General features: G+C 45.9%; 93 protein-coding genes and 2 pseudogenes (1 of these 95 cut by a window edge). 38 read left to right on the top strand and 57 right to left on the bottom strand.

The annotated features are described in order from the left end of the window. Positions 1–787: the 3' portion of an NAD-dependent succinate-semialdehyde dehydrogenase gene (locus tag B4F99_RS13325; RefSeq protein ID WP_290758811.1), read on the top strand. 629 nt of this gene lie to the left of the window's left edge; only the last 787 of its 1,416 coding nucleotides appear in the window; the start codon falls outside the window, past its left edge; it ends in the stop codon at positions 785–787. 157 nt (positions 788–944) lie between these two features. Next, on the top strand, positions 945–1,400 hold the full coding sequence (locus B4F99_RS13330) for an NUDIX hydrolase (RefSeq protein ID WP_290758814.1): 456 nt from the start codon (positions 945–947) through the stop codon (positions 1,398–1,400). A gap of 12 nt (positions 1,401–1,412) precedes the next feature. On the opposite strand, the gene B4F99_RS13335 is transcribed toward B4F99_RS13330, so the two are convergent. Then, complete coding sequence (locus B4F99_RS13335; RefSeq protein ID WP_035407609.1) at positions 1,413–1,832, bottom strand: carboxymuconolactone decarboxylase family protein; 420 nt, start codon at positions 1,830–1,832, stop codon at positions 1,413–1,415. Between the two features lie 119 nt (positions 1,833–1,951). Between B4F99_RS13335 and B4F99_RS13340 the strand changes: the two genes are divergently transcribed. Then, the gene (locus B4F99_RS13340; RefSeq protein ID WP_290758818.1) at positions 1,952–2,383 is read left to right on the top strand and encodes an Lrp/AsnC family transcriptional regulator; all 432 of its coding nucleotides are present in this window, start codon (positions 1,952–1,954) and stop codon (positions 2,381–2,383) included. 52 nt (positions 2,384–2,435) lie between these two features. Here the strand turns inward: B4F99_RS13340 and B4F99_RS13345 are convergent, their stop codons facing one another. Next, positions 2,436–4,451 (bottom strand): Na+/H+ antiporter, encoded by a 2,016-nt coding sequence (locus B4F99_RS13345; RefSeq protein ID WP_290758821.1) that lies wholly within the window; start codon positions 4,449–4,451, stop codon positions 2,436–2,438. Positions 4,452–4,507: 56 nt separating this feature from the next. After that, the gene (locus B4F99_RS13350; protein ID WP_290758824.1) at positions 4,508–5,416 is read right to left on the bottom strand and encodes a helix-turn-helix transcriptional regulator; all 909 of its coding nucleotides are present in this window, start codon (positions 5,414–5,416) and stop codon (positions 4,508–4,510) included. Positions 5,417–5,499: 83 nt separating this feature from the next. Here B4F99_RS13350 and B4F99_RS13355 point away from each other — a divergent pair, with 83 nt between their 5' ends. Further along, positions 5,500–6,024, top strand: a complete 525-nt coding sequence (locus B4F99_RS13355; protein ID WP_290758827.1) for a dihydrofolate reductase family protein — start codon at positions 5,500–5,502, stop codon at positions 6,022–6,024. Between the two features lie 49 nt (positions 6,025–6,073). Here B4F99_RS13355 and B4F99_RS13360 read toward each other — a convergent pair whose 3' ends face one another. From B4F99_RS13360 to B4F99_RS13370, 3 genes are read right to left on the bottom strand one after another with little or no spacing between them, the layout of a single operon-like run. After that, complete coding sequence (locus B4F99_RS13360) at positions 6,074–7,294, bottom strand: cation:proton antiporter (RefSeq protein WP_023468483.1); 1,221 nt, start codon at positions 7,292–7,294, stop codon at positions 6,074–6,076. A gap of 3 nt (positions 7,295–7,297) precedes the next feature. Next, positions 7,298–7,798, bottom strand: a complete 501-nt coding sequence (locus B4F99_RS13365; RefSeq protein ID WP_023468484.1) for a cation:proton antiporter regulatory subunit — start codon at positions 7,796–7,798, stop codon at positions 7,298–7,300. A gap of 24 nt (positions 7,799–7,822) precedes the next feature. Further along, positions 7,823–8,224 (bottom strand): AbrB/MazE/SpoVT family DNA-binding domain-containing protein, encoded by a 402-nt coding sequence (locus B4F99_RS13370; RefSeq protein WP_290758830.1) that lies wholly within the window; start codon positions 8,222–8,224, stop codon positions 7,823–7,825. Between the two features lie 64 nt (positions 8,225–8,288). Here B4F99_RS13370 and B4F99_RS13375 point away from each other — a divergent pair, with 64 nt between their 5' ends. Next, entirely contained in the window at positions 8,289–8,594 is a 306-nt protein-coding gene (locus tag B4F99_RS13375) for a hypothetical protein (RefSeq protein WP_290758833.1), read from the top strand. On the opposite strand, the gene B4F99_RS13380 is transcribed toward B4F99_RS13375, so the two are convergent. After that, positions 8,577–9,155 (bottom strand): hypothetical protein, encoded by a 579-nt coding sequence (locus B4F99_RS13380; RefSeq protein WP_290758836.1) that lies wholly within the window; start codon positions 9,153–9,155, stop codon positions 8,577–8,579. The genes B4F99_RS13375 and B4F99_RS13380 overlap by 18 nt on opposite strands. A 48-nt stretch (positions 9,156–9,203) precedes the next feature. Further along, positions 9,204–9,773, bottom strand: a complete 570-nt coding sequence (locus B4F99_RS13385; RefSeq protein WP_290758839.1) for a GNAT family N-acetyltransferase — start codon at positions 9,771–9,773, stop codon at positions 9,204–9,206. A 130-nt stretch (positions 9,774–9,903) separates the two neighbouring features. On the opposite strand from B4F99_RS13385, the gene B4F99_RS13390 reads away from it, so the two are divergent. Beyond that, positions 9,904–11,115 carry an MFS transporter gene (locus tag B4F99_RS13390; protein ID WP_290758841.1) on the top strand — a complete coding sequence of 404 codons (1,212 nt, stop codon included), beginning with the start codon at positions 9,904–9,906 and terminating at the stop codon, positions 11,113–11,115. Positions 11,116–11,131: 16 nt separating this feature from the next. Here the strand turns inward: B4F99_RS13390 and B4F99_RS13395 are convergent, their stop codons facing one another. The 3 genes and pseudogenes from B4F99_RS13395 to B4F99_RS13405 form a co-directional block, all read right to left on the bottom strand. Then, on the bottom strand, positions 11,132–11,689 hold the full coding sequence (locus tag B4F99_RS13395) for a DUF402 domain-containing protein (protein WP_290758844.1): 558 nt from the start codon (positions 11,687–11,689) through the stop codon (positions 11,132–11,134). Positions 11,690–11,794: 105 nt separating this feature from the next. Continuing rightward, positions 11,795–13,252 (bottom strand): 6-phospho-beta-glucosidase BglA, encoded by a 1,458-nt coding sequence (gene bglA, locus B4F99_RS13400; protein WP_290758847.1) that lies wholly within the window; start codon positions 13,250–13,252, stop codon positions 11,795–11,797. A 24-nt stretch (positions 13,253–13,276) separates the two neighbouring features. Continuing rightward, a pseudogene (locus B4F99_RS13405) lies at positions 13,277–15,167 on the bottom strand (beta-glucoside-specific PTS transporter subunit IIABC). Between the two features lie 165 nt (positions 15,168–15,332). On the opposite strand from B4F99_RS13405, the gene B4F99_RS13410 reads away from it, so the two are divergent. Then, the gene (locus tag B4F99_RS13410; RefSeq protein ID WP_290758850.1) at positions 15,333–16,043 is read left to right on the top strand and encodes a GntR family transcriptional regulator; all 711 of its coding nucleotides are present in this window, start codon (positions 15,333–15,335) and stop codon (positions 16,041–16,043) included. Positions 16,044–16,521: 478 nt separating this feature from the next. Here B4F99_RS13410 and B4F99_RS13415 read toward each other — a convergent pair whose 3' ends face one another. Further along, positions 16,522–16,863 carry a hypothetical protein gene (locus B4F99_RS13415; protein ID WP_214854171.1) on the bottom strand — a complete coding sequence of 114 codons (342 nt, stop codon included), beginning with the start codon at positions 16,861–16,863 and terminating at the stop codon, positions 16,522–16,524. A 321-nt stretch (positions 16,864–17,184) separates the two neighbouring features. Between B4F99_RS13415 and B4F99_RS13420 the strand changes: the two genes are divergently transcribed. Beyond that, complete coding sequence (locus B4F99_RS13420) at positions 17,185–18,570, top strand: MFS transporter (protein WP_290758855.1); 1,386 nt, start codon at positions 17,185–17,187, stop codon at positions 18,568–18,570. A 128-nt stretch (positions 18,571–18,698) separates the two neighbouring features. On the opposite strand, the gene B4F99_RS13425 is transcribed toward B4F99_RS13420, so the two are convergent. The 5 genes from B4F99_RS13425 to B4F99_RS13445 all read right to left on the bottom strand — a co-directional run bounded on the left by B4F99_RS13425 (position 18,699) and on the right by B4F99_RS13445 (position 21,952). Next, positions 18,699–19,244, bottom strand: a complete 546-nt coding sequence (locus B4F99_RS13425) for an HAD hydrolase-like protein (protein WP_313532991.1) — start codon at positions 19,242–19,244, stop codon at positions 18,699–18,701. Next, a complete protein-coding gene (locus B4F99_RS13430; RefSeq protein WP_255998115.1) occupies positions 19,241–19,735 on the bottom strand; it encodes an AAA family ATPase in 495 nt (164 codons plus the stop codon). The genes B4F99_RS13425 and B4F99_RS13430 overlap by 4 nt, the downstream gene beginning before the upstream one ends. Beyond that, entirely contained in the window at positions 19,732–20,544 is an 813-nt protein-coding gene (locus B4F99_RS13435) for an MBL fold metallo-hydrolase (protein ID WP_290758858.1), read from the bottom strand. The genes B4F99_RS13430 and B4F99_RS13435 overlap by 4 nt, the downstream gene beginning before the upstream one ends. 250 nt (positions 20,545–20,794) lie before the next feature. Beyond that, a complete protein-coding gene (locus tag B4F99_RS13440) occupies positions 20,795–21,223 on the bottom strand; it encodes a hypothetical protein (RefSeq protein WP_290758860.1) in 429 nt (142 codons plus the stop codon). Between the two features lie 327 nt (positions 21,224–21,550). Continuing rightward, on the bottom strand, positions 21,551–21,952 hold the full coding sequence (locus B4F99_RS13445) for an RrF2 family transcriptional regulator (RefSeq protein ID WP_290758862.1): 402 nt from the start codon (positions 21,950–21,952) through the stop codon (positions 21,551–21,553). A 288-nt stretch (positions 21,953–22,240) separates the two neighbouring features. Here B4F99_RS13445 and B4F99_RS13450 point away from each other — a divergent pair, with 288 nt between their 5' ends. The 7 genes from B4F99_RS13450 (at position 22,241) to B4F99_RS13480 (ending at position 29,034) form a co-directional block, all read left to right on the top strand. Beyond that, a complete protein-coding gene (locus tag B4F99_RS13450) occupies positions 22,241–24,556 on the top strand; it encodes a sensor histidine kinase (RefSeq protein ID WP_290758864.1) in 2,316 nt (771 codons plus the stop codon). Beyond that, positions 24,546–24,851 (top strand): hypothetical protein, encoded by a 306-nt coding sequence (locus B4F99_RS13455; protein WP_035407545.1) that lies wholly within the window; start codon positions 24,546–24,548, stop codon positions 24,849–24,851. Before B4F99_RS13450 ends, B4F99_RS13455 begins: the two co-directional genes overlap by 11 nt. 12 nt (positions 24,852–24,863) lie before the next feature. Further along, positions 24,864–25,418, top strand: coding sequence for a cysteine hydrolase family protein (locus B4F99_RS13460; protein WP_290758866.1), 555 nt, complete (start codon positions 24,864–24,866; stop codon positions 25,416–25,418). A gap of 2 nt (positions 25,419–25,420) precedes the next feature. Beyond that, positions 25,421–26,560 (top strand): M14 family metallopeptidase, encoded by a 1,140-nt coding sequence (locus B4F99_RS13465; protein ID WP_290758868.1) that lies wholly within the window; start codon positions 25,421–25,423, stop codon positions 26,558–26,560. 84 nt (positions 26,561–26,644) lie between these two features. Further along, on the top strand, positions 26,645–27,526 hold the full coding sequence (locus B4F99_RS13470) for a manganese catalase family protein (RefSeq protein ID WP_290758870.1): 882 nt from the start codon (positions 26,645–26,647) through the stop codon (positions 27,524–27,526). A 30-nt stretch (positions 27,527–27,556) separates the two neighbouring features. Further along, positions 27,557–27,847 (top strand): spore coat protein, encoded by a 291-nt coding sequence (locus tag B4F99_RS13475; RefSeq protein WP_290758872.1) that lies wholly within the window; start codon positions 27,557–27,559, stop codon positions 27,845–27,847. 74 nt (positions 27,848–27,921) lie between these two features. Further along, positions 27,922–29,034 (top strand): hypothetical protein, encoded by a 1,113-nt coding sequence (locus B4F99_RS13480; protein ID WP_290758873.1) that lies wholly within the window; start codon positions 27,922–27,924, stop codon positions 29,032–29,034. A 44-nt stretch (positions 29,035–29,078) separates the two neighbouring features. Here B4F99_RS13480 and B4F99_RS13485 read toward each other — a convergent pair whose 3' ends face one another. Beyond that, positions 29,079–29,468 (bottom strand): thiol-disulfide oxidoreductase DCC family protein, encoded by a 390-nt coding sequence (locus B4F99_RS13485; protein ID WP_290758875.1) that lies wholly within the window; start codon positions 29,466–29,468, stop codon positions 29,079–29,081. 188 nt (positions 29,469–29,656) lie between these two features. Here B4F99_RS13485 and B4F99_RS13490 point away from each other — a divergent pair, with 188 nt between their 5' ends. Continuing rightward, positions 29,657–30,406, top strand: coding sequence for an SDR family oxidoreductase (locus B4F99_RS13490; protein ID WP_290759490.1), 750 nt, complete (start codon positions 29,657–29,659; stop codon positions 30,404–30,406). Positions 30,407–30,461: 55 nt separating this feature from the next. Here B4F99_RS13490 and B4F99_RS13495 read toward each other — a convergent pair whose 3' ends face one another. The 4 genes from B4F99_RS13495 to B4F99_RS13510 form a co-directional block, all read right to left on the bottom strand. Next, positions 30,462–30,920 (bottom strand): NUDIX hydrolase, encoded by a 459-nt coding sequence (locus B4F99_RS13495; protein ID WP_290758877.1) that lies wholly within the window; start codon positions 30,918–30,920, stop codon positions 30,462–30,464. Continuing rightward, positions 30,892–31,614, bottom strand: a complete 723-nt coding sequence (locus tag B4F99_RS13500; protein ID WP_290758879.1) for an alpha/beta fold hydrolase — start codon at positions 31,612–31,614, stop codon at positions 30,892–30,894. The genes B4F99_RS13495 and B4F99_RS13500 overlap by 29 nt, the downstream gene beginning before the upstream one ends. Next, positions 31,604–32,017, bottom strand: coding sequence for an RDD family protein (locus B4F99_RS13505; protein WP_290758881.1), 414 nt, complete (start codon positions 32,015–32,017; stop codon positions 31,604–31,606). Before B4F99_RS13505 ends, B4F99_RS13500 begins: the two co-directional genes overlap by 11 nt. 12 nt (positions 32,018–32,029) lie before the next feature. Beyond that, the gene (locus B4F99_RS13510) at positions 32,030–32,197 is read right to left on the bottom strand and encodes a hypothetical protein (protein ID WP_156358986.1); all 168 of its coding nucleotides are present in this window, start codon (positions 32,195–32,197) and stop codon (positions 32,030–32,032) included. Positions 32,198–32,319: 122 nt separating this feature from the next. Between B4F99_RS13510 and B4F99_RS13515 the strand changes: the two genes are divergently transcribed. Then, positions 32,320–33,246: a zinc-dependent alcohol dehydrogenase gene (locus tag B4F99_RS13515; protein WP_290758886.1), complete on the top strand. Its 927-nt coding sequence runs from the start codon at positions 32,320–32,322 to the stop codon at positions 33,244–33,246. Here the strand turns inward: B4F99_RS13515 and B4F99_RS13520 are convergent. Continuing rightward, complete coding sequence (locus B4F99_RS13520) at positions 33,228–33,824, bottom strand: hypothetical protein (protein ID WP_290750932.1); 597 nt, start codon at positions 33,822–33,824, stop codon at positions 33,228–33,230. The two genes, B4F99_RS13515 and B4F99_RS13520, sit on opposite strands and share 19 nt — an antisense overlap. Then, the gene (locus B4F99_RS13525; RefSeq protein ID WP_290758889.1) at positions 33,825–34,556 is read right to left on the bottom strand and encodes a DUF5694 domain-containing protein; all 732 of its coding nucleotides are present in this window, start codon (positions 34,554–34,556) and stop codon (positions 33,825–33,827) included. It lies immediately after the preceding gene. 131 nt (positions 34,557–34,687) lie between these two features. Here B4F99_RS13525 and B4F99_RS13530 point away from each other — a divergent pair, with 131 nt between their 5' ends. Beyond that, positions 34,688–35,104 (top strand): hypothetical protein, encoded by a 417-nt coding sequence (locus tag B4F99_RS13530; protein WP_290758892.1) that lies wholly within the window; start codon positions 34,688–34,690, stop codon positions 35,102–35,104. Positions 35,105–35,407: 303 nt separating this feature from the next. Continuing rightward, positions 35,408–36,262, top strand: a complete 855-nt coding sequence (locus B4F99_RS13535) for an AraC family transcriptional regulator (protein WP_290758895.1) — start codon at positions 35,408–35,410, stop codon at positions 36,260–36,262. Between the two features lie 83 nt (positions 36,263–36,345). Here the strand turns inward: B4F99_RS13535 and B4F99_RS13540 are convergent, their stop codons facing one another. Together B4F99_RS13540 and B4F99_RS13545 are read right to left on the bottom strand one after the other, a co-directional pair. Beyond that, a complete protein-coding gene (locus B4F99_RS13540) occupies positions 36,346–37,698 on the bottom strand; it encodes a phenylacetate--CoA ligase family protein (protein WP_290758898.1) in 1,353 nt (450 codons plus the stop codon). A 249-nt stretch (positions 37,699–37,947) separates the two neighbouring features. Next, entirely contained in the window at positions 37,948–38,337 is a 390-nt protein-coding gene (locus tag B4F99_RS13545; RefSeq protein ID WP_290758901.1) for a hypothetical protein, read from the bottom strand. A 160-nt stretch (positions 38,338–38,497) separates the two neighbouring features. Here B4F99_RS13545 and B4F99_RS13550 point away from each other — a divergent pair, with 160 nt between their 5' ends. Both B4F99_RS13550 and B4F99_RS13555 read left to right on the top strand, forming a co-directional pair. Then, positions 38,498–39,922: an NAD(P)H-binding protein gene (locus tag B4F99_RS13550; RefSeq protein WP_290750952.1), complete on the top strand. Its 1,425-nt coding sequence runs from the start codon at positions 38,498–38,500 to the stop codon at positions 39,920–39,922. A gap of 121 nt (positions 39,923–40,043) precedes the next feature. Next, a complete protein-coding gene (locus B4F99_RS13555) occupies positions 40,044–43,631 on the top strand; it encodes a dynamin family protein (protein ID WP_290758904.1) in 3,588 nt (1,195 codons plus the stop codon). Positions 43,632–43,691: 60 nt separating this feature from the next. Here B4F99_RS13555 and B4F99_RS13560 read toward each other — a convergent pair whose 3' ends face one another. From B4F99_RS13560 to B4F99_RS13570, 3 genes are all read right to left on the bottom strand, one after another. Next, positions 43,692–44,621 (bottom strand): LysR family transcriptional regulator, encoded by a 930-nt coding sequence (locus tag B4F99_RS13560; RefSeq protein ID WP_290758907.1) that lies wholly within the window; start codon positions 44,619–44,621, stop codon positions 43,692–43,694. Next, positions 44,614–45,564, bottom strand: a complete 951-nt coding sequence (gene corA / locus B4F99_RS13565; RefSeq protein ID WP_290758909.1) for a magnesium/cobalt transporter CorA — start codon at positions 45,562–45,564, stop codon at positions 44,614–44,616. Before corA ends, B4F99_RS13560 begins: the two co-directional genes overlap by 8 nt. A 95-nt stretch (positions 45,565–45,659) precedes the next feature. Further along, positions 45,660–46,208 (bottom strand): hypothetical protein, encoded by a 549-nt coding sequence (locus tag B4F99_RS13570; protein WP_035407488.1) that lies wholly within the window; start codon positions 46,206–46,208, stop codon positions 45,660–45,662. A gap of 284 nt (positions 46,209–46,492) precedes the next feature. On the opposite strand from B4F99_RS13570, the gene B4F99_RS13575 reads away from it, so the two are divergent. Both B4F99_RS13575 and B4F99_RS13580 read left to right on the top strand, forming a co-directional pair. Then, positions 46,493–47,611 (top strand): NAD(P)/FAD-dependent oxidoreductase, encoded by a 1,119-nt coding sequence (locus tag B4F99_RS13575; protein WP_290758911.1) that lies wholly within the window; start codon positions 46,493–46,495, stop codon positions 47,609–47,611. A gap of 39 nt (positions 47,612–47,650) precedes the next feature. Then, positions 47,651–47,974, top strand: a complete 324-nt coding sequence (locus tag B4F99_RS13580; protein ID WP_290758914.1) for a hypothetical protein — start codon at positions 47,651–47,653, stop codon at positions 47,972–47,974. A gap of 84 nt (positions 47,975–48,058) precedes the next feature. Here B4F99_RS13580 and egtD read toward each other — a convergent pair whose 3' ends face one another. From egtD to B4F99_RS13605, 5 genes are all read right to left on the bottom strand, one after another. Beyond that, on the bottom strand, positions 48,059–49,015 hold the full coding sequence (gene egtD / locus B4F99_RS13585; protein WP_290758917.1) for an L-histidine N(alpha)-methyltransferase: 957 nt from the start codon (positions 49,013–49,015) through the stop codon (positions 48,059–48,061). Then, on the bottom strand, positions 49,015–50,295 hold the full coding sequence (egtB, locus tag B4F99_RS13590; protein WP_056061882.1) for an ergothioneine biosynthesis protein EgtB: 1,281 nt from the start codon (positions 50,293–50,295) through the stop codon (positions 49,015–49,017). Before egtB ends, egtD begins: the two co-directional genes overlap by 1 nt. A gap of 124 nt (positions 50,296–50,419) precedes the next feature. Then, complete coding sequence (gene guaC / locus B4F99_RS13595; protein ID WP_035407471.1) at positions 50,420–51,403, bottom strand: GMP reductase; 984 nt, start codon at positions 51,401–51,403, stop codon at positions 50,420–50,422. 158 nt (positions 51,404–51,561) lie between these two features. Beyond that, positions 51,562–52,068 carry an NUDIX domain-containing protein gene (locus B4F99_RS13600; RefSeq protein ID WP_290758922.1) on the bottom strand — a complete coding sequence of 169 codons (507 nt, stop codon included), beginning with the start codon at positions 52,066–52,068 and terminating at the stop codon, positions 51,562–51,564. After that, the gene (locus B4F99_RS13605; RefSeq protein WP_290758925.1) at positions 52,055–52,612 is read right to left on the bottom strand and encodes a GNAT family N-acetyltransferase; all 558 of its coding nucleotides are present in this window, start codon (positions 52,610–52,612) and stop codon (positions 52,055–52,057) included. The genes B4F99_RS13600 and B4F99_RS13605 overlap by 14 nt, the downstream gene beginning before the upstream one ends. 141 nt (positions 52,613–52,753) lie before the next feature. Between B4F99_RS13605 and B4F99_RS13610 the strand changes: the two genes are divergently transcribed. The 6 genes from B4F99_RS13610 to B4F99_RS13635 all read left to right on the top strand — a co-directional run bounded on the left by B4F99_RS13610 (position 52,754) and on the right by B4F99_RS13635 (position 57,471). After that, on the top strand, positions 52,754–53,011 hold the full coding sequence (locus B4F99_RS13610) for a hypothetical protein (RefSeq protein WP_290758928.1): 258 nt from the start codon (positions 52,754–52,756) through the stop codon (positions 53,009–53,011). A 247-nt stretch (positions 53,012–53,258) separates the two neighbouring features. Further along, positions 53,259–53,459 (top strand): cold-shock protein, encoded by a 201-nt coding sequence (locus B4F99_RS13615; RefSeq protein ID WP_023468529.1) that lies wholly within the window; start codon positions 53,259–53,261, stop codon positions 53,457–53,459. Between the two features lie 82 nt (positions 53,460–53,541). Then, entirely contained in the window at positions 53,542–53,907 is a 366-nt protein-coding gene (locus B4F99_RS13620) for a nuclear transport factor 2 family protein (RefSeq protein ID WP_290758931.1), read from the top strand. Between the two features lie 124 nt (positions 53,908–54,031). Further along, a complete protein-coding gene (serC, locus tag B4F99_RS13625) occupies positions 54,032–55,096 on the top strand; it encodes a 3-phosphoserine/phosphohydroxythreonine transaminase (protein WP_290758934.1) in 1,065 nt (354 codons plus the stop codon). Further along, positions 55,097–56,254 carry a phosphoglycerate dehydrogenase gene (locus B4F99_RS13630; protein ID WP_290758937.1) on the top strand — a complete coding sequence of 386 codons (1,158 nt, stop codon included), beginning with the start codon at positions 55,097–55,099 and terminating at the stop codon, positions 56,252–56,254. A gap of 14 nt (positions 56,255–56,268) precedes the next feature. Beyond that, the gene (locus B4F99_RS13635; RefSeq protein ID WP_290758940.1) at positions 56,269–57,471 is read left to right on the top strand and encodes a DUF1015 domain-containing protein; all 1,203 of its coding nucleotides are present in this window, start codon (positions 56,269–56,271) and stop codon (positions 57,469–57,471) included. A 55-nt stretch (positions 57,472–57,526) separates the two neighbouring features. On the opposite strand, the gene B4F99_RS13640 is transcribed toward B4F99_RS13635, so the two are convergent. Continuing rightward, complete coding sequence (locus B4F99_RS13640; protein WP_290758943.1) at positions 57,527–59,299, bottom strand: glycoside hydrolase family 13 protein; 1,773 nt, start codon at positions 59,297–59,299, stop codon at positions 57,527–57,529. A 194-nt stretch (positions 59,300–59,493) separates the two neighbouring features. On the opposite strand from B4F99_RS13640, the gene B4F99_RS13645 reads away from it, so the two are divergent. Both B4F99_RS13645 and B4F99_RS13650 read left to right on the top strand, forming a co-directional pair. Further along, positions 59,494–60,207: a YebC/PmpR family DNA-binding transcriptional regulator gene (locus B4F99_RS13645; RefSeq protein WP_214854245.1), complete on the top strand. Its 714-nt coding sequence runs from the start codon at positions 59,494–59,496 to the stop codon at positions 60,205–60,207. Positions 60,208–60,453: 246 nt separating this feature from the next. Continuing rightward, entirely contained in the window at positions 60,454–60,747 is a 294-nt protein-coding gene (locus B4F99_RS13650; protein ID WP_023468536.1) for a hypothetical protein, read from the top strand. A 40-nt stretch (positions 60,748–60,787) separates the two neighbouring features. Here the strand turns inward: B4F99_RS13650 and B4F99_RS13655 are convergent, their stop codons facing one another. Then, on the bottom strand, positions 60,788–61,039 hold the full coding sequence (locus B4F99_RS13655; RefSeq protein ID WP_023468537.1) for a hypothetical protein: 252 nt from the start codon (positions 61,037–61,039) through the stop codon (positions 60,788–60,790). Between the two features lie 357 nt (positions 61,040–61,396). On the opposite strand from B4F99_RS13655, the gene B4F99_RS13660 reads away from it, so the two are divergent. The 7 genes from B4F99_RS13660 to mnhG are packed head-to-tail and all read left to right on the top strand — an operon-like array spanning position 61,397 to position 67,184. Further along, on the top strand, positions 61,397–63,802 hold the full coding sequence (locus B4F99_RS13660) for a Na+/H+ antiporter subunit A (RefSeq protein WP_290758951.1): 2,406 nt from the start codon (positions 61,397–61,399) through the stop codon (positions 63,800–63,802). Then, complete coding sequence (locus B4F99_RS13665) at positions 63,799–64,239, top strand: Na(+)/H(+) antiporter subunit B (protein WP_214854251.1); 441 nt, start codon at positions 63,799–63,801, stop codon at positions 64,237–64,239. Before B4F99_RS13660 ends, B4F99_RS13665 begins: the two co-directional genes overlap by 4 nt. Before the next feature lies 1 nt (position 64,240). Further along, complete coding sequence (locus tag B4F99_RS13670; protein WP_023468540.1) at positions 64,241–64,582, top strand: Na(+)/H(+) antiporter subunit C; 342 nt, start codon at positions 64,241–64,243, stop codon at positions 64,580–64,582. Beyond that, complete coding sequence (locus B4F99_RS13675; RefSeq protein WP_214854254.1) at positions 64,575–66,062, top strand: Na+/H+ antiporter subunit D; 1,488 nt, start codon at positions 64,575–64,577, stop codon at positions 66,060–66,062. The genes B4F99_RS13670 and B4F99_RS13675 overlap by 8 nt, the downstream gene beginning before the upstream one ends. Before the next feature lie 3 nt (positions 66,063–66,065). After that, positions 66,066–66,542 carry a Na+/H+ antiporter subunit E gene (locus tag B4F99_RS13680; RefSeq protein ID WP_023468542.1) on the top strand — a complete coding sequence of 159 codons (477 nt, stop codon included), beginning with the start codon at positions 66,066–66,068 and terminating at the stop codon, positions 66,540–66,542. Positions 66,543–66,589: 47 nt separating this feature from the next. Next, the gene (locus tag B4F99_RS13685; RefSeq protein WP_369792030.1) at positions 66,590–66,826 is read left to right on the top strand and encodes a Na(+)/H(+) antiporter subunit F1; all 237 of its coding nucleotides are present in this window, start codon (positions 66,590–66,592) and stop codon (positions 66,824–66,826) included. Beyond that, positions 66,810–67,184: a monovalent cation/H(+) antiporter subunit G gene (gene mnhG, locus B4F99_RS13690; protein ID WP_214854257.1), complete on the top strand. Its 375-nt coding sequence runs from the start codon at positions 66,810–66,812 to the stop codon at positions 67,182–67,184. Before B4F99_RS13685 ends, mnhG begins: the two co-directional genes overlap by 17 nt. Before the next feature lie 54 nt (positions 67,185–67,238). On the opposite strand, the gene B4F99_RS13695 is transcribed toward mnhG, so the two are convergent. The 21 genes and pseudogenes from B4F99_RS13695 to B4F99_RS13795 all read right to left on the bottom strand — a co-directional run. Continuing rightward, positions 67,239–67,682: an Rrf2 family transcriptional regulator gene (locus tag B4F99_RS13695; RefSeq protein ID WP_050678277.1), complete on the bottom strand. Its 444-nt coding sequence runs from the start codon at positions 67,680–67,682 to the stop codon at positions 67,239–67,241. Between the two features lie 216 nt (positions 67,683–67,898). Continuing rightward, entirely contained in the window at positions 67,899–68,771 is an 873-nt protein-coding gene (locus B4F99_RS13700) for a glycerophosphodiester phosphodiesterase (protein ID WP_251137882.1), read from the bottom strand. Between the two features lie 176 nt (positions 68,772–68,947). Further along, a complete protein-coding gene (odhB, locus tag B4F99_RS13705; protein WP_290758959.1) occupies positions 68,948–70,204 on the bottom strand; it encodes a 2-oxoglutarate dehydrogenase complex dihydrolipoyllysine-residue succinyltransferase in 1,257 nt (418 codons plus the stop codon). Between the two features lie 35 nt (positions 70,205–70,239). Then, positions 70,240–73,080: a 2-oxoglutarate dehydrogenase E1 component gene (locus B4F99_RS13710; protein WP_290758961.1), complete on the bottom strand. Its 2,841-nt coding sequence runs from the start codon at positions 73,078–73,080 to the stop codon at positions 70,240–70,242. A gap of 311 nt (positions 73,081–73,391) precedes the next feature. Next, the gene (locus B4F99_RS13715) at positions 73,392–74,120 is read right to left on the bottom strand and encodes an amino acid ABC transporter ATP-binding protein (protein ID WP_290758964.1); all 729 of its coding nucleotides are present in this window, start codon (positions 74,118–74,120) and stop codon (positions 73,392–73,394) included. Next, the gene (locus B4F99_RS13720; RefSeq protein WP_290758966.1) at positions 74,117–74,761 is read right to left on the bottom strand and encodes an amino acid ABC transporter permease; all 645 of its coding nucleotides are present in this window, start codon (positions 74,759–74,761) and stop codon (positions 74,117–74,119) included. The genes B4F99_RS13715 and B4F99_RS13720 overlap by 4 nt, the downstream gene beginning before the upstream one ends. Before the next feature lie 31 nt (positions 74,762–74,792). Next, entirely contained in the window at positions 74,793–75,560 is a 768-nt protein-coding gene (locus B4F99_RS13725) for a transporter substrate-binding domain-containing protein (RefSeq protein ID WP_035407400.1), read from the bottom strand. A 298-nt stretch (positions 75,561–75,858) separates the two neighbouring features. Further along, positions 75,859–76,791 carry an alpha/beta hydrolase gene (locus B4F99_RS13730; RefSeq protein ID WP_029341930.1) on the bottom strand — a complete coding sequence of 311 codons (933 nt, stop codon included), beginning with the start codon at positions 76,789–76,791 and terminating at the stop codon, positions 75,859–75,861. 21 nt (positions 76,792–76,812) lie between these two features. Continuing rightward, positions 76,813–77,154 (bottom strand): hypothetical protein, encoded by a 342-nt coding sequence (locus tag B4F99_RS13735; protein ID WP_214854271.1) that lies wholly within the window; start codon positions 77,152–77,154, stop codon positions 76,813–76,815. Positions 77,155–77,169: 15 nt separating this feature from the next. Continuing rightward, positions 77,170–78,180 carry a S66 family peptidase gene (locus B4F99_RS13740; RefSeq protein ID WP_290758970.1) on the bottom strand — a complete coding sequence of 337 codons (1,011 nt, stop codon included), beginning with the start codon at positions 78,178–78,180 and terminating at the stop codon, positions 77,170–77,172. Between the two features lie 187 nt (positions 78,181–78,367). After that, positions 78,368–78,730, bottom strand: a complete 363-nt coding sequence (locus B4F99_RS13745; RefSeq protein WP_290758973.1) for a DUF779 domain-containing protein — start codon at positions 78,728–78,730, stop codon at positions 78,368–78,370. A gap of 22 nt (positions 78,731–78,752) precedes the next feature. After that, the gene (adh, locus tag B4F99_RS13750) at positions 78,753–80,273 is read right to left on the bottom strand and encodes an aldehyde dehydrogenase (protein ID WP_290758975.1); all 1,521 of its coding nucleotides are present in this window, start codon (positions 80,271–80,273) and stop codon (positions 78,753–78,755) included. Between the two features lie 195 nt (positions 80,274–80,468). Next, positions 80,469–80,993 carry a TraR/DksA C4-type zinc finger protein gene (locus B4F99_RS13755; protein ID WP_214854282.1) on the bottom strand — a complete coding sequence of 175 codons (525 nt, stop codon included), beginning with the start codon at positions 80,991–80,993 and terminating at the stop codon, positions 80,469–80,471. A gap of 68 nt (positions 80,994–81,061) precedes the next feature. Continuing rightward, the gene (locus tag B4F99_RS13760) at positions 81,062–81,859 is read right to left on the bottom strand and encodes a hypothetical protein (RefSeq protein WP_214854284.1); all 798 of its coding nucleotides are present in this window, start codon (positions 81,857–81,859) and stop codon (positions 81,062–81,064) included. Positions 81,860–82,105: 246 nt separating this feature from the next. Beyond that, on the bottom strand, positions 82,106–83,248 hold the full coding sequence (locus B4F99_RS13765; RefSeq protein ID WP_290758979.1) for a mannitol-1-phosphate 5-dehydrogenase: 1,143 nt from the start codon (positions 83,246–83,248) through the stop codon (positions 82,106–82,108). Positions 83,249–83,250: 2 nt separating this feature from the next. Then, positions 83,251–83,688 carry a PTS sugar transporter subunit IIA gene (locus B4F99_RS13770; protein WP_290758982.1) on the bottom strand — a complete coding sequence of 146 codons (438 nt, stop codon included), beginning with the start codon at positions 83,686–83,688 and terminating at the stop codon, positions 83,251–83,253. A 34-nt stretch (positions 83,689–83,722) separates the two neighbouring features. After that, positions 83,723–85,168: pseudogene (locus B4F99_RS13775) on the bottom strand (PTS mannitol transporter subunit IICB). A gap of 179 nt (positions 85,169–85,347) precedes the next feature. Next, entirely contained in the window at positions 85,348–87,360 is a 2,013-nt protein-coding gene (locus B4F99_RS13780; RefSeq protein WP_290758985.1) for a BglG family transcription antiterminator, read from the bottom strand. After that, entirely contained in the window at positions 87,353–87,646 is a 294-nt protein-coding gene (locus tag B4F99_RS13785) for a hypothetical protein (RefSeq protein ID WP_290758989.1), read from the bottom strand. Before B4F99_RS13785 ends, B4F99_RS13780 begins: the two co-directional genes overlap by 8 nt. Before the next feature lie 158 nt (positions 87,647–87,804). After that, complete coding sequence (locus tag B4F99_RS13790) at positions 87,805–89,271, bottom strand: glutamate synthase subunit beta (protein ID WP_290758992.1); 1,467 nt, start codon at positions 89,269–89,271, stop codon at positions 87,805–87,807. After that, positions 89,268–91,800: glutamate synthase-related protein (locus B4F99_RS13795; RefSeq protein WP_290758996.1), on the bottom strand; the 2,533-nt coding region annotated here is incomplete at its 5' end. The genes B4F99_RS13795 and B4F99_RS13790, both read right to left, overlap by 4 nt.

Consider the following 91,800-nt stretch of genomic DNA (forward strand, 5'->3'; position numbering starts at 1 on the left):
GCAAGCCGATTCCCGTGTCCGGAAGATCACGTTCACAGGTTCTACAGCCGTCGGAAAACTGATCATGCGTCAAGCTGCCGATACGATGAAAAAATTGTCACTTGAACTCGGTGGTCACGCACCTTTCATCGTCACGGAAAATGCGGATCTCGATAAAGCCGTTGAAGGCGCGATGCGCTCGAAATTCCGAAACGGTGGACAAGCGTGTGTCGCGACGAACCGCTTCTACGTGCAAGCATCTGTTCTCGATGAGTTTACGGAAAAATTCACAGCTGCCGTCAAACAATTACAAGTCGGAAACGGAATGGACGCTGACTCGACAGTTGGTCCATTAATCAATGCGAAAGCCGTCGCAAAAGTCAAAGCACACATCGATGACGCTGTCGCAAAAGGAGCAACGATCCTGACTGGTGGTACGATTGACGAATCTGTCGGCTACTTCGTCACTCCAACCGTGCTTGCAAATGTCACTGAAGATATGCTCTGCATGCAGGAAGAGACGTTTGGTCCGCTCGCACCGATCTCTGTCTTTGAGACGCTTGATGAAGTCATCGAACGGGCGAACAATACACCTTACGGACTGGCAGCTTACGCGTTTTCTGAACGCATCGATGAAGCATTGATGCTCGGAAAACGACTCGAATACGGGATTGTCGGTCTGAACGATGGAGCACCATCTGCTGCACAAGCTCCATTTGGTGGCTATAAAGAGAGTGGTCTTGGCCGTGAAGGTGGCGTCTACGGCATCGAAGATTATCTCGAAGTCAAATACTTGTCGCTCGGTTAATCCATCAGACGTTTCGTTTGAAACGAACGATCTTTATTCATAGGTAACCCCTCATTTCTTGAGCGAAATGAGGGGTTTTTATATGACGCATGCTTACATACCAATTGGTAAGGTATGATTGAATTCAAATGATTATACGAAAAGGAGTGATTAAACAATGGATGTTATCACCTTCGGGCAGAGAGAACAGAACCAACACTACATCACGAGACCTGCTGTTTATGCGGTCATGCGTGACTCTCAAACAGGTAAAATCGCCGTCATTCAAAAAAGGGACGGTAAGTTGTTTCTTCCAGGTGGCGGTATCGAGGACTATGAGATGCATGAAGACTGTCTTAAAAGAGAGGTACTAGAAGAAACAGGGATGGACGTCGAAATCGGTGATTTCATCGGACGAGCCAATCAACATTTCTATTCACAAAATGAAACGGCATATTATTTGAACGAAGGGCAATTCTATCGTTGCGATGCTGGGCAGAAAGTACAAGATCCGATCGAGGATGATCATGTCTTACGATGGATCGACCCGGCTGATGCAATCAAACATTTATTTCATGAACATCAAAGATGGGCTGTTCAGAATGCACTAAAGAAAAACTATGCAAGTGTGTAGAAAAAAGTAAAATCAGGGACTATCAATTGGCTGTAAATTCATGATAGCTCCGTAGTATTGAGATGCTGTGCAAAAAGTAATGAATGCACATAACTCACTGATTTCTGGAATAGTAAATGTTTCATTCATGAGTAAAAATATTGAATCAGGGATATTTCCTTTCACCTTTAAAAAAAGATCTGCAAATCCAGTTGCTAAAATCATTTTTTCATCCATCATTTTTTTCTTCGGCTTTCCTTTTGCCTTGCAATATGCACATCCATTTGATTGCGCTAATGTTCTTCTAACTTGTTCTTTCACATCCGAACTTAAGGCTCCCTCTTCAATCAAATCTTTTTCTAGCCTTGTCCAACTGGATAAGATTTTAGGATTATGACCTAATAATTTTTGAAATGGTGTTTCTCCTATTTGGGATAAAGGTATTTTTGTCATTTTATTCACTCCTTCTACAATAATTTTATATAATGATTAAAAATTATCACATTTCATTTGAAACAAATATCGAACTAATACTTTATATCCAACAACTTATTTTGAAGGAGGATTTACATTTGAAAATCGATATGATTGATCGACAAATATTAAATGAACTGGCTCAAGATAGTCGACTGTCGATGCGTTCATTAGCTAAACGAATTAATTTATCAGCTCCTTCAGTAACAGAAAGAGTCCGCCAAATGGAATCTTATGGACTCATAAAACGATATGGTTTAACAATAAATTACGAAAAGTTAGGTTCCCCTATTGAATGCTTAGTAGAAGCAACCATTAAAGAAGGGCGCTATGATAGATTCAAAAAGTACATACAGCAACTTTCGAACGTTGACTTTTGCTATCGAATTTCTGGTGATTCTTGCTTCATGCTAAAGTTACATTTCCAAACGTTCCAAGAGACGGAATTTTTTATTGAACAAATCCATCCATATGCTCATACGGTTACTCGCTTTATTTTTTCAGAAGTAGATACTCGAGTCACTTTATAAAAAAAGACAAGAAGAGCATTCAAAGATTGCTCTTCTTGTCTTTTGATAAATATTATTCAACGTATTCGTAGAGAACGACGCTCTCGATGTAGTGAATGAAGCGGCGTAACTCCTTCTCCTCTTCCTTCGAGAGATCGCCTTCTTTTGACATATTGGCGATTTCAAGACGCTGAACTTCGATTGCTTTTAAGCAAAGTTCTTCTTTTTGTTGATCGACGTCCTTGCCACCGATTGGTGACGACCAGCGCGTATGTTTGAAGCGGAGTCGCTTATAGAACTCAAGCACACTTTGAACGACGTCTGGCGGATAAGACGTGCGGCAATTCTCGAGACGTTCGATGACTGTGCCCATCACCTTTTCATATAGTTCATGCTCGACTTGCGTCATTTGAATCAACGCGTCAGATGACATGTTCGATCGTTTCCGTTTCCACCAGAGTTTACGAATCGGTTGGACGATCTGGAAGCGCGAATCTTTGCCGATCGCCTTACGACGGTTTTCGATTGAGCGGAAGACATCCTTCTTCAATAAATCCGGTACCTTATGCTCAGCAACGAAGCGTTTCGATTCTTCCTTCTCCCACTGAACCGCTTCAAGACGTAGGGCTTTTAATTGATCATTGAACTGGTTTAGTTCTTCCTGACTCTTCTCCTGCGCTCGCAATAACCGAAGCATGACATGATATTCATTAAGGAGATCAAACGCAACGACTGCATTGTCTTCGTCCGTCACTTGTTTGATTTCTGAGATTGCCCGGCGAATCATCCGTTGTTTTTGAGCGTTCAAGTCGAGTGCGATTGGTGTTGACGCTTCGCCCCGGTTCAAGACCGGTAAAAGAATCGTCGCGAGAACGAGCGTATAGATGATGACACCCGCTGCAAGGAAGATGATCAACGAGCGTTCCGGGAAGGCTTCGCCGGACTCCGTCAAGAATGGTAATGATAACACCCCGACCATCGTGATCGTTCCGCGAACACCGACCAGTGTCGTAATCAAATCTTGCTTAAAGGACGGTCGACGGTGTTCCCGGTCCTCTTTTTTGAAAAACCGATGATCAAACCAGTTGAAGAACATCGTCCAGACGAGACGGATCGCGAGAATGAATGAACCGATTTCGATGACATATAACATGAGACGCCAGTTGTTGATCGCGTCATCTGCGAAAATCTCGCGTGTCGCTTCTGGCAACGTCAAACCAAGCAATAAGAAAATGATCCCGTTTAGCGTATACGCAATCATCGTCCAGATGTTATCTGTCAACGTCTGCTCTTGCGCAAAGAACGTTTCTGTTCGTTCTTTGATCAAGGCATGCAAGATACCACCCGTGACGACGGCGATGACGCCTGACGCGTGAAACCCTTCTTCGGCGATGAAGAAGATGATGAACGGCGTCAAAATTTGCAGCAAGGCATAAAAGACAACGTCTTCAATGCCGGCGCGACGCAAACGAACCTTGAGAAAGTTCATGGCGAGTGAGATCGTCAATCCGATCACCGCTCCGACGATGAACATGTAGAAGAACTCAGTCGTCGCACTTTGAAGCGAGAAGTACCCCGTGACAACAGCGGCAACCGCGTAACTGAATGCAACTAATCCCGATGCATCATTAATCAGCGATTCTCCGCGAACGAGCGTCAGAATCTGTTCTGGAATCTGGACACGTTTCGCGATCCCGTTGACGGCAATCGGATCCGTCGGCGATAAAATTGCAGCCAAAGCAAACGCAGCAGCGACTGGAATGACCGGAATCAACCAGTTGATGAAGTACCCTCCGACGATCGTCGTCAACAAGACGAGGATGATTGCGTTCCCGAAGATCGCTGTCCGCATCCGCCATAAATCTTCTCGTGGGAAGTGAGAACTATCGTTATAAAGTAATGGCGCAATGAATAAGAGGAGGAACCACTCGGATTCGACCTCGATCGTCAAACCACTCATTAGGAGAGCGGCGACGGTTCCGGCAATGATTTGAATCAATGCCGTTGGGATGAAACGGATGTAATGTCCGATGACTTGCGTCAATAAGATGAGGGCAAGCATCAATAAAATCAATGATAGTGTTTCCATGGAAGACCCCTTCCTCTATTGTTTCTTTCTACCTATATCCTAACATAGTTTTTTAATCAATCCTGTCCGAGCGCCTTATCGGACCGCTGCACAGCAATCATTTCTGCTGCTTGACGAATCAAATGCTCCCTAAGTTCGAGTGGTTCAAGGACTCGCACTTCCGGACCGAGCCGCATCAATTGGCGTCCGAGATACGGCAGTTCGGTTTCCGGAACCAACCATGTTCGTTCCGACTGAATTGGTAAAATCCCCTCTAGCAACCGTTCGCCTAATGGTGATACTTCCAGTTTCACCGTCGTCATCGGTACACGTGTCATATCTTGTTCCAAATCTGAAAAAGTTAACTCGGTTGCTGGCAACTCATGAAGCGTCACGTCTTTGATCCGATCAACACGGAACTGGCGATACCCTCGATTCGTCTGTCCATAGAAGTACCAGCGATTCTGTTCGAACGATAAACCAATCGGATCTACGACGATCATGCGTCGTCCTTTTGTCGTCTCATAGAGAATATTCCCCATCCGTCCGCTCTCTAACAAGTCGAGTAACGCAGGATTTTGCGGCGACGGTGGTGTATCAACCGCTTGAAAGCGAAAGCGGTCTTTCCATTTTACGATCTGTTGCTCCGTCATTTTCGGTAACTCGTTCGCATAGCGTTCAGCGACTTCCTGACGAATCGTTCCGAATGGAAAATCAGGAATCTGACTAATCCATTCCAGAAGGATGAAGAAGACAATCGTCTCTTCATCCGTCAAAACGAGTGGCGGCATGTTCCGATGTGGCAACATCCGGTACCCCCCTGCTACGCCAGGTTCGCTATAGATTGGATAACCATTTGCTTCAAGTACCGTCATGTCTCGTTGAATCGTCCGGATCGACACCTGACATTCTTCCGCGAGCATCCGTGCAGAGAAGTGTTCGCCCCGGTTTAACAAGCGTACTAAACGCCATTGTCTCGTATTCATACAGTTCCTCCTATAATGGCGACATCTTTTGTCGTCATTATACGCTAAGATGAAGTCACACGATGCAAAAGGAGGAATTATGGATGTCACAACCTACGACCGTTCTTTATATCGCTTGTAGTCTTGATGGGAAAATTGCCAGACTCGATGGTTCACTTGATTGGTTATTTGCCGTTGCCGGAGACGGGGATAATGGTTATCAAGCGTTCTATGATCAAGTCGGTGCCGTCATCATGGGACGAAAAACATATGATGAAGTCCTACAACTCAGCGAGACATACCCTTACGCAGATATTCCGAGTTATATCTATAGCCGGACGCAACGAACGTCTGAGACGGTCACCTATACGGATGAACCGCTCGATCAACTGCTTGACCGGATTTCGCCAACGATCGAAGGTAACGTTTGGCTGATCGGTGGTGGCGAGTTGATTCAAGAAGCGTTGCGCTTAAAGCGCATCCGCTCGCTTGAACTGGCGATCGCCCCTGTCATCCTTGGAACAGGTATCCCGCTGTTTCCGGAAGGGACGAATGAAACGAATCTTCGTTTGACAGCGAGTCGCCATTCGGGACAATTCCTGATGGCGACGTATGAAGTCTTGACTTAAACAACAACAACCGGTTCGGGAAAGCGAACCGGTTGTTCGTTTATATCAGTCAGGCATTTTTCTTCGTCTTTTTCGCTTTTGGTTCCGTCCACTTGAAGATTTTATTCATGACGTTGTAAATCCGTTTTGATTCCTTCGTCATCAATGGTCCGAGAATGGCGAGAATCAAGACATATAAAGCAGAGAATGGTGACAAGATATCCATCAATCCACCGGCGATTCCGAGATTCGCGACGATGATCGAGAACTCTCCGCGCGAGACGATCGTCAAGCCGATGTTCGAAGATGCTTTGTGTGACAAACCTGCTTTACGCCCCGCAATCATACCAGCCACGTAGTTCCCGATGATCGTGATGACGACGGCACCGAGTGCGAGCCAGACGGCGTCAAGTAACATCGTCGGATCGATACTTAATCCGAAACTGAAGAAGAAGATCGCACCGAAGAAATCACGGAATGGTACGACGAGATGTTCGATCCGCTCTCCTTGATCGGTTTCCGAGAAGACGAGACCGAGTAACAACGCCCCGATTGCTTCTGCAACATGAATCGTTTCCGAGAATCCGGCGATGAAGAACAAGGCAGCAAAGACGACGATGATGAAGACTTCATCCGAGGCAATCTTCAGCATCTTATTCAAAAGCGGTGTTGCCTTCCGAGCGACGATGAAGAACAACAACATATAGCCGAGGGCGATCAAGATCGATGTGAGGGATGCGAGTAATGTCGTCCCACCACCGAGAAGCAGTCCCGATAAGACCGACAAGTAGACAGCGAGGAAAATGTCCTCGAACATGATGATTCCAAGAATCAGCTCCGTCTCCGTGTTACCGGTCCGGCGGAGATCAACGAGGACTTTCGCCACGATCGCACTCGAGGAGATCGTAATGATTCCGGCGATGACGAGTACTTCATAGAGTGGGAATCCGGCGATGAATCCGTATAAGAGACCACCGGTAAAGTTAATCGATAAATAAATCGTTCCACTCGTGACAATCGATTTTCCGGACCGGATCAACTTACCGATCGAAAACTCGAGTCCTAGATAGAATAAGAGGAACAGGACACCGATTCGTCCGAGGAAACTGATGAACTCAGCACTTTCAATGAACTTGAAGTCTAGTATCCCGATTGTCGGAGCGTGCGGTCCAACAATCATCCCGAGAATGATTAGAAACGGGATGATCGAGAAATTGAGTCTGTTCGCGAGCACTGCCGCGATCGCCACTAAGATAAGCGCGGTACCGACTTCAAATATGAGATGATCCATATATTATCCGCCTCCTTCGATTGAGAATAATGCTTTCGTGATGTGACGGACGTTTTGACGTTCTCCTGACAGGACAATCGTGTCACCGGCTTCAAGGCGCGTTTCCGGTCCTGGATTGAGCGATTTTGAACGGTCATGCTTGAGCACCGCAATGATCGAGATGTCATATTGGTTACGGACATCGAGTTCACCGATCGTTCGATTGTTGACCTTTGAATCTTGACCGACTTTAAACCACTCGATGACGAGATCATCAAACGCCAGTTCGATTTTCTCAAGATCCTTCGGCTTATAGGATAATCCCCCGAGAATTCCTGCCATCTGACGGGCTTCTGCGTCATTGAACGTCACGCTCGAGATGCTCTCATCAAAATCATCGTCATCGTAGTGATGCATCTCGCGTCGTCCATCATCATGGACGATGACGACCACCTTATCTCCTCGTGTCGTGATGCCTTCGAACTTCCGTCCGATTCCTGGTAAATCTACTTCGCGCATATCCATCTGTTATTTCCTCCTTTTTATTTTTTACAAATGATGATTCGCTTTGTGGATGAGCGTCTTGAACGTCTCATCGCTCAATATATCTTGAAGGTCATGCAGCTGTTTCAAATCCGCTTTCGCCATGATGACAAACCCGTCCTCCTCAATGAATGCTACGCGATCTCCTTCCTCCACTTGCAAGGCCTGCCGAATTTTTTTGGGGATGGTGATCTGTCCTTTTGACGTTAACTTTGATAGCTCCATCACGAACTTCCTTCTTTCTGTGTTTTTTCTTGTATTCCTTACTTCCTTACTTTTCTTATTTCCAATATAGCATACATTTAAACTTATTCCGAGTATTTTGCTTTGAATTAAATTAAAAAATCGATTTTCTTTTTGTTCAACCATATTCATACGATTATTTTCAAGACATCTTACAATAAACATAGAAGAACGCATCCTAGTCTAAATGGATGCGTTCTTTGTCTTATTGTTATTTGGAGGTGATTTTATGTCGCAATTATTTTTAATTGCGTTTGTAATCTATATTTTATCGTTGAACGTGGCAGCGATCTACCTTGTCTATAAACGAATCGTACCAGCTGTAGTCGCCGGCTTAACAATTCTCTTCTTGATTCCAACCGTCAGTTGGACCGTCATGGTACTTTTTGTATTCGCTTTATTCGTTACACCAGTCATGGATTGGTTTGAAGGTTTAGAAAGTTTGATTAACTTGATGTGGATTGGTCTGCTGAACGGATGTTGCTACATCTTATTCGGAACCGTTAGATGGATCATTTCAATGATTCGGAGATGATTCTTTGGCTGGATTAATCTTTAGCCCTTTTTCACCTAGGTGATGGATGGACCGTTCAATCGCTGTTTCGATGTATCCGTCCAATTGATGCGGCAACAAGATATCATATTCTTGTGGCAGAACGGTTCGTCGATCTTCCTCTACTTCTCTAATGAAATGCGGAAGTGCTTTCCATCTCGACTGCACACTGACTTCATGAAGCGCTCCGTTGATCGCTTGTTCATTCCAGTTCACGAACGGAGCAATGCGTGTACTGTACCGCCTAAAGTCATCATGATATCTTGAACCGATTGAGGCGTCGGCTATGATCGCTTGCCGCAACCAGGTCATATAAAAGCCGCGTAACCAAATATCGTCCGCTATCAGATGGACGTAATAGCCACTTCGAAAAGATGGATCCCAAGACGTCGAGTCTCTCCAAAATGCTTCGTAGTCAATTGTTCGTGTCCCGTTCGCTAATTCACCCGTATAATAGTGGGCTTGCTCCTTCTCGTCATAGCGCGCATCAGGAGCGATCGTACCGAGAAGAAATCGAGCGGGGTCTAGTTCCGGTAGTAACATAATCAATCATTGTCCGATATAGGCATGCATTAGCCGTGAACCCATCTCTTACCTTCCTTCATAATCACTACGTGTGATCGCATAAATCTTTAAATCCCAGAAACGCTCTTTAACGTACAAAGCACTCCGAGAGACGCCTTCAAATGTCATGCCGATCTTTTCCATGACACGAGCTGATCCGTCATTCGCAACAAAACAGCGTGCTTGAATACGTTCAAGACCGAGCGTCTCGAAACCGTACTGCACAAGACGCGCTGCTGCTTCCGGTATCAAACCCTTTCCCCAGTAGTCGCGCGACAGCGCATAACCGAGTTCTGCTTGATGTTGCTCAAACGAGACTTTAATGAAATCAATCGTTCCGATGACCCGTCCGCTCGTTTTGTCTTCGATTGCCCATGGTGCCGGATTCCCTAGTTCGTATTGGCGAAGGATGTGTTCGACGAATTGTTCAGAATCCGTAAGGCTTTTATGCGCATGCCAGCTGACATATCTTGCTGTCTCTTCATCTTTCGTATAGGCATAGATATCTGCTGCATCTTCCGTGCGAACTGGTCGCAAACGGAGCCGTTCCGTTTCAAGTATAGGCAAAGCTTGATATAAATCGATGGTCGTTAACATGATCGAACCCTTCTTCCTTTCATTTTTTCCAAGTATACCCACTCTTTCTTAAAAAGTATAGAGATATATGAAAACGTTATCTGAATTTTCTGGTATACTATTGGAAAATGATGTAAGAAAGGATGCTGTGATGTCTTCTCGTGAACGGACGCTTCTAAGTGCTCTCGGTATCTCGCAGTTTGGCGACTTCATTTATCTCGTTGCGATCAACGTTCATATTTATCGCTTAACCGGCTCCGCATCCGCTGTTGCTGCGCTGTGGATCATCAGTCCAGTCGTCTCTCTCGTCATCAAGTCGTTCGCAGGAAGTTGGGTCGACCGATCCGACTTACGTCGACTGTTGATTCAGACTGATTTGTTGCGTGTTTTCTTAATCGGTATCATGCCATTTCTACCATTATCGTTGCTTTACATCGATTTGATTGCCTTAGCTATCATCAAAGCGGTCGTTGAACCGGCAACGTTGACCTACATCACGACGCTTGTTCCGCAAAACGATCGGACGTCGTTTAATGCCTATCGTAGTCTGATCACGTCTGGTGCCTTTTTAGTTGGTCCTGCTCTCGCTGGAGGACTGCTCTATGTTGCTTCTGCCGACGTTGCCATTTGCCTCAACGCTGTCTCGTTTCTTGGTTCAGCCGTCCTGCTGATGCGCTTGCCGCGTATTACCGCTTCAGTCGAACGAGGGATGCGGCTGCAAGACATCATATCCGATTGGCAGCTTGTCTATCAGTTCAGCAAAAGCGCACGCTACGTGACGGGATTATATATCCTCGCGATGCTAATGATGATTGCGACGCTTGCACTCGATACGCAAGAAGTCATCTTTTTACAGCGAAGCATCGGCTTATCGGAAACCGACTACGGCTTACTCATGAGCCTGACGGGGATTGGTTCTGTTGCCGGTAGCTGGATCGTTGCTCGTTTCGCTAAAACCCTTTCCGTTCGGACGATGCTGACGATTGGCTATACGTTTGTCGCTATCAGTTATATGCTGTACGCAAGTGCAAATTCGTTTTCAATCGTCTGTACTGGTTTCTTGTTGCTCGGAGGTTTCCACGCATTTGCAGGAACCGGTTTTCTGACGTTCCAACAGACGAATATTCCGCTTCATTTGATGGGACGCTTTACGAGTCTTTACGGTGTCGGCGTCAGTCTGCTACAGATTCTAGCGATCGTCAGCATTGGTCTACTCGGCGATATTTGGTCGATTCGCTTCAGTACGATTCTATTTGCCTGCCTCCTCGTGATCGTGACAATCTGTTTTCTCGGATTGGTTCTCCTCCCGCACAAGCAACAGTATTTTACAACGGACGAAGTTGAAGCAGAACGACACGCCTAAAAAACAGGGAACCCCGTCAACGCGGTGTTCCCTGCTTGAGTTGCTGCTCTAACTGCCTTTTCATCACTTCTGCATGCGCGACTAGCGGAAAAGGCCCGTCTTGTAGTTGGTTCTGGAGTTGCTTTGCTTCTGCCCAAGCGAGCGCATAGTCTGCTTGTGAGACTGTCTCTTGCTCCTGCGCTGCTTCCAGTTCGTCCGCATCGACTAATAAGACTTCTCCTGATGGCAAAACGATCAGATCGAGAAACAGATCCTCCCAGTAGACTCGTCCGTCCTCCACTCCGGTACGAAGACAAATATCGATATAGGTTTGTACCAACTGACCTGTGGCGTCAAACATCGAGGTCACGGCATGATGAGCATCGCTTGGGAATTGTTGTACCCAGACGTAACCAGCGTCAGCGATTCGAATCGTTTCGTCACCATAACGGACATCTAACGGTGAAGCGACTTCAATCAGTTGAAGAAGTGTCACATGTCCGTTAAACACTTCGTTTTCTACTTGTTCATGAACATAGTGTCGTTGTGTGATGCGACGCCAGTCATGTCGATCGGCATAGCGTTTTTTGATCATTTACCGGTCCCCCGTTTTTTCCTTAGTGTGCCATACCCCACTACTTTTTCATTCTAATTCTTAAAAAAAAGAGGCAACGGATTTTTTCCGTTACCCCTTACATCATCATTTGGCCGTCTCTGAACCGTATAACGCAGCACCGTTCGTCTCGATGACGTGACGATACCAGTCAAACGAATCCTTCTTCATCCGTTCCATTGATCCGTTGCCCTCGTTATCCCGGTCGACGTAAATCATACCGTAGCGCTTTTTCATCTCTCCTGTCGTAAAAGAGACAATGTCGATGACGCCCCACGGCGTGTAGCCGATCAATTCGACGCCATCTTCGAGCACGGCTGCTTTGAACGCTTCGATATGCGCACGCAAGTAATCGATTCGCGCCGTGTCATGAATCTGACCATCCTCGATCGTATCAATCGCACCAAAGCCGTTCTCGACGATGAACAACGGAATCTGATAGCGGTCGTACAGACGATTCATCGCATAGCGCAGACCAACCGGATCAATCGCCCAGCCCCAGTCGCTCGACTGGATATATGGGTTCTCGACACCATTCGCGAGACCACCGTTGACGATGTTGCCCGTGTTATTAACGACAGCATCATGTTTGACGGTTGTCGACATGTAGTAACTGAATCCGAGATAGTCGACCGTACCGTTTCGCAAGATTTCTGAGTCACCGTCTAGGATCGGAATATCATACCCTTCCCGTTTGAACTCATTCAACGCATAAGACGGATAGTAGCCGCGGACTTGGACGTCCGGGAAGAAATAGCGCTGACGCATCGATGTCTCAGCAAGTAGAATATCTTCCGGATGCGATGAGTACGGATAGATCGGTACGTGCGAAACCATTGCTCCGATTTCGAAGTCCGGGTTGATCGCTTTCCCTTTCGCGACGGCAAGTGCACTCGCTAGCAATTCATGGTGTCCCGTTTGATACATGACTTCCATCGCGTTCTCATTCGGGTCAAGGAGGACACCGGAATTCGTCCAGAGGAATAATGGATTGCTGACGTCCATCTTGTTGTTAATCTCATTGAACGTCATCCAGTACTTGACCTTGTCTTTGTAACGCGTGAAACAGACTTCCGCGAATTTTTCGAAGAACAGTGCTACTTTCCGGTTGCGGAATCCACCGTATTCACGTGCGAGGTGGAGCGGCATCTCAAAGTGCGACAGCGTGATGATCGGTTCGATGCCGTATTTCAGTAATTCGTCGAAAACGTCATCATAAAACTTCAGTCCTTCTTCGTTCGGTTCTGCCTCGTCTCCGTTCGGGAAAATCCGACTCCACCCGATTGACGTCCGGAGACATTTCAGTCCCATCTCAGCGAACAGGGCGATGTCCTCTTTATAACGGTGATAAGAATCAATCGCCTCGTGATTCGGATAGAATTCATTCTCCTCTACCTGATCCGTGATGCGCCGTGCTACACCGTGTGCTCCTGCCGTCAATACATCAACGACGCTCGGTCCTTTTCCGCCAGCATTCCAGCCGCCTTCGAATTGATGCGCTGCTAACGCACCGCCCCATAGGAAATCATTTGGTAATGTCTTCATCTTCATGTCCTCCTTCTATTTCTCTTACTTGATGATCGTCAAGATCTGTGTGTTTGCCGTCGTGACCGTCTCGTCCGTCGGTAGGATTTGTGCATAACTCTGCGTGTTCATGATAATGATTGGCGTGATCGTCTCGAGTCCATTCGCTTCAATCGCTGTCGCATCAAACGTTACGAGGAGCTCGCCTGTCGTCACGGATTCGCCTTCTTTGACGTGAAGCGTAAACGGTTTACCGTCGAGCGTCACGGTCTCAAGACCGATATGGATCAAAACTTCGACACCACTCGTCGAGCGTAATCCGATCGCGTGACCTGATGGGGCGACCATGACGACAGTACCGTCAAACGGAGCCGTGACCCGGTTGTTCGTCGGACGAATCGCTACCCCTTGTCCCATCGCACCGGAAGCAAATACAGGATCCGGTACATCTAATAAAGCAACAATCGTTCCTTCAAGTGGTGCGCGAAGCGTCTCTTCATTTGTCAGAGTTGCGCTGACTTCCTGTTTTGCAACTGGTGTCGCTGTACTTTCAGGTGCTACGACCGGAGCAGCCTGCTCCCCGAAACCGAACACTTGAATCAAAACGATCGGTAGAATCAAGGCAATCGCCGTTCCAATCAATAAGCCGATGATCGACGATGGATAGTCGGAATCGATGCCGTTGACGAGCGTCAATGGTCCCGGTAATCCGGCGTAGGCAAAGTAATACGGTTTAAAGAAACTTGCCGTGACAGCGCCGATTGCTCCCGAGATACAGCCATAGATAAACGGTTTTTTAAAACGGAGCGTCACCCCATAGATGGCTGGTTCCGTGATACCGAAGATGCCCGTCAGTCCGGCTGAGACCCCGACTTTTTTCGTTTCTTTGTTACGTGCTTTCAAGATGACCCCGATGACAGCACCGATTTGGGCGATGACGGCAATCGTTTGATAGGCTTGGAACGAGTCGCGACCATATTGCTCGAAGTTTGCGAGCACCATCGGCGTGACACCCCAGTGGACACCGAAGATAACGATGACTTGCCAGAAGCCACCGATGATGAGACCAGCTACCGCAGGAGCATTCTCCGCTAAGTAGTTATACCCGTTTGCGATCCCTTCTGCACCAAGTGTCGTGATCGGTCCGATCAAGAGAATCGTAAGCGGCACCATCAATACCATACTGAAGAATGGAACGAACAACGGACGAATGACTTCATGAATCGTCTTGTTCAGGAATCGCTCGACATAGGACAAAATCCAGACGAGGAATAATGGCGGTAAGACCGATGACGTATACGTTGTACCGGATAAAGCGATTCCTAGGAACGTGATGGATTCACCAGCCGTGATGCGTGCTGCGATATCTGCCCATGTTGGACTGACAAGTGCCGCAATACAGGCGACCGCGATGAAGGCGTTGACCTTAAAATGATTCGCTGCCGTGATGGCAATGAAAATCGGCAAGAACGTAAATGGTGCCCATGAGATGAAGCTGAAGACTTCATAAGTACCTGTCTTCGCGAATGCCGGAAGCAAGTGTCGCTAAAATCAATGTTCCCTGCAGAATCCCTGCTGCAGCTAAAATATAAACGAACGGTGCAAAAACGGCTGACATCGTCGCTATGATTCGGTTAAGGACCGTCCCTTTCGGTGCCTCTTCCGTGTCCGGTTGCTCTAGATCGACGAGTTTCACAAATTCTTGATGGACTTCTCCAACGTGTTGACCAATGACGATTTGAAATTGCCCGCCAGACTCAACGACCGTAATGACGCCAGGTAATGCACTGACCGTTTCTTTGGCTACTGGATCTGAACGTTTTAAGACAAGACGAAGTCGTGTAGCGCATCGAACAGCACTGATGATATTCTCTTCTCCTCCAACCGCTTCTAAAATCGCGTGCGCCAGTTTTTGATAATCGCGAACCTTGCCCATATGGTGTACCTCCCCTGAATATGACGCGTTGAATACCCTTTTATTTTAATTGTACATGCACAATTGTTCAATACATAAATAATTAAATTTACCATGTTATTAATCAAGAAATGGCTTATGCTATACTGAAGAAAGAAAAAAGTTCGCAAGAAAAGAAGGTGTCCTATGCTGAAATACCAACAGACAGCCGATGAAATCGAACGGTACATAGAACAACATCAGTTGAAACAAGGGGACAAACTCCCGATTCTCGAAGAGTTGATCCGGCAGTTCGCTGTCAGTAAGACGACGATGACAAAATCACTTGAGTTACTTGAACGAAAAGGAATCATCTTTCAAGTCCGTGGAAGCGGGATTTTTGTCCGGAAGACGAATCGGACTGGCTACATTCGCCTGTTCTCGACCCAAGGATTCAAGCAGAATCTCGTCGGTCATACGATCGAGTCGACCGTTCTCGCACTCGAATCAATTGCTGCAACCGATAACATCGCGAAGAATCTCGGGATCGAGGCAGGTGAGACGATTTATTACGTCAAGCGAATCCGCTACATCGACGGCAAGATCCTCTGTCTCGAAGAGTCTTACTATCGTCAATCGATTGTTCCGTACTTAAATCGTGAAATCGTCGAGCAGTCGATCTTCGAATACTTAGAGACGGCACTCCAATTGAATATTGGGTTCTCGGATATGTATATGCACGTCGGGAAGTTAAGCGCTGAGTCGGCTCGTCATCTGGGGCTCACCGAGGGCGATCCTGGATTAACGATTGAGACAGTATTTCATTTGACGAACGGTCGTCCGTTCGACTATTCCGTCATCACATACCACTATGAACATTCACAATTCGTCGTTCAGGCAAACGGACTATATCTTTAACAAACGAAAAAAGTAAAAAAGCGAAGTCTGATGATCGTCTTCATTTTACTGAAGACGTTGCATCGGATTTCGCTTTTTCTTTTAAGAAACTAACTAAAATTAATATACAAAACGGATAAATCGCTAAAACGACAATCAATAATAAGCCAAGAACTGGGCTCGGAAAATCAGTAGGATACATGACTGGGAACCACTGACTCAATGCATACGACATGAAGACAAAATACGGTATCCAACTAAAGGAAAACGACCAAGTAAGTCGACTTCGAACTATTATCCCCTGCATCAGACGAATAGGTGTAAAGAATAGGATCATACACACCGTGATCAATAGAAAATCCATTAGGTAAAAAAACTGATATGATGTTCCCGTTATGCGGATAATACGTTCAATGTTTAATGTCATCTCAACAGGAAGAAAGAGAATCAAAGCGAAAAACAGACTCCATCCGTTCCATTTTACAAATAATCGCATGCTTTAAATACCGATCTCTTCTTTACTCGAATTTTCGAGATACAGTTCCCCATCAAACGTCGTCAAGGCAATCACTTTCCTATCTTTTTCATACCATGCCGTCGCTCCTTCACGATCGAGCTCTTTCCAACCGGCTTGGCGAATCCGAGTTCCATAGAGTAGACCCGGTCCATCGGTTTCCGAGACAAGACGCGTTTTGATTTTCCACTCGCCTTGTTTTTCAACTGCCGTAGCAAATCGTGGCACTGGAAAACTGGATACCTTCGATTCTTGAAATCCAGCATACCAACCACCGACGACTACAATGAGCCCAAGACATATAATGGCGATCCATCTCTTTTTCATAAGCATTCTCCTTTACTTTCCACCCTCATTTTAAAATTACCAAAATATAGTTTTATTTCCCTCATCCTAAAGACGGATTACTGATTTTTTCGTTGTGAAAACACATGAAAATTATTTCGAATTTATGAAAACACCCAAAAAATTTTCAATTTTTTTCATAAAAAATGCACACCTTTGTTCGTCCTTAGAGTCGCAACGGTTTGACAACTCCAGGCACAGAGCCATTTTCAATCATTTTCAAGTGGTTAAGCACATTAGCAACTTGACTTCATTTCCTGCTATGGTACGATACGAACTTATTAAAGGGAGTGAACAGAACTTATGAAATTCAGAAAAGAAAAAGTCAATGTCGTTGACATGAAGCAAACCAAAAAAAGTGTCTACGCGACCGGAATTGGGAATGCGATGGAATGGTTCGATTTTGGTCTTTATTCCTATCTCGCAATCATCATCAGTCAAAACTTCTTTAGCGCTGTTGAAAATGATGAACTGAAGCTCGTCTTTACATTTGCGACCTTTGCGATCGCTTTTTTAATGCGACCAATCGGCGGAATCGTCTTTGGACGAATTGGAGATCGACTCGGGCGGAAGGTCGTCTTAACGACGACGATCGTCATGATGGCTGGTTCGACGCTCATCATTGGACTATTACCGACCTATGATCAAATCGGAATTTGGGCACCGATTCTGTTATTGTTAGCCCGTATTTTACAAGGATTCTCGACTGGCGGTGAATACGCCGGTGCAATGGTCTACATCGCTGAGTCATCACCAGATAACAAACGAAGTGCTCTCGGAAGTGGACTTGAAATCGGTACACTCGGTGGATATATTCTCGCCTCATTACTTGCTACAACACTTTTCGTCACCTTATCGGATGATCAAATGGCATCTTGGGGATGGCGAATTCCCTTCATTCTTGGGGCACCACTCGGTTTATTTGGTCTCTATTTACGTCGTCACTTGGATGAATCACCGATCTTCGAAAATGAGATCAATGAAAATACAGAAGAACCCGCGACATTCCGCGAAATCCTGCGTGACCACAAACGTGATATCATCGTTTGTTTCATCGCTGTCGCCTTCTTCAACATTACGAACTATATGCTCTTGTCCTACATGCCATCGTACCTCGATGAAGTCATCGGTATGTCAAGTTCGACAAGTACGATTCTAATTACTGGTGTCATGGTGATCATGATTCCGCTCGCTTACTTCTTCGGGAAGCTTAGTGACAAAAAAGGCAATCGCAATATTGTTCTTTTCGCGTTAGCCGGACTATCGTTGCTTTCAATCCTGTCGTTCTTCTTGATTGGTCTTAAACCACTCTTGTTCGTCGGAATCGGAATCTTCATCCTCGGATTCTTCTTGGCGATCTTTGAAGGAACGATGCCTAGTCTGCTACCAAGTATCTTCTATACGGATATCCGCTACCGGACACTATCCGTGACGTTCAATGTCTCTGTCTCGATCTTCGGTGGAACGACGCCACTCGTTTCGACATGGCTCGTTCATACGACACAAAACCCGCTCGCTCCTGCTTTCTATCTAACAGCAGTCAGCGTCATCGGCTTCGTCACGTTCTTCTTCTTCTTTAAGAATACAGCTGGTAAGGCACTGAAAGGGTCGCATCCGACTGTATCGAGTGAAAAAGAAGTCGCGTCGATCGCGAAGAAACCAGACGATGCTCTCTGGTGGGCAGAATAATCGCTATAAGTAAGAGCCGTCTTCCACAGAAGACGGCTCTTTTTAATAAACAGCACTCAACTCTTTTACGACGCGGTCCGCGACTGCGAGTTCCTGCTCTTGCGCAAAATCGAACTGACAACCGATTGCTACCAGTCCGTTCGCATGCCCGCTTTGAAATCAGATAAGCGGTCACCGACAACGTAGCCTGACGAGATGTCGTGCGTCTTACAAATCTCCCGTACGAGTGCTGATTTATCACCGGAACGGATGTCTTCGATACTATAGACATGATCGATATAGGCTTCGAGTCCATACGTCGTCACGATCGCTGACAAGTAGGACGGCCACCCATTACTAGCGATATAAATGGAGTGACGCGCTTGTTTCAAACGACTTAGCAACTCGACCGTTCCTGGATATAGGCACCCATGCCCCGCCTTGACTGCCTGCTCTATGCTTCGTCGAAACTTTTGATCCGCAGCCTGTTGGTCTGTGGCTGAAAAGTCCGGCAGTAACGTCTGCCAGACTTCCGGTAACGAGACGCCCATGATCTGCTGATAGAGGGCGACTGGTGTCTCTCCCTCCCAGCGCCCCGTCTGACGCAACTCATGAAAGACATCTTCTAACGTATGCGCAAGCACAGCATTCGTTTGAAACAACGTTCCATCCATGTCAAAAATGTAGTGTGTCATTCGCTCTCCCCTTTTTGCTCTTGTTTTATTTTCTGAATCATGGCTTCTATCGATGTATCCTCAGCAATCAGACGATCCGTCGGGCGGTGATCCCTATCAATCCACCAGCGTTTCATATCCGTCTCAGAAAACTCCGTCGGCTGGCGCATCGCATGGCGACGAATGGTTTCTTCGAATGAGACGTCAAAATAATACGCCGCGTAACGTGACGTAAAGCGACGTTCCAACCGGTCAATCATCTCACCGTACCAGTCCTGTGCAAGAATGCCTTCCAGCAGAATCGTCGCATGGCGTCCGTCAGCAAGTCCAACCAACTCCTCGATCCAGCGAATCGCCGGATTTCCTGGTCCATCTTTTACGTTCAACATCTCCCTGCGGATAACATCTTGTGAAAACAAGATGCTATCCGGTAAAACCGATCGTAATGCTTTGGCAAGCGTCGTTTTTCCACTACCAGAATTCCCACGAATGACGATCAAGCGCGACTTCATGTCGTGAACCACTCCCCGTTCAAGGCAGCAATGTACCGCTCTGCAGAGCGTGCTACTGCTTCAGACGCGCCGGTTTCGATTTTCCGATGAAAGGCGTCATATAATTTTTCAAAGTGAAGCGGACGTAACGTTTCTGCCATTCGCGCGACCGTCTTTGCCGGAAGCGGAATCACATTCGGATAACTGTACATGAAACTGACCCATGCCCGATCGGCAACGATTCGAATGATGTCTCCTGTCAACAAAAGTCCTGCTGACGCATCTTTTCGTTCACAGATGACTGCTCCTTTGAAGTGACCGCCGATGCGATGTAACATCAAATCTTCCGCCAATTCCAAGCGTTCACCACTCCAAAAGACGATGCGTTCGCTTGGTCGCGTCACGAACGACGCATCATCTTCATGAATATAGATCGGCACGTCAAAAGTCTCCGCCCATTCGACTTGTGTCGCGTAATAATGCGGATGTGATAAAGCAATCGCCTGAATCCCGCCTAATTCGTCAAGTTGCTCTTTCGTTGTAGAATCAAGATATGTAATGCAGTCCCATAACAGGTTGAACGATTTTCCTTGGACAAGATATGCCGTTTGACCGATGCCGAATGCTGGTGTCGTCTGAATCGAATAGACACCTGCTCCGTCGTCCGTAATGATATTTTGGTACGTTCCTGACGCTTGCATGGCAGCGAGTGTCGTCCATGTTTGACCGGTTGGATTGACATACTGTCGCTCCTCTAAACAAATCAAACACGTTTCGCGATGCGGATTGATTTGTTCGACTCCACACGTCGTACAGATGATGGTTTCCATATCATCATTCCTTTCCAATTCGTAAATGATTTTCCTGATATATTATAACATATTCCAATTATAGGGATTGAATCTAGGGATTAAGATGCGCTCACCGAAATGAACATGTATGAAGAATGAGATTATTATACCGATTTCGCCTCCTCTCATTGCGCGCTGGCTTACTTTATTCCTAAGGCAACGTCTTGATGCTCTGCATAGGGTAAGACAAAAGCAGGTCGAACCACTGATGTGGCTCGACCTGCTTTATTTAATAAGACGTTCGATCGTCATTTATGACGCTTTGAAAATGTTCTGTGAATCGATTGATCGCTTCTTCTGTATCAAGATTTCCAGAAAACCAGATCTTTTTGTCTTCTGAAAATGTAAGATGCAATGAGTCATCTATTGTAGACTCCACTTTAAGTGTAGCAATCGTATCTGACTTCATTAATGTCTTTTGTGATAGAGTGACCAGTTCATTCGTCAACGTTTCGCGTGTATCTTCTGACGTCTTTTCCTGGAGAAGATCAACTGTCTTATGAAGCAATACGGCTTTTGAGACTCGCGATAAATTCAACTCTCGAATTTCAAACATGTAGGCGTTCTCATGTTCATTCTGACGCTGGACGATGAATCGTGGAGAATGTACTAAATGTTGAACGAAGTGAACGAACATTTCGATGGTCATTTCGGACATACCGAAACCCTCCCTTTTGCATGGATCAACGGACGAATGCCTTTAATCCTTTATGTGAATGGACAGTAAGAGTCCTGTATGAAATCAAGCAGGTGAATTGGGAAAAAAACCTCCCTTCTGTAAAGTTATACCACAAAAACAAGTACAAAGTGTACATGTTTATGTTTCAAAACTAAGATTCGAATAGCCTCCGAATCTTGTTTATAGTAACATAAAAGATACTAGTTATAATCATATTTAATATGATCATCTGATAAAAATCTGCATGACTGGAATATGTACACGGATAAAGAGCCAGAGATCATCTATTCCTCTCTGACTCTTCCATCAATCGTTCATCGTTGGCGCGATTAAATCTTGTAACGTATATGCCTGCAGCGCGTCCGTAAAGGACGTGAATGCTTGATCGAACGCTTGTCGTGTGTTTTGCAAACTACCATTTTTATTTGGAACTGTCACATTTTCAAGATAGGATACTTCTTCAAATAAATGAACGATTTCTCCTAACGTAATCGTTTCTGGGGATTTCGCTAATTTGAACCCACCATTACGACCTTGTACAGAAATGATGAGACCAAACTTGCTCAATGAATGGACAATCTTCATCAAATGATTTTTAGAAATATCATAATGGGTTGCCACATCCTGAATTTGCACGAGCCGAGTCGGATGCGACGCTGCGAAAATAAGCACACGAATGGCATAGTCCGTAGAGCGAGTCATCTTCATCCATTTCACCTTCTTTTTCTTTCCTTTATATAGACATAGTACAGAAGCTCACTCATTTTCACAATCAATAGTATGGCTTAAAGTGTCGTTTATAGTGGTTTTGCACATATGTATATCGTTTATCTTAAAGGATATGAAGTGTCAAAATCTAGGCATTTCTCGGAAAAAGTAAAATGATATTTTAATTTGATGAAGCAAATTATTTAGTTATTTCAAGTCTATGATAAGATTCTTTTAAACATGTACGTTTAAAGTTTATTTATATATTTTTTAGAAAGAGGTCTTGTCATGAATTGGCTCTCATCAAGTATGTTCCATCGGTTTTATATTTTATTGTTTTCGAATTTCTTAATTTTTGCAAGCATCAGCGTCTTAACATTTTACATTGCTCAAAAAGAGCTAGAGCAACACCGAACTTCATCACAGAAGATCACATTACAAAAAACGCAAGCTCGCACGCTTTGGAATGAAGCACAACAAGTCAATCTCCAAGTCCAACAAATTGACTTTAATGATCAAGATGATCTGAAGCAAATCAATAAAAGATTGAAACGTTTACAAAAAAACGTTGAATCGTTCAGTCAACGTTATTCAGATCCATCAGACGAACGATTTGCGCATCAACTCGTTCAATTTTCAAGATTTTTGGAACAGGAAGTCACTTTGCAAATACGTACGGATAATCAAAAGCTGGTTCAGCAGTCTGACTTCGTCGTTAACGACTACTTTCGAATGATTCATAATGAAGAGAAAAACGCACAGCAGTCGCTACAACAAAGAACCGCTGAAGTATTACGCTACGCCTTTGGTGTGATGATCATCGCTTTTTGTCTTCTCAGTTACTTGATTTTAAGACTTGTGCGGTCTTTTCGAACAGATTTACTCGATCTCGTCGATCAAACGAAACAGCCTGATCGATTGGAACAGAATGATTTTCAGAACCGTTCCGATGAGATTGGTACACTTGGGCGATCGATGCAACAAATGACGACGTTGCTCGCATTTGAACACCAGCAAACACAAGTTGCTAATTTACAACTTCAAGAGTCTTTACACCAACAAAAAACAATCGAGCGACAACTTCAATTTCAAAATCAGTTAGCCACTCAAATTTTGCGTCATCAATCTACTTCAGGTCTTCACACCTGGCTACAAGTAATCGGTAGTCATTTTCGGGCGGCTCATATCTATTTTTCACCGCAGTCGGAGAATTTTGAACCTGTCCATATCGCACTATCAGACGAACCAATTTATGACAAAGAACGGTTGGAGTTAGAAGCGAAGACCGAGCTAGATACATCCATCCATCTAATCGAGAAGGAGCAGTTGACGTTATGTGCTCTCCCTTTACACAGTCCGTCAAAATTCATTGGTTCATTGACGTTACAATTTCATCATCGTTTTACTGAGACTGTCGCACTTCAGAAAACGACTCATTTATTAAATATCGGGTTGATGCGATTGCTTGATGACATCCGTATAAAAGAACACCATCAATTGATTCAGCGCATTTTAAATGGTTTACGAGAAGCTATCTTATTCGTCGATGTGACGAATACGAATATCTTTACGAATCGCGTGTTTCATCAATTATTTCCGAACTGGTCACCTTCTGAAAACCAATCTGAAAACTTAGCATTCGTCATCGAAGCCTTCGAACCGTTGATTCTCGAAACAGAGGCGTTATATGCATATGTCGAACAAATCAAAGCAGGCTTTGACCACGCATCAGTTATTCCAGCTCAGGATTTTTCAATGCCAGACGATCGTCATTTACGACTTTACACAGAATTTTTACCCGAACGTCAAGGTATTCTATTTGTTTTTCGTGAACGCACAGTTGAAGTCAACCATGCTAAAAAGGAGCAAAACTTCATTTCGGTTTTATCACATGAGCTTCGAACGCCACTTGCATCCATCGAAGGGTTCAGTGAATTAATGTTACACCGGTCGTTATCTCCTTCAAAACAGCGAAAATATTTAGAAACCATGCGGAGTGAGACACAGCGACTCAGTCAACTGTTAACCGAATTCCTAGATTATCAGCGACTTAGTCATCAAAAAGAATCCTATCAGTTAGAATCATTTTGCATCGAACATATGCTCATCGAGTTAACAGAGTGGTTGAACGTTGCGACATCGACGCATCATTTACAAATCCAAACTGACGGTCCTTGCCTGATTACGGCTGACCAAGAAAAAATCCGGAGGGTCTTATTAAACATCTTGAATAATGCGATAAAATACTCTCCCGTTGATTCAAATATCCAAATCTCGTTAGCGTGCTGTGAAGCTGAAATCGTCATCACCATTAGCGACGACGGATATGGTATCCCAAAACAAGATCTTCCCTACCTCTTTGATCCGTATTACCGTGTCGAACAAGCAGACCACCTCCAAGTTCAAGGAACAGGTCTCGGTTTACCGATTTGTAAGGAAATCATCGAAGCGCATGGTGGGAGAATCACCGTTCATTCAGAAATCGGAAAAGGATCTGACTTTTTTATCCGTTTACCTCGTGATGAAGAGTGGAACACAACCAATAACATGTACAATAACAGTATGAATAATCTACAACTAGGAAGTGAAGAACGTGGAAGCTGATTTAAATCAAATCGTTCACTGTTTAAATCAAGATTTTAAACAGCATAAAACTGTCTTCAGTGCAATGGCACTGAAAGAAACCAACCCCTGCATCGTCTTGATGGAGGATCACCGCAAAAGACGATTGAATGATGCTTTGTATCAATACTCTGATTTCATCGCTGAATTGGAATCACTTATTTATCGCTGTTTAATTGATGTCCGGGGAGCCCGTGAATCAGCCTCCCCTTCCGAGATTTTTATCTCTAAAGCCCAACTCTATTCGCCTTATCATTATTTGATTACTTTTTTATGAGAGGAGTCCACCATGACTGTTCAAGAAAATACAGCATTGTTGATCATTGACGTCATTAATAAGATGGATTTTGAAGGAGCTGAGCAGTTAATGCAACAAACGCTCCCTGTCCTCTCACCACTCACAAAATTAAAACGACATTGTAAACGTCAAAATATTCCCGTGATTTACGTCAATGACAATTTTGGTCTGTGGCAGGAAAATGTCAATCAAATCATTGATGAGTGCCGCGGGGGTCTTGGGGATGTACTCATCGAAGCACTCCATCCAGAAGAGGATGATTACTTCATCATCAAGCCCAAGCACTCAGGTTTTTTCGGTACTCAGCTCGATATTTTATTGAAGCATTTGGATGTCTCGCGTCTTATCATCACCGGTAGTACGACCGACATGTGTATCTTATTTACAGCAAATGACGCCTATATGCGGGAATATGCCATTCATGTCCCTGCAGACTGTACGGCAGCAGAAACCGCTGTCGCAAAAGATCATGCCTTAGAAATTCTCAGTTCGACATTATCACTGGATTGCTCCTCGAGTTCATGCTTGATGAATAAGGAGGAATAACCATGCTTCATTATTTTTCTGGAACGTATGAATCAGCACGCGAACGTTTCAATGAGACTGCACAGTGCATTCTTTCTCAGCATTATCCGAAGCTAACGCATGATTCACTGGAACAACAAGCGTCACTCTATTCCGATTGGTGGCACGGCCAGTCCGGTAATAATTCAACATTACTGATCTTAACCAGTGGATTACATGGAATCGAAGGGTACGCAGGGAGTGCCATGCAGCTCCAGTTTTTATCAGACCATATGAAACAGGTAAATACGGGAGAAGTCGATATTTTGCTGATCCATGGTATTAATGCATATGGGATGAAACATCATCGAAAAGAAACACAGCATAACCTCAATTTAAATCGAAACGCGATTCACGATTTTTCAAAGGCAGATTTACGCAATCCGGGTTTTGATGAGTTGCAATCTTTGTTTATAAAAAGGTCAGGTTCAGGACGGCGTCTGGATTACATACCGTTTACACTGCATGTCTTATACGACTTGCTTCGTCTAGGTCCACACGCTTTTTTAAAGGCTGCGACACTTGGACAATTCAAGCATCCGACCGGATTCTATTATGGCGGACATACGCAAGACGCTTACTTCTCCGATGTGTTAAGTCGGCTCGTCGATACACTATCTGCTTACCAACATGTCGTGATGCTCGACTGCCATACGGGGTATGGACCAGCGGGTCAAGTCCAACTCGTCATGTCGTCGGAAGATCCACGACACGCTAGGGAGGTAGAAGTATACACACGTTATCCGATCGTCGATCAACCACGAGATCAACAGTTTTATGCAATTGAAGGAGAATGGTTAAACTATCTGTATGAAGAAACAAAAAAGCGACACATCGGTTTTTTGGGTTTAACATTAGAGTGTGGAACGCTTGGAAAGCATCCTTTTGCCCTACTCCGAACTTTAAAAGCAACGATTGATGAAAATCGTCTCTTTTTCAATCAAGCAGTTGCCCCTCGACGGATTAGAGAGCGATTCGATGCACTTTACATCCCTAAAAATAAACAGTGGCGACGGTCCATCTTGAACGAGACATCCTTCATCTTTAACAACATCACTGAATGGATCAATGATCCTAAAAGTCATTCTTTGATTAAACGTTCACTTCAACCTATCGAAAAATAAGGTAAAACAGGTTTGAAAGAAACTGATTAAGGTATATAACATGTGTAAATCGCATATGTTTAAAACTTAAAGGGGGTTCTTTTCATGTTTCGCCATCAAAAAGAATTACAATTCGAAGTCAAGGTTGATCGACCCGATCCAAAGCTTGCTCGGGCCGTGCAAGAGGTACTCGGTGGACAATTCGGTGAGATGACGGTCATGATGCAATATCTTTTCCAAGGCTTCAATTGCCGTGGTGAAGAAAAGTACAAGGATATGCTGATGGATATCGGGACGGAAGAAATCGGGCACGTTGAAATGCTGTGTTCCCTCATTTCTCAATTGCTCGACGGGGCGTCACCGGATGATCAGGCAGAAGCTGCCAAAGATCCAGCGACGGCAGCAATTCTCGGGGGTATGAATCCACAGCATCTTCTTGTCAGCGGTCTCGGTGGACTGCCATCGAACGCCAACGGCATTCCGTGGAACGGATCTTATATCGTCGCGAGCGGTAACTTGTTGGCAGACATGCAGTCGAATTTACATGCTGAATCACAAGGTCGTCTTCAGGTCGCTCGCCTCTATCATATGACGACGGATGAAGGCGTTCGTGCTACCTTCCGTAAGATGCTCGCTCGCGACCGGTATCATCAGTATCAATGGATGGCTGCGATCGAAGAACTGGAGACGAAAAATGGAGTTGTCGTGCCTGCTACTTTCGCACCGGAAGATGAGATGGAAGCGCAACCGCATGCTTATGAGTTCTGGGACCTATCGGAAGACACAGCTTCAAAAGAAGGTCGCTGGGCTCAAGGGGAAGCGCAGGATGGAACCGGTGAATTCGTTCATCTAGAAAATCCTGCACCGCAAGGAAATATTCCGAACATGAAGGTACCGGCACACAAACTTCACCACGACCTAGCAGAAAAAACAGGAATGCAAAACGTCAAAGATACTGTCAAACGTATGTTACATGATAAGGAGTGAGATCGATGGCTAAATCACCACTCGCAATCCATGAAACACTCGAAATTCATTAGCCGTCCCAGTAAAAAACGCGACGAGTTGATTGCGACAGACTTCTTGATTAGCAGCAAATCACTTGTCCGCGCTTATGCTGTTGCAATTACGGAAACGGCTTCTCCTGACGTTCGAAAAGTCTTGACTGAACAGCTGAACAAAGCCATTCAGACTCACGCAGCAATCGCCGGATACATGATCGATCATGAGATGTATCACGTGCATGACTTGAAAAAACAATTAAAACACGATCAAGAAAAACTAGAAGTCGCTAAAGGCTTACTATGACGTTCCCCCTTCCCTTCTGATTTTGAAGTGGAAGGGGTTTTCTTTCAGAATTCGTGTAAGGAGCGATCAGTCTCATGATTGACATCAATCATATTCAAATCAAACAAAGTGGAGAAACTGTTTGTCTCACCTGGGAAGGGACAAGTAACGTCCGTCTCTTATTAAATAGTAGACCGTGTTTCATTCAGAACTCGAATAGCTATCAAACGGAGACACTTCCTTTATTTGAGCCTTTGTCATTCGAACTGATCGATTCAGATTCGAAGACACGTATCGTCACCGCTCTTGTTTCAAGTACAGATGATTTGTTCTGGAACCGAAAAATGACTGTCCTGATCCAACAAGATCATGCTGTCCGACTGTTGTGGGGTGAAATCCCAGAGGTATCGCATTATACGGTATTTCAAGATGGGCATCGATTAGGTCAAACTGCGTCACCCGAATGGAAAGGAACGATTAACCCTGAACAATTTACACGTTTTGAAATCCGGGTGCTCCGTCCAATTTCAAGAAAATCGATGCCGTTCGCACGGATGATCGAGACGTTCGCCCGCGTTACGAATCAGATAAAACAGGAACAAGACCGTGAACGAGAATTTGAACAATTCGTGCTCTATTTTTCTTTGTACCCGCTATCCGCTTCACATAAGAAGGTTTCTTCTTACCGATTGCGTGTACTGACGTTCATTGCTCCTCCAATTCTCATGAACCCGAATCCGTTTTCTTCGCATCGTTATTTCGAAGGCGATGCGCGACAATATTCGCCTTTTTCAAAAGAGTATCGCACCTTTACAGAAGTCCTGACATTTGATGGTGAAACCACTCATCAACTATCAAAACAAGCAAACCCTACCCGATCTTTTGATGCTCGTCATCAGTTATATCGAGAAGATGTAGCGTCGACTCAGCGGGTCTATTTATCAGATCAATCAAAAGCACGATATACGCTCCACCACTCTGTCGGCAATCCGCTCGTCGTCTCACCTAATATCGACTACGAAATCAAGGTAGCGCATCATGCAAATCTTTGGCGTATCGCAGGAACACATCTCCAATCACCGCACCATGAAGTATATCTGGATGAAGGAGACGATTGTTTTGAAACAATCCACCAAGCCCATGATTTAGGTTTAAGTTTCCTCGGCAATCCGTTGCCAAGTTGTCACTGGTTGCATGTGACCAACTAATGAACAGAAGAAAACCGCGACCGATTCGTCGCGGTTTTTCATATTTAGTCGTGAAATCGAGCACGTGTCTCCGGAGACGGCAGTGCACACTGCTGCTTTTGTCCAAACCAACGATGACGATTGTTTGCAACGAAATCATAGACGCGATCCCGAAGTGAACGTGGAACAATCTGAAACACACTCAACAGACGCCATCCACCTTTTAAATGACGGGCAATCCGTAACGCTGCATCTGATTTAATATAGGGTACACCTCGATCAATCACAACGACACTGTCGATCGTTTCCGGAAGATTATGACGCCGGACGAGCTCTTGTCCTGTTTCCCCTTGTAACGATGCAAAATCATGATATCCTTGGTCTCGTTTTAAGATGAACTGGACGCTCGCGTCACAGAGATTGCATTCTCCATCGAATAATACGATTGCTTTCATGATTGATTCACCCTTCCCTACCTGTTTAACGAATGATTTTGTACACTTTTCCTTTACCACACTTTGGGTATAAACATGCAATTATTTAGTATGTTAAATCATGATAACGCTTTCTCTTCTTCTCTTCATTCCGTTATACTGATTCTGTAAACATTTGGTTTTTACAAATCCATCTACTTAAAAGGAGCATATATATGACAAAACGATCGATTGCCATCGTGACCGGTGCCAGTCAGACACGCGACATCGGAGCTGCAATCTGCCGCCAACTTGTCTCTTCTGGACATGACCTGATCTTTACTTATTTTAAAGCAACAGCGGATTGGGCGGCTAGTTTTACGACCGAACTCGAAAGTCATGGTGCCCGCGTCCTTGCGATTGAACTCGATTTAAGTCAAGCAGATGCCGCTGACGATTTATTCGATCAGTTAGAAGACTTTGGAACACCAAGTATCCTGATCAACAACGCTGCCCATTCGACAATGACAGATTGGCGAACGCTTGATGCAGCAAGTCTTGATCAACACTATGCCGTCAATCTCCGGGCACCGCTGTTGCTCGCGACACGTTTTACGAAGCGATTCGCTGAAGCACATCTAACGTCCGGTCGTATCATTCAACTGACGTCCGGACAAGACCTCGGTCCGATGCCTGACGAGATTGCGTACGCTACGACGAAAGGTGCCTTGTCGACGTTTACGAAGACATACGCGGCAGCCGTGGCACCGCTTGGCATTACCGTCAACGCCGTCAATCCAGGTCCGACCGACTCGACTTGGATGGATGAAGCAACCCGGACGGCGCTTAAACCTAGTTTTCCGTTCGGTCGAATCGGCGCGCCGGAAGACGTCGCACGATTGATCCAATTCCTCGTCAGTCCTGACGGTGGCTGGGTGACCGGGCAAGTCATCCATTCCGAAGGTGGATTCGAACGCTAAACGTGTAGCATGCAAAAACATCCCTCTGACGTTAAAATCAGAAGGATGTTTTACGTTATCGAAAGACCGGACCCGGTTCCGTCAAAAAATCGTTCCAGGCGGTTTGATGCAGTTCACTATAGAGTTTTGGCATCTGATCTTTTTCAAAAAAAGCAACATCGAGTGATTCATTGGAGTCGATCGTTAACTGTCCCCCATTGATTCGGCAAACGAAAAAATGGACGATCGGTTGGGCGACATCCCCGTTTGGATACATCTCTTCGTATTTCGAATAAACACCACTCAAACGTTCGATCCTGACATGAAAACCGGTCTCTTCCAAAATCTCACGCTTGGCTGCTTCGACAATCGACTCTCCGAGTTCCAGTGCGCCGCCGGGAAAGCCCCACGCTTGTTGCTGCCGCCGTTTTTGTAGAAGAATGCGTCCCTCTTCGTCGAAGACGATGCCACCTGCAAAGTTCAACATCACTTTTTCCTGACCGACCTTACTGCGGAGAAAACGTATATAGTCCATCTGTCGCCCCTTGAAGTTTGACGTGCTTCACCCAGACAATCAGTTGTTCGATCATCGCCTCCGTCACAGTATGATTCACACCCGGAAAAACACATAATTCAGTCGTTTGCGTCATACCTGCTTGAACTGCTGTTACGTGATAGTACTGCTGGATTGATAGTGGAATAATGTCATCAGCATCCCCGTGCAGGAGCAAACGCGGACGCTCATCCATCACATCGATCGGATCGATCTTCCATGGTACATCTGTTTCTTTGATAGCAGGTCGTCCGTCGCGCGTGCGGAATTGATGCTCCGCTTCAAGAAAGGCACCGCCCCCATTGATCGCAACGAGCGCTTTAATCGGTAAACGCGCCATGATTCCGTGGGCAATGAACCCACCCATCGAGACGCCGATCGCGATCGNNGAAACATGCCAGCCTGATTGTTCGATGATAGCTGTCGCTTCCTTGATCGATTGTTCAACGACCGTCCAAAAATAGGTCGTCGATACTTCTGGATCAAACGGATGATCAAACGGTTCACGTTGATCGTGTCGAATAAGTTCCGGGATAAAGACATCGAACCCTTCTTCAGATAATTGTCGCGCAAACTCTAGATAAGAAACAGCCGTACCGCCCCAACCATGGTAGAGTAGAATGGCTCCTGTTGGGTGAGAGGAGCGGACGCTATGGACATGAAAATCAAGCTTCATTTTTTAGCTTCTCCTGGTTCAAGCGGACGATCGTTCTCGCAAAGTCATCTTCCGGTAATCGTTGTCCGTTCTCGAGAAACGGTTTCCAATACGGTTGAATCTTAAACAACGAGACCGTATCGCGATAAACTGTTCGACGGACGATTTGTTTCGTCGTCAACGGCAATCCGTTCTCGCTCTCGACCTGTATGCCACAGATCTGACCGCCAACCGTTTTTCCATTCAACAGTTTTAATTGCGCGACTTCTCCTAGAAAACTGATCGTCGGTTGTGTCACGACGGCGTGAACGACTTCTGACTTCACACGTCGTAATACCGTTTTTTCGATGACGACGGAAAGTCCGAGATAGACAGCCTGGTTGATGATATACGCACCGATTCGTCGTTTTGTTGTTGAGTGCATGGATGATCCTCCTTATACGTTAAAATAGACGACAGCGCCGAGTGCACTGACAGCAATCAAATAAAAGACGATCGCGAGTCGTTTGTTTGCGGTAGAGATATCCTTTCGGACAAGGATTTTACTGTACCGAAACGTCAAGAATGCGAACACGAGCAAAGCCAAAATCAATAATGGTTCCATTCGACCTCCCCCTTCCCTTACTTATTCTACCTCATTTCTGGTTTCGAATTGTTATATTTTACAAGTAAAGTGGTATATGCTTAATTTATATGTAATCAATCCAATAATGAAATGAGGTTCATATGTTGAACACTATAACGATTTGCTGTCTTATGGAGCCGAAGACGCCCGGTTATCTCGTTCGGGAACTGCCGCCGCTCGGCATCCATGACGTCCACGTCCGCACTCTAGCCGGTGCCATTAGTATCGGCGCCGAACTTCCGCAATGGCTAGAACAAGACATGACTGAAACCAGCTATAACTATCCGCTCGAGACCGGATATGAAAGTTACGGTAAGGTGCTTGCTGTTGGTGAAGCGGTCCAAACCGTCAAACCCGGTGATCGGGTCGTCAGCTTCTATGGTCATCAAGATCAAGCGGTTGTACCTGAGTCGAAGGTCATTCCGGTTCCTGCTCATGTCTCACCACGTGAAGCTTTGCTACTGATTCTATCTTGTGACGCGGCAAAAGGCGTCCGAAAACTGACATTGACGCCCGACGCGAGAGTCTTAGTTTCTGGAATGGGTACGATCGGTTTGTTGACGGTACATTACTTACGGCATTACGTTAACGTTCGCCAGATAGATATCATCGAGCCGCTCGCCTCCCGAGCTGAATTAGCACGTCAATTAGGGGCACACATCGTCACGCCGGATTCAGACACGTATGACGCCGCCATCGAATGTTCCGGGCGTCAAGCGGCCTTTGCCGAACTTCAATCCGCTGTCCGTCCTCATGGTGCAATCTGCGTCTTATCGGACGGCAACCTTGAATCTTTGACGTTGACGCCCGCGTTTCACGCAAAGGAACTTCAGATCATTGCATCGAGTGACGGTTGGAGCTACCATATGCACGCAGACTGGCTTTTTTCCAACGATCGTCACGCGACATTACCTGCTTTGTTCGAACAAGAAACTTCGTTTTCGGAGCTCGCCAACTGCTTCGCTGCCTTAATGGCATCGACCGATCTCCCGATCAAAGTCTTCGTTGATTATGAGCAGACGAGCTGAACACCGTTCGGATCCGTGCCTGCTAGCGATACGTCGGAAAAGACTGCTTCTTGCAAGACGGTCTTCTCCCCGCGGACGGTTTGGATTTGCGGAACCGGTTGATCGAACAGTTTCGCTAAATCCGCCTCTAATCCTTCGAGCGGCGTCGCTAGGATCAGACGCTCAAGTGTCGTTCCATCAGTATCCGCAATCGCATCTTCATGGATTTGCAGTTCAATCCGTAATCCGTATGGTGTCTGCAAAAACGTCCGACGCTCATTCGGTTGGACTGTAAATGAAAGTGTTTCTGCACGGTCAAGGATCATTTGCAAGTCATCTGATTGAATCAAAAATCCGATGTGGTCGAAGCGAATGACCTTCCCGTACCCGATAGTCACGTTCACTGCCCCGCGTTTCATTTCAATGATCCGAAACACAATCTTATCCGTTCGAAAATCGTTCCATGTCAGAGGTGGATTAAACGAAGAAAACTCTCCATCTTTCTTTCCAATGCGCTGAGAAACGTGAAACCCGCGTGCTGTATACCAGGCTTCTGTTTCCTCCAAATGTGGTGTCCAAATATGGTAGTGAAATAGCATTTACATACACTCCTTATCGTTGTTCCAATCGCTCCATGTCATCACTACAACTTGGTTCGATTCATTTAAGTATTGTCTTAATAGCGGAAGATGCGCAGCACCGTACAAACAGACGATTCGCTCGGTCGTCTGGGCAAGTTGCAGTAGACGATCGGCAATCTTTTGATTACGGGCATGCCAGTAGCGTTCGATCCAAATTCGCCCGTTTTCCAGCTGTTCGATTTGATCGTAGACCTTAGCGGACGCTGCAATCGTCTCTTCAGCGTGCAATTGATCGAGCCACTTGGAAAAGGATAACTGCTCCATCGCGTTCTCTAATTGTTCAGTCCGCTTCATCTCAGCAGTAACGATCGTCTCGAAAGCTTCCGGATGATGTGAACGGACTATTCCTAAATCCGGTACGCCTGGTACGATTTCGTTCCAATCGACTCCATGCAACTGTGCTAATCCTGCCATCCGGGCTAGGCGAAAGCCGATTTGTTGCCGTTCATTAGCGGTTAAATCACTCTCGTATTGATAGGTGTCATATGTATGTTGCAGGTCACTTATGCGTTCAGGTGACGTTTCAAGAGCAACGCATGTCGGTTGAAATCTGTTTAATCGAACGACGACTTCCTTGATTTCCTGTTGCCGTCTCTCTGATGCGACATCAAAAATTACTGGACGAATCAGATCACCATTTGCCGGTCGATCAAGATGGAACATGCCTAACAGTAAAATCTGGGGCTTCATCTACATTCCTCCTTTTCCTGATTTTACCTTATTTTTTAACAAAAGATGCGACATTTATCTATGATCAATTTAGACGAATGATCTCAATTTACAATGACTATTTGATTTATTGTATTATCATGAATTAAAAGGTGAATAATTTAATATATGTTAAAATTAAACAAAAAAAGCGTGCAGAGGTTCTCATGAAAAGAAGATTCGTCATTTTCTCAATCGGATTTCTGTTTGTTTTGATGGGATGCAGTCAGGCTGGTACAGAAGAAAAAGGAAGCTATGCAATGATCGTCATTGTGAACAATAAAGAATATAACGGAACAGAAGCTGAATTGGACGCATCTAAACAACAAGGAGAAAAAATTAGTACGATACTAAAGAAAACAAAAGCATACGAAATGCCCCAAGCGAACAGTCAATCGAATCTCTTTTCAGTCGGATCCACCATCTATGCTGTTAAAGGAACAGAAGATTTCATCATCGTAAAAGACAAAGAAAATAAAAAATGGCTTTTACAAAAGGTAAGGGATATCGAAAACAATCTGAATGGATGAGGTAATTTAAAATACTTTTAAAGTGGTAAACCTTTCAAAGTACTAATAACGCGTGTATTTTAAAATATACGTTTAAACGAGGTATGGTGAGAAATAATTAGAAGGTGGACAGCTGGTAGAGAAATAGAGGAAAGCGATTGTAGATTACTCTTTGATACCCATGTCCTCGTTACTTTACGATACCTGCTATATCTGACAGGAATAGGACAAAATCAGCGAAGAGTGAACCCTGACAAATTGAGTTTGCCTTGGACAGGTCAGTTGCTCATTGCACCAATATACTAAAGACAAGGAGGTGACAAGATGTGGCTCGAATCCATTCAACGCGTCATCGATTATATCGAGGATCATTTAGAGGAACCGCTTGATCTCAACGTTTTAACAAATGTTGCTCAGATACAGGCATATCCTTTACAACGAACGTTTTCCTTACTTGCGATGATGACCTTACCTGAATACATCCGGGGGCGACGTCTGACGCTTGCTGCACAACATTTGACACAGACGGATGAAAAAATTATCGATCTCGCCTTACGTTTTGGATATGAGACGCCGGAAGCTTTCACAAAAGCTTTCAAACGTCAGCATGGTTGTTCCCCGACGTTGATGCGAAGCGAGCGACGTCCGATTCACGCCTATAACCGCCTGAGCATTCAGGTGACCTTGAAGGGACTGGAGCAAATGGATTATCAACTCATTGAACGACCGGCTTTACAGATTTCAGGATGGCGAAAACATTTTCCAACGCAAGATGGTGCCCAACAACAGCTGATTCCGTTGTTTTGGAATGATGTCAACGATTCTGGACAAGACGCTGTCTTGTTCCAACAAAATGATGGACAAATCGAAGGTGTCGTTGGTGTCTGCTCCAATTTCACCGAAGCATCGATGGATTATTGGATCGCGACGACAACAACGGAAGTCCTACCCGGTCAGGAAACGATGACGATTCCTGCTGGTCTTTGGGCGACGTTTCCGGTCGTTGGTCCAATGCCACACGCCATTCAAGTGATGTGGCAACGTATCTATCAAGAGTGGCTTCCTTCACATGGTTATGAACCGTTACTTCATGCAGAACTCGAAGTCTATTCGGCAGGCGATCCATATGCCGCCGATTATCAATCAGCAATTTGGGTCCCGGTTCGTCCGCGATCATAATTCGAACGGTTTACGAGATATTCGAAAAACGAGACACCCCATCTTAGGGGCGTCTCGTTTCTTATATTTTTGCATGAAATGTTTCATCCAGCGTATTGTTGTTTAATTAGTAATGTTTTTCCACTGATTTCTTTCGGAATTTCTGGTACAGCGCGCATGACGACATTCAGTTGTCCTTCAAACAATCGATCCAGAACGAAAAAGAGTTTCTTCTCGTGTTCTTTTTCGAAGCACCGTTCATCTGGTACATACAATAATATAATCTCATCCCGCGTCTCTTGAATATATTGCACACGTTCGATACAGTTCGGGAATGCTCGAACGATTCCTGAGAGCTCCCCTTCAAAGACACGGTGTCCATTTCGTAATTGGATGAAACTTCGTCCTCGTCCGTCAATCGAAGCGATGATCGGACCTTGGTGACCACAAGGACACGTTTCCTGGCTGAGCGTCATGCGATCTCCAACTCGATAGCGAATAAGTGGTGTGCCGTGCGTATCGAAGCTCGTCACGAGAATTTCGCCATCCTCATCGCGTTCAATGATTCCCATCTCATAATGTAAATGTTTTTTGCCATACGGACATTCCGCGACGATCGGAGCCCCTTCTGAAGACGCATACTGATCATAGATTGGCGCATGGAAAACATCCTCGACAAGTGCTCGCTCTTCTGCCGTCATCATCTCAGCCGTCGGAAAAATCGCTTTTGGACGAAATGTGCAAGTCATGCCATATTTTTTAGCATATCGTGCAACTTCGATCATTCCTGAAGGCAAACCATCAATCGATTCCGGCTGAAACCGATTGAGCTGTTCAATATATGCGGCTGCGGTTTTCGGATTGATGTTTTTGATCGAGAACAACATTTGATTGATGACTTTATTTGTCCGCCAATAAACCGGTGCCTTTTGTTGAGGCGAGGCAAGGGTTTGACCGGTAAAACTCGCACGGCGCATCCCTTGATCGACGCCATGTGTCCATTTGAAAAAGTCGAGATGCGCCATGCGGATTTGCATGTCTTCTTTCGTGTAATGGACTTGAATCGATTTGCCGGTCGTACCGCCCGTTTTCCCGAGAATCGGAGCATGGACGCGCGCATGGACATCCTCATTTTGTTGTCGTAAGATTTCTTTCGTCAAAGGAGGAATTTGTGTTAGTTCGTCAATCGATCGTAGAGGGAGCTCTAACGCAAGAGAGGAAAACAATTCCTGATAATACGGACTATGCATTTGGCAAAAAGAAAGGAAGTCGTTTAATCGATGCAACTGTTCCGCCCGTATGTCATTCGGTCGTCCTAACTTCTGCTTCAGTTCTTGTAGGCGTTGTTGATAGGCTGGACCATATCGTTCGTGGAACAGGCGACGTCCTTGTAAAGTCGTCAACAAGTTTTGGATGAAGATCGGTGAGTGAAAGTAGATCGATTCTTTGAGCTGCATGATGTCACTCCTTCCATAGATAAACCACCTTTTACTGATACTTTCATCTTATTTCCAGTCGTCGCCCACCTCAATTAGTTCTTCGTGAATAAACTTAGCTTTTATTTTCAGGACGATTTATTTTGTTGAACTCTGATTTACGAACATCTTCTCATCGATTCTTGAACTTACAACTTTTCTTCCACAATAAAAAATCCGACCGACGAATCAGGAAATCTCTTCGTCGATCGGATTCATATACGTGTACCATTACGATTTCGCGACTTTTTGTAGCATCTGACACCCGTAAGCCCGTAATTTAATCGATTCGAGTACAAGCGACATCTGTTGTTCATCCAATCGTTCAATCAACTCGATGATCGTTATCGTCGTTCGCCCATTATATAATTGTACGATCAAGTGGATGATTGCTTCTAACGCTGGACTTGGATAGGGTTCTGCCAGAAATTCACGATCAAAAAACTCACCACTATCCGGAAAGAAATAATCCGAGAATCGTTCGAGCACTTGTGGCTGTCCTGTTGCGAGATACAGCATCGAGACCATCGCTGCATCTTCTCGTTGTTTCGGCTTTAAGCGTCTCCACAACAGATCGAATCGTCGTTCATGTTCCGCTTGCATGAATTGTATCGTCTGCATGGTTGAAGCCTCCTTTGTTTTTCATTCTTCCTGTTGATTCTTTTCCTTATATTTTTATTCCCTATTCCATCCAACTGAATCATCTCAGCGTATCCTCTTACGATTGAACTGACACGATTGGGGGTACATTACAACAGATATAAGAGAGGAGTTTACACCCATGCCAACGCGCCTAGCTTTAGCCGGAGCTACCGGTTACATCGGTCACAATCTACTGAACGAACTGAAGAAAAAATATGACGTCATTGCCCTTTCTCGAAACGGCGATGATAAGGACAATGAGGAACGTGTCGAATGGCGATCGTGCGATCTCTTTTCTCTAGACGATACGATTGCTGGTATGAAAGGAGCGGACATCGCTGTCTACCTCGTTCATTCGATGATGCCTTCTGCTAAATTGACACAAGGATCGTTTGAAAACATGGACTTACTGTTAGCCGATAACTTTGCCCGTGCAGCAAAAGAAAATGGTATCCGACAAATCATTTACTTAAGTGGTATCATTCCTGAGGAAACAGAAAATCTATCGCGTCACTTAAAGAGCCGACTCGAGGTCGAACGCGTTCTTGGTGCTTATGGCACACCGGTGACGACGATCCGTGCCGCATTGATTGTCGGTCCAAAAGGCTCATCTTTCCCAATCTTATCGAAGCTCGTCAAACGCCTCCCCGTCATGGCACTCCCACGATGGACACGTAACAAGACACACCCCGTCGCTTTACCGGATGTCATTCATGCACTTGGTGAAAGTGTCGATCGCGATGATGTTAAAGACCGGGCAATCGATATCGGTGGACCGGAAGCGATGACCTATAAAGAGATGATCCTTCGAACTGCTGACATCATGGGAAAACGACAACCGACCATCGATATTCCTTTATTGACCGTTAAATTATCTCGACTTTGGGTGACGCTCGTGTCTGGAGAACCAAAAGAAACCGTCTATCCACTCGTTGAAAGCATGGTTCATGAGATGGTTGCAGATCCAGAAAAAATGGTTCCAGGGATCAGTGACGGAAAAATTACATTCGAACAATCGGTCCGTGATGCGCTAAAAGAGGAGGAAGAAAAAAAAGGTTCTTCTTCCTCGTCGTCTTCAACACCAGACGCCCTTGACGTTCGTTCAGTTCAACGTGTTCTTTTGCCGAAGGATCGCGATGCCGACTGGGCAGCTGACGATTACATGGATTGGTTATCTTCGTTTGCGCGTCCTTTCCTATCATCAACTATGAAAGATCAAGTCGTTGGAATAAACATTCCATTTTACGAACAACCCCTACTTGAATTGACGAAGGAACCGGTTCGTGATCGACAAATGGCGACATACCGGATTACCGGCGGACTATTCGCAAAAGTCGAGGAAGATAGCCGGGGTCGGATTGAATTTCGGCAAATTCCCGGTACACAGGAATGTATCATTGCCATTCACGAATTCGTCCCTGCTTTACCGTGGATACTCTATAAGGTGACGCAGGCGAACGTTCACTTGCTCGTCATGTATCTCTTTAAATTACACTTATTGCGTCGAATTCATTCGACGGAACAAGAATCAACACACGCAGACGAAATCGTTCCGTCATCTTGATCCCGATTAAAACGATCCGCCTCTTCCTTGGCGGATCGTTTTTTGTCGCTTGCAGAAGGATGACGAAACTAAAAAAATCGTGATACACTGAACGATGACTGAAAGAAAGGGGTTTCATTGCATGCGCTCATTTGAGGAACGATTATCGAACCAACTCGAAGCGACAGCTTCACTCGCCACGTTGATTCAACCTTCAACGGATCAACTCCGTTTAGATAAACTAGATAAATTCGCTATGAAACTATTGAAACGAGAGTTCACGATTGCTTTCGCTGGTCATTTCTCGGCTGGAAAGTCAAGCATGATCAACGCCTTGACGGGTGAATCGGTCTTACCGACAAGTCCGATTCCGACGAGTGCGAACATCGTGACACTTCAACAAGGGGACACTGATTCAGCGATCGTTCACTTTCATGAACAGCCTTCTGTTCGTCTAACAGCAACAGAGCAAGAGGAGCATCTTAAAACACTTGGGAAGAGTGGTGATGTCCGTCAAATCGATTTGACGCATGCTGCGTCCGATCTGCCTCCTGGTCTCGTCTTGATGGATACACCAGGCGTCGACTCGGTCGATGATGCCCACCGTGTATCAACGGAATCCGCCCTTCACTTGGCTGACATCTTGTTTTACGTCATGGACTACAATCATGTTCAATCTGAATTGAACTTCATGGTGACGAATGAATTACAAGCTGCCGTACCGGAACTATATTTAATCGTCAATCAAATCGATAAACATCGTGAAGATGAACTATCATTCGACGCCTTCCGCCGCTCGGTCCATGCATCTTTCGCTGAACATGGTGTCGCGCCGAAAGGGATCTTCTTTACAAGCCTGCGGAAACCCGATCATCCGTATAACGATTTCATGGAAGTCGAACAGCTCGTCAAACAAAGCATTCGTGATGCTCAACCGAAGTTGTTGACTTCTGCCGCTTTAACGCTTGAAAGTCTTCATCAAGAGCACACACGTTATCTCACACGTCTCGTTTCAGAAGCCCACGAGACGATGGCTGAACAATTGAATGACGCTGAACGACGTGATCCAGAGACGATCGAAACCGAATTAGCCCACGTTTCGCAACAATTAGAAGCACGTCAGCCGGACCGCTGGGTACAGACGTTTTCGTTGCATCGAGATCAACTCTTGAAAAATGCGACATTGATGCCGTTCGAATTACGCGAGAAGATGCGCCGTTTCCTCGAGTCACGCCAACGCGACTTCAAGGTTGGATTATTCCGTAGCGCGAAAAAAACGGAAGCGGCTCAAGCAGAGATCGCACAAGATGTGCTCCGTGCCTATCAGACAGTGACCGCTTCTGAAATTTCGCTTCATTTACGTAACTTGATGAAACAATCGTTACGTGACCTTGGTCTCCTACAGGATACGCATATCGTCGCGATCGATCAGCTTTCACTCGCCCCGCCGCTTTCCGTACTCGAAAGTGCCTTGCCAACCGGTATTACGATCACCGGTGAATCAGTGCTCCAGTTCACGAATCGTGTCGCCGAACAGACACAAGCGTGGTTCGTCAAGGAAACGAACGCGTGGCGTGAGCTTGTTCGTCAAGAGTTGACGGCAACTTTCCCGAAAGAACAAGCTGAACTATTGCAACAACAGACGTCACTACAGCATAAATGGAATAGCGTTCAAGCATGGCAACAGGCTACCGTAGCACTCGAGCGATATGAGCATGGCGTTGCTAGTCCATCTGACCAACAACTCGAACGGGCTCGGACGCAAGTCTCAGTTTGGGAGGAGCAATTGATTCAGCAAGAAGCGACAATCGTTTCCTTTACCGGGTATGAATCGGTGACAGAAACAACTGCGTTTGAGCTCACGAAGACGATCAGTGAGCAACAATCCGTCCGTTATGCACCGGAAGACGTCGCTCAAATCCGTCAGCAGCTGGATGGTCTACAGGGCTTTGAAAAAGCCGTCGCTTATTTAAATGACAAATTGGATCGACTGACACACCAATCGTTCACGATTGCCTTATTCGGTGCCTTCAGTGCCGGAAAATCATCGTTTTGCAATGCTTTGCTCGGAGAGAAGGTACTACCCGTCTCTCCGAACCCAACGACCGCGTCCATCAACCGGATTCATCCCGTTGACACTACACACTCGCACGGCGTGGCAGAAGTCACATTCAAGTCGGAAGCAGCGATGCTTGAAGACTTAAATGAAGCGATGGTCGCAACGATGACGTTCGAGTCAACGAAACAGGCATACGATACGCTCTTACCACGTGCCGCATCGCTGACGGATCCGTTCTTACGTGCTTTCTTGACAGGATTCCCAACCGTTCAATCATTCATCGGTACCGTCCAGACGGTCGATCAAGAAGCTTTTAAACAATATGTCGCACAGGAAGAGCGAAGCTGTTTCGTCGATGTCATCGATTTCTATTATGATAGTCCCTTAACTCGTCTCGGCGTGACACTCGTTGATACACCAGGAGCGGATTCAATCAATGTCCGTCATACCGATGTCGCCTTCGATTACATCAAAAATGCGGATGCAATCTTGTTCGTCACGTACTTCAACCATGCCTTTGCTCGCGCTGACCGTGAATTCTTGATTCAACTCGGTCGTGTCAAAGATGCGTTCGAACTCGATAAGATGTTCTTCCTCGTCAATGCGATTGATCTCGCTGCGTCAGAAAGCGAACGTCAAGATGTCTTGAACTATGTCGCTACGGAACTGCAACGCTTCGGGATTCGGTCGCCCCGACTGTATGGAGTCTCGAGCTTACAAGGACTCGCCGAAAAGCAGCAAGAGCGAACGGATTCCATTTCCGGTTTACCCGAGTTCGAGGAAGCATTTCATCACTTCCTAGCGGAGGACTTGACCGGTCTTGCTAAAGTATCGTTGTCTGAGCAGACGGAAAAGACCGTCGAGCGCCTCGAACGATTTATCGTTGCGACTGAAGCAAACCTCCTGCGAAAAGAAGAACGGCTGGCTGAACTGTCTACTTTAGAACAGCAGGTCACCGATCGTTTCGAGGACAATCGTGCTACTTTGATCGAACCTGCACTCAAAGCAGAGATTCATGAACTGTTGCACCATGTCGTACAACGCATTTATTACCGTTTTCCTGACTTCTTCAAAGAAGCCTATAATCCCGTTCGTTTTGCTCAGACGAGTAAAGGAGTAGCACTACAGGAGGCCTTGAGGGAACTGTTGACATTTCTCCGGTTCGACTTTGAGCAGGAGCTCCGGGTCACGCATTTCCGCGTCGACCAATGGCTTGAAGCGGCCTTAATCCGTCGTCAGCAAGAGGAGCAACAGTTGCTTGAGCAATGGAACGAATCCTTCCAGCTGGCGCCTGTCACGGTCTCTCGGTTGAACGAAATGACGTTCGACGGACCCTTCGAGGATGCAACCCCTTATATTGGTGTCAAACGCCACTTCCGGAATGCGAAAGCCTTCTTTGAGAAGAATGAGAAAGAACAACTGAAGGAAGAACTGGCGACGTTAACTAAACAAGAAGCACTTGCATACACTACTGCTCAAGAAGAGCGTTTGCTGACAGTCGCGACGGCACATCTAGATGTCTCTTTGACATCCCTTTCAGAGCACCTGTTACGCCAAGCACTCGAACAACTCGAGAGTGAACGTGCGACGTTACAGGCACAAGAGACACTGACACCTTATAAACAAGCTGCCGCAAAAATTCGCAATCTGACGCAGCACGTCACGTCGTGAAACATGATCAATCCATACAAAAGACCGGAGCGCGACGCGTTCCGGTCTTTTGTATTTTCTTCACCGCACAGGCGTTGGCCAGAACGATTGAAAATAGTGGACGATGTATTGATGGACGTGCCGGACGACTGGGCGTAATTCTGTCCCGACAAGTCGGTTCAACGAGACATCCCATAACATCGGCGGCTCGAACGGGATGATCTTAATGTCATCCGCATGATGAAATCGCAGAATCGGTTCCGGTAGGATCGAGATGACGTCGAGTTCTTGAACCATCCCGATCAACAAGTCCCATGCACCAGACATGAAGAAGATATTCGGTTCTTGCTGCACTTTGCGAAACTCCGATAGTATTTGATGATGTAACATGAATCGATCATTTAAGATGACGAGTGGTTCATTTCCAATATCACTATAAGATAGAGCTTCTTTTGCTTGAAACGGATGATTTGGGCGAACGGCAACGACGACTTCATCTTCAATCAATCGAAAACGTTCAATGCCATAGGATTCACCTGGTTCGATCAAAATGGCCAAATCGAGTTCTTCAAGTAGCAGTCGACGTTTGAGTTCAAACGCCCCTTCTTCGATGATTTCGAGTTCAATTCCAGGATGTTCCGCCATGAACTTCGGGATTAACTGTGAAAATAACACAGGGAGAATGACAGGCGGGATTCCAAGACGGACTTTCCCTCGGACGACGTTTGAGCGTTCGCGCAGATGCCCCATCAATGCTTGATGACGTGTCAGAACGATCTTCGCATCTTCATACAATTGACTTCCCGTTTCCGATAACCCTGTCAACCGTCCGTGCTTTCGAATGAATAGTTCCACTTGCTCCAGCTGTTCGAAGTCGCGAATCATCTGACTAAGCGCCGGTTGCGAAATCGACAAGTGTTTCGAAGCACGCGTTAAGTTATAGCCTTGCTCGACAATTGTCGTAAAAAAAAAGTAACTGTCGAATATCCACTTACATCTCTCCTTATTCATCAAACCAACGATTTTTTTTGAAGAACAGAATCATCACTAAAGCAAGAAGTCCCATTGCCCCTAACGTCACGAAATAACCATACCGGGTGGTCAGTTCTGGCATATGTTCAAAGTTCATGCCATATATACCAGCGATGAACGTCAACGGCATGAAAATCGTCGTAAAGATCGTTAACGTCTTCATGATGCTATTCATCCGGTACGAGTTGAGGGAAATGAAGTTATCCCGAAACTCAGATGTCATCAATCGGTTGTATTCAATCATTTCGGATAACTTTAGTAAATGATCATACAAATCACGAAAGAATGCTTGCTTCTTCGGATGAATCGATAACCGCTTCGATTCGACGACCCGATACAATAAGTCCCGCATCGGCATGACTGTCCGTGAGATTCGAAGTAACTGCGCTCTTAATTCGAAAATTTCTTCCATCAACCGACGATCGTTTCCGCGTGATCGATAGCGTTCCTCAAGCGCAAACAATTCATCTTCTGTCGCATGGACGATCGGAAAATAACCGTCGACGATCTTATCCATGATTTTATGTACGAGATCGACCGTTTCTTGTGTGTGTAGGCAATGACTGTATTGTTCAAACACGACGTCAATTTCCGGCGAGGATTGCTCATGGTAGCTAACAAGATGCCGATCACTTGCGAACAAATTGATTTCACGACTCATCAACGTTCCTTCATCAAGTGCATGAAGGACAAAAAAACTATGATCCGCATAATACTCGAGCTTCGGACGTTGTAAATAATGAAAACAGTCTTCAATCGCCAGCGGATGAAAATCAAAGACATCGATCAATTTTTGCTTTTCTGTATCTGTCGGTTGATTAAAATCAACGAAATAGCGTTTGATACCCGGCTCTTGTATCCGAAATATATCATCTGTCAAAATGAGCGTATCGTTCGCATCGATCAATATACAACGAATCAAGTTCCTCTCCCCCCTTTTATTATTTAAGCGTACTATATTTTTTCAAATGCAACAAAAAAGGATTCCAGAAAGGGAATCCTTTTTCTTATGAACGATTAACCATGTTCAATATAAAAACCGCTCCAATATACTTGACGATACGTAAATTCTTTACCGCTTTTCGTCGTTACAAGCATTTCATCTTCTGCCATGACGGCGATTTTAATCGGAACTTCACCGTGATCCGTCAAATAATTGAGGATCTCAAGATGTCGATTCAACCAGAGACGACGACGGAACCACCGAAAACGACTAAACGCTGCACTGAAGTGGAGTAAAGCGAGTGACAGAATAATCAAGGCAAATGGAAGTGGAATATCGAACAAAGCAATCAAATATACATCTGCGATGAGTAAAGATAGCGAAAGACCCATTTCCGTCATCTCCATAAAAGATGCTTTATAGGTCGCGAAGTAGGTCATCACGCGAAACAACAAGATGACCGTTAGATACGGTACGAAATACATTTGAAACACATGGTCCGTGCCACTGTTGACGAACATGAGCAGTGGCAGGAAAAATAGCAATTTCCAGATTAGGATGGCGGAATAAAATAAAGTATGATCCGTGTAGCGTTTGCGTACGATGGCTTGACTCATATTCATTGCCTTCCCCTCCTTCATGATGGACCGTTTCAAAGTCAATGATGACAGTACATGATGCCTATAAGGGTATGTTTCCAAATTCAACTGTTTCTAATCATCTAATTCACAGTTTATAGAAATTGTATATTTAGTATACGTGATTGGTTTCGAAAAAGTTCACTTTCCCCATCATTTCCCATTATTCGATGTGCTACCGATCCGATTCTCACTCTTGCTAGTCGCCCGGATCTTCTACTGCTACAATATAAGATATTCCAATTGAATAGAATCGAGTTGAATTTTTCATGTACACCCATATCATTGTCGGTGCCGGAATTCTTGGTGCCTCGACAGCTTATCATTTATCAAAGGCTGGTGAACGCGTCTTACTCGTCGATCGGAAGGAACCCGGTCGCGCCTCCCATGCGGCAGCCGGCATCATCTGTCCATGGATGACACAACGACGAAATAAGGCATGGTACAAGTTAGCGAATAGCGGTGCTCATTTTTACAAGACATTGATTCCTGAACTCGAAGCACTCGGCGAGACGAGCACAGGTTATCAGCAAGTTGGAGCGATTGCCTTACACGAAACATCAAAAATCAATAAGATGGAGACGATTGCGCAAAACCGCTTTCCAGAAGCCCCTGCTATCGAACGGATCGAACGACTCGATCAAGAACGTGTCAAAACGCTGTTTCCGCTCGTTGAACAGATCGAAGATGCCTTATTCGTCTCTGGCGGTGCACGTGTTGATGGACGTGCCTTATGTGCCGCTATGATCCGTGGTGCTGTCGAACACGGTGCGACTGTACTAGAAGGAGATGCATCTCTTGTCGTAGACAAAGGAGTCGTCACCGGTATAACCATGGAAAACGAACAGTACTCGGCAGACCACTTCATTTTAACGGCAGGCGTTTGGTTGAATGACCTTCTTCGGCCACTTGACCTTAAAATCGATTTGCACCCAGAGAAGGGACAAATCCTACAACTCGACTTGACGGATTCTACATCAACGACGTGGCCAGTCGTCATGGGACAACGCGGATTGTACCTGGTTTCGATCCACGAAAAGAAACTGATCGTCGGTTCGACACACGAGAAACAGACCGATTACAACTTAAAGCCGACCGTCAAAGGAATGCATGCTTTATTGAATCGTGCTTTACCTGTCTTACCAAGTCTCGAGGAAACGACAATTGATGAACTCCGTATCGGCTTACGTCCCTATACAAAAAACTCGTTACCAGTAATCGGACCGCTTCAAAATCATCCAAACGTGTTCTTAGCAAACGGACTCGGCGCATCCGGTTTGACGATCGGACCTTATCTCGGTAGCCAATTAGCGAAGCTTGCAAATCATCAAACGCTTGATATCGAATGGCAGACCTATGAGCCGACATACGTCTCTTTCGACTCCTAACTCACTTTATGCTTTTTGAAAGGAAGTACGTCATTGTCCATGAAACCAGTAGTTTCACTTGAATTATTTGATGCTTTAGATATTCGTGTCGGTACGATCCAGTCGATTTCGAATCGCACGGATGGCTCAATTCAGCTTGAGCTACAATTCGACGGATTTACACGTTCTTTTTCACTCGCTTGGGATTCACTACGACCTGATGTCCACGAGCTGTTTGGAAAACAAGCGATTGCTGTACTCAACGTACCTGGTCGTACGCCAAAAGAGTCCGGACGAGTGCTTGAGATTGGGCGTTCAGAGCAATGGATGCCGATTCTCGTCGTGCCGGAACATCCGATACCTGAAGGTGCACGGATCGAATAAGACACTTTAACCTATGAAAAACACTCCCCAGTCATGCTTTTAACGGAAGCTTACGTGTAGGAGTGTTTTTTAATTATGACGCCGTTACATTTTTTCTAAATAATGCACGCTGAATCGTTCATCGTCATCGATCCAACAATTGACTGAATGAAAACCACTTTGACGGGCAAGTGTCTCAAACTCTTCTTTACTATACTTATAGGAGTTTTCCGTATGAACCGTCTCCCCCTGTTTAAACGGAACCGTCACACCTCCAACTTGCACGAGTTGATCAAGTTGACTCCGAAGATGCATTTCGATTCGTCCTTTTTCTTCATTATAAAAAGCATGATGTTCGAATCGTGTCACATCAAACGTTCCCTCGAGCATCTGATTCAAATGCGTCAACATGTTCAAATTGAATGCTGCCGTGACACCGGCTACATCGTTATAAGCACGTTCAAGGACATCGGTCGATTTTTTTAGATCAACGCCGATCAAGAATCCATCTCCACTTTCAAGGATCCGCGATGAATGACGTAAAAAGTGCATCGATTCCTCCGGTTCAAAGTTCCCGATCGTCGAACCCGGGAAAAAGATGACCCGTTTTTGAGATTCCTCTACCGGTAAGGAAATGGCTTGTGAATAATCTCCACAAACAGCTTTAATATGCAATGCAGGATACCGCTCCGATAATTGACGAGCAGATTCCATCAAAAAGTCTTTTGAGATGTCGATCGGCATGTACGTATCCAAGTGCGTAAACGTCTCAAGCAACATCTGGATTTTACGACTGCTTCCGCTTCCATATTCGATCAGTGTATGCACATCCCCAATACTCTGAGCGATTTCCGCTCGGTGTTGCTCCAAGATAGCAAGTTCCGTTCGTGTCGGATAATATTCCGGTTGTTGCGTGATCTGCTCGAACAACTGGGAGCCGATATGATCATAAAAATATTTCGCAGGTAAGACTTTTTGTTCGCGCATCAGACCTTCGATGACTTCTAAACGCATGTTTTGTTGCGGCGTATATAAATCGTACCCAATGACCGTCTCGCGCATCACATATCACCCGCCAATCGGAAGCCGCCAAATAACCAGCGTTTATCGGGTGGGAAGAAGTTTCGGTACGTCTCGCGAATATGATCGTCAGGCGTCACGCACGCTCCTCCACGTAGTACCATTTGATTACACATGAACTTCGCATTGTACTCTCCAAGTGCTCCCTCGAGTGGTTTACTGCCTGGGTACGAACTATAAGGACTTGATGTCCATTCCCAGACGTTACCGAACATGCTTGCAAGCGTCGTCTCTGACTCTTTGACTACGACTGGATGAAACGTACCGTTTCCCATCATGTTGCGCTTCGTAACGGAATCGACTTGACGAGAAGCCCATTCCCATTCCGCTTCTGTCGGCAAACGCTTCCCTTTAAAACGGCTGTAAGCATCCGCCTCATAAAAGCTAACGTGACAGACTGGTTCGTCGAGCCGCAATGGTTCGACGCCATTCATCGTAAAGATCGTCCATTCTCCCGCGTCATCCTTCATCCAATATAATGGCGCTTTCCAGCCTTCTTTTTGAACCGTCGCAAAGCCATCAGATAACCAATACTCTGACTTTTCATAGCCACCTGCTTCAATAAACGCCAAATACTCCCCGTTCGTGACAGGACGTGTCGCGAGTTCAAACGGATGCAGCCACGTTTTATGGCGCGGACTCTCGTTATCAAACGCAAAACCGTCTCCTGTATGACCAATCTCGACGAGTCCTTCCTCAAATGGAATAAAGGATGTTTCCATGAGTGCATTTTCAGGCACGTCTGGTTCTAACGACTTTGACTGATAGGCAGGTAATAACGGATTCGTGAAAAAGTTATACTTCACGTCCATCAAAATCAATTCCTGATGTTGTTGTTCGTGTTGTAGTCCCATCTCGACCAATGCTTCGATTTTTCGTTGGTCTTCTGGAGTCCGTTCTTCTTTCAAGAACTCGATCATTTGTCCATCGACATATGCCCTGTAAGCGATGATGTCCTCGACGGTCGGACGTGACAACATTCCCCGTTGTTGACGAGGTTGATAAGGTCCGATTGAATTGTAGTACGAGTTAAACAAATAATTGTATTTCGGATGGAAGACTTGATAGTTTTCACTATATTCCTGTAGTATCATCCGTTCAAAAAACCAAGTCGTATGAGCAATGTGCCATTTTGGCGGACTCACGTCTGAACTAGCTTGAATGATGAAATCCTCTGCTTCGAGCGGTTCGATTAAGGCGATCGTTTGGTTGCGAACGGTTGCGAATTTTTCAATTAAGTACGATGTCGTTTCAAATAGCATGTCAATCACTCCCTATCCAAAATATTCCGAATTTTTTGGTCCATTTGACTTATACCCCTCCTATGGAAGAGTTATGCTAAGGAAACAAAAAAAGTCCGCTCTGTTAAGAGCGGATTCATCATACTTAAAATACTTTATCACCGTTGAAGATCGAGTTTTTGACGACAACGTAGTCGACCGTCCGAATCGCCTTCAATTTATTTCCACCAGCGTATGAGATCGCTGATTGCAAATCTTGCTCCATTTCAATCAATGTATCTGCTAGACTTCCTTTATGCTCGACGAACATCTTTTTCCCTTCAACATTCTTGCGTTCGCCTTTTTGGAACTCAGAAGCAGAACCGAAATATTCCTTGACGAGCACCCCGTCCACTTCATGTGTCTCACCAGGCGATTCTTCATGCCCTGCGAAAAGTGAACCGATCATGACCATCGAAGCACCGAACCGAACCGACTTCGCGATATCCCCATGCGTCCGAATACCACCATCGGCGATAATCGGTTTGCTTGCTGCCTTCGCACACCAACGAAGTGCTGCGAGTTGCCAACCACCTGTACCGAACCCTGTTTTAATTTTCGTGATACAAACTTTACCTGGTCCAATCCCGACTTTTGTTGCGTCTGCTCCTGCGTTCTCAAGTTCGCGTACCGCTTCCGGTGTACCGACGTTTCCAGCAATAACGAAACTTGTTGGTAAAAGCGACTTGATGTGGCGAATCATCTGAATGACTGCTTCCGAATGACCGTGTGCGATATCAATTGTGATGTATTCAGGAGTTAGCCCCTCTGTCGCGAGCTGTTCGATCAGCTGATATTCTTCTTCCTTGACACCGACGCTAATCGAAGCGAACAGTTGACGCTCTTGCATCATACGAACGAACGCTAGGCGACGTGCCGGTTCGAATCGATGCATGATATAGAAATAATCGCCTTCAGCTAAGAACAAAGCAATCGATTCATCAATGATCGTTTGCATGTTTGCGGGTACGACCGGAAGCTTGAAACGACGACCGCCGAACTCGACTGACGTATCACATTCCGAACGACTACCAACGATTGATTTTGCTGGAATTAATTGAATATCTTCATAATCGAATACTACATCCATGAATAACACCTCTAATAACGAATATTTTTTGTATATCGGCGATAATCATTCGCCCCTTGACCACTATAACGAACTGTTATCATGGTGTCAAAGAAATTTTCGTGTTTTTAAGATTTTTCATGAACTTTTTTAGTAAACAAAAAAATAATGTTCGGATTTTAACAATATTGTTGTTGTAAATCAGTCAACCATTGTTCTTCCCACTCGAAAAAACTCGATGCCTCCGATTTCTCAAACACTTGATCAGGATAAGGCAATGCAAGTGGCGGACGCTCATTTTTTGGAAAATAAGCCAGTTGCTTAGATTCCCCATCAATGGCCTCGAGCGTCCCACTGACTACCTCACATTCGAACATCGTTGCTACATACTCGACCTCGTTTCCGTCAGGGTACGTAAGTCGAAACGATTCCCCACCAAATGTCGCGATTAGTCGGACGGGTCGAACGAATAGACCCGTTTCTTCATAGACTTCGCGAATGACTGCTTGTGCAGGGGATTCTCCTAGTTCAATCGCCCCGGCAGGCAAACTCCAAAACGGACCACCTGGATCCTGGAAAAGGATATGCCCTGCTTCGTTTCGAATGATTGCTGCGACGCATGGTGTAAACAGACGTTGTGTTCCGACGTGTCGCCGTAGATTGGCATAATAATCAGAGATTGGCATGACGTGACTCCTCCCGGTCTTCTTTTAATAGAGCAAACAGAATAAAATCTTCCCAGGCATCATTGATGAAGAGGTTTTGTTTCGCGATTCCTTCTTTACGAAATCCGACTTTTTCAAGAACTCGGATTGATCCGATGTTCCCCGGCATGACCTCAGCACGAATCCGGTGGAACTGATGGACATCAAATAGATGGTCTACGAACAATCCAACTGCTTGAGCCATAAATCCTTTTCCGCCATAAGCTTCATCTAACTGATAGCCGATCATGCACGTCTCGGCTGGTCCACGCTGGATGAACATCGCTGAGACATCGCCAATCAATTGATCATTCTCCGTTAAAAAAACACCGTAAGCATAATACGCATCTTGTTTCATCAACTCCTGATGACGAAAAATTCGTTCCCGCTGCCCCTCTAACGTGTACTGTTCGGGTAACGGCTTAACTGGCATCCAGTATTCGAAGTGTTCACGATTTCGTAAGTTCATCTCAAGAATAACTGCCGCATCATCTAAGACATACGGGCGAATATAAATAGGCAACATCATTTTTCCTCCTTTAAATTATTATCTTTAGTTCAAGAAGTTTGCGTGTTTCATAAATCATCCAGCGGGAATCTACATAATAGTTCATTACATTACAGTGACAGCATGCTATAAAGAAAACTGTCGAAGAAGGAGTGACCTATGTATTCAGACACTGATTTGCTCAATCAAATCAAACGACGCGATCCTTTTGCTCTCGAACGATTATACGATCGTTACGAAAAAACACTCTTTCTTTTATTTCATCGTACACAGGTCGATGAAGCACTTATTCATTCTGCAATGACCGAATTATTCCGCACTGTTTGGGAACAACCAACACGTTACCCGAACTTCCAAGGATTCATTTTGCATACATTACGACAACTCAGTAGTAAAAGAGAACATATTCCGACTTAATTGAAAGAATCCGTTATACTCTTTCGCCACAGGTAAAATGAACCCTTTAATTCAATGATGTATTTATAGAAGAACAGCTTACTTTGTTCTTTTTTTGTTTTGTCCTTTCTTTTTTGATACGGGCATGCTATATTATTAAGTAATTATTGTTGTTCGGTGGAGATACGAAGTGTTTCACTTTATATTCGATGAAATTGATCACGGTAGTAATAATCAGTGTGCCAGTCACACGCAGGAGGCAATACACATGGAACAAGGTAAAGTAAAATGGTTTAACGCAGAAAAAGGATTCGGCTTCATCGAGCGCGAAAGCGGAGACGACGTATTCGTACACTTCTCAGCAATCCAATCTGAAGGTTTCAAATCACTTGACGAAGGTCAAGAGGTTTCTTTCGAAGTTGAAGAAGGTCAACGTGGACCACAAGCAACTAACGTTGTAAAACTTTAATTTCTTTTAGACCCTGCTCACGCAGGGTCTTTTTTTGTTTAAATATGCTACACTAGCGATTCAGGAAGAAAGGAGATGTAACATGACACTCGAACAAACGATGCAACACCTTCAAGATGCTATGCTAAAAGGAGATTTATCACAAGTCTCGCATCTATTATCTCCCGATTTTACGTTCATCGATGCATTAGGGCGGTCATTTGATGCCGAGACCTACCTCGATCATTACGTGGATCCTGCAAACATCCGCTGGTTATCCCGGACCGATGATTTTTCATACATTGATCATTTCGAAGATACGGCAATCCAGTATAGTTTGACAGAAGACCGATTTGAATACGGGACAACTCAATACGTTGGTCGTTTCCGGATCGTATCCATCTATCGTGCTACGTCAGATGGTTGGAAATGGCACTTTGGTCAATTGACATCTCTTGATCCTTCGTAACGGATTCAAGGGATGTTTTTGTTTTCATTTTCCATTCATCGTCAGTTGGAATTGCTTCTCATTTTTCATTCCGTTACACTTGAGTGGTACATATTTTCTGAAAATTCAAGAAGGAGTGTTCCTCATGACGGTTTATAACTTTTCTGCCGGTCCAGCAGTCCTTCCTGCCCCGGTCCTATTGAAAGCTCAATCCGAGCTACTCGATTATGAAAATTCAGGACAATCCGTTTTTGAAATGAGTCATCGTTCGCCAATCTTCGAATCGATTCGGGAGGCAGCTGAACAATCCTTACGGAGACTGATGTCGATTCCCGATTCGTACTCCGTATTGTTTCTTCAAGGAGGAGCTACACTTCAGTTCGCGATGTTACCGCAAAATCTGGCGACGAAGACCGGACGGATTGATTTCATCGATACCGGCGGCTGGTCGACGAAGGCGATTGCAGATGCCAAACTGTACGCCACGGTCAACGTGCTCGCCTCTTCCGCTGATCACGGATATCGCTTCATTCCAGAAGGTCCGTTCACGTCAACAGCCGACTATTTGCACATCACTTGGAACAATACGCTCGAAGGGACGACTTATCAGACACCGCCTCATGTCGATGTGCCACTCGTCGCTGATGTCTCGTCATCGATTTTGTCTGAACCATTGCCAATCGAGTCATTCGATGTGTTGTATGCTGGTGCTCAAAAAAACCTTGGTGTCGCTGGTTTAACGGTCGTCATTGTAAAGAATGAGTTGCTTGATCGTGTCCCTGATACGATTGGTGCCTACTTACGGTATGACATCCATGCCAAACAGCGATCTCTTTATAACACGCCACCGACGTTTAGTCTTTATATGACGAAATTAGTACTCGAGTGGATTGAAGATACGGGACTCGAGACGATTGAGGCAAGAAACGTCTCACAAGCACGTATGTTATATGAAGCAATTGATCAATCCACTCTTTTTTATAATAATGTAGCCATCAAGGATCGAAGCCGGATGAACATTCCATTTTCGACTGGAAGCGAATCGGAAGACGCTGCTTTCTTGAACTTCGCTGAGCGTCACGATTTGATCAATCTTGCCGGTCATCGCTCAATTGGTGGAATGCGCGCGAGTCTCTACAATGCGATGCCGACCGAAGGGGTTACAGCACTAATTCATATCATGCACCGTTTTGAACAGGGGGAACGCTAAATGTATCAAATTCAACTATGGAACGATTTATCGGATAAAGGATTAAAACGATTCACAGACGACTATCACGTTCAGCGAGAAACAGAACAACCAGATGCCTTTCTCGTCCGCAGCAAGGATTTACATGACATGCGCTTCCCGGATAGTCTTAAAGCCGTAGCCCGAGCTGGCGTCGGTGTCAATACGATTCCACTTAATCAACTTGCGAATCGCGGGATTCCTGTCTTTTCGACACCAGGCGCTAATGCAAATGCCGTCAAGGAACTTGTCATCGGCAGCTTATTCTTAACAGCGCGAAAGCTCGTCCCCAGTCTACTTTGGACGAACAACTTACGCGGACCGGATATTCCGGAGCGGATTGAAGCGAACAAAAAACAATTTGTCGGAACGGAGTTGCTCGGGAAACGAATCGGGATCGTAGGACTTGGAGCAATCGGCGCGAACTTAGCCAACACTCTCCATGAGCTTGGCATGACCGTTACAGGCTATGATCCACATATGTCCGTTGAGTCCGCTTGGCGTGTCTCAAATCAAATTCAGCGGGCAACACAGCTTGAGGATCTGCTCGCGACAAACGACTACATCACGTTGCATCTTCCGCTCGTTGACGCTACGACAGGCTTACTCGATGCATCACTCTTGTCAAAGATGAAGAACGGCGCGACGTTGCTCAACTTCTCTCGTGGCGAACTCGTCGATGAACAAGCGTTAGCCGATGTACTCCGGTCTGGTCGTCTGGCTAATTATGTGACGGATTTCCCGAATGCCTTCATCTTGTCCCTTCCACGGGTCATCGCTTTGCCGCATATCGGGGCATCAACGAGTGAAGCGGAGGAAAACTGTGCCATCATGGCGGTCGATCAACTGCGTCTGTTCCTTGAGACAGGAAACATCCGTAATGCTGTCAATTTCCCAGCTGTCGAGTTACCGTTCACCGGAAAACGACGGATTACGATTGCTCACCATAACATTCCGAATATGGTCGGTCAAATTGCCTCCGTGTTAGCACAAGAGTCGATCAATATCGCGAATATGATCAATGGTAGTAAAGATGCTATTGCCTATACGATCATCGATATCGATAACCATGCGGACGAGTTGATTTCGCTCGACCGACTGAATCAAATTCCTGGCGTCTTGAAAACACGTCTACTTTAAAAGGAGTGATCCCCATGCCAACGTTCGAACCTTTTGCCGCGTTACGACCGGATTCAAAATATGCAGCAGATTTTGCTGCTTTGCCCTATGATGTTTATTCGCGCGAAGAAGCACGGTCTGAGATTCGTCGTCATCCGCTGTCTTTTTTACGGATCGATAAAGCAGAAGCCACGCTTCCATCATTAATCGCTGAAGATGATCCACGCGTTTATCAGCAAGCAGCTCTCGCCTTCGAAGAGAGTCAAACAAACGGCATCTTACAGCTCGACACGGACGAGACGTATTATATCTATCAACTGTCTGACGGGACACATACACAATCCGGTTTCGTCGGATGTGTTTCCGTTAGCGATTATGAAACGAATCAAATTCGTAAACATGAGTTCACGCGTCCGGACAAAGAGCGCGATCGTGTCCGACATGTCGAACATCTAAAAGCTCATACTGGACCTATTTTACTTGCGCATCAAACGGATGCCCAGCTTCAAGAAATCGTCTCGACGATTACTGCAGGTGATTCCCTATACGACTTTACTGTCGATGGAATCACACACCGAATTTTTAAAGTCATCGATCGCCATCATCTGTTGACGATCGGAAGCCAGTTCGCACGCCACGACGCCCTCTATATCGCTGATGGTCACCATCGCGCTGCAGCGGCAGCCGTCGCTGCCAGTCGGACGGATCAGGAAGAAGCCCAACGCTTCCTTGGTGTCTCTTTTCCGCAGGAACAATTGCGAATCCTCGGCTATCATCGTGTCGTCGAAGATCTGTACGGTCAATCCGTCGTTGATTTTCTCGAACGTCTAGCCCATCGCTTCACGATCGCCAAAGGACGTGCCGAACAAACAAAACGTCACCAAATCGAGATGTATCTCAATCGGCAATGGTATACCCTTTCGTACGATTCTGAACGAACAGGGACGAAAGCGAATCTCGACGTCTCGATTTTACAAGAAGAGTTGTTGACACCGTTACTCGGTATCGAAGATCCGCGAACGGACGCACGTATCCAGTTCGTCGGTGGTCATAAGGGGTATGCCGGTCTTGAGCAAATCGTGGATTCCGGACATGCCGCGGTCGCTTTTCACTTGCATCCGACTTCGATCGAAGATTTAATGGATGTGGCTGATGCAGGAGAAGTAATGCCCCCGAAGTCGACTTGGTTCGAACCGAAGCTTCGGAGCGGTTTACTGATCCATCCGTTTGATTCGTAATGCACACGCACTAAAAAAGCAAGTCATGGATATCGCATCCACGACTTGCTTTTTCTTAAACGTGTCGCAAAAGAAGAGCTGACACAGCTTCTACTTGAATAGTTCCCGACAACGTCGTTGCATCTAACAGACTTTCATACGTCCCTTCAAATGAAAGAGATTGTTCTTCTTCACTTAAGTTGACTACGAGCAAGTAAACCTGTTCGCCCTGACGTCGCTCGACGACAAATGTCTGTTTTGTATCATCGATCCTTTGGAAATGATACGTTCCGGCATTTGCTAAAACCGGATGCTGTTTTCGAAGAGCAATCAACTGTGCAATGTGATCGAACAACTCACGGTTCTGCTTTGTCTCATCCCATTCCATACACGCACGGTTTGCCGGGTCTTGCCCCCCAGTCATTCCAATCTCATCACCATAATAGATGACAGGTGTACCCGGAAACGTCAACAGTATAGTGAAAAGCAATTTCATCCGCTCGATATTCCCTTTCGCACGCGTTAGAGCACGCGGCGTATCATGCGAGTCAATCAAATTGAACATGACTTCGTTGACATTTTGAGAATGCCAGTTTAAATTCCGGATGACTGCATGTGAGAAATCACGAACGCTGGTCTCGCCCGTCGCAAAACAAGTCAGGAAGCTCTCTGTCAAACCGTAATTCATGACGGCATCAAATTGATCGCCGAGGAGCCATGGTTGCGAATCCGTCCAGCATTCGCCGACGATATAACATGTTCCGTTCGCAGCCCGGACTTCCTTTCTAAACTCACGCCAAAACGCATGATCGACTTCACTAGCGACATCCAGACGCCAGCCGTCAATTCCGAATTCCTCGACCCAGTAACGTCCGACGTGAAGCAAATAGTCTTTGACGTCCGGATGGGCAGTATTCAACTTCGGCATGTTTCGTTCAAATGCAAACACTTCATAGTTTGGAATCGATGGATCGACCGGGAAGGAATCAATCGTAAACCAGTTGGCGTATTTTGAGTCTTGTCCCTTTTCTAAGACATCTTGAAATGCGGGGTGCTCTTCACTAATATGATTAAAGACGGCATCGAGTAATACGCGGATACCGTTCTCATGTAGCACATCGATCATCTTGCGGAACGTTTTCTCGTCACCGAACGCAGGATCAAGCTTCAAGTAATCAAGCGTATCGTATTTATGATTGGATGGTGCCTCAAAGACTGGGCAGAAGTAGACACCCGTGACGCCGAGACGTTGTAAATGATCGACGTGATCAATGACCCCTTGAAAATCTCCACCGAAGAAATTCTGAAAAGCCGGTGCTTCACTTCCCCACTCCTTCGTTCCCGCTGGATCGTTCGCCCGGTCACCATTCGCGAATCGTTCTGGGAAAATTTGATACCAGACCGTATCTTTCACCCAATCCGGTGTATCAAAGACATCCGTCGCATGAACATATGGAACAGAAAAATAATAGCCCGGATGATCGAGTGGCGCTTCGTCATACCAACCGCGTTCGGTCAAAACGGCTGTGGTTTCGCCATGAACCTCGAACCCATACCTTACCCGCTTCCGTTCTGGACGGATTGCAATGAACCAATAGTCATACGTCGCGTCACTTCCATTGTATTGCATCGACTTCCGTTGCCCTTTCCAGTATTTTTCTTTATCCGGATCAAAATTCCAATCTCGGTCTTCTTCTTTTTCCGCTTCCCATTCATACGGATCACCATATATCAATTCGACTTTTTCAATATCGTCTTTAGCCGTCATCAGTCGAACATGAACGGTCTCTTGATCATAGGCATAAACGAATGGTGATAATGCGCGATGAACTACTCCAGCCTGGTTCAAATACTGTCACTCTCCCTTAAATTGATATTTCTCTATCGGTAAAGTTCCTTTCTTCCGCATCACTTAAACGCATTTAGTAGAAATTCAACTGTTCGACCGACATTTTAGTTCAGTCTGTCAGGTAGTTTAAGGTATACTGATAACGCATAGGAAATCAGGGATTTCTGATATTACGGAAAGAGAGTGGATATGAAATGGGTCGTAAATGGAACAACATCAAGGAAAAAAAAGCATCAAAAGACAAAAATACGAGTCGGATCTACGCAAAGTTCGGTCGTGAGATTTATGTAGCGGCTAAACAAGGTGAACCCGATCCAGAATCAAACCAAGCATTAAAGGTCGTTCTCGAACGAGCGAAAACATACAACGTGCCACGTGCCATCGTCGATCGGGCGATTGAAAAAGCAAAAGGTGGAGCGGAAGAAAACTACGACGTCTTGCGTTATGAAGGATTCGGTCCAAGCGGTTCAATGGTCATCGTCGAAACGTTGACGAACAACGTTAACCGGACGGCTTCTGACGTTCGTGCTGCATTCGGAAAAAATGGTGGAAACATGGGCGTGAGCGGATCCGTCGCTTATATGTTCGATGCGACGGCAATCTTTGCCTTTGAAGGTAAAACTGCAGATGACGTTCTCGAATTGATGATGGAAGCGGATATTGATGTGCGCGATATCCTCGAAGAAGACGAATCTGTCATCATCTACGCTGAGCCGGAACAATTCCATGCTGTACAAGAAGCGTTGAAAGCTGCAGGAATTACCGAGTTCTCCCTTGCTGAACTGGTCATGCTCGCCCAAAACGAAGTCGTGTTGTCTGAAGACGACGTCGCACAATTCGAGAAGATGATTGATGCACTTGAAGATCTTGAGGATGTGCAACAGGTGTACCATAACGTAGAGTTATAATCAAAAAGACAAGAGGATGGTCACGACCATCCTCTTGTCTTTTTGATTATACAGTTTCTGTATCGGCTAACGCCCGCAATCGGTTACGCACCGTCTGTCATCATCATAAAGTATGAAACGCGTTTCATAACAAGATTAAAAAAGATTCATTTTTGATGTTTATTTCTTCAATTTAATGGGAAAAGTAATATTCGGAGTTGATTATAACTTATCTTGTTTTGGAAGAAATAAAGGGAGGAACGAACGATGACATATTCTTTGATTGAAACATTCAAACACATCGTAAGCGAGGCAACTAGCTTTAAGCGCGTTGATTTCGGGGGTTACGATATTTATATGCAGACGACGGATGGACGAACGATTACGGCACACATCCGCTATGATGGTGGTGGTACAGACTTCAATGAAGCTTATTTAATGCTTGAATCGAGTACTGGTCAACGTCGCACAGCGACCTTAACGCTTTATCAATTCGAACATCTCTCTTCTTATACTGCACATAGTGAACGGACACGTGCCCTAGTCACAACAAGTGCTTAATGACCATAAAACACGCCTCTCATTCGAGAGACGTGCTTTTTTAATTTTCTTCTCGCTCGAGGCGTTCGAGTTCTGCGTGCGTTTGTGGGAATCCATTCGCTTGCCAATCTGCCCGATGAATGGAATCAAGTTGTGTCAGCCCGACTTCAGCCGGATCGCGTTTCGCGTCGACACTTGGACGATGATCAATATCGTCTGAAGTTGTTTTTCGTTGTTGGTATTGTTGATAGGCGATTGTCGCAATCGCCGCTAGACCACCTAAAATGACACCTGTCTTGAATGTTGCTCGCATGAAAGTTCCCCCTCTATGGTCATTAGTTGTGCTCTAGGTAGATGTACCCGAGTTACTTGAATTTGAATCATTCTTCTCATGGATCAACGTGTTATTTGAAAAAAATCAAAAAAAATTTCAGCCTATTTCTGCCGTGTTCCTACATATTTAATAATCAAGAGAGAAAATGGCTCTATCCCTTATGCTTCAACGCTTCACGTCATGCAAGAAGGAAAAAAGTACGCTATACTTGATTCAGAAACATCTTCGACGAACAAAATGAATCGTGTCTTCTACTGGACAGTTCCGAGCTTCAACAGCTTGCGTTCGCGTCCCTTTTTCATTTTTGGTCGTCGATGTCACAAAGGAGGGAATTTCGTGTCCGTGATGCACGGGGCTATTTTACTGCCCATATTGATCAGTCTTTTCATTCCGCTTCTAGCGAAACGCCTTCCGAACATTCATACCGGTTGGTTTGTACTTGTCGTACCTGTACTGCTCGTTTCGTATTTCAGCCGCTTTCTCGCTGGTACGATGTCAGGTGAGACCTTTACGGCACGCATGCCGTGGATACCATCGCTCGGTATCGATTTCGTCACGTATCTCGACGGACTCGGCTTATTGTTCGCACTATTGATCACAGGAATCGGCTCACTCGTCGTTCTTTATTCGATTTTTTATTTAGATGCGAAAAAAGAATCACTCGGAACATTTTATGTTTATCTGTTGATGTTCATGACCGCCATGCTTGGCGTCGTGCTGTCAGATAACATGATCGTCCTCTATCTGTTCTGGGAATTAACGTCGATTTCGTCGTTCTTATTGATCGCCTATTGGTACGAGCGGGAACGTTCTCGTTACGGCGCTCAAAAATCGATGCTGATCACCGTCTTCGGTGGACTAGCGATGCTTGGGGGAATCGCGATTCTCTCAACACTCAGTGGATCGTTAAGTATTCGTGAGACCTATGCGTCGCTTGAATCGATTCAAGGTGAACCCTTCTTTTCGGTCGCCCTCGTTTTATTCTTGCTAGCTGCCTTCACGAAATCGGCTCAATTTCCGTTCCACATCTGGTTACCGGATGCGATGGAAGCACCGACCCCTGTCAGCGCCTACTTGCACTCGGCAACGATGGTCAAGGCAGGGTTGTATCTTGTCGCTCGTTTCAGTCCGATTTTTGCGGATGAGTCGCTCTGGTTCTATCTCGTCTCATCTGTCGGAATATTCACCTTATTCTGGGGTTCACTCAATGCGGTGAAACAACATGATTTGAAAGGAATCCTTGCTTACTCGACGATTTCTCAGCTTGGATTGATCATGTCCTTGCTCGGACTCGGAGTAGCCGCCTTGCACGTCGACGCGTTAGATGACGGATTATATACGATTGCGACAGTCGCTGCGATCTTCCACCTGATCAACCACGCGACGTTTAAAGGCAGTCTCTTCATGATGGCGGGAATCGTCGATCACGAGACTGGTACTCGCGACATTCGGAAGCTCGGTGGTCTTGCGCAACTCATGCCGATTTCGATGACGATTGCGATGATCGGGACCCTTTCGATGGCGGGGATTCCACCATTCAATGGTTTCTTAAGTAAAGAGATGTTCTTGACAGGTGTACTTCAAGTTTCAGGATCTGACTTGTTCCACTTACCGTCTTACGGTTGGATTATTCCTGTACTCGCCGTCGTCGGAAGTATCTTTACATTCGTCTATAGCATCTTGATCGTCCGCAGAACGTTCTTCGGTAAGCGTCAAGACGACAAGTTACCGAAAACACCACACGAGGCACCGATTGGCATGTTGATTCCACCTCTCGTCCTCGTCTCGCTCGTCGTCATCATCGGACTCTTCCCGAATATATTATCGGATACGTTGATTCGACCGGCAGTCGAAGCGATCTTACCGCAAGTCGTTGATGCGGGTGGCAAGATTGATGTGCATATTTCAATGTGGCATGGATTCAATACTGAATTATTCCTGACACTCGTGATCATCAGTGCTGGCATCATCTTGTATAAGACACTGCCGCGCTGGCAATCGCTCTATAACCGGATGCCTCGTGCCATCTCCTTGAATCATCAATATGACGCTTTGTTACGCCGTGGTGAACAGACCTCGACAAAGATCCATGATACGGTCATGACCGGATACATGCGGTCGTATCTCGTCTACATCTTCGGATTCATCGTCATCTTGATTTTGACGGCATTATACGGGTTTGATGCCTTCCGCTTCGCGGTTGATCCCATCAGCACGATTGACGCGTATGAAATCATCCTTGCACTCGTTCTCGTTTCGAGTGCACTCTCGATCACTTTTGCGCGTTCACGACTGACATCGATCATCTTGCTCGGTGTGACAGGTTATACGGTCGCTCTGTTCTTCGTCTTATTCCGAGCGCCAGACCTTGCTTTAACACAACTCGTCATCGAGACAGTATCGGTCGCTTTGTTCCTGCTCGTTTTCTATCGTTTACCGGAAATCAGCCGGAAAGAAGAGCGCATCCCGTTCAAGCTCGGCAATGCCTTGATTTCAGCACTCGTCGGATTGACAGTGACACTCGTCGCCCTTGCTTCTCTCAGCCAACGATCGTTTACTTCAATCGCCAAGTATTACATCGATAACGTCGCTGATCTTGCCGCTGGCGGTAATATGGTCAACGTCATTCTCGTCGACTTCCGTGGCTTCGATACGTTGTTTGAGATTGCCGTTCTCGCACTGGCTGGAATCGGTATTTACACGATGATTAAATTCAGACGAACAGGAGGGATAGATAAATGAAAAAGCAGGCAAAAAAGCATACGAATGACGTCATCTTAGAGTCCGCGACTTCCTTTATCACGTTCATCATCTTCCTGTTTGCTGTCTACTTGTTCTTTGCTGGACACTACACGCCAGGTGGCGGATTCATTGGTGGTCTCGTGACGGCTTCTGCTCTTGTTTTGATCCTACTTGCTTACGATATCAAGACATTGCGCCGGATTTTGCCATTCGACTACAAATGGATCACGGCTCTCGGTATGTTGATTGCCGTACTGACGGCGTCAGGAGCGCTTCTGTTCAACGTACCGTTCTTCACACATGCACATGATTATTTCAACCTGCCGTTGTTCGGCAAGACATCGCTTCACACCGCGATGCTGTTTGATCTTGGAGTGTATCTTGTCGTCGTCGGTGTGACGATGACGATTATTCAAACGATTGGGGAGAGTGATTAATATGGAAATCATCATGGCGATCGCCGCAGGCATCCTGACGATGTGTGCCATTTATCTCATTCTTTCGAAAAGTATTCTTCGCATTATCATTGGAACAGGGTTGCTCAGCCATGCTGCCCATCTGCTTGTCATGACAATGGGTGGACTAAAACGAGGCGCTGCTCCGGTTTTAAAGGACGGCGTGACTTCCTATACGGATCCACTACCGCAAGCACTCGTCTTGACCGCCATCGTCATCAGCTTTGGTGTCACTGCCTTTTTCTTGGTACTCGCTTATCGTGCCTATCAAGAACTCGGAACCGATAATATCGAAGAAATGAAAGGAACCGATTCGAATGATTAACTTACCGTTATTACCAATCATCATCCCGTTGTTGACGGGTGTCATCTTGATGTTTTTCCCGCGACACCTCAAAGGACAACGAATCGTTTCCCTCTTTTCGACGATTTTGACTGTCTGTGCCTCCATCTATCTTGTGCTGACTGTCCGGTCGAACGGCATCTTAACAGTCACACTCGGTAGTTGGCCAGCACCTTTTGGTATCACGCTTGTCTCTGACATGCTATCCGCTTTACTCGTCACGACGACGAGCATTCTTGTTCTTTGTATCATCTGGTATGCCATTGTCTACTTGAGCGTTTCCTATCAACGGTACTACTATTTCATTGCCGTTCAATTCCTGCTCGTTGGTGTCAATGGTGCCTTTACGACAGGTGATATTTTTAACATGTTCGTCTTCTTCGAAGTTTTCCTGATTTCGTCTTATGTCTTGATCGTTCTCGGCGGGAAACCGGCACAGTTACGAGAATCGCTGAAGTATCTTTTGATTAACGTCATCTCGTCCGCATTATTCGTCATGACGGTTGCCTTCTTGTACGGTATCATCGGATCGCTCAGCATGGCGGATATCAGTCAAAAGATTTCAGAAGTCGGACAACCGGCAATCCTAAACGTCATCGCCTTGTTATTCTTGATCGTCTTCGGATTAAAAGGTGCGATCTTCCCGCTTTACTTCTGGTTACCTGGTTCTTATCAAGTACCACCGACGCCTATTCTTGCTTTGTTCGGTGCCTTGCTGACGAAGGTCGGAGTCTACGGGATTTTACGGACGTATAGTTTGTTCTTCTCAAATGAGATTGGAACGATTCATCAAATCTTAAGTATCCTTGCACTCAGTACGATCGTCATCGGGGTGATCGGTGCGCTCGCGACACGAGATGCGAAGCAAATCATCATCTACAACATCATCGTCGCAGTCGGAGTCATCTTGTACGGGGTTTCCCTCATGACACCGCAAGCGCTAGAAGGTGCGATTTTCTACCTTCTTCATGATATGTTGATTAAAGCCGCTTTATTCCTACTCGTAGGAATCATGGTCGGAATTGCCGGCTCGAGTAAGCTGAAAGATATGGGCGGGATGATCAAAGCCTATCCTGTATTAGGTTGGACGTTCTTCATCGCGGCGTTATCACTTGCCGGGATTCCACCGCTCAGCGGATTCATTGGGAAATTCCTGATTGTTCGTGGTGGTATTGAAGCCGGTGAGTTGATTGGACCAATCATCGTTCTACTATCCAGTCTACTCGTCTTGTATTCGGTCGTTCAATTGTTCATGCGTGCCTTTTGGGGAACACCGAAGACCTACTCTGGTGATAAACAAGCGCTTGTTCCAAAGCTGCTCGTTCCTACGATTGCCTTAGTTGCGCTCAGCGTTCTCTATGGAGTAGGTACTGAGGCGATGCGTCCACTGATTCAACAAGCCGTCGAACCGTTGACGAATCCAACGCTCTATATCGATGCCGTACTAAAAGGAGGTCGTTAATTCATGGCATTTCAAGTCTTGCTCAACTTATTTCTTGCATTCTTGTGGATGTTTCTCTCAAACAATTTCTCGGCCTCCGGTTTCGTCATCGGTTACGCGCTAGGGCTGATTGCGATGTTCGCTTTCCGTCGCGGCTTCAAAGGTCGCTTTTATCTCGGACCTGTCGTCGCACTCGTCCTATTGTTTTTCCGCTTTCTCTACGAGCTTGTCGTCGCGAACATCGATGTCTTGAAAATCATTTTAAAGCCGAAGTTAGATATTCAACCTGGTATTTTCGCCTATGAGACCGAACTCGATCAACCGTGGCAAATCACGTTGCTGTCAATGCTGATCACGCTGACACCGGGAACGCTTGTCGTTGATATCTCGGATGATAATAAGACACTCTACATTCATGCACTCCACATGCCAGAGGTCGATGAAGCGGTCGCTTCGATTCGTGATAGTTTTGAGAAAGCCATTCTGGAGGTGAGTCGGTGATGTTCGATATTTTAATCTATATCGCACTCGGGGGTGTCTTTCTCTCGATGCTTGGTCTGTTCTACCGGGTCATCAAAGGACCAAGTGTTGCGGATCGTGTCATCGCGCTTGATTCAATTGGTATCAGCTTGATTTCAATCGTTGGACTTGTCTCGATCATCTTACGGACGAGCGACTACCTCGAAGTCATCCTGTTGATTGGTATACTCGCCTTCATCGGTACAGTTGCCTTTTCAAAATATATCGAGAAAGGAGAGATCATCGAACGTGATCGCAACCAATGAATGGATCGTCGCGGTCTTCGCCTTGCTCGGTATGGGATTTAGTCTCGTCACCGCGCTTGGTCTGATCCGCTTACCGGATGTCTATACGCGTGCTCACGCTGCATCTAAAAGCGCGACATTAGGTGTCATGTCGATTTTAATCGGCGTCATCATCTATTTCGTCACTGAAGATGGATTCTTCTCCTCTCGTGTCGTTCTCGGCATCCTGTTCGTGCTCATCACAGCACCGATTGGTGGACATTTAATCGCGCGTGCTGCTTACTATAGCGACGTGCCATTATGGAAATCGTCTGTCCGTGACGACCTGTCTAAGAATAAAGAACATGTAGAACCGAAGAAATGCCAAGATGACATGTGAGTATATCGACATGACAAAACCCTCGCTTCCGCTTACGGAAACGAGGGTTTTTGATTAGGAACGCTGTAAGGGTGAAGCAGCAAATAAGAGCGCCAACTCATCACGATTATCTAACAATTCTTCTAATGTATGCTGTTCCAGTTCCCGGATAAAAGCTCGAAGCGCTCGTCCGAGCACACCTTTTAGACGGCATCCTGGTTCGATGACACAATGACCGTTGCTTCCAAAACACTCGACGATATCCATCGGTTCCATTTCCCGAACGACTTTCCCGATGTTGATGTCTTTTGGATCACGAATCAAACGGAGTCCGCCTGACCGACCTCTTGTTGATTCGACATAGCCAAGTTTCGCTAATTGTTGTGTCACCTTCATTAAATGGTTGGATGAGATGCCATAATGATTTGCAATCTGCGGCATTGGTGTGATGACATCCCGGTGCACCCCGAGATACATCAACACACGTAGTCCATAATCCGTATACTGTGTAATTCTCACGATCCTCACTCCATTCCTTCCCAAAACTGCACTGTTATCGTACCATGAAATACGAAACTGACTACATTGTTTTGTCTCATGATTCGAAATTCTGATAAACCTCTATTAGGTTTACGTATGGAATGAAATATTGGATTTAAAATACGAGTTTTAAAAACAAAAAACTATTTCTTCTTTCCTGTTCGAAAGAAGAAATAGTCCTGTATCGTCCTTACTTTATTTTTTGTATAGTCCTTTCACGACATCATTAAAACGGTCGGCATAGTTCGTGAAGACTCCTGTGACACCATAGTCGAGCATACGAACCATATCCGCTTTTTCATTCACAGTATACGGGTGAAGTAACAAATCATGAGTCCGAATCGCTGAGATGTTTTCACGTGTCAATGCTTTGTAGGAAGGACCAACACCGACTGCATACTGACGGATTGCGGTTAATCGATCATCCGTCAAAGCCTTGACTTCATTTGCTTCCATCAACTGAACCAGTGGAACGTTCGGGTCGATGGCTCTGACTTTTTGAAGACTCGCTTCACTAAACGACTGAATCAAGACTTGTCCTGGTTTGACCTTGTTACTCGACAATCCGTTCTGCTTTAGTACGTCGAGCAATTTCTGTTCCATTCCGGGATACACTTCCGGTGATTTCGTCTCGATATAGTAATTCGCATGCTTCCCATACTTACTCAAGACTTCTTGAAGCGTCGGTACTTTCAAACCGACATATGACTTTTTCGCAAGCGTCGGGTTCGCTTCATTAAACCAGCTACCAGCATCAAGTTTCTTGATTTCAGCAAGCGTTTTATCTTTGACGGCACCTGTTCCGTTCGTCGTCCGATCGACGGTTTCGTCATGCATCGCAATCAAATGACCGTCTTTCGTCATCTGTAAATCAATTTCGATGTAATCTGCTTTAAATTTCTTATGTCCCATTTCGTAAGCTGGCATCGTATGCTCCGGCGCATAACCTGAAGCTCCACGATGAGCAACGTTAATGATTCGATTTGAATCGAGTAACGATTTGCCTTTTGATTGTGCACCGACATCTTCTGTCGGAAGTCCTGTACTTAATGCAACTCCCGCTACCATCGTCAATCCGATTTGTTTCAGCATCATCTATTCCCCCTTGAAATATTCTTACAACACTTATCTTAAATTGTTTGTATGAAGCTGATATAGAGAAGCTGTAAACGTCGTTTCGTGATTTGATGACAAAGTGATATCAACAAAAAAAAGACCCGCATCTAAAACGGGTCTTTTAATGATTACGCTTCGAAAATCAATGACTCTGGATCTTCAAGAAGATCTTTAATGTGTTTCAGGAACGTAACAGCTTCTTTTCCATCAACGATTCGGTGATCGTAAGAGAGTGCAACATACATCATCGGACGATTTTCCATGCGTTCTGCATCAATGGCAATAGGGCGCAGGTTGATTGCGTGCATGCCGAGAATCGCGACTTGTGGACCGTTTAAGATCGGCGTCGACATGAGTGAACCGAACGTACCACCATTCGTAATCGTGAACGTACCACCCGTTAAGTCAGATAGACCAAGTTTATTATCACGCGCTTTGACCGCTAATTGAATGATGTCCTTTTCAATTTCAGCGAAGTTCTTTTTGTCCGCATCACGAACGACTGGAACAACGAGACCGTCTGGTGCTGAGACGGCAATGCCGATATCATAGAATTTCTTCAGGACGATTTCATCGCCTTGAATCTCAGCATTCAGGTATGGCATCTTTTTGAGTGCTGCGACTGCTGCTTTCGTAAAGAATGACATGAAACCGAGTTTAACTTCGTTTTCCTTCACGAATTTCTCTTGACGACGTTTACGCAGGGCCATGACCGCTGACATATCGATTTCGTTGAACGTCGTTAACATCGCTGCCGTTTGTTGGACTTCAACAAGGCGATTCGCAATCGTCTTCCGACGACGTGACATCTTGATCCGCTCTTCCGGTTTCCCAGGAGCGGCTGCAGGTGCTGGTGCCGGTGTAGCAGGCTTCGTAGGAGCAGGTTTTGCTTGCTCACGTGGTGCTACTTCAAACGTCGCGACGTCTTGCACGCGAATCCGACCGAGCGGATCTTGCGTTGCCACTTGTGCTAAATCAATTCCTTTTTCACGAGCCAGTTTACGGGCAGCAGGTGAAGCAATCGGACGATCCGCAACAGATGTACTTTCAGTCGCTGCTGCAGCCACCGGTTGTTCCGCTTTTTCTTCTGCTTTTGGTGTCTCTTTTGGAGTTTCTTGTACTGTTTCTGCCGCAGCCGGTTTTGGAGCCTCGCCACCAGCAGAGATGACAGCAATCGTTTCCCCGACGCGGACTGTATCTCCTTCAGCAGCCATCACCTCCGTCAACGTACCAGCTTCATCTGACGGCACTTCGATGTTGACCTTATCTGTCTCGAGCTCAACGATGGCTTCCCCTTTATCCACGTGATCACCTGGTTGTTTTAACCAAGACGCCACCGTTCCTTCTGTAATTGATTCGGCAAGTTCTGGTACTTTGATTTCCATCGTATTCTCCCCCTATGACTCGATTCTATCTTAAGTTATGATGTGTGATTTGATACATGTGATGGTGCTGTTGGAATAGAAGCAGTCGCTGTGAGTGCATCATTGATGATACGTGCCTGCTCTACTTTATGACCTGACGGGTCACCTTCTGCTGTACTGGAACGACGACGACGACCGATGTAACGGACCGTTTGGATACCATTCGGTGCGACTGTCTCAAGTCGAGGTTCCATGAAGGACCACGCCCCCATGTTTTTCGGTTCTTCTTGCACCCAGACCATTTCTTCGACGGATTCATAGCGCGCGATGACTTCTTTTAAGGCTTTTGCCGGGAATGGATACAACTCCTCGACCCGGACGATTTGTAGCCAATCGAGATTCTCATCTGATTTCGAGACCGCTTCCGCTAGATCAATTGCCATCTTACCAGAACAGAACACAAGACGTTTGACACGATCTGGTGCTTCTCCGAGCCCTGATTGTTCGATGACACGACGGAAACTACCCTCCGTCAATTCAGAGACGTCAGATGTCGCAAGCGGATGACGCAAGAGACTCTTCGGCGTCATGACGACGAGCGGTCGGACTTCCTCTTTTCCGAGAATCGCTGCTTGTCGGCGCAATAAGTGGAAGTACTGGGCAGCACTCGATACGTTCGCGACTGTCCAGTTTTTCTCACCGGATAACGTCAAGAAGCGCTCTAAACGACCACTCGAGTGTTCTGGTCCTTGCCCTTCATAACCATGCGGAAGCAACATGACGAGACCTGATGTTTGTCCCCATTTCGCTCGGCTAGCTGAGATGAACTGGTCGAAGATGACTTGACCTGAGTTCGCAAAGTCCCCGTATTGCGCTTCCCATAATACGAGCGTTTCCGGAGCGAAGACGTTATAACCGTATTCAAAACCAAGTACACCTGCTTCAGACAACGGACTGTTGTAGACCGAGAATGATGCAGTTGCCGTTGATAAGGCATGGAGTGGCGAGAAGCCTTCTCCTGTTTTCACATCATGAAGATTAATGTTCCGTTGTGCGAACGTTCCTCGTTCAGAATCTTGACCGCTCAAGCGGATTGGTGTTCCATCTGAGAGAATCGAAGCAAACGCCAATGTTTCGGCATGTCCCCAGTCAATACCGTTCTTTGTCGAGAACGCATCCGTCCGGCGCTTCAGGACCTTCTCAAGTTTATGGAACACTTGGAAGCCATCCGGCCACTGTAACAATTCTTCGTTGTACGCCGTCAATGTTTCAATCGAGACCCCTGTCTCAATCGTCGGAACGCCTTTAAAGACGACGTCCGGCATGACCCCACCATACTCTTTCTCCGCGTTCGGTACTTTTTCACGAGCCGCCTTCATGTGATCATTGATCGACGTTTCAATCGATTGAATTTCGTCAGCTGTCGCATCCCCGTTCGCGACAAGCGTTTTCCCGTACAAGACACGAATTGGATCATGTTTATGAATCAAATCGTATAAGACCGGGTTCGTATTCATCGGTTCATCCATTTCGTTATGACCAAAACGACGATATCCGATTAAATCAATCATGACATCCTTCTTAAACGTTGCCCGGTACTCGCTCGCGAGCAAAGCGACTGCGAGACAGCTTTCCGGCTCATCCGCGTTGACGTGGAAGACTGGGATCTCGTATCCTTTGGCAAGATCACTCGAGTAACGCGTCGAACGGGAGTCCGTCGGCTCCGTCGTGAAGCCGATCGTGTTGTTCGCGATGATATGAATCGTTCCGCCGGTGTTATATCCTTTGAGATTCGCTAAATTCAAAGTTTCAGCCACAATTCCTTGACCTGGGAACGCTGCATCCCCATGAATGAGGATCGCAGCTGCTGCTGCTTGCTCTTGACGTGGTGCCCCTTTTTGTGAGCGATCATCTTGTGCCGCACGTGTGAAGCCTTCGACGACTGGGTCGACGAACTCAAGGTGCGACGGATTGTTCGCAAGCGTCATCCGCACGTTACGTGTCTCTTGCTCGAGTTTTCGGTTTAAACCGAGGTGATACTTCACGTCGCCCGTCCAACCGTACGTGATCCCGATCGATCCTTCAGATGGTACGAGGTCGTGGTTCGGAGCATGCTGGAACTCAGCAAAGATCATTTCATATGGCTTCCCAAGTACGTGCGCCAAAACGTTCAACCGTCCACGGTGTGCCATTCCGATATTGATCGTCTCCGACCCATTCGAGATGAGGTGTCCGACGATCGTGTCGAGCAATGGCACCATCGCGTCAAGTCCTTCAATCGAGAAGCGTTTTTGACCGACATATGTTTTGTGCAAGTATTTTTCGAAAAGGTCCGTTTCAGCTAAGCGTTTGAACAATTGTTTCTTTTGTTCAGCGTCTAGCGTCGCCGTCAAAGCACCTTGCTCGATTTTCTGTCGGAGCCATTTCTTTTCATCGAGATCGTCGACATGCTGGAACTCAACTGCGGCTGCTCCCGTGTACTGCGCTTTTAAATGTTCGATGCCTTCAAACGCGTCCTGTACACCAGTTGGTGGTTCAGGACAGACGAGTGAGACTGGCATTTTTCGAAGATCTGCCTCTGTCAATCCGTACTGACTCAATTCGAATAATCCTGTTTCTCGCGGATGGTCCTTCAGCGGATAGATATCCGCCGCAAGATGTCCTTTTGCACGAATTTGTTCCGCTAAACGATTCGCCGCAAGATATTTTTCGAAATCTCCTGTCTCGACTTGCATCGGTACGACTGCTTCCGTCACGGGTGCACCATGCTCTTCGAAATAAGCACGTGTCTCCTCATCAACGGATGTCTTGTCTTCTAAAAAACGCTCGTACAATTCAATGATGTAGCCAAGGTTTGGTCCATAGAATGCTTGTTGATCTTGCTCGTGGCCTGCCATGTACGGTTCCCCCCGTTTCTATATTTCTCCCCACACATCTAGTGGATACTCGATGTGTTTCCAGCCCCCTACCTGTTAGCGCTTTCAAAAGGAATTGCATGAATAAAACGCTGAACGTCATGAGAAGGAATGATCGTGTCATTCTTCCATGAAAGTGCCTTCGTTACTATATTACTACTCTTTTCCTATGTGTGCATTTCGAATTCCCAAATTCTCACGCTTAAATGTATAAGTTTTTCTTATGAGCGCTTAGACAGTTATTTATGATTCGTCAAAAACCGGCGTATCCGCATTTAGATACGCCGGTTCCATCATAAGACCTTACTAAGGAACGATTGCGTCCGTTCGTGTTGTGGAGAATCAAACAATACTTGTGGCACGTTCTCTTCGACGATATAGCCACCATCCATGAATAAGACGCGATCTCCGACCTCTCGAGCGAATCCCATCTCATGGGTCACGACGACCATCGTCATCCCTTCAAGGGCAAGTTGTTTCATGACGGCAAGCACGTCACCGACCATTTCCGGGTCAAGCGCTGACGTTGGCTCGTCAAACAACATGATTTTCGGATTCATCGCGAGCGCGCGGGCAATCGCGACCCGCTGTTTTTGCCCCCCAGATAATTCACCTGGATAATTATCCGCTTTTTCCCGTAATCCGACTTTATCGAGTAGTTCAAGTGCCCGCTGTTTCGCCTGTTCTTTATCCGATTTACGCACTTTGATCGGTGCAAGCGTGACGTTTTCTAGCACGGTCTTATGCGGGAAGAGATTAAAATGTTGAAAGACCATCCCGACTTCTTCCCGGACCTTGTTGATATCGACCTTTGGACTCGTAATATCGAAATCATCGACGATGACCGTGCCACCTGTAATCTCTTCCAATCGATTCAAACAGCGTAAAAACGTACTTTTCCCAGATCCCGACGGACCGATGACACAAACGACTTCTTTTTCGGCAATCGAGACGTTGATGTCTTTTAAGACTTCATTCGAACCGAATGATTTCTTTAGATTCTTCACTTCAATGATACTCATCGTAATGTAAACCTCCGTTCCAAGAACTTCGCCACGAATGACAAGAGATAAATGATGACGAAGTACATCAATCCGACGACAGACCAAACGATGAATGGCTCAAACGTCGTCGATTGCTGAACTTGACCTTGTTGCGTCAAATCAGCGATGCCGATGATCGATAACAACGATGTATCTTTTAAGCTGATGATTGATTGATTCGTAATCGTTGGTAACATCCGTCGGAATGCTTGCGGTAAAATGATTTGAACCATCGTTTGACGTCCTGTCATCCCGAGTGAACGTGCGGCTTCTGTTTGTCCCTTATCAATCGACTGGATACCTGCTCGAATAATTTCCGCGAAATAAGCACCAGCATTGATCGCGACCGTCAGTATCCCTGCATACATCCGGTCCATCGATAACCACTCAAGCGAGTTGAGTCCAAAGTAGATGAAGAAAAGCTGAACGATGAACGGTGTACCACGAATGACATCGATATAGATGATCGCGATCGCGTTCAAAATCTTTAACGGTGACAACCGCATCAATGCGACGACTAAGCCAATCAGAAAGCCGACGATGACCGCAATGATGAAAATATACAATGTGACTTGAAGCCCTTCCAAGAAAAATGGAAATGCGGTTTTGACCACTTCCATTGGCTATCCCACTCCCTTATCGCCTTGCGACTTATTTCAGATACGTGTCAACGATTTTATCGTATTCACCGTTTTCTTTCAGATTCGCAAGTCCTTTGTTGATTTTCTTTAGCAGATCCTTATTCTCACCTTTTAAGACAGCGATCCCGTAGTTATCACCGTTGAGACGATCACCGACAAGTTTCAATCCAAGGTTTTGTTGTTTGTTTGCATATGAGATGACCGGATAATCTTCAATCAAGGCAGCTGCGTTACCGTTCTTTACTTCTTGGAACATCGCTGGACTGTCATTGAATTGTGTAACAGTGAAGCCAAGTTTATCCGCGTTATCCGTTGCATATTTTGCACCCGTCGTTCCCTTTTTGACGGCTACTTTTTTCCCTTTAAGATCGTTAACGGATTTAATACCATTCTCATCTTTTTTGACGACTAAAATAAGACCAGCTTTGAAATATGGGTCTGAGAATGTAACGACTTTTTTCCGTTCTGGTGTAATACTCATACCGGCAATGGCAACGTCCAATTGATTTGCTTGAAGTGCTGGAATGATACCGCTGAAATCCATTGCTTCAAATTTAATCTTGAAGTTTTGATCCTTAGCGATTGCTTTCATAAGATCAATGTCGATTCCTTTGTACGTGTCCCCGTCTTTGTACTCAAATGGTGGATACGTGACGTCGATACCAACTTTATACGTCTTTCCTTCTGAAGACCCTTCATCCTTCGAACCGATACTACATGCACCAAGTACGAGAATACAGCTCATCAAGAGCGCTAGCAAAATACTTCCTTTTTTCATGTTTGTTTCCCCTCTCCTATGTGTTAAAGATTGTCGACTCCACTTAGTACTTTCCCTGAAGAGTACCCTCTTTAAAACGTATTTTACCAGAAAAGTTCTAAAAAGATAAACATTTCTGAATTTTTATTCGATGCAATCGTTTTCTATTCATTATCAAAAAAGGAGGCAACCCCTNNGCCGAGAGGACTTGAACCTCCACGGTGTTGCCACCACTAGATTCTGAGTCTAGCGCGTCTACCAGTTCCGCCACGACGACGTTGATTTATGATATTAATATAGCGGGTAACGAACTGAGTTGTCAATCATTTCGCAAGATGTTCCGGACGAACTTCTCAACGACGTCATCATACAAAGCCGGATCCTCGAAATATGCCATCGCGTGTGCGGCATTCGGAATGACGACCAGTTCCTTTTCCGTTGGACAGGCTTCGTACAGCTCATACACCATATCTGTCGGTACGAACGTATCCGCACCACCATGAATGAAGAGAATCGGAACCTGTGCCTTTTTGACCTGTTTCAGCGCTGATGCTTCACGGAACGTATAACCTGCCTTTAGCTTCGTTAATACGCTCGTCATCCCTAAAAACGGGAAGTGTGGTAGTCGATACATCCGCTTCATCTGATACGCAAGAACAGCATTGACGGACGTATAGGCACAATCAGAAATGATTCCTTTGATTTGTGGTGGAAGTTGTTCGCCACTCGTCATCAATACGGTCGCCCCTCCCATCGACACACCATGTAAGAACAGTTTCGCATCCTGTCCAATCCGTTCAATCAGATAGTTCGACCAACTGAGACAATCTTCCCGATCATGCCATCCGAATCCGATATAATGACCGTCACTCATTCCGTGTCCTCGATTATCGGGCATCATGACATGGAAACCGGCCTGATGGTACAGATAGGCGAATCCGGCTAAATCCGTTCCGACGCCTCCGTATCCATGCACGAGAATGACAATCCGATCTGACGGAACAGGAGACGGGAGGAAATGTCCGCGCAACGTTAAGCCGTCTTTCGCTTCAATCTCGATCCGCTCGAGCGGCTGCTCCTTGATCCATGTCTGTCCAGGTTGCATCAACCGGACCATCTCATCACTCAAATCCCGATTATTCGATAAGAACGGCTTCGGATTCGTGGCGATTGCCATCTCATAAAAATAATAACTCGCTGCTACTAATCCGGATCCGATGACTCCGATTCCAATTTTTGTTCTGCGACGCATCTGCCCCACTCCTTCTTTCCGTTATAGCTCGATCTTCAGTTGAGCAGCATGGTCATCCTCTTCATCCTGCAAGACTTGTTGACGTAATCGTTGTTCCTGTTGCTGACGCCGGTAGGCAAACTCTTGGACAAGCTCTGTACCCGTGAATCCATCTTCTACGAGTTCGCTCAATAAATCCGTTTCTATCTCGACGACTTCCCCCGGACGACGCATGACGAGAACATCTCCGACTTGTGCAATCAGCAATTCATCTTCTAGACGAAGTGCATCGTAAAACGGTTCCGGTAACGTCATTCGACGTGTCTCCGGGTTAATATGGACGCGTTTATAAACGCCTAATGCTTGAAACTTACGACGTGCCATTGCGTGCTCTCCTTTTTAGTTGAACGTAATATCGATTCGTGAATCTTTTCCTTGAATACGAACCACACCTGTCGCTCCATTGATTAACGTCACCTGCGGTGGCTGATGACCGATGTCAAGATCATATAAGACTGGTAAGCCTGTTTCATCCGCTAGATAGTGATACACGTCTAGCCATGTCAGATCTTCAGTAATCCTTGCAGATGTACGCCCGAATAAAAAGCCAGCCGCATGGTCGAACCATCCAGCATACGCCATTTGTCGAAGCGTCCGATGCACCTCTGCAGAACTCGCTTCAGATACCTCAAAGTACCAGAGAATCGGTTCTCCGTTGATCTCTTCACGCTGAAAACGACGCACATCTCCGTACGGTGTCCCTATCAGATGGCGAATCGTCTCCAGACAGCCACCAAGTAACCGTCCGGTCACTTCTGTTCGCTCATCAAGTGCTTTCCATTCCGTCGCTTCCGTTAACTGAAATAATGAACCTGCTGGACGTTCTTCATCAGTCCACTCGGATTGATAACGATCGGAAGCCCACTGTGTGACGGTTCCTCCAGTTGGCGTCGCGAGCACCCGTCGCCAGGCACTTGTCGTCTCATCCCACTCTTCACTTCGAAGCTCAACGAAATTCGGACCATGCGCTGTCGCAATTCCTGTCTGAAGCGTCAGACTGAGCAATAACGTACTGATATCGGAATAGCCAAGCAACCATTTTGTTTGGTAAGTAGCTGGCGTCAACTCGGGTAAAAGATCAATGGCGCGTTCCCCACCAAATGGCGGGATGACGGCATCAATCGTCTCATCCGTCATCATGTGATTCAATTCCTCAGCCCGTTGTTTGACCGGTGCACTTTCAGCAAGTTGATGCGACCAAATCGTTTCGCCCAAACGGACGTTCATTTGCCGTGCTTGTACCTGTTCAACTGCTCGTTCGACCCATTCCTGTTGCTGTTCACGTAATCCGGAGGAGGGCGCCGTCACTCCGATCGTTTGACCTGTCCAACCTAAAAATGGATATTTCATGGTGACCCCCTATAATGTCTTAGTGTGAAAAAATCTTCTCGTCAAAATATGAGTTCATTATACCGTTCTTATGCAGCATTACCAACTTTTATCCTGTTAGAACGCTGTAATACGAACAAAAACACGATTCTGTACAAGCGACCTGAATGAACAAGTCGCCTAGACAAAATCGCGTTTGTATCCTTCATTAACTTGATGCTGATAGTTCAGCGTTTTCCTCTTGCGTGAACGCACGGGAGCGTGTCAAAAAACGTTTCCCTTCGACACCCTCAAGAGAGAACATTCCGCCTCGACCATCCACGACATCAATGATGAGTTGGGTATGTTTCCAGTACTCATATTGATCTTCATGAATATAAAACGGACAACCACCGATCTCTCCTAGTTTTTTATCCTGATCTCCCAGGAATAAATCGCCTTGCGCAAAACACATCGGGGAACTGCCATCGCAATAACCACCAGATTGATGAAACATCAACGGACCGTGTTTTTCTCTCAACTGGTCGATCAACTCAAGACAAGCTGCTGTCGCCTGAACACGTTCCACCATTTGCATCCACGTCCTTTCCGACTTAGAAGAAACCGAGTTTATTCGGGTTGTAGCTAACGAGTAGGTTTTTCGTTCGTTGGTAATGGTTGAGCATCATCTTATGGTTCTCGCGTCCGATACCTGACATTTTGTAACCACCAAACGCCGCGTGAGCTGGATATTGGTGATAACAGTTCGTCCAGACGCGCCCTGCTTCGATCGCACGACCAAACCGATAAGCACGGTTCATGTCACGTGTCCAGACGCCGGCACCAAGACCATATAACGTATCATTCGCAATTTCGAGTGCTTCTTCTTCCGTCTTGAATGTCGTGACCGATAGAACCGGTCCGAAAATTTCTTCTTGGAAGATGCGCATCTTATTGTGGCCTTTGAAGATCGTTGGTTGGATGTAATATCCTTCTGCGAGATCTCCTTCGAGCATGTTGCGCTCTCCACCGATTAGACACTCTGCGCCTTCCGACTTACCGATTTCAAGATATGAAAGAATTTTCTCCATCTGTTCGTTCGAAGCTTGAGCACCCATCATGACGTCGACATCAAGAGGATTTCCGATTTTGATGGCTTTGACGCGCTCTAGAACACGTTCCATGAACGGTTCGTAAATCGATTCTTGAATCAAGGCACGCGACGGACACGTACAGACTTCCCCTTGGTTCAACGCGAACATCAATAATCCTTCGATTGCTTTATCGAAGAATGCATCGTCTGCCTGCATGATATCTTCAAAGAAGATGTTCGGTGATTTCCCACCGAGTTCGAGTGTGACCGGAATCAAGTTCTGCGAAGCGTACTGCATGATCAAACGTCCTGTCGTCGTCTCACCCGTAAAGGCGATTTTGGCGATTCGTTTGCTTGAAGCGAGCGGTTTCCCTGCCTCAAGACCAAATCCATTGACGATGTTGAGCACACCTGGTGGAAGTAAATCTTCGATGATCTCAACGAGTACCATGATGCTCGCTGGTGTTTGTTCTGCTGGTTTTAAGACAACACAGTTTCCTGCTGCGAGAGCTGGTGCTAATTTCCAGACAGCCATCAGGAGCGGGAAGTTCCACGGAATGATTTGACCGACGACGCCAAGTGGCTCATGGAAGTGATACGCAACCGTATCTTGATCGAGTTCGCCAACCGAACCTTCTTGGGCACGAATGACCCCAGCGAAATAACGGAAGTGGTCGATCGCGAGCGGTAAATCGGCGTTAAGTGTCTCACGAACGGCTTTTCCGTTCTCAAGTGTTTCCGCATAAGCGAGCATCTCGAGATTTTCTTCCATTCGATTGGCGATCTTATTTAAAATATTCGAACGTTCGGTTACAGATGTTTTTCCCCATGCTTCTTTTGCCGCATGTGCTGCGTCAAGAGCGAGTTCGATATCTTCCTTTGTAGAACGAGCGACTTGGCACAACACCTTACCAGTAACAGGTGTCACATTATCAAAATATTCTCCCCCGACAGGTGCCGTCCACTTTCCATTGATGTAATTTTCATACCGTTCCTTGTACTGTACTTTTGACCCTTGCTTGTTCGGAATGTCATAAATCATGCGTTATTTCCTCCCTCAACTAAAATGGTCAAGCAGTGAGACGGATGCTTGTATGCGCTTACATTTTAATATAGGCTAAAACAGCCCTTTCGATACCATCGTATCAAAATTATATGAAAAGTCAAAAAATTCAGGTAACTATTTGTGATTTTTTTCGAAAAAAAACATCTCCATTTTCGGGAGATGTTTTGTCGGTCAAGACCGTGTCGGATCGATTCCATCTTCTTGATCAGACGGTGTATCGGAACTACCAAAGTCACTTACTTTCGAGAATCCGTCCGTATCACCGTCGATGTCTTTCCCGCGAGCTGTGACAGATGGATCTAGTACATCTTCTTCGCTTGGTCGCGAATTCGGATCGTTCTCGTTTTGTTCTGCTTCTTCTTTTGCATGCTCAATGCATAATCGGGTTTCTGGAATGATATCAAGACGTTCGAATTCAATCTCTTTTCCACAGACTTCGCAAATGCCATACGTTCCGTCCTCGATTGCTTTTAAGGCGCGATCCACATCCGATAGCATATCCTCTTGCATATCCGTGATTGCTTGATCACGTTCCCGCAAGAACAATTCATCGCCGGAATCGGCAGGATGATTATCGTAACTCGACAGTTCACCTTCATCGTAATCGGTATCGCGTTGTTCGATGTTTGATGTCGTCTTTTCTTTTTCCTTCAATAACCGTTGCTTGAATTCTTCCGTCTGTTGTTTAGATAACATGATTGTTCGACTCCCCTTCGTTAGAACCTCTGTTAAGAATGTAGCCTATTCGAAGAAGAATTAAACCATCACGAACATTTATAAGACCGAATTGATCCATGAAGATCACAGATAACCGTCATGCATTCATTCCCATCGTTAAAACAAATCTGATGTGATCGTCCGTTCTTGGATGTCGTGATGTCATCAATCCACAGTTGCGAAGCATCTGCTGAAGACAGCATCGCGATTTTGTCGCGAATCATGAATAAATCAAACGGTAACAGATTCAAGGATTGAATCGTCAAACCATGTTTACGGAAGAGTGGATCAAGCTGATATTGCGAGAGACTGTACAAACACTTCTCGGCCCCACCAATCAACAACTGAATCGAATGGGAGGGTTCATGACTATCGATTCGCTCCTTGTGCAGGATAATTCGTCCTCGAACACCAGACTCATTGAAAATTCGTTGCGTATCCTCTTGTGAAAGGCGTGGTCCACCTTCCTTCACCTTTAAGACGATGTGAGCGAATTCTGCGAAATCCGGTTTTCCGATTTCAAGCGCTGGGATATGACGAACTTCTTCACGTTCAATGATTTCAATCAAGTCACGCTCGACTTGGATGCTGACCGTATCTGTTGAAAAGACACGGACGTCGATCACGAATTGATCAAGTACCGCATTTACTTCGATCGTATACGTTAAATCTAGGTTTTTTTCTTGCTCAACCAACAATCGATTCAAGATGAGTTGATGCAATAAATGGACTGGTGTACGTGAAGAAAACTGACTCGAATAAATCAAATGTTTTGGTCCGGTTCCTTTTGTAGTTTTTGGTCGTGCTCCGTTTAATCTATATACGTTCACTTTATAATTCAACATATGATCACCTTCTCTTACCTGAAAAATCGGAATAGAGATGTTCCGTTCATATAGCGTACAATGTATTTTTATCGCTAAATATTCGTTTTCGAATATTCCAAATTTAATATACAAATTGTAATCAAATTGTGATAGCAAGATTTTTAGAAACTGCTTATTTTGTCGATACCATGACATATTTAAATCGCAAACTAAGAACACCCTTCACAGATGTGAAAGGTGTTCGGCTTACAGAGTTATTCATTCTTAAGCAATCGAGTTGAGTTGTTGTTGCATCGCTTCATAATGTTCAACGATCCGAGATCCAAGTGGATCCGTTGCTGACAGTTGTAGATATGCGTTCAGCGCATCTTCGATTCCATGTTTCGTAATATACGCATTTAATTCTGAAGATTCTGAATCATTTGGATCGAAATAGGTCAGGGCTGCTGCGATCCCACGTGCTAATCCATCTGCTTCAATCCCACGCTCCATCAATTCCTTTGCTGGTTTGACAAGTCGGTCACTTGGACTCAATTTACGAATCGGTGAACGGGCGACACGAATGATTTCATCATGAATTCGCGGGTTTTCAAAGCGTTTCATATTCTTTTGGATGTACGCACTATGATCGACCGGATTAAAGCCGTACTTTTCAAGTAACAACCACCCTGTTTCGTAAAGTGCCGTCTGGACACCCCGACGGATGCGTGGATCTGTTAGACTTTCAGCGATCGTCTCTTTATGAAATAGTGCTCCGAGGTATGAAGCAATTGCATGTCCCGTGTTGACAGTGAACAGCTTCCGCTCGATGAACGGTTCGATATCCTCGACATAGGTGACGCCTTCGATCCGTGGATAGGCTTCCGGTAGTCCAGTCGTTTCGATCACCCATTCGAAGAATTCTTCCACTTCGACGTACAACGGATCTTCGTGATGCTGAAGTGGCACGATCCGATCAACTGCTGCATTCGGGAAATACCAATTCTCCGCTACCGGTTGATGTTTCGCCACCTCTGTTTGTAAGTGTTTTGACCCCCCAATCATGTTTTCACAGGCAATGACGTAGACAGGTTTCTGTTGATCCCGTTGACGTAACCCTTCCGCGATCAAAGGAGCTACTTTCGACAACAAACTCGGTCCGACAGCTGTTGTAATCACATCTGCATCGCGAATCGCTGCAATGACTTGATCCGGTTCAGATAAACTGTTAAGTGCCGTCACGCCGTCGACCCGTTCACGCCCTCCTCTTTCAGAGGCATAACCCACCTCATAGGTATGTCGTGTTTTTAATGCATCGACGACTGTCGTATTGACATCTACGAAGCATACTTCGTAACCCGTCTTGACGAGTTGTAAGCCAATGAATCCTCGTCCGATATTACCGGCACCAAAATGGATGGCTTTCATCATTACACCTCCGCTGTCAATAACGCGATGATTTCTTCTTTTGATGTCGCTGCTACGATGCGCTCTACGTTCTCCTCATCGGAGCAAATGACTGCGATATTCGATAACAACTCGAGGTGTTCATCACCGACGCCAGCAATGCCGATAACGAGTCGTGCTTGTTCCGTTCCGAACGCTACGCCTTGCGGTACTTGTAGAATCGATAGCCCCGTTTTCTTGACCTGTGATTTAGCCGACTCTGTTCCGTGTGGAATCGCGACATGGTTGCCAATGTAGACCGTTGATAAGGCATGACGTTCCTGCATTGAATCGATATACCCTGCTTCGACATATCCGTGATCGACGAGGAGTTGACCGGCAGCCGTGATGGCTGCCGTCTCGTCTGCGAATTGTTGATCAAGTAATACAAGTTCCAGTGAAAGGTTCATTGTCGTTGTCATGTTTATTCCTCCTTGAGTGTCTTTATCTTTATCTTCAAGAAATCTTATTCCGTGCTGTTTCGATCTCGTGGACGAGTTGATCATAATATCCGGCGTTCAGGAAGTTATCGACTGACCGGTGTTCTGCCGATGGTACCTGTTCCTTTGCCCGCTCCGTCAAATCACGGTGTGTGATGATCAGTTCAGCGTTTGGCGGAAGTTGGCTGATCGACGTATTCGTCACTTTGATGGGTAAGCCCGCCTTATTGATTTTATTGCGAAGAACGGATGCACCCATTGCACTCGATCCCATACCAGCGTCACAAGCGAAAATGATATGTTCGACTTCCGCAAGTGGTTTTGCATCAGCTGAAACGAGTGATGAGGCAATTGATTGTTTTCCTTTCATCGCACTGACATTCGCGCTTGCCTCTTCAAGCGACGTTTCTTTTGCCTTGCTAGTTTTTAGCAGGACAGTCGAGACAATAAATGTCACAGATGCTGAAACAAGTACACCTGCAATCAATCCGACGTAAGAACCGCGTGATGCCATTGCGAGGACCGCGATGATACTACCAGGTGAAGCGGGTGCGACTAATCCGACATCAAACAGGACGAAGGTGAGGATCCCACTCATGCCACCTGCAATCATCGCAAGCAACAAGACTGGCTTCATCAAGACGTATGGGAAATAGATTTCGTGAATTCCACCGATGAATTGGATAAATGCTGCACCGGGTGCTGTCTTCTTCGCTGCACCAGAACCGAAGAACGAGTATGCAAGTAACAATCCAAGACCTGGACCCGGGTTGGCTTCGAGTAAGAACAGAACTGATTTACCCGCCTCATTTACTTGGTCGAGACCAAGCGGGCTTAAGATACCGTGGTTGATCGCATTATTTAAGAACAAGATTTTTGCCGGTTCGATGAACAAACTCGCTAGTGGTAACAAATGTGCGCTGACGATCGCACCAACTCCTGCGGCCATGATGTCGTCAAGACCTGTCATGAGTGGTCCGAATACTTTGAATCCACCGAGCATCAACAAACCACCGATGATTCCGACTGAGAAGTTATTGACGAGCATCTCGAGACCTGGTTTGACTTTTCCTTCAATTAAGTGATCGAACTTTTTGATAACGTATCCACCAAGTGGTCCCATGATCATGGCACCGAGGAACATCGGAATCTCTGTTCCGACGATAACCCCCATCGTCGCAAGCGTCCCGACAACGCCTCCCCTGACGTCATGCATTAACTTCCCGCCCGTGTATCCAATTAGCAACGGTAAGAGATAGGTGATTGTCGGACCGACAAGTTCACCGAGTTCCTTATTCGTTGCCCATCCAGTCGGGATGAAGAGTGCCGTGATGATCCCTCAAGCGATGAATGCACCGATGTTCGGCATGACCATACCGCTTAAAAAGCTACCGAACCGTTGAACTTGTACACGGATACCCCGTGCTCCATTTTGAGCTGTCGCCATTGCGTTAGCCTCCATTTCGTGTATGAGTTGATAAGATGATTGCTTTGCTATGCCCTTATTGTAAGATCATTGCAAGCGCTTACTCAATCTTTCCTAGTTCAGTCTTTGTCCAAGAAGTTGGACAGACTGGAAAGAAGCCTGCCTGATCCAAGAAAAAATCCCTGCCACTTCAAAGTTCGAGTGACAGGGGTTTTTCAAGTATTGCCTAGGAATTGATCAATTACCGTTCGAAACGTTCGATTTAAAAGCAGACGAATTGCATGTTCCTCTCCGAACTCAAATTGATCCATTTGTTCGGGACTTTCAATGATTGCGGCACTAATCGAACTGAGTAATTCAAGCAGTTCGTTTGAGGTCTCTTCCGGTGCGACAAGGACAAGAAGCCTTTCGACGGATTGCAACTGTTGATCCATCCCGAGTAAGTCGATTGGTTCAGGCAATTCAAAAATGAGAAATCCTCCTCTTTGAATTGTCGCATCACGTCCGTGGAATAAAGCAAGCCGTGTTCCTGGAATACCAAGACCCGACATCTCATGACGACGCAACAATTGCGCCGAGAGTGAAACAGCTGATTTTGCTAATCCTTGGTCGACTATTCGTGTGCTGATCTCAAATAATAACGATTCAATCCCATCGTCCACACGCTCCAACCGTTCCATTTGAAATCCGTTCGACACTTGAATCGACGATGCAACGAGCCGATGCAATTGCTCGAGATCGAGCCATTCTGTTTTCGTCTGCCGTGGTTCTGGTTGGAAGGATTTTGGTAAGGCAAGAATCAATTTTCGGATCCGTTCGACCTCATCCTGAGGGAGCAACGGGTTGACAAGAAGATGTGGTGGGCGGATGTCAGGCAACGGCACGGTCGATAAAACGAAGTCATACGATTCAATCGGTAACCGTTCAATGCCAAACAGTGACGAGTTATCGATATGTTCAAGTTCAGTAAATTCTTGCCGTAACCGATTCATCAATAACTTTGAAGAGCCGAGTCCAGCAGAGCAGACGACTAAAACGCGATATGGTAGTTTAGGTGTCGGTTTGCTGAGAACAGCCCCGAAATGCATGACCCAAAATGCTAAATCTACGTCTTCAAATGTCGCATCTGTGAAGATCGATAATGCTGCTTGTTTGACCGCATCGAACAGACGTGGATATTCCCGTTCAATTTGTTTGATGACATAGGACGGATTAACGCTATTTTGACGCGTATAGGATTGTATATGCGAAACGAGCCCCCGCTCCAAAGCATAATCTTTCGTAAAGTTCGTTCCATACAATAAGGAGACATGTTCAATCAATCGTTTCACACGGAGGCGCGTAACGAGTTCTTCCGTATCTCCTGCGTCCGATTGAAAGAAAGCACGCAATTCTTCTGATAACCATTGGCGTTCGGCAATCGACAATGTGTCAGGTAATCGCTCTTCGACGCGTTCCACCCATTTGAGGATTTCGACCGGATACGCTTTTAACTCGTAACGCATCGGAAACTGATCTTTTCGTAACGCTTGTAAAGCTAAGCTGAGTGTCGCACGCATGATTTGTCGGTCATTGAGACGCCCTTCTTTCGTCAACGGTGCAATGACTGCATACGCTTGATTGATCATCTCAAGCCATGATGTTCGGTTCATTTGTAACAGATGAGGTAATTGCCCGGCGTCGCCTTGCAACAACCGATAGAAAGCAAGAACATCCCATTGCGTAAAGATCAATGAAATCAGTAAACGGCGTTTGTTGATTTCTTCGCCGATGACTTCGGCACCAATACCTTTTTTGCGCTTGATTTCAAGGTCATATTGTAGAAACCACTCATCAATCCGCTCTAAATCCTGGCTAACCGTGCTCGGAGCCACATACATCGCATGGGCGATTGCCTGTAATTTGACCATCCCGTCTTCTTGCAGTAGCCGATACGCTAACTCGACTTGGCGATCTTCAGCGTTCGGTAATTGTTTATGTGACAACAAGAGTTGGTCCCGTAATGCATGTTTGGCTTCGTCCGTTCCCTCAATCAAGAGACCTCTGCCGCGAACATATGTCAAACGCAAATCATGATCTTCTAAAGACTGGGCAAGACGATCGCGTTCACGTTGAATCGTTCGTTCCGATGTCTCGAGCGTTTCCGCAATCTCTTGTATTTGAACAGGTTCCTCGCGTGATAAGAGGAAAAATAAGATATCATGTTCACGTGGTGTAAATTCAGTCATGCAGCCTCACTCTTTTCTGCCAAGATTCGAGGATGACGTCATATGCAGTCGGATCAAGAATCCGATCGACTGGATGAACCGAACAATGTGTTTTCCATACGTGTCGATGGACGAGTTGCGTTTCTCCGACGATAAAAGCTGCTTGATCAGGTAGTTCTGCGATCCGACATGTCTTGACGTCTGTCGTAATACCGCATTCAAGTAAGCGCTTTTTTAAAATCGTAGCCCCCATGATACTACTCGCCATTCCACTCTCGCATACGAAATAGATGATTTCTGAATTCATCTGTCATACCTCCTCTTCATTTTATAAGAATAGCAGAAATATTTTCGGTGTTTCACCTTGAAACAAAATCAATAGTTATTTTTGAACTGGCAGATTTCTTTGCCAAACACAAAAAAGCCTGGATTTCCGATGTTGCCAGAAAATCCAGACGATGTGATTTAGCCTGTTTGTTGCATTGCTTTTAAATATTGTCCAACGGCTTCTGCTACTTCACGACCTTCGCGAATCGCCCAGACGATCAATGATTGACCACGTCTTGCGTCACCTGCGGCAAATACTCCTGGACGGTTCGTCGCGTAACGAATCGTCTTGATTTTCCCACGTTCCGAGGCGACTGCTAAATGTTCGAGTACGTTCTCTTCGACACCACTGAATCCAATGGCAATCCAGACTTGATCGACTGGGAAGTAACGATCGCTCCCTTTGATCTCCTCAAAGATCACCGCACCCGATTCATTTTTTGTTTTCGTCGTCTGAATCGTCCAGACACCGGTGACTTGACCCGATTCACTTGTCGTGAATCGCTTGATGGCGATCAAGTATTCACGGGAATCCCGACCGAATTGTTGGAATGCTTCCGCATATCCATAATCAATCGAATAAAGCAAAGGTGTATCCGGCCACATGTTTCCTGTTGCACGTGTCGTACCCGGTTGTTCATGCTTGCCGAATTGGACGACGGAGCGGCAGCGTTGACGGAGCGCCGTCGCTACACAGTCCGCTCCGGTATCGCCGCCACCAATGACGAGAATATCCTTATCTCTCGCATCGTGATCAGGAGACAACGGTTCTTGCGAGAGCACGTGACGTGTCACCCCTGTCAAATAATCCATCGCATAACCAACTCCACGCGTTGGCGCATCCGTTAATTTGCGTGGTTCCGTCGCGCCGACACATAAGATAACGGCGTCATACTCCGCTTCAAGTGTCTCGAGCGTGATATCTGCACCGATCGTGACGTTCGTCCGGAAGTGGATTCCTTCTGCTTCAAGCAAATCAACACGGCGCTGTACGACCTCTTTATCGAGTTTCATGGCTGGTATACCGTACGTGAGTAATCCGCCAATCCGATCTTCCCGCTCATAGACCGTCACTTGGTGACCGGCTTGATTCAGCTGATCGGCAGCCGCAAGACCGGCAGGACCAGATCCAACGATGGCAATCGAACGTGTCGATCGTATTGCTGGAATTCGGGGCACGACCCATCCTTTTTCGAAGCCAATGTCGATGATCGCCCGTTCGATATCTTTAATCGCGACCGCAGGTTCATGAATCGACAACGTACACGACCCTTCACATGGCGCCGGGCAGACGCGACCCGTGAATTCCGGGAAATTGTTCGTCTCAAGAAGGCGATCGAGTGCCTCTTGAAAACGTCCTTCTTCTACGAGCAAGTTCCATTCTGGAATCAAGTTATAGACTGGACAACCAATCTTCACTTGATCAAATACTTCCCCTACATGGCAAAACGGGGTGCCACAATCCATACATCGACTTGCTTGTTGACTCGCTTCTGCTTCCGTCAAAGCCGTCTTATATTCCTTAAAATCACCCACTCGTTCGCTTGGGTGTCGTTCCGTTCCACCCGAACGAGCAACTGTCATGAATTGATCGCGTCGTTTCATCGTACCCCTCCTGTTCTGCGCCCTAGATGTGTCTCGAATGCGAGCAACATCGCTTCTTCGGTGTTGTGTCCTTGTTTAGCGAAATCAGCCATCAACGTTGTCACTTTCTCATACGTCGAAGGAATGACGCGGATAAACGAATGAATGACATGATCCCAGTTCGCTAGAACCGCATCTCCCTGCTCACTTCCGGTCCGTGCGACGTGCCGCTCGATGAACGTCTTCAGTCGCGCAATCTCTTCGACATGCGCGACAGGTCCCGTCGAGACGAGTTCGCGGTTGACACGTTGTAAAAATTGTTCAGGATTACGCGGCAAGACATAGGCGACACCACCTGACATACCGGCAGCAAAGTTTTTTCCGACATCGCCAAGTACTACGACGGATCCACCGGTCATATACTCGAGTCCATGGTTGCCGATTCCTTCGACGACGGCGACGGCTCCACTGTTTCGAACCGCAAATCGCTCACCTGCCTGACCGTTGACATAAAGTTCTCCACTTGTCGCCCCGTAAAGTGCGACATTACCGATGATCGATTGATCGGACGAGACGAACGAAATCGAACGTGGAGGATGAACGGCGATGATACCCCCGGACAATCCTTTCCCGACGTAATCATTTGCTTCTCCCGTGACATCAAGCGTCATACCACGTGGTAAATAAGCGCCTAAACTTTGCCCGGCAGATCCCTGCAGTTCAAGTTTCAATCGATCCGTCGGAAGACCAAGGGCCCCAAATCGTCTGGTCAGCATGGCACCGGTCTGCGTGCCAATCGCACGGTCTGTATTTTGAATCGTTAAACGTAGTGTCTGTGGCTGACTGAAATCTGCCTCCTCCAAATACGGCGAGATTTCACGAGCGTCAAAGGAACGCTCAACGTGATGCTGTTGTTGTTCAGCCGGACCGTGTGACACATGAACGAGGAGACGAGAGAAATCAAGACTTTTCGCCTTCCAATGCGTTCGTTGTCGTTCCGATGGTTCGAGTAAATCCGTACGCCCTACGAGATCTTGCAACCGTCTCACACCGAGCTTTGCTAAATGTTCTCGTACTTCCTCAGCGATAAATGTCATGAAATGGACGACATCATCGGCAGATCCGGTAAATTTCTTGCGGAGCTCTGGATCCTGTGTCGCGACACCAACAGGACACGTATCGAGATGACAAGCACGCATCATGATACAGCCGACAGCGATAAGTGGTGCTGTCGCAAATCCATATTCATTCGCTCCTAGCATTGCTGCGAGGATGACATCACGACCGGTCAATAGCTTTCCGTCCGTCTCGAGAACGACACGCTCGCGTAACCCGTTTAATGTCAACGTTTGATGTGTTTCAGCAAGACCAAGTTCCCATGGCAGTCCGGCATGTTGAATACTCGTCTTAGGTGAGGCGCCCGTTCCGCCGTCATGACCACTGATGACGATAACATCTGCTAACCCCTTCGCAACGCCAGCAGCAATCGTTCCAACGCCTCCTTTGGCGACGAGTTTGACGCTAATCCGGGCTTGATCGTTCGCACGTTTTAAGTCATGAATCAACTGGGCTAAATCTTCAATTGAATAGATATCATGGTGGGGAGGTGGGGAGATCAATCCAACACCAGGTGTTGATGCACGCACACGTGCGATCCATGGATAGACTTTTTCACCAGGCAATTGACCACCTTCACCAGGCTTCGCACCTTGTGCCACCTTGATTTGTAATTCGTCGGCATGTACCAGATAATGACTCGTCACTCCAAAACGACCAGAGGCGATTTGTTTGATTCGGCTCATCCGGAAATCGCCATTTTCATCGTGTTCGTATCGCTCTTCTTCCTCCCCACCTTCACCACTGTTACTTTTTCCACCTAAGCGGTTCATCGCAATCGCGAGTGTCTCATGCGCTTCTTTTGATAACGAGCCGTATGACATTGCACCTGTTTTAAAGTATTTGACGATTTCGCTAATGGGCTCGACTTCTTCGATCGGGATTGCCGTCGTCTCCTTGAATGTCAACAGATGTCGTAGCACCGTTGCTGGTTCCTCCTGAATGCGTTGTGCGTACTTTTGATAGAGCCGGTAATCATTTGTGCGGCATGCGTGTTGCAGCAAATGAATCGTCGCTGGATTAAACGCATGATGTTCTCCTGCTTGACGGTACCGGAAGACACTGCCGGACTCTAAATGAATCCGTTCATCTGCAACCTGTTGTGCTCGTCGGACTTCTTCTTCCATCAGCTCAAGCGTCATCCCACTCAATTGAGAGACCGTGCCAGTGAAATGCTGTTCGATGACAGAGCGATCGATTCCGACTGCTTCAAAGATTTGAGCGCCCCGATAACTGAAGATCGTCGAAATGCCCATCTTCGACATGACTTTGACGACGCCTTCCGTGACTGCTTTTTGATAACGTTTGGCTACATCCGTAAAACGATCCCCTACTGCTTCTTCAAGCGTCGCATATGCAAGGTACGGATAAATCGCATCCGCACCATACCCGATCAACGTGGCGACATGATGGACCTCACGAATTTCTCCACCT

Origin of the sequence: Exiguobacterium sp. UBA3491 (assembly GCF_002377745.1) — a bacterium.
GTDB lineage: Bacteria > Bacillota > Bacilli > Exiguobacteriales > Exiguobacteriaceae > Exiguobacterium_A.

Excerpts from the sequence above, each read along its gene's own strand:
- B4F99_RS13515 (WP_290758886.1), top strand. The coding sequence starts at position 32,320 with ATGTTGAACACTATAACGATTTGCTGTCTTATGGAGCCGAAGACGCCC.
- B4F99_RS13365 (WP_023468484.1), bottom strand. The coding sequence starts at position 7,798 with ATGGATATGCGCGAAGTAGATTTACCAGGAATCGGACGGAAGTTCGAA.
- B4F99_RS13740 (WP_290758970.1), bottom strand. The coding sequence starts at position 78,180 with ATGAAATATCCATTTTTAGGTTGGACAGGTCAAACGATCGGAGTGACG.
- B4F99_RS13520 (WP_290750932.1), bottom strand. The coding sequence starts at position 33,824 with ATGCTATTTCACTACCATATTTGGACACCACATTTGGAGGAAACAGAA.
- B4F99_RS13605 (WP_290758925.1), bottom strand. The coding sequence starts at position 52,612 with ATGTTGCCTATTTATATTCGCCCGTATGTCTTAGATGATGCGGCAGTT.
- B4F99_RS13480 (WP_290758873.1), top strand. The coding sequence starts at position 27,922 with ATGATTGACATCAATCATATTCAAATCAAACAAAGTGGAGAAACTGTT.
- B4F99_RS13580 (WP_290758914.1), top strand. The coding sequence starts at position 47,651 with ATGAAACCAGTAGTTTCACTTGAATTATTTGATGCTTTAGATATTCGT.
- bglA (WP_290758847.1), bottom strand. The coding sequence starts at position 13,252 with ATGAAGACATTACCAAATGATTTCCTATGGGGCGGTGCGTTAGCAGCG.
- B4F99_RS13385 (WP_290758839.1), bottom strand. The coding sequence starts at position 9,773 with ATGTTAACGACCATCGATTTATATCAAGCTTTGCCTATACTTGAAACG.
- B4F99_RS13610 (WP_290758928.1), top strand. The coding sequence starts at position 52,754 with ATGTATTCAGACACTGATTTGCTCAATCAAATCAAACGACGCGATCCT.
- B4F99_RS13710 (WP_290758961.1), bottom strand. The coding sequence starts at position 73,080 with ATGGCAGGCCACGAGCAAGATCAACAAGCATTCTATGGACCAAACCTT.
- B4F99_RS13475 (WP_290758872.1), top strand. The coding sequence starts at position 27,557 with ATGAAACACTCGAAATTCATTAGCCGTCCCAGTAAAAAACGCGACGAG.
- B4F99_RS13415 (WP_214854171.1), bottom strand. The coding sequence starts at position 16,863 with ATGAAAAAGAGATGGATCGCCATTATATGTCTTGGGCTCATTGTAGTC.
- B4F99_RS13390 (WP_290758841.1), top strand. The coding sequence starts at position 9,904 with ATGTCTTCTCGTGAACGGACGCTTCTAAGTGCTCTCGGTATCTCGCAG.
- guaC (WP_035407471.1), bottom strand. The coding sequence starts at position 51,403 with ATGGATGTAGTATTCGATTATGAAGATATTCAATTAATTCCAGCAAAA.
- B4F99_RS13575 (WP_290758911.1), top strand. The coding sequence starts at position 46,493 with ATGTACACCCATATCATTGTCGGTGCCGGAATTCTTGGTGCCTCGACA.
- B4F99_RS13765 (WP_290758979.1), bottom strand. The coding sequence starts at position 83,248 with ATGAAAGCCATCCATTTTGGTGCCGGTAATATCGGACGAGGATTCATT.
- B4F99_RS13485 (WP_290758875.1), bottom strand. The coding sequence starts at position 29,468 with ATGAAAGCAATCGTATTATTCGATGGAGAATGCAATCTCTGTGACGCG.
- B4F99_RS13745 (WP_290758973.1), bottom strand. The coding sequence starts at position 78,730 with ATGGTGGAACGTGTTCAGGCGACAGCAGCTTGTCTTGAGTTGATCGAC.
- B4F99_RS13370 (WP_290758830.1), bottom strand. The coding sequence starts at position 8,224 with ATGTTTATTGTAAGATGTCTTGAAAATAATCGTATGAATATGGTTGAA.
- B4F99_RS13735 (WP_214854271.1), bottom strand. The coding sequence starts at position 77,154 with ATGGCACGTCGTAAGTTTCAAGCATTAGGCGTTTATAAACGCGTCCAT.
- B4F99_RS13545 (WP_290758901.1), bottom strand. The coding sequence starts at position 38,337 with ATGCAGACGATACAATTCATGCAAGCGGAACATGAACGACGATTCGAT.
- B4F99_RS13430 (WP_255998115.1), bottom strand. The coding sequence starts at position 19,735 with ATGAAGTCGCGCTTGATCGTCATTCGTGGGAATTCTGGTAGTGGAAAA.
- B4F99_RS13395 (WP_290758844.1), bottom strand. The coding sequence starts at position 11,689 with ATGATCAAAAAACGCTATGCCGATCGACATGACTGGCGTCGCATCACA.
- B4F99_RS13615 (WP_023468529.1), top strand. The coding sequence starts at position 53,259 with ATGGAACAAGGTAAAGTAAAATGGTTTAACGCAGAAAAAGGATTCGGC.
- B4F99_RS13450 (WP_290758864.1), top strand. The coding sequence starts at position 22,241 with ATGAATTGGCTCTCATCAAGTATGTTCCATCGGTTTTATATTTTATTG.
- B4F99_RS13600 (WP_290758922.1), bottom strand. The coding sequence starts at position 52,068 with ATGCCAATCTCTGATTATTATGCCAATCTACGGCGACACGTCGGAACA.
- B4F99_RS13420 (WP_290758855.1), top strand. The coding sequence starts at position 17,185 with ATGAAATTCAGAAAAGAAAAAGTCAATGTCGTTGACATGAAGCAAACC.
- B4F99_RS13445 (WP_290758862.1), bottom strand. The coding sequence starts at position 21,952 with ATGAAGATGACTCGCTCTACGGACTATGCCATTCGTGTGCTTATTTTC.
- B4F99_RS13720 (WP_290758966.1), bottom strand. The coding sequence starts at position 74,761 with ATGGAAGTGGTCAAAACCGCATTTCCATTTTTCTTGGAAGGGCTTCAA.
- adh (WP_290758975.1), bottom strand. The coding sequence starts at position 80,273 with ATGATTTATGACATTCCGAACAAGCAAGGGTCAAAAGTACAGTACAAG.
- B4F99_RS13645 (WP_214854245.1), top strand. The coding sequence starts at position 59,494 with ATGGGTCGTAAATGGAACAACATCAAGGAAAAAAAAGCATCAAAAGAC.
- B4F99_RS13470 (WP_290758870.1), top strand. The coding sequence starts at position 26,645 with ATGTTTCGCCATCAAAAAGAATTACAATTCGAAGTCAAGGTTGATCGA.
- B4F99_RS13380 (WP_290758836.1), bottom strand. The coding sequence starts at position 9,155 with ATGTTACTACCGGAACTAGACCCCGCTCGATTTCTTCTCGGTACGATC.
- B4F99_RS13460 (WP_290758866.1), top strand. The coding sequence starts at position 24,864 with ATGACTGTTCAAGAAAATACAGCATTGTTGATCATTGACGTCATTAAT.
- B4F99_RS13675 (WP_214854254.1), top strand. The coding sequence starts at position 64,575 with ATGATTAACTTACCGTTATTACCAATCATCATCCCGTTGTTGACGGGT.
- B4F99_RS13335 (WP_035407609.1), bottom strand. The coding sequence starts at position 1,832 with ATGACAAAAATACCTTTATCCCAAATAGGAGAAACACCATTTCAAAAA.
- odhB (WP_290758959.1), bottom strand. The coding sequence starts at position 70,204 with ATGGAAATCAAAGTACCAGAACTTGCCGAATCAATTACAGAAGGAACG.
- B4F99_RS13360 (WP_023468483.1), bottom strand. The coding sequence starts at position 7,294 with ATGGATCATCTCATATTTGAAGTCGGTACCGCGCTTATCTTAGTGGCG.
- B4F99_RS13655 (WP_023468537.1), bottom strand. The coding sequence starts at position 61,039 with ATGCGAGCAACATTCAAGACAGGTGTCATTTTAGGTGGTCTAGCGGCG.
- B4F99_RS13345 (WP_290758821.1), bottom strand. The coding sequence starts at position 4,451 with ATGGAAACACTATCATTGATTTTATTGATGCTTGCCCTCATCTTATTG.
- B4F99_RS13355 (WP_290758827.1), top strand. The coding sequence starts at position 5,500 with ATGTCACAACCTACGACCGTTCTTTATATCGCTTGTAGTCTTGATGGG.
- B4F99_RS13620 (WP_290758931.1), top strand. The coding sequence starts at position 53,542 with ATGACACTCGAACAAACGATGCAACACCTTCAAGATGCTATGCTAAAA.
- B4F99_RS13785 (WP_290758989.1), bottom strand. The coding sequence starts at position 87,646 with ATGAATTCAGAAATCATCTATTTCGTATGCGAGAGTGGAATGGCGAGT.
- egtD (WP_290758917.1), bottom strand. The coding sequence starts at position 49,015 with ATGCGCGAGACGGTCATTGGGTACGATTTATATACGCCGCAACAAAAC.
- B4F99_RS13760 (WP_214854284.1), bottom strand. The coding sequence starts at position 81,859 with ATGTTGAATTATAAAGTGAACGTATATAGATTAAACGGAGCACGACCA.
- B4F99_RS13635 (WP_290758940.1), top strand. The coding sequence starts at position 56,269 with ATGCCAACGTTCGAACCTTTTGCCGCGTTACGACCGGATTCAAAATAT.
- B4F99_RS13730 (WP_029341930.1), bottom strand. The coding sequence starts at position 76,791 with ATGCGTCGCAGAACAAAAATTGGAATCGGAGTCATCGGATCCGGATTA.
- B4F99_RS13555 (WP_290758904.1), top strand. The coding sequence starts at position 40,044 with ATGCGCTCATTTGAGGAACGATTATCGAACCAACTCGAAGCGACAGCT.
- B4F99_RS13435 (WP_290758858.1), bottom strand. The coding sequence starts at position 20,544 with ATGGAAACCATCATCTGTACGACGTGTGGAGTCGAACAAATCAATCCG.
- B4F99_RS13425 (WP_313532991.1), bottom strand. The coding sequence starts at position 19,244 with ATGACACACTACATTTTTGACATGGATGGAACGTTGTTTCAAACGAAT.
- B4F99_RS13540 (WP_290758898.1), bottom strand. The coding sequence starts at position 37,698 with ATGCAGCTCAAAGAATCGATCTACTTTCACTCACCGATCTTCATCCAA.
- B4F99_RS13670 (WP_023468540.1), top strand. The coding sequence starts at position 64,241 with ATGGAAATCATCATGGCGATCGCCGCAGGCATCCTGACGATGTGTGCC.
- B4F99_RS13790 (WP_290758992.1), bottom strand. The coding sequence starts at position 89,271 with ATGAAACGACGCGATCAATTCATGACAGTTGCTCGTTCGGGTGGAACG.
- B4F99_RS13550 (WP_290750952.1), top strand. The coding sequence starts at position 38,498 with ATGCCAACGCGCCTAGCTTTAGCCGGAGCTACCGGTTACATCGGTCAC.
- B4F99_RS13440 (WP_290758860.1), bottom strand. The coding sequence starts at position 21,223 with ATGTCCGAAATGACCATCGAAATGTTCGTTCACTTCGTTCAACATTTA.
- B4F99_RS13570 (WP_035407488.1), bottom strand. The coding sequence starts at position 46,208 with ATGAATATGAGTCAAGCCATCGTACGCAAACGCTACACGGATCATACT.
- egtB (WP_056061882.1), bottom strand. The coding sequence starts at position 50,295 with ATGCTATTTGAAACGACATCGTACTTAATTGAAAAATTCGCAACCGTT.
- B4F99_RS13685 (WP_369792030.1), top strand. The coding sequence starts at position 66,590 with ATGCTTGGTCTGTTCTACCGGGTCATCAAAGGACCAAGTGTTGCGGAT.
- B4F99_RS13330 (WP_290758814.1), top strand. The coding sequence starts at position 945 with ATGGATGTTATCACCTTCGGGCAGAGAGAACAGAACCAACACTACATC.
- B4F99_RS13410 (WP_290758850.1), top strand. The coding sequence starts at position 15,333 with ATGCTGAAATACCAACAGACAGCCGATGAAATCGAACGGTACATAGAA.
- B4F99_RS13560 (WP_290758907.1), bottom strand. The coding sequence starts at position 44,621 with ATGAATAAGGAGAGATGTAAGTGGATATTCGACAGTTACTTTTTTTTT.
- B4F99_RS13780 (WP_290758985.1), bottom strand. The coding sequence starts at position 87,360 with ATGACTGAATTTACACCACGTGAACATGATATCTTATTTTTCCTCTTA.
- B4F99_RS13505 (WP_290758881.1), bottom strand. The coding sequence starts at position 32,017 with ATGCACTCAACAACAAAACGACGAATCGGTGCGTATATCATCAACCAG.
- B4F99_RS13535 (WP_290758895.1), top strand. The coding sequence starts at position 35,408 with ATGTGGCTCGAATCCATTCAACGCGTCATCGATTATATCGAGGATCAT.
- B4F99_RS13725 (WP_035407400.1), bottom strand. The coding sequence starts at position 75,560 with ATGAAAAAAGGAAGTATTTTGCTAGCGCTCTTGATGAGCTGTATTCTC.
- B4F99_RS13650 (WP_023468536.1), top strand. The coding sequence starts at position 60,454 with ATGACATATTCTTTGATTGAAACATTCAAACACATCGTAAGCGAGGCA.
- B4F99_RS13495 (WP_290758877.1), bottom strand. The coding sequence starts at position 30,920 with ATGGACTATATACGTTTTCTCCGCAGTAAGGTCGGTCAGGAAAAAGTG.
- B4F99_RS13375 (WP_290758833.1), top strand. The coding sequence starts at position 8,289 with ATGTCGCAATTATTTTTAATTGCGTTTGTAATCTATATTTTATCGTTG.
- B4F99_RS13665 (WP_214854251.1), top strand. The coding sequence starts at position 63,799 with ATGAAAAAGCAGGCAAAAAAGCATACGAATGACGTCATCTTAGAGTCC.
- serC (WP_290758934.1), top strand. The coding sequence starts at position 54,032 with ATGACGGTTTATAACTTTTCTGCCGGTCCAGCAGTCCTTCCTGCCCCG.
- B4F99_RS13700 (WP_251137882.1), bottom strand. The coding sequence starts at position 68,771 with ATGGTAGCGGGAGTTGCATTAAGTACAGGACTTCCGACAGAAGATGTC.
- B4F99_RS13465 (WP_290758868.1), top strand. The coding sequence starts at position 25,421 with ATGCTTCATTATTTTTCTGGAACGTATGAATCAGCACGCGAACGTTTC.
- B4F99_RS13770 (WP_290758982.1), bottom strand. The coding sequence starts at position 83,688 with ATGACAACGACAATGAACCTTTCACTGGAACTTGTATTACTTGATCAA.
- B4F99_RS13510 (WP_156358986.1), bottom strand. The coding sequence starts at position 32,197 with ATGGAACCATTATTGATTTTGGCTTTGCTCGTGTTCGCATTCTTGACG.
- B4F99_RS13755 (WP_214854282.1), bottom strand. The coding sequence starts at position 80,993 with ATGTTATCTAAACAACAGACGGAAGAATTCAAGCAACGGTTATTGAAG.
- B4F99_RS13715 (WP_290758964.1), bottom strand. The coding sequence starts at position 74,120 with ATGAGTATCATTGAAGTGAAGAATCTAAAGAAATCATTCGGTTCGAAT.
- B4F99_RS13630 (WP_290758937.1), top strand. The coding sequence starts at position 55,097 with ATGTATCAAATTCAACTATGGAACGATTTATCGGATAAAGGATTAAAA.
- B4F99_RS13350 (WP_290758824.1), bottom strand. The coding sequence starts at position 5,416 with ATGAATACGAGACAATGGCGTTTAGTACGCTTGTTAAACCGGGGCGAA.
- B4F99_RS13680 (WP_023468542.1), top strand. The coding sequence starts at position 66,066 with ATGGCATTTCAAGTCTTGCTCAACTTATTTCTTGCATTCTTGTGGATG.
- B4F99_RS13525 (WP_290758889.1), bottom strand. The coding sequence starts at position 34,556 with ATGAAGCCCCAGATTTTACTGTTAGGCATGTTCCATCTTGATCGACCG.